The sequence below is a fragment of the Cupriavidus sp. FW306-01-F10A genome (genome assembly GCF_058782785.1).
Map to the genome: position 1 here is coordinate 1 of NZ_JBYSYA010000008.1, position 111,692 is coordinate 111,692.

The 111,692-nt window shown below is 64.8% G+C and carries 105 protein-coding genes, 2 tRNA genes, 4 pseudogenes and 1 other annotated feature (1 of these 112 running past the window's edge); of the genes and pseudogenes, 36 read left to right on the forward strand and 75 right to left on the reverse strand.

Annotated features, from left to right (window positions below):
- Nucleotides 1-108 precede the first annotated feature (108 nt).
- Genes gsiB through AC3WLF_RS13620 form a run of 4 tightly spaced genes read right to left on the reverse strand, consistent with a single transcriptional unit; the run spans nt 109 to nt 5,589 of the window.
- On the reverse strand, nt 109-1,665 hold the full coding sequence (gene gsiB, locus AC3WLF_RS13605; protein WP_492356487.1) for a glutathione ABC transporter substrate-binding protein GsiB: 1,557 nt from the start codon (nt 1,663-1,665) through the stop codon (nt 109-111).
- A gap of 38 nt (nt 1,666-1,703) precedes the next feature.
- Nucleotides 1,704-3,587: a dipeptide ABC transporter ATP-binding protein gene (locus tag AC3WLF_RS13610; RefSeq protein WP_492358435.1), complete on the reverse strand. Its 1,884-nt coding sequence runs from the start codon at nt 3,585-3,587 to the stop codon at nt 1,704-1,706.
- A gap of 56 nt (nt 3,588-3,643) precedes the next feature.
- Nucleotides 3,644-4,618: an isoaspartyl peptidase/L-asparaginase family protein gene (locus AC3WLF_RS13615; protein ID WP_492358375.1), complete on the reverse strand. Its 975-nt coding sequence runs from the start codon at nt 4,616-4,618 to the stop codon at nt 3,644-3,646.
- 8 nt (nt 4,619-4,626) lie between these two features.
- On the reverse strand, nt 4,627-5,589 hold the full coding sequence (locus AC3WLF_RS13620; protein WP_492317872.1) for a MurR/RpiR family transcriptional regulator: 963 nt from the start codon (nt 5,587-5,589) through the stop codon (nt 4,627-4,629).
- A gap of 284 nt (nt 5,590-5,873) precedes the next feature.
- Between AC3WLF_RS13620 and AC3WLF_RS13625 the strand changes: the two genes are divergently transcribed.
- Both AC3WLF_RS13625 and AC3WLF_RS13630 read left to right on the forward strand, forming a co-directional pair.
- Nucleotides 5,874-7,808: an ATP-binding cassette domain-containing protein gene (locus AC3WLF_RS13625; protein WP_492352647.1), complete on the forward strand. Its 1,935-nt coding sequence runs from the start codon at nt 5,874-5,876 to the stop codon at nt 7,806-7,808.
- A 101-nt stretch (nt 7,809-7,909) separates the two neighbouring features.
- Nucleotides 7,910-8,219: pseudogene (locus AC3WLF_RS13630) on the forward strand (Tn3 family transposase); the annotation flags it as partial.
- A 227-nt stretch (nt 8,220-8,446) separates the two neighbouring features.
- On the opposite strand, the gene AC3WLF_RS13635 reads toward AC3WLF_RS13630, so the two are convergent.
- From AC3WLF_RS13635 to AC3WLF_RS13645, 3 genes are all read right to left on the reverse strand, one after another.
- The gene (locus tag AC3WLF_RS13635) at nt 8,447-9,247 is read right to left on the reverse strand and encodes a class I SAM-dependent methyltransferase (protein WP_492317874.1); all 801 of its coding nucleotides are present in this window, start codon (nt 9,245-9,247) and stop codon (nt 8,447-8,449) included.
- Nucleotides 9,248-9,640: 393 nt separating this feature from the next.
- Nucleotides 9,641-10,660, reverse strand: a complete 1,020-nt coding sequence (locus tag AC3WLF_RS13640) for an ATP-grasp domain-containing protein (RefSeq protein ID WP_492317947.1) — start codon at nt 10,658-10,660, stop codon at nt 9,641-9,643.
- A 429-nt stretch (nt 10,661-11,089) separates the two neighbouring features.
- Nucleotides 11,090-11,746, reverse strand: a complete 657-nt coding sequence (locus AC3WLF_RS13645; RefSeq protein ID WP_492317875.1) for a sugar transferase — start codon at nt 11,744-11,746, stop codon at nt 11,090-11,092.
- A 270-nt stretch (nt 11,747-12,016) separates the two neighbouring features.
- Between AC3WLF_RS13645 and AC3WLF_RS13650 the strand changes: the two genes are divergently transcribed.
- The 3 genes and pseudogenes from AC3WLF_RS13650 to AC3WLF_RS13660 all read left to right on the forward strand — a co-directional run.
- Nucleotides 12,017-12,319 (forward strand): hypothetical protein, encoded by a 303-nt coding sequence (locus AC3WLF_RS13650; RefSeq protein WP_492317876.1) that lies wholly within the window; start codon nt 12,017-12,019, stop codon nt 12,317-12,319.
- A 90-nt stretch (nt 12,320-12,409) separates the two neighbouring features.
- Entirely contained in the window at nt 12,410-13,750 is a 1,341-nt protein-coding gene (locus tag AC3WLF_RS13655) for an NAD(P)-binding domain-containing protein (RefSeq protein ID WP_492317877.1), read from the forward strand.
- Nucleotides 13,751-13,818: 68 nt separating this feature from the next.
- Nucleotides 13,819-13,995 (forward strand): annotated as a pseudogene (locus AC3WLF_RS13660) (transposase); the annotation flags it as partial.
- 113 nt (nt 13,996-14,108) lie between these two features.
- On the opposite strand, the gene AC3WLF_RS13665 reads toward AC3WLF_RS13660, so the two are convergent.
- The 4 genes from AC3WLF_RS13665 to alr all read right to left on the reverse strand — a co-directional run bounded on the left by AC3WLF_RS13665 (nt 14,109) and on the right by alr (nt 17,884).
- The gene (locus tag AC3WLF_RS13665; protein ID WP_010810635.1) at nt 14,109-14,594 is read right to left on the reverse strand and encodes a disulfide bond formation protein B; all 486 of its coding nucleotides are present in this window, start codon (nt 14,592-14,594) and stop codon (nt 14,109-14,111) included.
- Between the two features lie 144 nt (nt 14,595-14,738).
- On the reverse strand, nt 14,739-15,302 hold the full coding sequence (locus tag AC3WLF_RS13670; protein ID WP_492317878.1) for a GNAT family N-acetyltransferase: 564 nt from the start codon (nt 15,300-15,302) through the stop codon (nt 14,739-14,741).
- Nucleotides 15,303-15,305: 3 nt separating this feature from the next.
- Entirely contained in the window at nt 15,306-16,667 is a 1,362-nt protein-coding gene (radA, locus tag AC3WLF_RS13675) for a DNA repair protein RadA (protein WP_492317879.1), read from the reverse strand.
- Between the two features lie 95 nt (nt 16,668-16,762).
- Nucleotides 16,763-17,884, reverse strand: a complete 1,122-nt coding sequence (gene alr / locus AC3WLF_RS13680) for an alanine racemase (protein WP_492317880.1) — start codon at nt 17,882-17,884, stop codon at nt 16,763-16,765.
- A 569-nt stretch (nt 17,885-18,453) separates the two neighbouring features.
- Between alr and lplT the strand changes: the two genes are divergently transcribed.
- Nucleotides 18,454-19,773 (forward strand): lysophospholipid transporter LplT, encoded by a 1,320-nt coding sequence (gene lplT / locus AC3WLF_RS13685; protein ID WP_492317881.1) that lies wholly within the window; start codon nt 18,454-18,456, stop codon nt 19,771-19,773.
- A 15-nt stretch (nt 19,774-19,788) separates the two neighbouring features.
- Here lplT and AC3WLF_RS13690 read toward each other — a convergent pair whose 3' ends face one another.
- Genes AC3WLF_RS13690 through tsaB form a run of 4 tightly spaced genes read right to left on the reverse strand, consistent with a single transcriptional unit; the run spans nt 19,789 to nt 23,081 of the window.
- Nucleotides 19,789-20,925, reverse strand: a complete 1,137-nt coding sequence (locus tag AC3WLF_RS13690; RefSeq protein ID WP_492317882.1) for a DUF1853 family protein — start codon at nt 20,923-20,925, stop codon at nt 19,789-19,791.
- Nucleotides 20,900-21,769, reverse strand: coding sequence for a uracil-DNA glycosylase (locus AC3WLF_RS13695; protein ID WP_492358376.1), 870 nt, complete (start codon nt 21,767-21,769; stop codon nt 20,900-20,902). The genes AC3WLF_RS13690 and AC3WLF_RS13695 overlap by 26 nt, the downstream gene beginning before the upstream one ends.
- Nucleotides 21,766-22,326 (reverse strand): ribosomal protein S18-alanine N-acetyltransferase, encoded by a 561-nt coding sequence (rimI, locus tag AC3WLF_RS13700; protein WP_492317884.1) that lies wholly within the window; start codon nt 22,324-22,326, stop codon nt 21,766-21,768. Before rimI ends, AC3WLF_RS13695 begins: the two co-directional genes overlap by 4 nt.
- Nucleotides 22,323-23,081 carry a tRNA (adenosine(37)-N6)-threonylcarbamoyltransferase complex dimerization subunit type 1 TsaB gene (tsaB, locus tag AC3WLF_RS13705; protein ID WP_492317885.1) on the reverse strand — a complete coding sequence of 253 codons (759 nt, stop codon included), beginning with the start codon at nt 23,079-23,081 and terminating at the stop codon, nt 22,323-22,325. Before tsaB ends, rimI begins: the two co-directional genes overlap by 4 nt.
- A gap of 130 nt (nt 23,082-23,211) precedes the next feature.
- Here tsaB and AC3WLF_RS13710 point away from each other — a divergent pair, with 130 nt between their 5' ends.
- Nucleotides 23,212-23,481 (forward strand): acyl-CoA-binding protein, encoded by a 270-nt coding sequence (locus tag AC3WLF_RS13710; RefSeq protein ID WP_492317886.1) that lies wholly within the window; start codon nt 23,212-23,214, stop codon nt 23,479-23,481.
- Nucleotides 23,482-23,506: 25 nt separating this feature from the next.
- Here AC3WLF_RS13710 and AC3WLF_RS13715 read toward each other — a convergent pair whose 3' ends face one another.
- Together AC3WLF_RS13715 and AC3WLF_RS13720 are read right to left on the reverse strand one after the other, a co-directional pair.
- Complete coding sequence (locus AC3WLF_RS13715; RefSeq protein ID WP_492317887.1) at nt 23,507-24,988, reverse strand: DHA2 family efflux MFS transporter permease subunit; 1,482 nt, start codon at nt 24,986-24,988, stop codon at nt 23,507-23,509.
- Nucleotides 24,985-25,461, reverse strand: coding sequence for an SRPBCC family protein (locus AC3WLF_RS13720; RefSeq protein WP_010810624.1), 477 nt, complete (start codon nt 25,459-25,461; stop codon nt 24,985-24,987). Before AC3WLF_RS13720 ends, AC3WLF_RS13715 begins: the two co-directional genes overlap by 4 nt.
- Before the next feature lie 135 nt (nt 25,462-25,596).
- Here AC3WLF_RS13720 and AC3WLF_RS13725 point away from each other — a divergent pair, with 135 nt between their 5' ends.
- The 6 genes from AC3WLF_RS13725 to AC3WLF_RS13750 all read left to right on the forward strand — a co-directional run bounded on the left by AC3WLF_RS13725 (nt 25,597) and on the right by AC3WLF_RS13750 (nt 28,738).
- The gene (locus AC3WLF_RS13725; RefSeq protein ID WP_492356481.1) at nt 25,597-26,271 is read left to right on the forward strand and encodes an SGNH/GDSL hydrolase family protein; all 675 of its coding nucleotides are present in this window, start codon (nt 25,597-25,599) and stop codon (nt 26,269-26,271) included.
- A gap of 115 nt (nt 26,272-26,386) precedes the next feature.
- Nucleotides 26,387-26,794, forward strand: a complete 408-nt coding sequence (locus AC3WLF_RS13730; protein ID WP_010810622.1) for a VOC family protein — start codon at nt 26,387-26,389, stop codon at nt 26,792-26,794.
- Nucleotides 26,795-26,959: 165 nt separating this feature from the next.
- Entirely contained in the window at nt 26,960-27,208 is a 249-nt protein-coding gene (locus AC3WLF_RS13735; protein WP_340526238.1) for an AbrB/MazE/SpoVT family DNA-binding domain-containing protein, read from the forward strand.
- On the forward strand, nt 27,202-27,522 hold the full coding sequence (locus tag AC3WLF_RS13740; protein ID WP_492358377.1) for a type II toxin-antitoxin system PemK/MazF family toxin: 321 nt from the start codon (nt 27,202-27,204) through the stop codon (nt 27,520-27,522). Before AC3WLF_RS13735 ends, AC3WLF_RS13740 begins: the two co-directional genes overlap by 7 nt.
- Before the next feature lie 203 nt (nt 27,523-27,725).
- Nucleotides 27,726-28,538: a MetQ/NlpA family ABC transporter substrate-binding protein gene (locus AC3WLF_RS13745; protein WP_492358378.1), complete on the forward strand. Its 813-nt coding sequence runs from the start codon at nt 27,726-27,728 to the stop codon at nt 28,536-28,538.
- 113 nt (nt 28,539-28,651) lie between these two features.
- A tRNA-Leu gene (locus tag AC3WLF_RS13750) sits at nt 28,652-28,738 on the forward strand.
- A 74-nt stretch (nt 28,739-28,812) separates the two neighbouring features.
- Here AC3WLF_RS13750 and AC3WLF_RS13755 read toward each other — a convergent pair.
- Nucleotides 28,813-29,637, reverse strand: coding sequence for a substrate-binding domain-containing protein (locus tag AC3WLF_RS13755; protein WP_492317892.1), 825 nt, complete (start codon nt 29,635-29,637; stop codon nt 28,813-28,815).
- Nucleotides 29,638-29,758: 121 nt separating this feature from the next.
- Between AC3WLF_RS13755 and AC3WLF_RS13760 the strand changes: the two genes are divergently transcribed.
- Entirely contained in the window at nt 29,759-30,664 is a 906-nt protein-coding gene (locus AC3WLF_RS13760) for a LysR family transcriptional regulator (protein ID WP_492317893.1), read from the forward strand.
- A 105-nt stretch (nt 30,665-30,769) separates the two neighbouring features.
- Nucleotides 30,770-30,856 (forward strand) — tRNA-Leu (locus tag AC3WLF_RS13765).
- Nucleotides 30,857-30,918: 62 nt separating this feature from the next.
- Here AC3WLF_RS13765 and AC3WLF_RS13770 read toward each other — a convergent pair.
- A complete protein-coding gene (locus AC3WLF_RS13770; protein WP_492317894.1) occupies nt 30,919-31,131 on the reverse strand; it encodes a hypothetical protein in 213 nt (70 codons plus the stop codon).
- Nucleotides 31,132-31,495: 364 nt separating this feature from the next.
- Here AC3WLF_RS13770 and AC3WLF_RS13775 point away from each other — a divergent pair, with 364 nt between their 5' ends.
- Nucleotides 31,496-33,046, forward strand: a complete 1,551-nt coding sequence (locus AC3WLF_RS13775) for a serine hydrolase (RefSeq protein ID WP_492358379.1) — start codon at nt 31,496-31,498, stop codon at nt 33,044-33,046.
- 42 nt (nt 33,047-33,088) lie between these two features.
- Entirely contained in the window at nt 33,089-33,958 is an 870-nt protein-coding gene (locus tag AC3WLF_RS13780; RefSeq protein ID WP_492317896.1) for a metal-dependent hydrolase, read from the forward strand.
- A 14-nt stretch (nt 33,959-33,972) separates the two neighbouring features.
- Here the strand turns inward: AC3WLF_RS13780 and AC3WLF_RS13785 are convergent, their stop codons facing one another.
- The 5 genes from AC3WLF_RS13785 to AC3WLF_RS13805 form a co-directional block, all read right to left on the reverse strand.
- Nucleotides 33,973-35,076: a mandelate racemase/muconate lactonizing enzyme family protein gene (locus AC3WLF_RS13785; RefSeq protein ID WP_492317897.1), complete on the reverse strand. Its 1,104-nt coding sequence runs from the start codon at nt 35,074-35,076 to the stop codon at nt 33,973-33,975.
- Between the two features lie 107 nt (nt 35,077-35,183).
- Entirely contained in the window at nt 35,184-36,170 is a 987-nt protein-coding gene (locus tag AC3WLF_RS13790) for a tripartite tricarboxylate transporter substrate binding protein (protein WP_492317898.1), read from the reverse strand.
- 90 nt (nt 36,171-36,260) lie between these two features.
- Entirely contained in the window at nt 36,261-37,679 is a 1,419-nt protein-coding gene (pyk, locus tag AC3WLF_RS13795; protein WP_492358380.1) for a pyruvate kinase, read from the reverse strand.
- Nucleotides 37,676-38,926: a glycerate kinase type-2 family protein gene (locus AC3WLF_RS13800; protein ID WP_492317948.1), complete on the reverse strand. Its 1,251-nt coding sequence runs from the start codon at nt 38,924-38,926 to the stop codon at nt 37,676-37,678. Before AC3WLF_RS13800 ends, pyk begins: the two co-directional genes overlap by 4 nt.
- 58 nt (nt 38,927-38,984) lie before the next feature.
- Nucleotides 38,985-40,073, reverse strand: coding sequence for a tartrate dehydrogenase (locus AC3WLF_RS13805; RefSeq protein ID WP_492317900.1), 1,089 nt, complete (start codon nt 40,071-40,073; stop codon nt 38,985-38,987).
- Nucleotides 40,074-40,197: 124 nt separating this feature from the next.
- On the opposite strand from AC3WLF_RS13805, the gene AC3WLF_RS13810 reads away from it, so the two are divergent.
- A complete protein-coding gene (locus AC3WLF_RS13810) occupies nt 40,198-41,121 on the forward strand; it encodes a LysR family transcriptional regulator (protein ID WP_492317901.1) in 924 nt (307 codons plus the stop codon).
- Nucleotides 41,122-41,721: 600 nt separating this feature from the next.
- On the opposite strand, the gene AC3WLF_RS13815 is transcribed toward AC3WLF_RS13810, so the two are convergent.
- The 11 genes from AC3WLF_RS13815 to AC3WLF_RS13865 form a co-directional block, all read right to left on the reverse strand.
- A complete protein-coding gene (locus AC3WLF_RS13815) occupies nt 41,722-42,387 on the reverse strand; it encodes a response regulator (RefSeq protein WP_492317902.1) in 666 nt (221 codons plus the stop codon).
- Nucleotides 42,368-44,038 carry an MASE1 domain-containing protein gene (locus tag AC3WLF_RS13820; RefSeq protein WP_492358381.1) on the reverse strand — a complete coding sequence of 557 codons (1,671 nt, stop codon included), beginning with the start codon at nt 44,036-44,038 and terminating at the stop codon, nt 42,368-42,370. The genes AC3WLF_RS13815 and AC3WLF_RS13820 overlap by 20 nt, the downstream gene beginning before the upstream one ends.
- A gap of 915 nt (nt 44,039-44,953) precedes the next feature.
- A complete protein-coding gene (locus AC3WLF_RS13825; RefSeq protein ID WP_492358382.1) occupies nt 44,954-46,069 on the reverse strand; it encodes a CaiB/BaiF CoA transferase family protein in 1,116 nt (371 codons plus the stop codon).
- Between the two features lie 134 nt (nt 46,070-46,203).
- Nucleotides 46,204-47,196: a tripartite tricarboxylate transporter substrate binding protein gene (locus AC3WLF_RS13830; RefSeq protein WP_492358383.1), complete on the reverse strand. Its 993-nt coding sequence runs from the start codon at nt 47,194-47,196 to the stop codon at nt 46,204-46,206.
- A gap of 25 nt (nt 47,197-47,221) precedes the next feature.
- Nucleotides 47,222-47,632 carry a Zn-ribbon domain-containing OB-fold protein gene (locus tag AC3WLF_RS13835; protein ID WP_492358384.1) on the reverse strand — a complete coding sequence of 137 codons (411 nt, stop codon included), beginning with the start codon at nt 47,630-47,632 and terminating at the stop codon, nt 47,222-47,224.
- Between the two features lie 3 nt (nt 47,633-47,635).
- Complete coding sequence (locus AC3WLF_RS13840; RefSeq protein ID WP_492358385.1) at nt 47,636-48,796, reverse strand: acetyl-CoA acetyltransferase; 1,161 nt, start codon at nt 48,794-48,796, stop codon at nt 47,636-47,638.
- Between the two features lie 7 nt (nt 48,797-48,803).
- Complete coding sequence (locus tag AC3WLF_RS13845) at nt 48,804-49,964, reverse strand: acyl-CoA dehydrogenase family protein (protein WP_492352631.1); 1,161 nt, start codon at nt 49,962-49,964, stop codon at nt 48,804-48,806.
- 14 nt (nt 49,965-49,978) lie between these two features.
- The gene (locus tag AC3WLF_RS13850) at nt 49,979-51,520 is read right to left on the reverse strand and encodes an acyl-CoA synthetase (RefSeq protein WP_492358386.1); all 1,542 of its coding nucleotides are present in this window, start codon (nt 51,518-51,520) and stop codon (nt 49,979-49,981) included.
- A 13-nt stretch (nt 51,521-51,533) separates the two neighbouring features.
- Entirely contained in the window at nt 51,534-52,406 is an 873-nt protein-coding gene (locus AC3WLF_RS13855; RefSeq protein WP_492358387.1) for a MaoC/PaaZ C-terminal domain-containing protein, read from the reverse strand.
- Nucleotides 52,407-52,424: 18 nt separating this feature from the next.
- On the reverse strand, nt 52,425-53,339 hold the full coding sequence (locus AC3WLF_RS13860; RefSeq protein ID WP_492352628.1) for an SDR family NAD(P)-dependent oxidoreductase: 915 nt from the start codon (nt 53,337-53,339) through the stop codon (nt 52,425-52,427).
- 40 nt (nt 53,340-53,379) lie between these two features.
- Nucleotides 53,380-54,366: a Bug family tripartite tricarboxylate transporter substrate binding protein gene (locus AC3WLF_RS13865; RefSeq protein WP_492358388.1), complete on the reverse strand. Its 987-nt coding sequence runs from the start codon at nt 54,364-54,366 to the stop codon at nt 53,380-53,382.
- Nucleotides 54,367-54,487: 121 nt separating this feature from the next.
- Between AC3WLF_RS13865 and AC3WLF_RS13870 the strand changes: the two genes are divergently transcribed.
- Complete coding sequence (locus AC3WLF_RS13870) at nt 54,488-55,312, forward strand: IclR family transcriptional regulator domain-containing protein (protein ID WP_492352626.1); 825 nt, start codon at nt 54,488-54,490, stop codon at nt 55,310-55,312.
- Nucleotides 55,313-55,336: 24 nt separating this feature from the next.
- Here AC3WLF_RS13870 and AC3WLF_RS13875 read toward each other — a convergent pair whose 3' ends face one another.
- From AC3WLF_RS13875 to AC3WLF_RS13915, 9 genes are all read right to left on the reverse strand, one after another.
- Nucleotides 55,337-56,887 (reverse strand): acyl-CoA synthetase, encoded by a 1,551-nt coding sequence (locus AC3WLF_RS13875; protein WP_492352625.1) that lies wholly within the window; start codon nt 56,885-56,887, stop codon nt 55,337-55,339.
- A gap of 143 nt (nt 56,888-57,030) precedes the next feature.
- Complete coding sequence (locus tag AC3WLF_RS13880) at nt 57,031-57,864, reverse strand: SDR family NAD(P)-dependent oxidoreductase (RefSeq protein WP_492352624.1); 834 nt, start codon at nt 57,862-57,864, stop codon at nt 57,031-57,033.
- 37 nt (nt 57,865-57,901) lie between these two features.
- Complete coding sequence (locus AC3WLF_RS13885; protein WP_492358389.1) at nt 57,902-58,321, reverse strand: MaoC family dehydratase; 420 nt, start codon at nt 58,319-58,321, stop codon at nt 57,902-57,904.
- A 23-nt stretch (nt 58,322-58,344) separates the two neighbouring features.
- Complete coding sequence (locus AC3WLF_RS13890) at nt 58,345-58,794, reverse strand: MaoC family dehydratase N-terminal domain-containing protein (RefSeq protein ID WP_492358390.1); 450 nt, start codon at nt 58,792-58,794, stop codon at nt 58,345-58,347.
- Nucleotides 58,795-58,824: 30 nt separating this feature from the next.
- Nucleotides 58,825-60,018, reverse strand: coding sequence for a lipid-transfer protein (locus AC3WLF_RS13895; protein ID WP_492352621.1), 1,194 nt, complete (start codon nt 60,016-60,018; stop codon nt 58,825-58,827).
- A 27-nt stretch (nt 60,019-60,045) separates the two neighbouring features.
- A complete protein-coding gene (locus AC3WLF_RS13900) occupies nt 60,046-61,182 on the reverse strand; it encodes an acyl-CoA dehydrogenase family protein (RefSeq protein WP_492358391.1) in 1,137 nt (378 codons plus the stop codon).
- A gap of 325 nt (nt 61,183-61,507) precedes the next feature.
- Nucleotides 61,508-64,240, reverse strand: coding sequence for a winged helix-turn-helix domain-containing protein (locus AC3WLF_RS13905; protein WP_492358392.1), 2,733 nt, complete (start codon nt 64,238-64,240; stop codon nt 61,508-61,510).
- Nucleotides 64,241-64,409: 169 nt separating this feature from the next.
- Nucleotides 64,410-65,429 (reverse strand): hypothetical protein, encoded by a 1,020-nt coding sequence (locus tag AC3WLF_RS13910; RefSeq protein WP_492358393.1) that lies wholly within the window; start codon nt 65,427-65,429, stop codon nt 64,410-64,412.
- Nucleotides 65,430-65,459: 30 nt separating this feature from the next.
- Nucleotides 65,460-66,047: a hypothetical protein gene (locus AC3WLF_RS13915; protein ID WP_492317907.1), complete on the reverse strand. Its 588-nt coding sequence runs from the start codon at nt 66,045-66,047 to the stop codon at nt 65,460-65,462.
- A gap of 201 nt (nt 66,048-66,248) precedes the next feature.
- Here AC3WLF_RS13915 and AC3WLF_RS13920 point away from each other — a divergent pair, with 201 nt between their 5' ends.
- On the forward strand, nt 66,249-66,527 hold the full coding sequence (locus AC3WLF_RS13920) for a hypothetical protein (RefSeq protein ID WP_492352723.1): 279 nt from the start codon (nt 66,249-66,251) through the stop codon (nt 66,525-66,527).
- A 277-nt stretch (nt 66,528-66,804) separates the two neighbouring features.
- On the opposite strand, the gene AC3WLF_RS13925 is transcribed toward AC3WLF_RS13920, so the two are convergent.
- From AC3WLF_RS13925 to AC3WLF_RS13935, 3 genes are all read right to left on the reverse strand, one after another.
- A complete protein-coding gene (locus AC3WLF_RS13925; protein WP_492317909.1) occupies nt 66,805-67,269 on the reverse strand; it encodes a ferritin-like domain-containing protein in 465 nt (154 codons plus the stop codon).
- 66 nt (nt 67,270-67,335) lie between these two features.
- Nucleotides 67,336-67,767 carry a universal stress protein gene (locus tag AC3WLF_RS13930; RefSeq protein WP_010810581.1) on the reverse strand — a complete coding sequence of 144 codons (432 nt, stop codon included), beginning with the start codon at nt 67,765-67,767 and terminating at the stop codon, nt 67,336-67,338.
- Nucleotides 67,768-67,899: 132 nt separating this feature from the next.
- Nucleotides 67,900-68,883: a Bug family tripartite tricarboxylate transporter substrate binding protein gene (locus tag AC3WLF_RS13935; RefSeq protein ID WP_492358394.1), complete on the reverse strand. Its 984-nt coding sequence runs from the start codon at nt 68,881-68,883 to the stop codon at nt 67,900-67,902.
- Between the two features lie 258 nt (nt 68,884-69,141).
- Between AC3WLF_RS13935 and AC3WLF_RS13940 the strand changes: the two genes are divergently transcribed.
- Genes AC3WLF_RS13940 through AC3WLF_RS13950 form a run of 3 tightly spaced genes read left to right on the forward strand, consistent with a single transcriptional unit; the run spans nt 69,142 to nt 70,198 of the window.
- Nucleotides 69,142-69,465, forward strand: a complete 324-nt coding sequence (locus tag AC3WLF_RS13940; protein WP_492317911.1) for a hypothetical protein — start codon at nt 69,142-69,144, stop codon at nt 69,463-69,465.
- Complete coding sequence (locus tag AC3WLF_RS13945; RefSeq protein ID WP_492317912.1) at nt 69,462-69,674, forward strand: hypothetical protein; 213 nt, start codon at nt 69,462-69,464, stop codon at nt 69,672-69,674. The genes AC3WLF_RS13940 and AC3WLF_RS13945 overlap by 4 nt, the downstream gene beginning before the upstream one ends.
- Nucleotides 69,668-70,198 (forward strand): efflux RND transporter permease subunit, encoded by a 531-nt coding sequence (locus AC3WLF_RS13950; protein WP_492358395.1) that lies wholly within the window; start codon nt 69,668-69,670, stop codon nt 70,196-70,198. Before AC3WLF_RS13945 ends, AC3WLF_RS13950 begins: the two co-directional genes overlap by 7 nt.
- A 92-nt stretch (nt 70,199-70,290) precedes the next feature.
- On the opposite strand, the gene AC3WLF_RS13955 is transcribed toward AC3WLF_RS13950, so the two are convergent.
- Complete coding sequence (locus AC3WLF_RS13955; protein ID WP_492317914.1) at nt 70,291-71,208, reverse strand: LysR family transcriptional regulator; 918 nt, start codon at nt 71,206-71,208, stop codon at nt 70,291-70,293.
- 243 nt (nt 71,209-71,451) lie between these two features.
- On the opposite strand from AC3WLF_RS13955, the gene AC3WLF_RS13960 reads away from it, so the two are divergent.
- The 3 genes from AC3WLF_RS13960 to AC3WLF_RS13970 all read left to right on the forward strand — a co-directional run bounded on the left by AC3WLF_RS13960 (nt 71,452) and on the right by AC3WLF_RS13970 (nt 74,887).
- Nucleotides 71,452-73,215, forward strand: a complete 1,764-nt coding sequence (locus AC3WLF_RS13960) for an ABC transporter ATP-binding protein/permease (protein WP_492358436.1) — start codon at nt 71,452-71,454, stop codon at nt 73,213-73,215.
- Nucleotides 73,216-73,290: 75 nt separating this feature from the next.
- Nucleotides 73,291-74,328, forward strand: coding sequence for a transporter (locus AC3WLF_RS13965; RefSeq protein ID WP_492317916.1), 1,038 nt, complete (start codon nt 73,291-73,293; stop codon nt 74,326-74,328).
- A gap of 76 nt (nt 74,329-74,404) precedes the next feature.
- Nucleotides 74,405-74,887 (forward strand): DUF4440 domain-containing protein, encoded by a 483-nt coding sequence (locus AC3WLF_RS13970; RefSeq protein WP_492352727.1) that lies wholly within the window; start codon nt 74,405-74,407, stop codon nt 74,885-74,887.
- A gap of 78 nt (nt 74,888-74,965) precedes the next feature.
- On the opposite strand, the gene phbB is transcribed toward AC3WLF_RS13970, so the two are convergent.
- The 5 genes and pseudogenes from phbB to AC3WLF_RS13995 all read right to left on the reverse strand — a co-directional run bounded on the left by phbB (nt 74,966) and on the right by AC3WLF_RS13995 (nt 78,231).
- A complete protein-coding gene (gene phbB, locus AC3WLF_RS13975; protein ID WP_035828351.1) occupies nt 74,966-75,709 on the reverse strand; it encodes an acetoacetyl-CoA reductase in 744 nt (247 codons plus the stop codon).
- 266 nt (nt 75,710-75,975) lie between these two features.
- Complete coding sequence (phaP3, locus tag AC3WLF_RS13980; RefSeq protein ID WP_492317949.1) at nt 75,976-76,533, reverse strand: TIGR01841 family phasin PhaP3; 558 nt, start codon at nt 76,531-76,533, stop codon at nt 75,976-75,978.
- Between the two features lie 302 nt (nt 76,534-76,835).
- Nucleotides 76,836-77,015 carry a hypothetical protein gene (locus AC3WLF_RS13985; RefSeq protein WP_492352728.1) on the reverse strand — a complete coding sequence of 60 codons (180 nt, stop codon included), beginning with the start codon at nt 77,013-77,015 and terminating at the stop codon, nt 76,836-76,838.
- Nucleotides 77,016-77,028: 13 nt separating this feature from the next.
- Nucleotides 77,029-77,322, reverse strand: a pseudogene (locus AC3WLF_RS13990) (copper-transporting ATPase); the annotation flags it as partial.
- 471 nt (nt 77,323-77,793) lie between these two features.
- On the reverse strand, nt 77,794-78,231 hold the full coding sequence (locus tag AC3WLF_RS13995) for a YciI family protein (RefSeq protein WP_492358396.1): 438 nt from the start codon (nt 78,229-78,231) through the stop codon (nt 77,794-77,796).
- 153 nt (nt 78,232-78,384) lie between these two features.
- Between AC3WLF_RS13995 and AC3WLF_RS14000 the strand changes: the two genes are divergently transcribed.
- On the forward strand, nt 78,385-78,750 hold the full coding sequence (locus tag AC3WLF_RS14000) for an ArsR/SmtB family transcription factor (protein WP_492358397.1): 366 nt from the start codon (nt 78,385-78,387) through the stop codon (nt 78,748-78,750).
- A gap of 55 nt (nt 78,751-78,805) precedes the next feature.
- Here AC3WLF_RS14000 and arsB read toward each other — a convergent pair whose 3' ends face one another.
- Genes arsB through AC3WLF_RS14020 form a run of 4 tightly spaced genes read right to left on the reverse strand, consistent with a single transcriptional unit; the run spans nt 78,806 to nt 81,217 of the window.
- Nucleotides 78,806-79,882, reverse strand: coding sequence for an ACR3 family arsenite efflux transporter (gene arsB / locus AC3WLF_RS14005; protein ID WP_492317920.1), 1,077 nt, complete (start codon nt 79,880-79,882; stop codon nt 78,806-78,808).
- Nucleotides 79,883-79,898: 16 nt separating this feature from the next.
- Nucleotides 79,899-80,393, reverse strand: a complete 495-nt coding sequence (locus AC3WLF_RS14010; RefSeq protein WP_492358398.1) for an arsenate reductase ArsC — start codon at nt 80,391-80,393, stop codon at nt 79,899-79,901.
- A 13-nt stretch (nt 80,394-80,406) separates the two neighbouring features.
- Nucleotides 80,407-80,889: an ArsI/CadI family heavy metal resistance metalloenzyme gene (locus tag AC3WLF_RS14015; RefSeq protein ID WP_492317922.1), complete on the reverse strand. Its 483-nt coding sequence runs from the start codon at nt 80,887-80,889 to the stop codon at nt 80,407-80,409.
- 13 nt (nt 80,890-80,902) lie between these two features.
- A complete protein-coding gene (locus AC3WLF_RS14020) occupies nt 80,903-81,217 on the reverse strand; it encodes an ArsR/SmtB family transcription factor (protein ID WP_013957060.1) in 315 nt (104 codons plus the stop codon).
- A 121-nt stretch (nt 81,218-81,338) separates the two neighbouring features.
- Here AC3WLF_RS14020 and AC3WLF_RS14025 point away from each other — a divergent pair, with 121 nt between their 5' ends.
- On the forward strand, nt 81,339-81,983 hold the full coding sequence (locus tag AC3WLF_RS14025) for a glutathione S-transferase family protein (RefSeq protein ID WP_492358399.1): 645 nt from the start codon (nt 81,339-81,341) through the stop codon (nt 81,981-81,983).
- Nucleotides 81,984-81,998: 15 nt separating this feature from the next.
- Here the strand turns inward: AC3WLF_RS14025 and AC3WLF_RS14030 are convergent, their stop codons facing one another.
- The 3 genes from AC3WLF_RS14030 to AC3WLF_RS14040 form a co-directional block, all read right to left on the reverse strand.
- Entirely contained in the window at nt 81,999-82,694 is a 696-nt protein-coding gene (locus AC3WLF_RS14030; protein ID WP_492352734.1) for a hypothetical protein, read from the reverse strand.
- A 100-nt stretch (nt 82,695-82,794) separates the two neighbouring features.
- Entirely contained in the window at nt 82,795-84,180 is a 1,386-nt protein-coding gene (locus tag AC3WLF_RS14035) for an alkaline phosphatase (RefSeq protein ID WP_492358400.1), read from the reverse strand.
- A 26-nt stretch (nt 84,181-84,206) separates the two neighbouring features.
- Complete coding sequence (locus AC3WLF_RS14040) at nt 84,207-85,658, reverse strand: alkaline phosphatase (protein ID WP_492358401.1); 1,452 nt, start codon at nt 85,656-85,658, stop codon at nt 84,207-84,209.
- 227 nt (nt 85,659-85,885) lie between these two features.
- Here AC3WLF_RS14040 and AC3WLF_RS14045 point away from each other — a divergent pair, with 227 nt between their 5' ends.
- From AC3WLF_RS14045 to AC3WLF_RS14065, 5 genes are all read left to right on the forward strand, one after another.
- Nucleotides 85,886-86,284 (forward strand): hypothetical protein, encoded by a 399-nt coding sequence (locus tag AC3WLF_RS14045; RefSeq protein WP_492358402.1) that lies wholly within the window; start codon nt 85,886-85,888, stop codon nt 86,282-86,284.
- Nucleotides 86,285-86,353: 69 nt separating this feature from the next.
- A complete protein-coding gene (locus AC3WLF_RS14050; protein WP_492358403.1) occupies nt 86,354-87,655 on the forward strand; it encodes a TolC family protein in 1,302 nt (433 codons plus the stop codon).
- Nucleotides 87,652-89,190, forward strand: coding sequence for an efflux RND transporter periplasmic adaptor subunit (locus AC3WLF_RS14055; protein ID WP_492352737.1), 1,539 nt, complete (start codon nt 87,652-87,654; stop codon nt 89,188-89,190). Before AC3WLF_RS14050 ends, AC3WLF_RS14055 begins: the two co-directional genes overlap by 4 nt.
- Complete coding sequence (locus AC3WLF_RS14060; protein ID WP_492358404.1) at nt 89,187-92,357, forward strand: efflux RND transporter permease subunit; 3,171 nt, start codon at nt 89,187-89,189, stop codon at nt 92,355-92,357. Before AC3WLF_RS14055 ends, AC3WLF_RS14060 begins: the two co-directional genes overlap by 4 nt.
- Nucleotides 92,354-92,692, forward strand: coding sequence for a copper-binding protein (locus tag AC3WLF_RS14065; protein ID WP_492317931.1), 339 nt, complete (start codon nt 92,354-92,356; stop codon nt 92,690-92,692). Before AC3WLF_RS14060 ends, AC3WLF_RS14065 begins: the two co-directional genes overlap by 4 nt.
- A gap of 41 nt (nt 92,693-92,733) precedes the next feature.
- On the opposite strand, the gene AC3WLF_RS14070 is transcribed toward AC3WLF_RS14065, so the two are convergent.
- Complete coding sequence (locus AC3WLF_RS14070; RefSeq protein WP_492317932.1) at nt 92,734-93,060, reverse strand: hypothetical protein; 327 nt, start codon at nt 93,058-93,060, stop codon at nt 92,734-92,736.
- Between the two features lie 325 nt (nt 93,061-93,385).
- On the opposite strand from AC3WLF_RS14070, the gene AC3WLF_RS14075 reads away from it, so the two are divergent.
- Nucleotides 93,386-93,640 (forward strand): hypothetical protein, encoded by a 255-nt coding sequence (locus tag AC3WLF_RS14075; RefSeq protein ID WP_492356467.1) that lies wholly within the window; start codon nt 93,386-93,388, stop codon nt 93,638-93,640.
- Between the two features lie 138 nt (nt 93,641-93,778).
- On the opposite strand, the gene AC3WLF_RS14080 is transcribed toward AC3WLF_RS14075, so the two are convergent.
- The 7 genes and pseudogenes from AC3WLF_RS14080 to AC3WLF_RS14110 form a co-directional block, all read right to left on the reverse strand.
- Complete coding sequence (locus tag AC3WLF_RS14080) at nt 93,779-94,357, reverse strand: elongation factor P (protein WP_492317934.1); 579 nt, start codon at nt 94,355-94,357, stop codon at nt 93,779-93,781.
- A gap of 195 nt (nt 94,358-94,552) precedes the next feature.
- Complete coding sequence (locus AC3WLF_RS14085; RefSeq protein ID WP_492317935.1) at nt 94,553-96,133, reverse strand: isocitrate lyase; 1,581 nt, start codon at nt 96,131-96,133, stop codon at nt 94,553-94,555.
- Between the two features lie 253 nt (nt 96,134-96,386).
- Entirely contained in the window at nt 96,387-97,223 is an 837-nt protein-coding gene (locus tag AC3WLF_RS14090; protein WP_492358405.1) for an AraC family transcriptional regulator, read from the reverse strand.
- Nucleotides 97,138-97,986 (reverse strand): class I SAM-dependent methyltransferase, encoded by an 849-nt coding sequence (locus AC3WLF_RS14095; protein ID WP_492317937.1) that lies wholly within the window; start codon nt 97,984-97,986, stop codon nt 97,138-97,140. The genes AC3WLF_RS14090 and AC3WLF_RS14095 overlap by 86 nt, the downstream gene beginning before the upstream one ends.
- Nucleotides 97,987-98,128: 142 nt before the next feature.
- Nucleotides 98,129-98,539, reverse strand: a pseudogene (locus AC3WLF_RS14100) (transposase); the annotation flags it as partial.
- Nucleotides 98,147-98,261 (reverse strand) — a sequence feature (AL1L pseudoknot). Its footprint overlaps the pseudogene before it by 115 nt.
- 214 nt (nt 98,540-98,753) lie before the next feature.
- The gene (gene aceB, locus AC3WLF_RS14105) at nt 98,754-100,340 is read right to left on the reverse strand and encodes a malate synthase A (protein ID WP_492358406.1); all 1,587 of its coding nucleotides are present in this window, start codon (nt 100,338-100,340) and stop codon (nt 98,754-98,756) included.
- 50 nt (nt 100,341-100,390) lie between these two features.
- Nucleotides 100,391-101,092 carry a haloacid dehalogenase type II gene (locus tag AC3WLF_RS14110; RefSeq protein ID WP_035821522.1) on the reverse strand — a complete coding sequence of 234 codons (702 nt, stop codon included), beginning with the start codon at nt 101,090-101,092 and terminating at the stop codon, nt 100,391-100,393.
- A gap of 281 nt (nt 101,093-101,373) precedes the next feature.
- On the opposite strand from AC3WLF_RS14110, the gene AC3WLF_RS14115 reads away from it, so the two are divergent.
- Both AC3WLF_RS14115 and AC3WLF_RS14120 read left to right on the forward strand, forming a co-directional pair.
- Nucleotides 101,374-102,324 (forward strand): LysR family transcriptional regulator, encoded by a 951-nt coding sequence (locus AC3WLF_RS14115; protein WP_492319988.1) that lies wholly within the window; start codon nt 101,374-101,376, stop codon nt 102,322-102,324.
- Between the two features lie 176 nt (nt 102,325-102,500).
- Complete coding sequence (locus tag AC3WLF_RS14120) at nt 102,501-102,935, forward strand: universal stress protein (protein WP_010810522.1); 435 nt, start codon at nt 102,501-102,503, stop codon at nt 102,933-102,935.
- Between the two features lie 80 nt (nt 102,936-103,015).
- Here AC3WLF_RS14120 and loiP read toward each other — a convergent pair whose 3' ends face one another.
- The 7 genes from loiP to AC3WLF_RS14155 all read right to left on the reverse strand — a co-directional run.
- Complete coding sequence (loiP, locus tag AC3WLF_RS14125) at nt 103,016-103,777, reverse strand: metalloprotease LoiP (protein ID WP_492319987.1); 762 nt, start codon at nt 103,775-103,777, stop codon at nt 103,016-103,018.
- A gap of 199 nt (nt 103,778-103,976) precedes the next feature.
- Complete coding sequence (gene icmH / locus AC3WLF_RS14130) at nt 103,977-104,981, reverse strand: type IVB secretion system protein IcmH/DotU (protein WP_492358407.1); 1,005 nt, start codon at nt 104,979-104,981, stop codon at nt 103,977-103,979.
- Between the two features lie 45 nt (nt 104,982-105,026).
- Nucleotides 105,027-107,270: a T6SS phospholipase effector Tle1-like catalytic domain-containing protein gene (locus AC3WLF_RS14135; protein WP_492356464.1), complete on the reverse strand. Its 2,244-nt coding sequence runs from the start codon at nt 107,268-107,270 to the stop codon at nt 105,027-105,029.
- Nucleotides 107,267-108,025 (reverse strand): DUF3304 domain-containing protein, encoded by a 759-nt coding sequence (locus tag AC3WLF_RS14140; protein ID WP_492356463.1) that lies wholly within the window; start codon nt 108,023-108,025, stop codon nt 107,267-107,269. Before AC3WLF_RS14140 ends, AC3WLF_RS14135 begins: the two co-directional genes overlap by 4 nt.
- Nucleotides 108,026-108,172: 147 nt before the next feature.
- A complete protein-coding gene (locus tag AC3WLF_RS14145; protein ID WP_492358408.1) occupies nt 108,173-108,640 on the reverse strand; it encodes a DUF3304 domain-containing protein in 468 nt (155 codons plus the stop codon).
- On the reverse strand, nt 108,637-109,497 hold the full coding sequence (locus AC3WLF_RS14150; protein ID WP_492358409.1) for a DUF4123 domain-containing protein: 861 nt from the start codon (nt 109,495-109,497) through the stop codon (nt 108,637-108,639). The genes AC3WLF_RS14145 and AC3WLF_RS14150 overlap by 4 nt, the downstream gene beginning before the upstream one ends.
- A 21-nt stretch (nt 109,498-109,518) precedes the next feature.
- Nucleotides 109,519-111,692, reverse strand: partial view of a type VI secretion system Vgr family protein gene (locus AC3WLF_RS14155; protein ID WP_492358410.1) — the 3' portion only. Its footprint extends 277 nt past the window's final position; 2,174 of the gene's 2,451 nt are visible here — the last part of the coding sequence; its start codon lies beyond the right edge, outside the window — the gene reads right to left on this strand; its stop codon occupies nt 109,519-109,521.

A 111,692-nucleotide genomic window follows, 5' to 3' on the forward strand; every position in this document is an offset into this window, starting at 1 on the left:
AGTTGTGTTACCCATGTCCCCGAACAGGTGTTACCTATGTCCCCGGTCTATACACGCGGGAGAGGGGAGCAAACCGCCAGCGGGAGAAGCGCCGCTGGGGGTCTCTCATCACTGCTTGATATCGATCTCTTCAAAATTGAACGACCCATCCGGCATCACATACGCACCGGTCAACCGCTTGCTGCGCGCAAACAGCACCTTCTCGGTCACCAGGAAGGCCCACGGCGCATCCTTCCAGATGCGTTCCTGGGCGTCCTTGTACAGGCGCGCCTTTTCGCCACGATCGGTGGTGCGCAGCGCGCCGGCGATATCGGCGTCGACCTGGTCGTTCTTGTAGTACGCGGTATTCAGCAGCTTGGGCGGCATCGACTCCGAAGCCAGCAGCGGACGCAGCGCCCAGTCCGATTCACCGGTCGACGACGACCAGCCCACGTAGTAGATGCGCACGCCGGCATCTTCCGGCTTGGGCACGCTCTCGACCTTTTCCACGCGCTGGCCGGCCTCGAGCGCCTGCACCGAGGCCTTGATGCCGACCTGCTGCAGCTGCTGCTGCACGAACTGGATCACCTTCTGCGCGGTGGTGTGGTTGTAGGCCGACCACAGCGTGGTCTCGAAGCCGTTCGGATAGCCGGCTTCCTTCAGCAGCGCGCGCGCCTTGGCCGGGTCATACGGCCACGGGCCCAGCTTCTCGGCATAGTCCACGCCCGGCGGCACCACGCCTTCTGCCGGCACCGCGTAGCCAGCGAAGGCGACCTTGGCCAGCGCGTCCTTGTTGATGGCATAGTTGATGGCCTGGCGCACCTTGGGGTCGTTGAACGGCTTGACCATGGTGTTCAGCGACAGGTAGCGCTGGATGATCGACGGCGAGGCGATCAGATCCACCTTGGCGCTGTTCTTCAGCACCGCGGCCTGCTCGAACGGGATGCTGAAGGCAAAGTCAGCCTCGCCGGTCTGCATGATCGCGGCGCGGGTGTTGTTGTCGACCACCGGCTTCCAGGTAATGGTGTCGATCTTCGGGTAGCCGGTCTTCCAGAAGCCTGCGAATTTCTTGCCCTTCAGGTGGTCGGGCTGCTTCCATTCGACAAATTCGAAGGGGCCCGTGCCAACCGGGTGGAAGGCGATTTCCTTGCCGTACTTCTGCAGCGCGGCCGGCGAGATCATCACCGCCGACGGGTGCGCCAGCACGTTGATGAACGGCGAGAACGGCTCTTTCAGCGTGACCTTGACCGTATTGGCATCGACCACGTCAGTCCTGGCGACACGGTTGAACAGCGTGTAGCGCTTGAGCTTGTTGGCCGGGTTGGTGACGCGGTCCAGGTTGGCCTTGACGGCGCCGGCATCGAAGGTGGTGCCGTCGTGGAACTTGATGCCCTTCTTCAGCTTGATCGTATACGTGAGGCCGTCCTTGCTGACGTCGTAGCTGTCTGCCAGCACATTGACCAGCTTCATGTCCTTGTCCAGGCCGAACAGGCCCTGGTAGAAGCTCTTCCCAACCGCCTGCGACAGCGTGTCGTTCGAATCGTACGGATCCAGCGAGGTGAAGGTCGAACTCACCGCCATCACGGCATCCTTGGCGGCGAAAGCCGGGGCCGAAACCAGCATGCCCAGCGTGCCGGCGGCAAAGGCGCCGGCCACCCATCGGGGCGAAACCATACGTGCAGACATCGTCGATTCTCCTTGGTAACTTGGTGACTTCCAGGACTTCAATAGGCGCCGCCGACGGCATGCCGGGCGACATAGTGGCCGAGCGATCCGCTGCCGGCGACCTGCACCAGCGGTTGCACCACCGGCTCGTCGCCAACCGCGCGGATCGGGCTGGGGATCTCGTCGTTGAGCGGCTCGCGCCGCAGGTGGCGCCGCGCCGGGTCGGCGATCGGCACCGCCGACATCAGCTTCTTGGTGTACGGATGCTGCGGATTCTCGAAGATCGCGCGGCGCGGCCCGATCTCGACGATCTGGCCCAGGTACATCACCGCCACGCGATGGCTCACGCGCTCCACCACCGCCATGTCGTGCGAGATAAACAGGAAGGCGATGCCAAGCTCGCGCTGCAGGTCCAGCACCAGGTTGACGATCTGCGCCTGGATCGACACGTCCAGCGCCGACACCGACTCATCGGCCACCACCACCTTGGGGTTCAGCGCCAGCGCGCGCGCAATGCAGATGCGCTGGCGCTGGCCGCCGGAGAACTCGTGCGGATAGCGCGCCGCGTGCGATGCATCCAGCCCGACCTTGTCGAGCAGCCAGGCCACGCGCTGCTCTGCCTCCTTGCCGCTGGCGACCTTGTGCACCAGCAGCGGCTCCATGATCGAGTAACCCACCGGCACGCGCGGATCGAGCGAGGCGAACGGGTCCTGAAAGATGAACTGGATATTGCGGCGCAGGGTCTGCAGCGCCGGCCCTTCCATCTTGCTGATGTTCTGCCCGGCAAACTCGATGGTGCCGCTCTGGCTTTCCACCAGGCGCAGCAGCGAGCGGCCCGTGGTGGACTTGCCGCAGCCGGACTCGCCCACCAGCGCCAGCGTCTCGCCGGGATAGAGGTCGAAGCTGACCTTCTCGACCGCATGCACGCGCCGCGTGACGCGGCCGAACAGGCCGCCGGGGACGTCGAAGCGCGTCACCAGGTCCTGCACGCGCAGGATCGGCGCCACGCCCGGGGTAACGGTGTCCTGCGCTGCGACCGGTTCAGGGTTGGCGCTGCCCAGCTGCAGCAACGGGAACTTGGCCGGCAGGTCGGTGCCGCTCATGGCGCCAAGGCGCGGCACCGCCGACAGCAGCGCGCGTGTGTACGGATGGGCGGGGGCACGGAACACATCGTCCGAGGTGCCCTCTTCCACCTTCTCGCCGCGGTACATCACCAGCACGCGGTCGGCGACCTCGGCCACCACGCCCATGTCGTGGGTGATGAAGACCACGCCCATGTGCATCTCGGCCTGCAGGCCGCGGATCAGCTGGAGGATCTCGGCCTGGATGGTCACGTCCAGCGCCGTGGTGGGCTCGTCGGCGATCAGCAGCGCCGGCTTGCACGACAGCGCCATCGCGATCATCACGCGCTGGCGCATGCCGCCGGAGAGCTGGTGCGGATAGCGCTCCAGCACGCGGCGCGCCTCGGGGATGCGCACCAGCTCCAGCATGCGCAGCGCTTCGGCGCGCGCCGCGGCGCGGCTCTTGCCCTGGTGCAGGCGGATCGATTCAGCGATCTGCTCGCCCACCGGGAACACCGGGTTGAGCGAGGTCATCGGCTCCTGGAAGATCATCGCCACGTCGGCGCCGCGCACGCTGCGCAGGGTGGCGTTATCCGCGCGCGCCAGCTCGATCACCTCGCCGCCGCGCCGGCGCAGCGCCATGCTGCCGGAGGCGATCTTGCCGCCGCCATGCTCGACCAGGCGCATCAGCGCCAGCGACGTCACCGACTTGCCCGACCCCGACTCACCCACCACCGCCAGCGTCTCGCCGCGGTCGACATGGAAGGACAGGTTGCGCACGGCCTCGACGGTGCGCTCGGACGTGGCAAAGCGCACGGTCAGCCCGTTCACCGAGACCACGCGCTGCGGTGGCAGCACGATGCCGGACTGGGAGGCTTGCATAGGGGAAGTGGCCACTGGAACTCCTTGTATTGCCGGGTGATGCAGGGGGATGGCGCTCAGCCGTAGATCGACACGTTCACGGCCTCGCCCACCCGGGCGAAACCGCGGTACATGCCTTCGGTGTTGAAAGGCAGCGTGACGTTGCCGGCGCGGTCCACCGCGATCAGGCCGCCGCGGCCGTTGATGGCCGGCAGCTTCTCCATCACCACGCGCCGCGCCGATTCCTCGAGCGACAGGCCCGCATAGCGCATCTGCGCGGCCACGTCGTGCGCGGCCACGGTGCGGATAAACATCTCGCCGGTGCCGGTGGCAGACACGGCCGCCACGTCGTCCGCATAGCAGCCCGCGCCGATCACCGGGGTATCGCCCACGCGCCCCACCTGCTTGTTGGTCACGCCGCCGGTGGAGGTGGCCGCAGCCAGGTTGCCGCGGCCGTCGCAGGCCACCGCGCCGACAGTGCCGAACTTGCTGTCCGGATCGATCGGGTCGCTCGCCAGCGGCTTGCCTTGCGCCACCAGCGCAGCGGCATCGTGGTCCAGCAGCGCCATGCCGGCGTTGCCAAGCGCACGCTGCCACTGGTCATGGCGGGCCTGCGTGAAGTAGTAGTCCGGGCCCACCAGTTCCAGCCCCTGCGCCTGCGCAAAGGCCTCGGCGCCGGCGCCGGCAAAGAGCACGTGTTCGCTGTGGTCCAGCACCGCGCGCGCGGCCAGCACCGGGTTGCGCAGGCGCGTGACGCAGGCCACGGCGCCGGCTTCCAGCGTGGCGCCGTCCATCACCGCGGCATCGAGCTCATAGGTGCCGGCATGGGTCAGCACGGCACCCTTGCCGGCGTTGAACAGCGGGCATTCTTCCAGCAGGCGCACGGCCTCGGTGACCGCATCGAGCGCGCTGCCGCCCTCGGCCAGGATGCGCTGGCCGGCTTGCAGCACGTGTTGCAGCGCTTCGATGTATTCGCGTTCGCGGGCGGCGTCCATCGCCGCGCGGGTGATGGTGCCGGCGCCGCCGTGGATGGCAATGACTGCTGGTTGCATGTGAATGCTCAGGACTTGCGGGTGTTGGAGGATCGGCCGCGCTTGGCGCCGGCCGTGGGTTCGGTGGGCTGCGCGGTGCCGGGCGCGGCACGGCCGGCGGACTCCGCGGCCGGCGCGCCGTACAGCCACGGCAGCAGGAATTCGGTCATTTCGGCGGCGGCCTTGACCGGGCGCTCGGCCCGGTGCGCCACCGCGCCGCACAGCGCCTCGATCAGCGCCAGCACGGTGGCATCGGAGTTGGCCGAGAGCCGGTTGCCGGCCTGCGCGTAAAGCGCGATATCAGCGAGCGGCGCCAGCGGCGAGGTCGGCCCGTCGGTCAGCGCCAGCACCTGGCCGCCGCGCGACTTGGCCCGCTCGGCCAGTTCGATGGTGTCCGTGACGTAGCGCGGGAAGGCAATCACGATCAGCAGGTCGCTCGGCTGCTGCTTGAACAGCTGCCGCGCCGCATGCGAGGCGCCGCCGGCGCCCGCCACCGAGGTCACCATGCGGCAGTGCATTTCCAGCCCGTGCTGCAGCAGGCCAGCCAGGAAACCGCTGGCACCGAAGCCGGCCACGTAGACACGCTGCGCCGCCAGGATCGCCGAGACCGCGCGCTCGCAGGCCTCCGGGTCGATGCCGCGCCGCGTGGCTTCGGCGTTGGCCGCGGCATCTTCGAGCGAGGCGGCAAAGACTTCGGCCGCGGTCGCGGGCCGCTCCAGCTCGCTGCGCAACCGCTCCACCGGAGCCAGCGTGGCCTCGAAGCCGCGCACCAGCTCGGCCCGGAACTGCGGATAGCCGTCGAACCCCAGCGCCCGCGCAAAACGGTTGGCCGTGGCCACCGACACCTCCACCGCCGCGGCAAATTCGTCGATGCGCATGGTCGCCGCGCGGAACAGATTGGCCAACACGTATTCCGCCATGCGGCGGTGCGCCGGCGTCAGCGTCGGCAGGCTGCGCGCAATGCGGTCTGAGATCGAGTGGCCTTTTTGCATGGTGGAAGCGGTTGGTCTGGACGTCGTCTGGTGCACGCCGTGTTCGTGAAAATGAATTTACACGCAACGCACGAACAAGAAAATAGAGTTTTGCGAGACCAAGGGTAATCCCTGAATCGCCGCGGCACGAAGGCACATTGGCGGTGCACGTTGCCGAGCTGTTTTGCACCGTCAAGGCGTGCGGCGCACCGGAAACGCTACAATGCCGGCCAGCGCACCAGGCCCGGCGGTTGCCCGCTTTCTGCGCGCTTTTTCTGTTTTTCACTCAGGCATTTCCCCCTCCCGTGATCCGAATCGACCAGCTAGTCCTCCAGCGCGGCACCAAGGTGCTGTTCGACCACACCAGCGTGACGCTCAACCCGGGCGAGCGCGTGGGCCTCGTCGGCGCCAACGGCAGCGGCAAGTCGACGCTGTTCGCGCTGCTGCGCGGCGAGCTGCATCCGGACGGGGGCGACGTCATCGTGCCGGCGCAGTGGCGCGTCGCGCACGTGGCGCAGGAAACGCCTGCGGTCAGCCGCACCGCCGTGGATTACGTGATCGATGGCGACACCCGCCTGCGCGAGATCGAAGCCGCCATCGCCGCCGCACAGGCCAGCGGCGACGGGAGTGCCGAGGGCGAAGCCCACGCCGCCTTTGCCGACGCCGACGGCTACACCGCCCCGGCGCGCGCCGAGGCCCTGCTACTGGGCCTGGGTTTCACGCTGGCGCAGGTGTCGCAGCCGGTGGCCTCGTTCTCCGGCGGCTGGCGCATGCGCCTGAACCTGGCGCAAGCGCTGATGTGCCCGTCCGACCTGCTGCTGCTTGACGAACCGACCAACCACCTGGACCTGGACGCCATCGTCTGGCTGGAAGACTGGCTGGCGCGCTATCCCGGCACGCTGGTGATGATTTCGCACGACCGCGAATTCCTCGATGCGATCTGCAACGTCACCGTGCATATCGAGAACCAGCAACTGCGCCGCTACGGCGGCAACTACACGCTGTTCGAGACCCTGCGCCTGCAGCAGATGGCACAGCAGCAATCCGCCTACGTGCGCCAGCAGAAGGAAATCGCGCACCTGGAATCGTTCATCACGCGCTTCAAGGCCAAGGCGACTAAGGCGCGCCAGGCGCAGAGCCGCGTCAAGGCGCTGGAAAAGATGGAGCGGCTGGCGCCGGTGCACGTGGCCGCCGGCTTCGCCTTCGAGTTCCGCGAACCCGACGCCGCGCCCAACCCGATGATGGTGCTCGACGGTGTCGACTGCGGCTATGCCGAGGCCGAGCCGCCCGTCACCATCCTGCACAACCTGGCGCTGTCGATCCAGAACGGCCAGCGCATCGGCCTGCTCGGCGCCAACGGCCAGGGCAAGTCGACGCTGGTCAAGACGCTGGCGGGCACGCAGGATCCGCTCAAGGGCAACCTGCGCCTGGGCAAGGGCCTGCAGATCGGCTACTTCGCCCAGCACCAGCTGGAGACGCTGCGCGACCACGACTCGCCGCTGCAGCACCTGGCGCGGCTGGCACCCGATACCCGCGAGCAGGAACTGCGCGACTTCCTCGGCAGCTTCAACTTCCGCGGCGACATGGCCACTTCGCCGATCGAACCGTTCTCAGGCGGCGAGAAAGCGCGGCTGGCGCTGGCGCTGATCGTCTGGCAGAAGCCCAACCTGCTGCTGCTCGACGAACCGACCAACCACCTGGACCTCGACACCCGCGAGGCGCTGACCATGGCGCTGGCACAGTTCGAAGGCACGCTGATCCTGGTGTCGCACGACCGGCATCTGCTGCGCGCGACCGCCGACCAGTTCATGCTGGTGGCCGACGGCACCATCAAGCCGTTCGACGGCGACCTGGACGACTACCGCGACTGGCTGCTGCAACAGGCCGCGGCCAAGCGCAATGCCGCCACTGCCGCGCACCTGGCAGAGAACGCCGGCGATGCCGCGTCGGCGGTCAACCGCAAGGACCAGCGCCGCGCCGAGGCCGACGAGCGCCAGCGGTTGTCAGCACTGCGCAAGCCGTTGACGAAGGAACTGGAAAAGGTGGAAAAGCGCATGGCGGTACTGCAGGCCGCCAAGGAGGAGATCGACCAGTTCATGGCCGATGAAAGCAGCTATGCCGAAGCCAACAAGACGAAGTTGATGGAGATGCTCAAGCGCCAGGGTGAGGTCAATGGCGAGCTGGAGACGCTGGAGGAGAAGTGGCTGGAGTTGCAGGAGCAGATCGAGCAGATTGCGTGAGGGGACGATAGCACTGATGCGCGATGCCTCGCGGTCTGGGGGGGCAGGAGTTTGGCGCTGCTTGTCACGGGAACGGCCATGGACGTTCTGGCCAACATTATTCTCTGCCGGCGGGTTACCACTTGCGCCACCGCAAGATGGGAGCGGTGGCCTACCGCCATGTTGCCGACAACTACATCGCCCGGCGTCGGCGTGTGGGAGGCCTACCTCATCGAGGGCCCGCTCAAGACAGGCTTGAGCGTGGAGGCCGGCACCGTGCATGCCGACACCCAGGCGCAGTCGGCCGCCGTTTTCGCCTTTACCTACCTGCTTGGCATCAAGCTGATGCCGCGGATTCGCAACTGGCAGGACCTGAAACTTTACCGAGCCGATCCCACCTCCAGGTATCGTAACAGTGACCGCCTCTTTTCGGGCGCAGTGGGTACACGCTCATCGGCACAGCCAGCTCAGCGGCCTCAGCACCGAGACTACCCGCGCCAAGTGCTGGGCCGCATCGCCGATCATCCAATTAACCGGACCCGAACTGCCGCCTGGGCCGTCGCTGCCGAGCTGCCGGCCCTCGAACCGGCCCTGGTCTCCTACGTCAAAATCCCTTGCCACCGTCAAGGACGGCACGTTACATCTTGGCAGAGGTTCAGTTAGGTTTGCCGAGGCAGTTCGTACGCGATGGTACGAATGACGCCTACGTTGTCCTGCACCTCGCAGAGTATCCGCGTCGACAAGGCTTTCAGCTCGAACGGCGGCTCCGTCACCACGATCCCGCTTGGTATAGCCCCCCAAATCCGGAGACCAGGACCGATCGGCTTGTCGAGATTTGGCGGGAAATCGGGTGCCAGAGGCAAGTACTCAGTCAGAATCAGGCTCTTGTATGGCGTCAGGCTGGCAAGCACGCCGGCAATGCGTGCGTTGTCCAGATGATCGAGCACCTGGCGCAGGAAAACGACGTCACCTCTCGGCCAGGGCTCGCTTGTGATGTCGAGGCACCGGAAGTCCACATCAAGACTGGAGAACCTGGTGCGGTTCGACTGGATGACTGCCTCGACCACGTCGCAAGCAATGTAGCGTGCGCAAGCCGGCCGGATACGGCTGCCGACATTGAAATCGCCGCAACCGAGGTCAACCACGTCTGGCCGGTATGGCAACGAGCCGAGGTAGGCCGTTACGGCTTCGACATAGGTGTCGACGATCGCCGGATCATGAGAACTGCTCCCGCTGTAGAACCCGGAGTGGTCCTTCGCCACGCCCCACCCCCCGGTTTCGTAGACATGGGAAAACACCTCGCGAAGCGCCTTTCCCTGATACAGGGCGCGGTCTTTGCGGATGGTCCGGTCGTGGTGGTATTTCAGCAACCAGGCTGGCGTGTACGGCTTGAGCCGTTGTTTCAGCCGTTGCATCAACACAGTGCGCAAAGGCTTGGTCGGTATGCTTGAAGTGTTCACAATATGCCTCCTGCAAAGAGTGGCGAAATGTGGACGGCCCGGGGCGGGCGGGTCGCGAGCCCTCAATCTATCGGGTGTGCAAACCGCACAATGTCTGGTTTCGCACATCGGAATGTCAAAAAGGTCCAGTGTATGGCGCGTCGGCAAGCATCTGACCGATGACGCTCTTCACGAGGGGACGCATTTGGCCGGCACCTGTCGCCTGGCGGCTCCCGGGCATCTGCCTCGCTGTGCTCACACCGAGCAGCGCTGCCGAATTGACCCGGCGCGCCATGGAAATGAGCGCGCAACCGCTCACGGAAATCGCCGCGATTTGCCGACAGTCTGGTTCAAGATCCATCTCGGACGAGTGTGGCTGCTCCGTCCTGTTGCATTGCTCGTTATCGCCTGCCTTTATCCCTCCTCAACCCATGCTCCCACGCCGACCGGGTAGTCGCACTTGGCCAGTTCGATACCGGCCTGATAGCGGACTTCCTGCCCTTGCTGCCCGCCGCGCACGCAATTCAGCAGTATCCGCACCAGGTTGGCTCCCGCTATATGGGTAAAGGGATAGCCTCCTCCGAATCTTGGATTCATCTCCAGCAGGTACTGACGCCCGTCGCGCTCGATCACATCGCAGTCGACATTGCCGATGTGCCGCAATTCGCGACTGATTCGCGTGGCCAGGTCGTTGAATGGCGCGCTTTCGACAGTGATCGCCCGGTCCGTCTCCCCCGCCCGCATCGACAGCTTCTTGCGGACCGCAAACCCGATCGGCCTCGCCTCAAGATCGTTGAAGATATCGAGCCCGTACTCCTGGCCCGAGATCACTTCCTGGATCAGCACCTCCATCCCTGGCTGTCCCATCTTTGCGAAAATCGATTTCAGCAGGATCCGCTGGCAGTACGCACGGGCGAAGCGAAGCTCGTTCAGGTCCTCGACCACGAAGATGCCAAAACTTGCGCTGCCCCAGCGGGGCTTGACAATCAGAGGGAAGGCTACCGAGCCCGTCGCAATGGCATGCTCTGCGCTTTCGAGGGTCGCATAGCTGCGCGGCGTGCACAGCCCGATTGATTCGGCGAACTGCGCAGTCAGGAACTTGTCCGCGCAAAGGTTAATGACCCCTGCCGACGAGATGACCGGTATCGTTCCGATTTCCCGAAACCGTTGAGCGTGCTCTGCAATGAGCGGGAGCTCCAAGTCATTCAGCGACAGGAGGGCCGAGACCCGATGCACCCTGCATACATCGATCAGGAAGTCGATGTAGTTATCCGCTAAGACGTCGGGGCCTACCAAGAACATGTCGCATGCGCTCGCGGCCGGCGCGCCGCGTTGCATGTCCACCCCAAGCACCATGCCGGTCCCGCTTAGCTCCGACTTGAAATACTCCACCAGATAGCGCCGTCTACCTATGCAGGTCAAAAGAACGTTCATCTTCACCCCAATGTCATTCCAATCAAAATGACCCTGCCATAGCCTCACAGGTCTTTCGATGCTTTCGTCGGACCGGATTTCGGCCCTGCGGCTGGAGCGCCGGCACTTTCTTCCTTGCAGTCCTTGAACCTGGGTTCACCGATCGCGCGAAGCCGTCCCGCCAGAACTGCGGCCATTGTCCTGCGCCCAACCGTACCACGTACCATCTAATCAGAATCACCGGCAGGAAAGAAGCACGATACGTGCGCCAATTCACGTAGTGGCAACACGCCTTTGAGCACCCACCGGCACAGCCTCTCACCAACGGCCGTCCCCTCCTGGTCCGGTAGTTTGTCTTGTTCGAGCTGAACTGCCACGATACGGCATCGATCTCTTCGCGAGAGAAGCATGGTCACAAGGAGAACATGCGGTATTCAGCATGAACACTCGTCATGCCGTGCGAATCGGAACTTCTTCTTTCTGCGCGGCCTCGGACTCGCTGGCGACGTACTGGGTGCCTGGGCTGCCTGTAAATGAAGGCACGGTCAGATCCCCCGCGGCGTTGATGCCCTGGCGGTCCATGACAGTGCCCACCGTGAGCCAGAGGATCTTCAGATCCAGCCAGAAAGAGCAGTGGTCCACATACCAGGTGTCGAAGTGAAACTTATCTTCCCAGCTCAGAGAGTTCCGCCCGTTCACCTGCGCCCAGCCGGAAATGCCGGGACGGACCAGATGACGACGTGCCTGGTCCGGTGAGTAGAACGGCAGGTACTTCATCGGCAAAGGTCGTGGACCAATGACACTCATGTCGCCCACCAGAACGCACCAGAACTGAGGCAGCTCATCGAGACTGGAGCGGCGCAGAAAATTGCCGAACGGCGTGAGCCTGTCATCATCCGGCAAGAGCTCGTCATCAGGGCCTCGCTCTTCCGTCATGGTTCGGAACTTCACGACTTCGAATGGCCTGGCACCCAGGCCTGCACGTGTTGCACGAAACAGCACCGGACTGCCCAGCTTCCATCGCACTGCGCCAGCCAGGATCAGCAACGGAATGGCCAGCACGAGCAATGCCATGGAGGCGAAAACTATGTCGAACAAACGCTTCATGATCGATCCGCCCAGTTCGTCCCGCAGCGGCATTCATGGCCATCCCCTGACAGACAATGGATTTCCGCTCCGGCGTCTATCTAACCAAAGCCGAGCCTCCGTGTGAAGGACCAAAATGTGGTCGAGGCCACGTTGCGCCGCGCCACCGGTGCTGGAACGGTTGCATCGCCAGGAATTCGACTATGTCCGCCATGGCATACATGGCTCTGACGACCTGCGCCTGCGCGCAAGCCGTGTCCGGCCACCCGAAAGAGAATCAAGAAAGCGAGTGTGCGCGCCCGTACAGATGACACGGCGGCCTGGTTCTGGATTGCCTTAATCTGGCTGGACGGCACGATAGAAGCAATCGGAAATCGCTGTGCAGCACGCCACGCTGATCTATTGGACACGCTGAATAGGGCGATCGCAACTGTTCAATTGCTTGGATTGGCGCGCCCGATGGTCAATCGTGAAGTCAATAGTGCGGTTGATCTCTCAAGGCGCCGCACTATGGTCGCGCCATGCCTGTGGTTATTTGGTTCGCACTTTCAGTGGCATGATTTTATCGAAGACATGACAGCACCGGAAAAATGATTCAAGAATGATTTTCTGCACCGCAGCATCATGCGGTGGTCCGTACTGCGCGGCTCCGCAAGCCAGGCAAGTTTAAGGGGAAGAGCAATAATGATCTCGTCGACGGATACGGTTATCATCGGAGCTGGTCCCTATGGCTTATCGGTTTCGGCCTACCTGACCTCAGCTGGCGTGCCTCATCAAATTCTTGGGAAACCAATGCATGCCTGGAGGAATTTCATGCCTCCAGGCATGCTGTTGCGCTCGGAAGGATTTGCCTCGAATCTCTATGCGCCGCGGGAAGGCTATACGATTGAAGAATATTGCCGTCGCAATCGTATTGAATATAAACCGATTGGTATGCACCTGCCGCTCGAGCTCTTCGTGGAATACGGGCTTTGGTTTCAGTCGCAGTTGGTCAGTCATGTTCGCGCAGTGGAAGTTGTCGATATGCACCGCAAGGATGCATTCTTCCGGCTGGCCCTGGGCGACGGCAGTTCCCTGGCGGCGCGGCGCGTGGTAATGGCTTTGGGTCTGAAGGGATTTTCGCAAATGCCTCCGGCACTACAGGGCATGCCGACACCTTACGTGGTTCACTCCAGCGAATTCGGGAGTCTGGAATGGGCTAAGAACAAGAACATCGTCGTTGTGGGCGGAGGTCAGTCGGCAATCGGGCTCGCAGCACTGTTGAGCGAGATCGGAGCGCGGGTTCGCTTACTCGTGCGCGGTGCGACTGTGAATTGGAGTAATGAACCGCGTACCTCCCGCGGGGGTATCTCAAGGCTACTGAGATCGCACGTCGGGATAGGACGCGGTTGGCAGTCGAATACTCCGAGCGCTCTTTTGTCTTCCTTCTTGGTGTCCGAGTACCCTATTGTCTTCCACATGATGAATCTTGAGCGCCGCATGAGAACTCTAGAGACTGGGTGGGGACCGTCGGGTGCCTGGTGGCTGCGCAATCGCGTGGATGGCAAGATTGATATCTTGACTCAGACTGAAATCAGGCAGGCCGAAGTCAAGAATGGTCAGGTAGTTCTGCAGGTCGCGACCAGGAACGAAACGTCCTGCATTAGCGCTGATCATGTTGTTGTCGCGACGGGGTTCAAGGTTGACATGGCCAGACATTCCTTCATTTCCCAGGAACTCTTGAATTCGCTTTCACTCATTGACGGCTCGCCAAGTCTGACGCGCAATTTCGAAACCAATGTACGCGACCTATATGTGGTTGGGCCGGCCGCCGCGCTGAGCTTTGGGCCTGCTCTGCGTTTCATCTATGGCGCAAAATATGCGGCTCCACAGTTGGCACGGCACATCAGTAGATGCTTCAAGAATGAAACCAGGATTTCCGTCGCCCAGTCACAGGCCCTCCCTTCGGAGCTGGTCGAGGGAAGTGGTGGCAGCGGCCTGCATGGACAAAGCATACTTCAGGCCCCGGGAAATAATATCGAATAGTTTCAGAAGGCGCTCTCAACTTGCTAAGAGCGAGACGGAGTAGTGGCAAGCCGGACCACTGCACCCGGGATATCCTGACTGCGGTGGCAGACGGCCTCAAGGGCATGGAACAGGCCCTGAACGCCGTGTTCCCCCAAACGAGGCTGCAGTCCTGCATCGTGCATCTGATCCGCAACAGCCTGGAATACGCCAGCAGGAAGGAGTGCCGGGCCGTGGCGGCGGCGATCAAGCTACTGTGGCTGGCCCTGCGCAACAGGTACTACCCGACTACGTCAAAGCAAACCAGCGCTGCTCGAAAATCCGTTGCATCAAACAAACACCGGCGCCTGGTGCGCCGGTTTCCTTATCAGTTCACCACTCAGCGGAAATTCTTCTCGCGCCGGATCAACCCCACCGCCAGCGTCAGCGTCAGGATAAACAGCCAGATCAGCGACCATGCCGGCACCGACAGCCCCAGCACCGGCGGCAGCGGCGCGGTGCACAGGCCATCCGCGTAGAACACCTGCGGCAGCGCCTTGGCAGTCGGCAGCGCGTTGACCCAGTTCTCCAGCGGATCGATGCCGCAGCTGGCCTTGGGATTGAGCAGCAGCGACACGTGGTAGACCGCCACCGCAATCCCGGCGATGCCGGACAGCATGCCCAGGCCCTGCCACAGCGAGCGCGTGTTCTGCGCCACCGCGGCCAGCAGCGAGAAGATGCCGATGCCGATAAAGGCAAAGCGCTGCATCACGCAGAGCGGGCAAGGCTGGTAGCCCTTTTCAAACTGCAGGTAGAGCGCAACGCCGACCAGGCCGAAGGAAACGAGGGCGATCAGCAGGAAATAGGCGCGAGAGTTGGCTTGCATAGTGGGTGATCAGGTAATCCGGTAAGCGCTGCCGTCGGTTGATGGCGCGGCATTGCTGCGCATTATTACCTATTTTGCAGCGCCTGCAGTTGGCGTCACACGCAGCGCAAGCCCCCTGCCCTGTGGCGGATTGACGCAGGTGTGCTATGCGCCGGCTGCCTGCCACGCCGTGCGCGGCAAACGGTACAGGCAGTGGGGCCGCAAGGGGTGCCCTTGCGGCAACGCGGGATGCTCGAAACCCACGGCATCCTCACGCATGCCGAGCCTTTCCATGACCGCCCGCGAGCGGGCGTTGGCGAGTGTCGTGAAGGACACGATCTCATCCAGCCCCAGCCGCTCAAAGCCCCAGGCAAGCGCGCCGCGTGCCGCCTCGGTCGCGTAGCCGCTGCCCCAGGCGTGCCGCGCCAGGCGCCAGGCGATCTCCACGCAAGGCGCGAACGGCAGCGCCGCGGTGGGTTCGTGCAGTCCGACAAACCCCAGGAAAACACCGTCCGCCTTGCGCTCCGCCACCCAGACGCCCCATCCCTTCGCTGCGATCAGGCTGCGGCAGCGGTCGGCCATCGCATCGCTTTCAGCACGCGCCAGCGGCGCAGGGAAATAGCGCATCACCTGCGCATCGGCATTGAGCGCGGCAAACGGCGCATAGTCCGCCTCGCGCCACTGGCGCAGCCGCAGGCGTTCGGTCTCGAAGGCGATGCCGTCGTCCATGGCTCAGTCCAGATGGCGCACGCGGTCGATGGCCTGCTCGATGCGTTCCACCGCGATCACTTCGAGCCCGTCGATCCTCTGTTTGGGCGCGTTCGCCTTGGGAATCACGGCGATCGTAAAGCCCAGCTTGGCGGCTTCCTTCAGCCGCTCCTGCCCGCGCGGGCTGGGCCGGATCTCGCCGGCCAGGCCGACTTCGCCGAACACCACCAGGCCGCGCGGCAGCGGCTTGTTGCGCATCGAGGAATGGATCGACAGCAGCACCGCGAGGTCGGCGGCAGGCTCGGTGATCTTGACCCCGCCCACCGCGTTCAGGAACACATCCTGGTCAAAGCAGGCAATGCCCGCGTGCCGGTGCAGCACGGCCAGCAGCAGCGCCAGCCGGTTCTGCTCAAGGCCCACCGCCAGCCGGCGCGGGTTGGGCACATGGGCGGTATCGACCAGCGCCTGGATCTCCACCAGCAGCGGACGCGTGCCCTCCTGCGTCACCAGCACGCACGAGCCCGGCACGGTCTCTTCGTGCTGCGACAGGAACAGCGCCGACGGATTGCTGATGCCGCGCAGGCCGCGCTCGGTCATGGCAAACACGCCCAGCTCATTGACCGCGCCGAAGCGGTTCTTGAAGGCGCGGATCAGCCGGTGCGACGAATGGGTATCGCCCTCGAAATACAGCACCGTATCGACGATATGCTCCAGCACGCGCGGACCGGCCAGGCTGCCTTCCTTGGTCACATGGCCGACCAGGATGATGGTGATGCCGCTGCTCTTGGCAATGCGCGTCAGCTGCGCCGCGCATTCGCGCACCTGCGCCACCGAGCCCGGCGCGGAGGTCAACGCCTCTGAGTACAGCGTCTGGATCGAGTCGATCACCGCGACTTCGGGCTTTTCCACTTCCAGCGTGGCCTGGATCTTCTCCAGCTGGATTTCGGCGAGCAGCCCCAGCGACGGGCTTTCCACGCCCAGCCGCTGCGCGCGCAGCGCGATCTGCGCACCGGATTCTTCGCCGCTGACGTAGAGCACGCGGCGCTGGCCCGCAAGGTTGGCCAGGGCCTGCAGCAGCAGCGTGGACTTGCCGATGCCGGGATCGCCGCCGATCAGCACCACCCCGCCCGACACCAGGCCGCCGCCCAGCACGCGGTCGAATTCATCGATGCCGCTGGAGAAGCGCGGCACGTCGGCGGCATCGATCTCCGACAGCTTGCGCACCGTGGCCGAGGCGGCCAGCGGCTGGAAGCGCTTGTTCGCGGCGGACTCGGCCACCGTCTCCACCAGCGTGTTCCACTGCTGGCAATGCGGGCACTGGCCGGCCCAGCGCGGCGTGGTGCCGCCGCATTCAGTACACGTATAGACAGTCTTGGTCTTGGCCAACGGATGTCCTTGCAGGAAAAAACGAGCCGGGCCCACAAGTGGCCCGGCCGGCAGATGGTAAGTGCGCGGGCCTGCGCCCGCACCAGCGCCCCGGATCAGGCCACGGCAGGCGCGGCGCTGTCCGAGGCCGTGATCGTCGCCACCGAGGTCGGCACGCGCGGCGCCAGCGCGCACATCAGCTCATAGCCCACCGTGCCGCTGGCCTGCGCCACCTCGTCGATCGGCAGGCCCTGACCCCACAGCGTGACCGGGCTGCCGACCCTGGCCTTCGGGCACGGGGTCAGGTCCACGCACAGCATGTCCATCGACACGCGCCCGACCAGTTCGGTGCGCACGCCATCGACCAGCACCGGCGCGCGCTGCTCGCCCCAGCCCGACGCATGGCGCGGGTAGCCGTCGGCATAGCCGCACGCCACCACGCCGATGCGCATCGGCCGCTCGGCGGTGAACAAGGAGCCGTAGCCGACGGTATCGCCCGGCTGCAGGTCCTGCACCGAGATCAGTTCGCTGTGCAGCGACATGGCGGGCTGCAGGCCGGTGCCGGCAATATCGGCATCGCGCCCGGTCGGCGAGGCGCCGTACAGGATGATGCCCGGGCGCACCCAGGCGCGGTGCGCCTGCGGGTGCCACAGCACCGCGGCCGAGTTCGACAGGCTGGCCTCGCCCGGCAGGTTGGCCGTGGCGGCGTCGAAGGCCTCGATCTGGTGGGCGATGCCTCGGGCACTATCCGCATCGGAAAAATGCGTCATATGGACGATACTGCCCACGCAGGGCATGGCGCGTGCGCGCTCCCAGGCGGTACGGTAAGCGGCCGGATGGAAGCCGAGCCGGTTCATGCCGGTATTGAGCTTGAGCTGGATTGCCAGCGGCCCCTTGGCGCGTGCGCTTTCCAGCATGCGCAGTTGCTCGTCGCAATGGATCGCGGTGGTCAGGCGGTATTGTTCGATGACGGCAACGTCCTGCGGCTGGAAGAAGCCCTCCAGCAGCAGGATCGGGCCCTGCCAGCCAAGGTCGCGCAGCAGCACGGCCTCGTTCAGGTCGAGCAGGCCGAAACCGTCGGCGCCCCGCAGGGCGGCAAAGACGCGGCGGATGCCGTGGCCGTAGGCATTGGCCTTGACCACCGCCCAGATGCGCGACTCCGGCGCCTTGCGGCGGATGATGTCGAGATTGTTGGCCAGGGCGGGTTGGTGGATGACAGCGTGGATGGGTCTTGGCATGGAAGTCACATCTCAGGAAGCGGACGAGCAAGCAGGCGGCGCTGACGGCATGGGCGGCCGCGCGGGCGCTGGAAGGACGGCTCTGTCTCAGTATCGATGGCGCAAACGTCACCTGTCGGTGTGCAGCAGCATGTTGCGGCGACTGGCATGCGGGAATGTGCGGAATTGGCAGGCCCGTGTATCCCAGTCACCATATCGGTTCGACCACGCACCAGATCAGGGAAGACCTGGTCGGCTGGTCGCGATCGCAGTCGTTATTTGAACACATTCAGATGCCGTTGCCGGGGGTCATTGGGGAATCGGCGCGGCAATCCGCTGTCAAAAAGAGCCCTTGCCGGGGTTCGGGAATGTCATGTTTTCGTGATATAAAGCCGGACGCTCCGGCCATGTTCTAAAAGCGAAGCATTATGTCAATGACTGTCAGGCAAGCCTCAAGGCGCCGCAGCGCAGCACCACAGACACAATTCGACACGGCCGCGGCACAAGGTTCCCTGCAAACCATGGCCTCCCCGGTGGGCGCCAGCCTGGCCAACCTGAGCGGAGCTCGCGATGGAGAAAAAGTCGACAGCATGAAGAAGGGTTTTTACACCATCATGGCCGCGCAGTTTTTTTCTTCGCTGGCCGACAATGCCTTACTGATCGCCGCCATCGCCCTTCTCACCGAATTGCATTCCCCGCAGTGGATGACTCCGCTGCTCAAGCTGTTCTTCGTTCTTTCCTACGTCGTTCTCGCCGCCTTCGTCGGCGCCTTTGCCGATTCCATGCCCAAGGGGCGGGTGATGCTCATCACCAACGCCATCAAGGTGGTCGGCTGCGCCATCATGATGTTCGGGCTGCACCCGCTGCTGGCGTATGGCGTGGTGGGATTCGGCGCGGCGGCGTACTCGCCGGCCAAGTACGGCATCCTGACCGAGCTGCTGCCGCCGGAGAAACTGGTGCTGGCCAACGGCTGGATCGAAGGCCTGACGGTGGGCTCGATCATCCTGGGCACCGTGGTCGGCGGCGCGCTGATTTCCGTGCACGTGTCAGGCATGCTGCTGCAACTGGATGTGCCGTTCCTGAACACCGGGATCGACACCCCGGCCGAGGCCGCGATGGTGGTGATCATGCTGTTCTACGTGGTCGCCTCGATCTTCAACCTGTTTATCCCCGATACCGGCGCCCGCTATCCGGCGCAGGAAAAGAACCCGATCAGGCTGATCGCCGAGTTCGGCGACTGCTTCGTGGCGCTGTGGCGCGACAAGCTGGGCCAGATCTCGCTGGCGGTGACCACGCTGTTCTGGGGCGTGGGCGCCACGCTGCAGTTCATCGTGCTGAAGTGGGCCGAGAAATCGCTGGGCCTGAACCTGTCCCAGGGCGCGCTGCTGCAGGCCGTGGTGGCCGTGGGCGTGGCCGTGGGCGCGATCCTGGCCGCGGCGCGCATCCCGCTGCGCAAGTCGCTGTCGGTGCTGCCCTTTGGCGTGGCCATGGGCGCCACCGTGATGATCATGGCGTTCTACACCAAGGATGCGATGCCCAATGTCACGCTGGACGTGCTGGGCATGCATATGCCGCTGTACATGGCCATCGCCTATGTATTCCTGATGGTGGTGGGCGCCATGTCGGGCTACTTCGTGGTGCCGATGAACGCGCTGCTGCAGCACCGCGGGCACGTGCTGCTGTCGGCCGGCCACTCCATCGCGGTGCAGAACTTCAATGAGAACGTCTCGGTGCTGCTGATGCTGTGCCTGTATGCGCTGCTGATCAAGCTGAACGTGCCGATCGGCGTGGTCATCGTCGCACTGGGCCTGTTTATCTGCGTGACCATGGCGCTGGTGCTCAAGCTGCACAAGTACAACGCGCGCACCTTCAACTCGCTGGCGATGATCGGCGAGGACAAGCACCACTAGCCGGCGCAGCGAGGGTCAGGCCGCGTCCTGCGCGGCCTGCGGCCCTGGCCTTGGCGGCTCCGCCGCCCGCGCCAGCGCCCGCTCCTCCCACCCCGGTGGCACCACGAACCCGCGCGAGCATTCGCGCCACCAGCCCGGCGCCTCCGGCCCGGCCGGTTCCAGTTCGCACAGCATCACCGGCGATTCGCGCCGCCAGCCGTGGTCATGGCGCGGGTCGGCAAAGCGCTGCGCCAGCATCGCGCGCAGCGCGCCGACTTCTTCCGTGCCGGATTCGGGCACCAGCGCGCCCGACAGCCAGCCGGTACGCGGCAGGCGGCACCAGCGCAAGCCGGGCCGCGCGGCAGCGCGGGCGGCCCAGTCATCGAGCGTGGACCACCAGCCGTGCAAATGGTCTGGCGCGATGCCCAGCGCATCCAGCCCCGGCGGCACCCGGCCATCGCGATAGAACAGCCAGCCCAGCAGGTAGACCTCGCTGCGGTCCACCATATGTCCCAGCAGGGCCTGTGCCTCCGCGGTGCAGCCAAGGGGGAGCTGGCGGTGCACGATGTGGCCCAGCTTGTCGCCAAGGCGGTCGACCAGGTTCGGGCCGACGAAATCCTGCGCCCGCGCCACCTGGCTGTCGCCAGGCGCCATCAGGTAGAACTTGGCCGCCATCTCCCAGTGGACCACCGCGCCCGACGCCTGCTCGCGCCAGATAAAGTCCAGTTCGCCCAGCGTGCGGATACCCTGCCGCCCGGCGCGCCGCACCGGCACGTTGGCGGCCAGCAGCGACAGCCCCTGCATATGGCGCAGCGCAAAATGCAGCAGCCGCTCGGCATGGCGGCCCAGGCGCAGGCTGCGGCTGGCGGGGTCCTGGTCGGGATCGTCGGCGGAGGGGGCGGCGTGGCCGTCGGCCAGTTCGTCGATGGTGGCGGGCAGCGTGGCGGGGTCAGCGGCTTCCAGCCAGTGTTGCCAGGCGGCCAGCGTGCCGGCGGGCCAGCGCGCCGGGGCCGCGCCCGGCACCGCCGCCAGCAGCGGCGGCGAGAGCGTGGTCCAGGCCAGGTCGCGCGTGCGCGCCGACGCAGCGCGGCGCCACAGTGGCGGGCCCGACGGCCTGTTGCCGTCGCCGCCGCTGGTCAGGGAGAGATCAGGCCCCAGCTCCCGCACGGTCATGGACCTCCCTGGCCAGGCACAGGTCTTCCCAGGCGCGCGCCTTGTCGGTCAGGGTGCGCAGCAGGTAAGCCGGATGGTAGGTCACCACCACGGGGATGCCTTCATAGCTATGTACGGTGCCGCGCAGCTTGCCGATCGGGGTGGCGGTGCGCAGCAGCGACTGCGCCGCAAAGCGGCCCAGGACCACGATCACCCTGGGCTTCACCAGCGCGATCTGGCGGCGCAGGAACGGCTCGCACTGCGCCACCTCCTCGGGCTCCGGGTTGCGGTTGCCGGGCGGGCGGCACTTGAGCACGTTGGCGATAAACACATTGCGCCCGCGCGCCAGCCCGAGCGCGCCGAGCATATTGTCGAGCAGCTTGCCGGCCTGGCCCACGAAGGGCTCGCCCTGCAGGTCTTCGTTCTCGCCGGGGGCTTCGCCCACCAGCATCCATTCGGCCTGGCGGTCGCCCACGCCGAATACGGTATTGGTGCGGTTCTGGCACAGGCCGCACGCGGTGCAGCCGGCCACGGCGGCGTCCAGCGCCGGCCATTCCATGCTGGCGATGACGGCTTCGCGGTCTGCTTGCGCCGAGCCGGGTTCCGGGCCAGCGGGAACCAGAGCAGGCGCAACCGGCGCCCGGGAGACCGGCGGCGCCACTGGCGCCGGCACCGGCACGGCGGGTTCCGCAGCCGGGCCGGCAACCACCGCGGCAACCTCGGCCACAGGCGCCTCGGCCACAGGCATCGCTGCCTGCGCCACGGCCACCTCCGGCGCCGCCTCTGCCTGCGCATCCGCGCGCTCGCGCGGCACCCATTCGGTCGGGATGCCCAGGACTTCCAGGAACTGTGCGCGGCGGCTCATGCCCTGCCCTCCGTGCCTTCATTGGCGGCGGACTCGGCCGGCCAGCTGCGGCGCAGCACCAGCGCGTCCTCGCGCTTGCTGCCCAGGGCCGGGTAATAGCCCTTGCGGCGCCCGATCTCGGCAAACCCCGCCGCCTGGTACAGCGCGATCGCGCCGGTATTGGACGGCCGCACTTCCAGCAGCATGGTATGGATGCGGTGCGCGTGCGAGGTGGCCAGCACCACCGCCAGCATCAGCCGCCCCAGCCCCTGGCGCTGGCGCCGCGGCTCGACGGTGATATTGAGCAGGTGCATTTCATCGACCACCGGCATCAGCACGGCGTAGGCCACCAGCGTGCCGGCCGGGTCGCGCAGCGTCAGGCCGAGATGCCCGGACTTGACCGAGTTCTCGAAATTGCCGCGGGTCCACGGATGGCTGTAGGCACGTGCCTCGATGCCCGCCACGGCCGCCAGGTCGAGCGCGCTCATGCGGCCCAGCGCCCAGCCGTCCGGCAGCACCGGCATGGCCGGCACGGTCGGCCAGTGGTTGCGGGGATCGAGCGGATAGGCTGCACTCACGATGCGCTCCCGGCCTGGGCCGCGGCACGGGCGGCAGCGGCGGCTTCGCGTTCGGCGATGGTCTGGGCGACCTTGTCGCGCAAGTAGATCGGCATGGCCTGGTCGGCGTCGATGGCCTCGCCGCGCGCCAGTGCGCGCAGTGCAATCGCGACCATCGGCTGCGCGTCGGGCATCGCCTCCGGCAGCACGCGCGCGGCGCGCGCCAGGCCCGCCAGCCGCTCGCCGAACACCGTCGAGGCGTTGCCGGCCAGCCAGTATTCGCCGTCGGGCAGCGGCACGGTTTCCGGCGCACTGACCTGCATCGGCGTGACTTGTGCCCATTCCCGCGCGCTGGCATGCCAGCGGAAAGCAGCGGAATAGGCTTCATCCATGCGCGCATCCAGCGCCACCAGCACCGCGGTGTCGTCCGGCAGCGCCGGAGTAGCGGCGCGCGCGCGCTCGGCGCAGGTCATCAGGGTATTGACCGGAACCACCGGCAGCCCGGCGCCGAAGGCCAGCCCCTGCGCCACGCCGCAGGCGGTGCGCAGGCCGGTGAACGAGCCCGGGCCGGCGCCAAAGGCAATCGCGGCGCAGTCCGCCAGCGCGATGCCGGCTTCGGCCAGCAGCTCGCCGGCAGCCGGCAGCACGCGTGCCGACGAGCGTGCACCAGTGTGCTCATGGCGCACCAGGCACTCGACTCCGGCACCCGGCACCGCACGTCCGAGCGCGACCGAGCACCACTCTGTAGAAGTTTCAACAGCAAGAATCCAGGACATGGCGCGATTGTATCCGGTGACGCCCGGAATCGAGGGCTTCTTCGGTTTTATACGGACGGCGCGGCGCCGCCGGGCGGCTATCATCGGCCTGCACTTTCGCAATCCAGACAGCACACACGGAGGAACCCCCATGAGCGACCTGCAGGCACGCTTCGACCAGGCCCAGATCAACGTCAAGCAACTGAGCGAGCGCCCCAGCAACATGTCCCTGCTGCGCCTGTACGCCCTGTTCAAGCAAGGCAGCGAAGGCGATGCCCACGGCGACAAGCCCGGCATGACCGACTTTGTCGGCCGCTACAAGTTTGAAGCCTGGGAAGCCCTGCGCGGCACCGCGCGCGAACAGGCGATGGAGCAGTACATCGCACTGGTGGAAGAACTGCGCAGCGGCGCAGCCAGCTAAGCAAGCGCAGGCAGGCCCGGCGGCCTCAGGCCGCCGGCACCGGCCGCGGCCGGATCCGCCACGCCGCGATCATCGCACTGGCAATCACCACGCCCACGGCCAGGAAGGTTTCATCGAAGGCACGGATGCGCGCCGCCTGCACGGCGGCGTCGCCGGCCTGGCCCAGCACCGCGCCGTGCTCCGCCAGCCGCCATTGCAGGCCCACGCCCGCCAGGCTCACGCCGATGGCGCCGCCCAGCTGGCGCAGGAAGTTGATGCAGCTCGAGCCCTGCGCGATCAGCGTGAAGTCCACTCCCCGCATTGCCCCCAGCGTCAGCGACGGCAGGATGCAGCCCAGCCCGATCCGCCCCAGCACCGCCAGCGCCACCAGCACCAGATATGGCGTGGAGCGCGAGCCCAGCGCCATCAGCAGGAACGACAGCGACAGCAGCGCCAGCCCGAACGACACCTGGATATGCGGCGCGATCTTGTGGGTGAAGCGCCCCGATACGGCAATCGTCAGCGCCAGCATCACGCCCGCCGGGAACAGCACCAGGCCCGCGCGCGACGGCGTGTATTCCAGCGCCATCTGCATATAGACCGGCAGCAGGTAGGTCGAGCCGAACAGCCCCGCGCCGTAGATAAAGGCCACCACCGCGCCGGCAGCGAACTGCCGGTAGCTGTAGAGCCGCAGATTCATCAGCGGATGCGCCGCGCGTAGCTGCCACAGCACGAACGCCGCCAGCATCAGCACGCCGAAGCCCAAAAGCGCCAGGCCCGCGGGCACGCTGTCGCGCATCTCGACCACGCCGTTGAGCAGGCTGACCGTGGCAATGCCGGCCAGGCCCAGCCCGCGCCAGTCCAGCGGCTGGCGCTCGCCCATCATGATCGAGTCCACCGCCATGAAGCGCCGCGCCATCAGCACGCCGATCAGCGTCAGCGGCACCACCACGAAGAAGATCGAGCGCCAGCCGAAGGCCTCGACCAGGAAGCCGCCCAGGCTGGGCCCCAGCGCCGGCGCCAGCACCACGCCAAAGCCGAACATGCTGATCGCCTTGCCCTGCTCGCGCTCTTCGAACACGCGCAGGATCAGGATATTGGGCAGCGGCTGCATGATGCCCGCGGCGACGCCTTCGGCCACGCGCATCGCGATCATCACGCCGTAGGTCGGTGAAAAGCCGCCAAAGAGCCCGCCCGCGCCCAGCAGCAGCGAGGCCCCCAGGAAGGTGCGGCGCAGCCCGTAGCGGTTCAGCAGCCAGGGCGTCAGCAGCATCGACAGCGTCATCGCAATCATGAAGCTGGCCGCCACCCATTGCGCGCGCTCCTGCCCCAGCACGAAATGCCGGCTCAGGTCCGGAATCGCTACGTTGATGATGGTGGACGAGACGATCGACGAGATCGTGCCCAGCATCAGCGTCACCAGCACCAGCCAGCGCAGCCGCTCGCCGTAGCGCGCACGCAGCGCCAGCCGGGTCGGCAGACCCGGCCGCTGGCCGGAACCCTCCGGCGTGGCGGGACCCTCGCTCACCCCAGCCGTCCGGTGTCAGCGATCTCGCGGATCTTGCGCACGGTGTCGATATCGGCCTCGTGGTAGGCGGACTTGACGATCTCGGCATAGCGGTCATCGCCGCTGGCGTCGACCGCCGGCATGGTGGTGTTGTAGACAAAGCGCAGCAGCAGCGCGCCCGGGCCCGGGGTCTCGATCGCCATGGTCAGCGTGCCGCCGGCATGCTCGGCCGTGGCCGCGGTTTCATAGCGCACCTGCCGGCGCGGCTCGAACACCACATGGTCATGGATCGACGCCTCGCCAAAATGCAGCACGCGATCGATCCAGTTGTCGCCGCGGCCGACTACCTCGGCGCGGTCCAGCCCCAGCACGAAGAGTTCGGGCGACTCGGCGCGCAGCACCAGCCCTTGCCACAGCTGGTCAGGCGTCAGCGGATCCAGTTGAGGATTGCCTGGATCGTTGATCTCAACCAAGTGCTCGAAACGCAACTTCATTCTCCCGATCGTCAGTAAGTCGATATTATGAAGTCTCCGCGTATTCGGGAGACCTTTTTGTCTGCGCGGTGCAACATGGCTTGACACGGACCATTGCCCTTTATCGACCAATATCCACGCCAACTGGAGTCCCGCATGACCGCCGCGCCGCTGGCCGAAACCGATCCCCTGCAGATCCTTGTCTACGCCGACTCGCTGTCATGGGGCATCGTGCCCGGCACGCGCCGGCGCCTGCCCTTCCCGGTGCGCTGGCCCGGCCGGCTGGAGCTGGGCCTGAACGCCGACGGCGGCGCCCCGGTGCGCGTCATCGAAGACTGCCTGAACGGCCGCCGCACGGTCTGGGACGACCCATTCAAACCCGGCCGCAACGGCCTGCAGGGGCTGGCGCAGCGCATTGAAATCCACGCGCCGCTGGCGCTGGTGGTCCTGATGCTGGGCAACAACGATTTCCAGTCGATGCACCCGCACAACGCCTGGAACGCCGCCCAGGGCATCGCCACGCTGGTCCAGGCGATCCGCAGCGCGCCGATCGAGCCGGGCATGCCGGTGCCGCCGGTGCTGGTCGTCACCCCACCCCCGATCCGCACCCCGCGCGGGCCGCTGGCGCCCAAGTTTGCCGGCGGCGAACATAAGTGGACGGGCCTGCCGCAAGCCGTGGCCGAGGTCTGCACGCAACTGGGCTGTCCGCAGTTCGACGCCGGCACCGTGATCCAGAGCAGCGAGGTCGACGGCGTGCACCTGGATGCCGACGCGCACCTGGCACTCGGCGACGCGCTGCGCCCGGTGGTGCGGGAGCTGTTGCGCGGCTAGCGCGCCGTTCCTGGCACCTGCCTGGCCGGCTGAAACATCACTCCTGACAGCAGTTGTCAGGAGACCCGGCGCACAATGCGGCCGCTCTCACACGGAACGCCGCCAGGAGGCTGTCATGGAGTTGCTGATCAATATCGATGTCGACGATTTGCCGCGCGGCATCGACTTCTACGCGCAGGGGCTTGGCCTGAGGCTGAACCGCAAGCTGTTCGACGGCACCGTTGCCGAAATGCTGGGCGGCAACACCCCCATCTACCTGCTCGCCAAGCCCGCCGGCACCCGCCCCACCACCCGCGCCGATACCCGCCGCGACTACCGCCGCCACTGGACCCCGGTCCACCTCGACTTCGTCGTGGCCAACCTGGAACAGGCCATCGAACGAGCGCTGGAAGCCGGCGCCGAGATCGAGGACTGGCCGCAGGATTTTGACTGGGGACGGCAGGCAAGGCTGTCGGACCCGTTCGGCCATGGCTTGTGCTTTATCGAGTGGAAGGGCCAGGGATATGGGGCGGTGGCCGGCTGAGCCAGTGGCGCCGGCGGTGCGGGAGTCTTCGGACTATTCGCGTTCCCCTGGCGTCGCCAGGATGTCACATTTCCATGCGGCATCGCGCTTGCCTGTTTCCTTGACGCCCGCGCTGTAATAACATTGTGCTGACGTCAACACTGCTCACCACCATGAGGGACAAGCATGAAAGCGACGATCCGCAAGATGGGCAACTCACAAGGTGTCCTGATCCCCAAGGCAATCCTGGCACAGCTAGGTCTGGAGAATGAAGTGGAAATGGAAATCGTGAATGACGCGCTGGTGCTCCGGCGCCCCAAGCAAGCACCGCGGCAAGGCTGGGCGGAAGCCAGCCAGGCCATCGCCGCGGCCGGTGACGACGCCCTGGTACTGGGCGATTTCCCCAACACCGACGACGCGGAGCTGAAATGGTAGCGCGCGGCGACGTCTGGCTGGTTGCGCTTGACCCGACCGTCGGCAGCGAGATCGAGAAAACGCGCCCCTGCGTCATCCTCTCGCCGCCGGAGATGCACGACTACCTGCGCACCGTCACCGTGGCGCCAATGACTACCGGCAGCAGGCCGGCACCGTTTCGTGTCCCGATAACTTTTCAGCGCAAGACTGGCCTGATCCTGCTGGACCAGCTCCGGACCGTGGACAAGTCCCGGCTGGTCAGGCGGGCCGGCGGCCTGAGTGACAGGCTCGTGGCAGACACCTTGCGGACATTGCGCGAAGCCTTTGCAGACTAAGCCGTGGCACAGAAGCATTTAATGCCGTCGATCTGGCGTCATTTAGATTCATAAGCATATGAAAAAGAAATAGACGCCAGATTCATTCCCGCTGCGCCATCTGAACGCAATTGCGTTAATCTGTGGCCCTCGCCCCGGTCAGGCGATCCCTGCCCAGGCGACTGTCTCACTCGCCACATAACCAGAATATTTCCAGAACTCCTATGCGCAGCACGTCTCTCATCAAGCGTCTGGCGGTTGCAGTGTCCGCCCTTGGTTTTATCGCCGCCGGCAGCGTCTCGGCCCAGGAACAGACCATCCGCGTCGGCACCGTCAGCGGCCCCGATGCCGAAGTCTGGCAAGTCGTCCAGAAGGTGGCCAAGCGCAATGGCCTGAACGTCAAGGTCGTCGAGTTCAACGACTACGTGCAGCCCAATGCCGCACTGGATGCCGGCGACCTGGACGCCAACAGCTTCCAGCACCAGCCCTACCTGGACAGCCAGGTCAAGCAGCGCGGCTACAAGATGCAGAGCGTGGGCTACACCTATATCTCGCCGCTCGGTATCTACGCGAAGAACCTGAAGTCGCCGAAGGACCTGCCGCAAGGCGCCAAGGTGGCCGTGCCCAACGACCCGTCCAATGAAAACCGCGCCCTGCTGCTGCTCCAGTCGCAAGGCGTGATCAAGCTGAAGGCGGGCGCCGGCACCAATGGTGTCAATGCCACCCCGCTGGACGTGGCCGAGAACCCGAAGAAGCTGAAGCTCGTGGAACTGGATGCAGCCCAGCTGGCCCGTGCCCTGCCCGACGTCAGCGCCGCCGTGATCAACACCAACTATGCGCTCGCTGCCGGCCTGCAGCCGACCAAGGACGCGATCGCGCTGGAAGACATCCACAGCCCGTACGCCAACATCATCGTCGTGCGCACGCAGGACAAGGACAAGCCGTGGGTCAAGAAGCTGGTGGCAGCGTACCAGTCTGAAGACGTGCGCCAGTTCATGAAGGCCCAGTACAAGGGCGCGATGGTGCCGTCGTTCTGATTGCCCGTGGCGCATCCGGATCGCCGTAACGCGGTCCGGCCAGCGATGCTGCGTGTGCTCGCCGGAGGTGCTTGCAAATTTGTGAACCTTCGGTAAAATGCGCCGCTCACCTTGCCCAGGTGGCGGAATTGGTAGACGCACTAGGTTCAGGTCCTAGCGGTGGCAACACTGTGGAGGTTCGAGTCCTCTCCTGGGCACCAAGTTTTAAAGCGAGAAGCCCGCACGAAAGTGCGGGCTTTTTGTTTTTGCGGCCGCCAACCGGTATTGAAGCGGCTTAGCGTTTTTGTGGCTGCCCCAGAACCGGCGGCGCCGGTGGCGGCAGCGGCGTGGCAACCGGCTCCAGCCCGGTCGTTCGCACGATGGTGGCTGCCGCCGGGGACGCCAGGAACTGAACAAACCGCGAAGCCGCCGCGCTCTGGTGGCCCGCCACCATCCCGGCGGAGAAGAAGACCCGCTGCTGCAGTTCGGCTGGCAGCGGGCCGACGAAATCCAGCTCCCTGAACGGCAGCAGCTCGCTGACTTGCTGGAAGCCGATTTCCGCATCGCCACGGGCCACCACGGCGCCGACGCGCTCGCTGTTGATCTTGCGGGCCTTGTCCTTGATCTGGTCCGCGACGCCGAGCCGGTGGAACAATTCACCGGACAGGTAAGTCCCGCTGGCGCTGGCTGAATACGCAATCGATTTAGCGTTGAGCAAGGTCTGCTTCAAGCCCTCTGCGGTGCTGATATCGGGCTTGGGCGTGCCCTTGCGGACCGACATGCCGATCAGCGACTGCGCCAGGTCCACCCGGCTGCCCGCTGCCACCTTGCCCTCCGATATCAGCTTGTCGAGACCCGAGTCCGCCAGGATCACCACATCGAAGGTCTCGCCGCGTGCCAGCCGGCTGGGGATGGAATCGGGTGCATTGCCCATCGACGCGCCGTAGGCGGTGATGATCCGGTCCTGCGTGGCGGCTTCATACAGCGGCACCAGTTGCTGGTATGCCGCGGTGAAACCACCCGAGGTAATCACTCGGATATCGTCGGCCCAGGCGGGCGCGGCCAGCCATAGCAGGAAAACCAGTGCGGCCTTTCTGGCGGCCAGGGCAGTCAGCTTCATTTTCGTCTCCGTGATCTCGTTGCTGGCGCCGCAAGAGCGCCTGTCTTCCTCGTTCTTCTGCGTTGCCAGAGTATTCTCGTAACACTATTCTGTGAATTGCAATGTTCTGATGGTTTCATGCATGTCACGCATCAATTTCGCCCTTGAGGATTTGCAGGCATTTATCGCCACGGCGGAGAAAGGCAGTTTCCGGGTGGCCGCCGAGACCCTGCATATCTCGCAACCCGCGCTGAGCCGCAGGATCGACAAGCTTGAAAAGACGCTCGGCTCACGCCTGCTGGAGCGCACCACCCGCCGCGTGGAGATGACACACGTCGGCAGGCAGTTCCTGGAGGAAGCGCGGACTGCCCTGGATATTCTCGACAGCGCCGTATTCCGCCTTGGTGACGAAGCCGCGCTCCGGCGCGGGCTGGTGACGGTGGCGGCGATACCGTCTGCCGCGGTGCATCTGCTGCCCGAAGCCATCAGCGTGTTTGCCGCCCGTCATCCTGGCGTGCGCGTGCGTGTGATCGACGAAAGCGCCAACGCGGTGCTGTCCAGCGTGCTGTCGGGCGAATCGGACTTCGGGCTCAACTTCATGGGTTCCCAGGAACCCAATATCGAGTTCCGCCCGATCCGTATCGAACCCTACAGGCTGGTGTTGCGGCGCGACCATCCCTGGGCCCAGCGCAAGTCGGTCGCGTGGGCGGACCTGGCGGGGCAGCGCATGGCCGGCGTGTCCAGGCAAAGCGGCAATCGCGCCCTGATCGAGAATGCCATCGCCCATCTTGAACAGCGCCCGACCATCTATTACGAAGCCAACCACGTGGTTGGCGTGCTGGCGCTGGTGGAAGCCCGCCTCGGCATGGCCGTGCTGCCGGGCCTGGCACTGCCACGCGATCATCCCCGCCTGTGCGCCATCGCGCTGACCGAGCCTGCCGTGGACCGTATCCTGGCGCTGATACGCCGTCGCGACCGGGCGTTGCAGCCTGCGGCCAAGGCGCTGTTTGACATCCTCACTTCCGACGCTGACGTGTCCACCGATTGACCAGCAACAGCGGCCTCACCGCAGCTCAAACTGGATTTCTTGCGCCAAAGCCGGCCGAGGGACTTGCAAAATCCGCAGCGCGCTGTAAAATCCGGCGCTCACCTTGCCCAGGTGGCGGAATTGGTAGACGCACTAGGTTCAGGTCCTAGCGGTGGCAACACTGTGGAGGTTCGAGTCCTCTCCTGGGCACCAGAGATTCAAGCAGAAAGCCCGTACGAAAGTGCGGGCTTTTTGTTTTTGCCGCGGCGAATGCTTCAATCATCCGCGCACAGCTTTGCCGCCGTATGGTCCAGCTGCGCCTTCACCATTGCCAGCAGCGAATACACGTTGTGGCAGCCCTCCGACCGTTCGCTCTCGATTTCAACCAGCAACAGGATGGCACTCAGCCCGGCGCTGATTTGCTCAAAGGACTCGATGGTGCCGGCCGGGACGATATGCCGGACATCTGCAGGGTGATGAGTAGACATTTGCATCGCGCTTTTCTCCTTTAGAGAACGCCCGCCTGCCCAAGTGTGAAGAAGGTGGCGGGCCAGACAACGGGGGTGACATTGCCGGTGCAACAATGACGGAAAACCGGCCAGCCATAAGGCTGCCCCGCCCGGCCCGCCGTGGAAAACGGCCTGCCCGCGGATTTTTTTACCTGGTCATTGTTGCTTTGCCGGGTTGTCACCCCCGCTCACCGAACCCTTCGGTGAGGCTTGCAGTTTCCCGCTCCCGCCATCGTGCTGCGATAAGACGTTTCGCATTCGCCACTCCCCGCCCTATCGCCTACAGTATTCCTATCCAAGGGCGCGGCCGAGCCGCCTGACCGAAGAACTGCGGAGAACCACCGTGGGCAAACTGCAAGAGCGTCGCCGTTTCCTGGGAGCCGCGCTGGGCGGCCTGCTGGTCCCTGCCCTGCCCGCCTGCGGCGGGGATGATGACGATCCGCCCAAACCGCCCGATCCAGTTCCCGAATCCCAGATCACCCAGGCCATTGCCCAGGTCGACAAGCTGGCCGCTGACCTGATGGCCAGTTCCGGCGTGCCGGGCATGGCCGTCGCCGTGGTGCGCGGCAATCAAACCGTTTACGCCAAAGGCTTTGGCCGCAGGCTGGTAACCGACCCCGCGCCGGTCGATGCCGACACTGTGTTCCAGCTTGCGTCGGTGTCAAAGCCTATCGGGGCAACCGTGGTGGCCCGGCAGGTCGGCCGCGGCGGCATCAGTTGGGATACGCCGGTGCGCGCGCACCTGCCGTGGTTCGCGCTCGCGGAACCGGAAGTCACGGAAGCCGTCACCATTGGCGATCTCTACGCCCATCGCTCCGGCCTGCCCGACCACGCCGGCGACCGCCTTGAAGACATGGGCTACGACCGCCAGCAGGTGCTGACGCGCCTGCGCTTCCTGCCGCTGCATCCGTTCCGGGCGGTCTATGCGTACACCAACTTTGGCATGACCGCCGCCGCCGAGGCCGTGGCCACCGCGGCCGGCATCGACTGGGCCACGCTGTCCGAGCAGGCCATCTACCAACCGCTGGGCATGGCGCGCACCAGTTCGCGCTACGCCGACTTTGCCGCGCGCGACAACCGCGCCCTCGGCCATATCAGGATCAACGGCGCCTGGGTGCAAGGCATGGGCACGATGCCGGATGCGCAGTCGCCCGCCGGTGGCGTCAGCTCATCCGTCAACGACATGGCGAAATGGCTGGCGATGCTGCTCGCCAAAGGCGAGTTCGCAGGCCAGCGCATCGTCGACGCCGCCGCGCTGGCACCCGCGCTGAGCCAGCAGATGCAAAGCAGTCCGCCCGTCAGCGGACGGCCGGCCGGCTACTACGGCTATGGCTTCAATGTCGGCACGACCGAACTCGGGCTGACCTCCTATAGCCACTCCGGTGCGTTCGCGGTGGGCGCGGCCACCAACTTTACCGCGGTGCCGTCGCTGAACCTGGCCATCGTGACGCTGACCAATGGCTATCCCATCGGCGTCCCGGAAACCCTGAACGCACAATTCTTCGATCTCGTGCAGTACGGCGCCATCCGGCGCGACTGGGGCAAGATCTACGGCGATGCGCTTGCGCCGCTGCTGGCACCGGAAGGCCGGCTGGTGGGCCAGGCACCCCCGGCCAACCCGCTGCCGGCGCGCGCACTCTCGGCTTACACCGGCACCTACCAGAACGACTACTACGGTCCGCTGCAGGTGGCCGACCAGGGCGGCACGCTGGTGATGACGCTGGGCGCCACCCCTCTCACCTTGCCGCTGAGCCACTGGGACGGCGACGTCTTTACCTTCACGCTCAATAGCGAGAACGCGACGCCGGGCACGATCTCGCAGGCGGCGTTCTCCAGCGACCGCGTGTGGCTGGAGTATTACGACCACGAAGGATTGGGCATGTTTGTCCGCTAGTACTGCAAGTTGCCAGGCCAATTCATCCAGGGAAGAAAGACCATGACCAGACTGCGCGCCGTTCTCCTCGCCACCGGCATCGCCCTGCTCGGCGCCTGCGCCGCGCCCACGCCGCCAGCGGAGGCCCAGCGCCCGATGCCGGCCGGCCAGCCCACCGCCGGCAAGGCCGAAGTGCTGTGGCTGGGCCAGGCCGCCACGCGCATCACCACGCCCGGCGGCAAGGTCATCGTGGTCGACCCATGGCTCACCACCAATCCCAAGACGCCGCCAGGCTTCAAGCAGCTCTCGGCGCTGGGCAAGGTCGACCTGATCCTGGTCACGCACGCCCACAGCGACCACCTGGGCGATGCCCCCGCCCTGGCCAGGCTGACCAACGCGCCGATCTACAACGGCGGCGGCCTGGGCCAGGCCCTGGTCAGCCTGGGCATGGTCCCGGCCGCGCAGGCGCAGCGCTTCGGCAAGAGCGGCACGGTCATGCCCTTTGGCCCGACCGGCCCCAGAATCACCGCAGTGCATGCCGAGCACTCGTCGGAACTGGCGCTGAAGAACCCCGCCACCGGCAAGGACGAAACCCACTACGGCGGTGAGCCCGTCGGCTACATCATCGAGCTGGAGAACGGCTTCAAGATCTGGCACATGGGCGATACGGGACTGTTCGGTGACATGCGGCTGATCGGCGAGGTCTACAAACCCGATCTCGTGCTGATCCCCATTGGCGGCCATTTCACCATGGGACCGCAGGAAGCCGCCATCGCGGTGCGCGACCTGATCCGGCCGCGCTTTGCGATTCCGATCCACTATCAGACCTCGCCGCAGTTGAGCGGGACACCGGAGGCGTTCAAGGCGGCGCTGGGCGCTGGCGCCGCGGCAAGCGTGATCGTGCCGCAGCCGGGGGAGAAGGTGGATTTCTGATGCCGGGATGATGCTCACGCAACGCGATAGCGCCGGATGACCTCCGGATCCGGGTCGATGCCCAGGCCCGGGCCAGCGGGTACCGCGATCATGCCATCGCGCGGCACCACGGCATCGCCAAGCACCTGCGCCTCCATGTCGAAGTAGCGCCATTCGATCATGGCCGCGGCATCCCCCAGCGCTGCCGTGGCATGCATGCTGGCCAGCAGCCCCGGGCCGTCGTAGAAGGTATGGACCATCACTTGCGTGTTGTGCGCCTCGGCCAGCGCAAAGACGTTGCGCAAGGCGCTGATGCCACCCATCTTGGCCGGGCTGGGTTGCACCACATCGACGGCGCCCACGCTGAGCAGGTGCTGGAACTCCATCAGCGTGGTGGCATTCTCGCCGGCGGCGACCGGGATGGCGCACTGCTGGCGCAGGGCGGCCAGTCCGGCGTAGTTCTCCGGCGGCCACAGGGGCTCTTCCAGCCACCGTAGCGACAAGGGTTCCAGCGCGCGCGCCATGTCGATGGCCTCATGGAGCGGCCACGGGCAGTTCGTATCCAGCGTGATCTCGATGTCCGGGCCCGCCGCTTCGCGGGCGGCGCGGATGACCGCGAGGTCGACCTCATGCAGCTTCAGGCTCCGGTAGCCATCGGCGATGGCGCGCCTGACATTGACCGCTATCGTTTCGGGATCGGCATACCGGATCAGGCTGGCATAGGCAGGCAGGCGGTCCCGGCGCGCGCCCCCGAGCAGCTGGTGAACGGGCAGCCCGGCCGCTTTGCCGCAAAGGTCCCACAGGGCGATATCGAGCGCGGACAGCCCGTAGAAGATGGCCCCGCTGCGCCCGAAGACATGGAACCTGCGTTGCAGGTCCAGGCCGATGGCATCGATCCGGGTTGCGTCCCGGCCGATGCAGGCAGGCGCCAGCATCTGTTCGATGGCCGCCTTGACCGCCGGAATCCCCACGAAGCCGAAGGTCTCGCCCCAGCCGACCAGCCCATCGTCGGTCGTCACCTTGAGCAGCAGCGAGTCGGCGGCCTGCATCCCGGCGCCGCCCCAGACGCCCGCGGCGGAAACGCCGCCCACCGTGAACGGAATGCGCAGGACGATGGCTTCGATGCTCGCGATCTTCATGGCGCCCTCCCTCCGTTACCCGCAGTCCGCCCGTGCAACGCATAAGGCGATGCCGGGCAGAGTTCAATATAGGCGAGAAGGCAAGCAACCGAATGAGCGCGGGTCGCCTACTCGATCGTCACCTTCCCGTCCTTCACCAGCCTGGCGAACTTGACCGTCTCGTCCTGGATCCGCTTGGCAAACTCCTGCGGCGTGCTCGCCATCGGCTCGGCCCCGACCGCCACCATGCGCTGCTGGAAGTCCGGCGATTTCACGATCTTGACGATCTCGGCGTTCAGCCGCGTCACGATGGGCGCCGGCGTGGCGGCCGGCGCCAGCACGCCGAACCAGGTGCCGATATCGAAGCCCTTCAGCCCCGCCTCTTCCAGCGTCGGCACATCAGGCAGGACGCTGGAGCGCCGCGCTGTAGTCACTGCAAGGGCGCGCAGCTTGCCCGACTTGATGTGCTGCAGCACCGGCGTCAGGGTATCGAACGACATCGTTACCTGTCCGCCGAGCAGATCCGTCGTCAGCGGACCACTGCCCTTGTAAGGCACGTGCAGCAGCGGCGCACCGGTCGCGGCCTGGAACTGGGTGCCGATCAGGTGCTGCGCGGTGCCGTTGCCATTGGAGCCATAGGCAAACTCCGGCGCTGCCTTCTTCGCCAGGGCCACCAGTTCACTGACGTCCTTCGCCGGCGTCTTGGCGGCATTGATGACCAGCACGTTGGGCACCATGGCGACCGTGGCGATGGGCGCCAGGTCCTTCTGGAAGCTGTAGGGCAGCTTCTTGTAGACGCTGCTGGCAATCGTATGGTGGACCGCGCCCATCAGCAGGGTGTAGCCGTCCGGCTTGCCCTTGGCGACGTAGTCCGCGCCCACGGTGGCGCCGGCGCCGGGCCGGTTCTCGACGATCACGGGCTGGCCCAGGCTCTTCGACAACTGGTCGCCCAGCGCGCGGGCCAGCACGTCGGTAGTCCCGCCCGACGGGAACGGCACCACCAGGGTGATCGGCTTGGCCGGCCATTCCTGTGCCAGGCAAGTGCCGCTTAGGATAAAGCCGGCTGCCAGCACGGCCACACCGGAAATACGACGCACGAGTTCAGTACCACGCATGCTTTGTCTCCTGAATGTTCTATGTTTGCAGCCGGTTTTCGGCTGATTGATGCCTTGATGGCTCCTTGGTCCCCCTGCCCGATGCCTGCCTTACTGGACCTGCGCGATGCGCAGCAGGTTGGTGGTGCCGGCCACCGTGAACGGCAGGCCGGCCGAGATGACGATCTGCTGCCCGGCCACGCCAAACTGCTCCTTCAGCACGGTGCGGCTCGCCAGGTTGGTCATCTCCAGCACATCGACCACTTCATGACAGAGCACCGCGTGCACACCCCAGGCCAGCGCCAGCCGGCGCGCGGTGGCGATCCGCGGCGTCATGCCCAGGATCGGCACTTCAGGCCGCTCGCGCGCCATCCGCAGCGCGGAGTAGCCTGAGCTGGTGTAGGTGACCGCGGCCGGCACGCGCAGCAGGTTGGCCACGTGCCTGACGGCATAGCCGATGGCGTCGGCGGCTTCCGCGCGCGGCGCCGAGTGCGATGCCTGGATGGCTTCGTGGTAATGCGGATCCGATTCGGTGCGCGTGATGATGCTGTCCATCATCCGCACCGCCTCCACCGGATAGCTGCCCGATGCCGATTCCGCGGACAGCATCACGGCGTCGGCGCCGTCGTAGATCGCGGTTGCCACATCGGACGCTTCGGCGCGCGTCGGCACCGGCGCGGCCACCATCAACTCCAGCATCTGGGTCGCGACGATCACCGGCTTGCCGGCCTTGCGGCAGGCGCGCACGATGCGCTTCTGCAGCGACGGCACCTGCTCCGCCGGCATCTCGACGCCCAGGTCGCCGCGCGCGACCATGACCGCATCCGATGCCGCCACGATCGCTTCCAGGCTCTGGATGGCGGCCGGCTTTTCCAGCTTGGCGACGATGCCGGCGCGGCCGTCCACGATCTGCCGGATCTCCTCGATATCCTCGGCGCGCTGCACGAACGACAGTGCAATCCAGTCCACGCCCAGCGACAGCCCGAAGTCCAGGTCGCGCCGGTCCTTCTCGGTCATCGCCGACAGCGGCAGCACTACGCCGGGCACGTTGACGCCCTTGCGGTCGGACAGGGTGCCGCCATTGATCACGGTGGTTTCCGCGCACTCCGGGCCGCAGCGCTCGACGCGCAGGCGCACGCGCCCATCGTCGACCAGCAGCTCCCCCCCGGGCTGCAGCGCCGCGAAGATCTCCGCATGCGGCAGGCTGACCCGCTTCGCGGAGCCCGGCACGCTGGCATCGAGATCGAGCCGGAACGCGGCCTGCGCGGCGAGTTGCACCGGGCCGTTAGCAAAGGTGCCGATGCGCAGCTTGGGCCCTTGCAGGTCCAGCAGCACGCCGATGGGCCGGCCACGCGCTTGCTCGATGGCGCGGATGCTTTGCAGCCGATGCTGATGGTCTGCTTGGGTGCCGTGGCTGAAGTTGAGGCGGAACACATCGGCGCCCGCGTCAAAGAGGCGCTCGATCATGGCCGGGTCGGTACTGGCCGGACCCAGCGTGGCCACGATCTTGGCATTGCGAAGGCGTCTCATGCGGAGGCTCCGGAAGCGCGCGTCAGCAAGATCGCGCGGAAGTCGTTGACATTGGTCAGCGTGGGACCGGTGATCACGGCATCCCCCAGCGCCTCGAAAAATCCATGGCCGTCGTTGGCGGCGAGCGCATCCTGCGGACGCAGTCCGGCGCGCCAGGCGCGTTCCAGCGTGTCGGGGCCGATCACCGCACCGGCGATCTCTTCCTGGCCGTCGACGCCGTCGGTGTCGCCCGCAATCGCATGGAGGCCGGGTTCTCCGCGCAGCGTCAGCGCCAGCGACAGCAGGAATTCCACGTTCCTGCCGCCCCGGCCCGCGCCCCGCACCGTGACCGTGGTCTCGCCGCCGGACAGCAGCACGCACGGTGCCGCAAACGGCTGGCCATGCCTGGCCGCCGCCAGCGCGATACCGCCCATGACCTTGCCGACATCGCGGGCTTCGCCTTCGATGGCGTCGCCCAGGACGTGCACCGCGAAGCCCGCGTCGCGGCCCACCTGCGCGGCCGCTTCCAGCGCCAGCCGGGGCGTGGCGATGAACTCGGTGCGGATGCGCGGCAGGCGCGGGTCGCCGGGCTTGAGCGTCTCGGCCGCGTCGGACGCCAGCACGGCCATCACATTGGGCGGCAGGTCAATCGCATACCGTTTGACGATGTCCAACGCATCGGCGCGCGTGGTCGGGTCAGGCACGGTCGGGCCCGAGGCGATATCGATGGGGTCATCGCCCGGCACATCGGAAATCAGCAGGTTCAGCACGCGCGCCGGATGGCACGCGGCTGCCAGCCGGCCGCCCTTGATGGCGGACAGGTGCCGGCGCACGCAATTCATCTCGGAAATCGTCGCGCCGGACTTGAGCAGCGCGCGATTGACGCGCTGCTTGTCGTCAAGCGTGATGCCGGCAAGCGGCAGCGGCAGCAGCGACGATCCGCCGCCTGAGACCAGGCAGATCACCAGGTCGTCCTCGCCCAGGCCCGCCACCATCGCCAGCATGCGCTGCGAAGCGGCCAGCCCGGCATCATCCGGCACCGGATGAGCGGCCTCCACGATCTCGATGCGCGAGCACGGCACCGCATAGCCGTAGCGGGTAACGACCAGGCCTTCAAGCGGCCCGTGCCATGCCGCTTCCAGCGCGCTCGCCATCGCCGCCGAGGCCTTGCCCGCGCCAATGACGACGGTGCGTCCGCGCGGCGGCGGCGGCAGGTGCCGCGCCAGGGTCCTGGCCGGCTGGGCGGCGGCGACCGCCGCCTCGAACATGCGCCGCAGCAACACGCTGGGCTCGGAATATTGCAGGCTCACGAAACCGCCCTTGCGCTCAGGCGGCCTTCGCTTGCTGGCCAGCGGCAAGCAAGTCGCACACCGCCCTGGTCACTTCAGCGGTAGTCGCCTTGCCGCCGAGGTCGCCGGTATGCAGCGCGGGGTTGGCGGTGACGGTTTCGACGGCCTGCATCACGCGCTGCGCCGCCTCGTTCTCGCCCAGGTGTTCCAGCAGCATGACCACCGACCAGAAGGTGCCGACCGGGTTGGCCAGGCCCTTGCCCATGATGTCGAAAGCCGAGCCGTGGATGGGTTCGAACATCGACGGGTAGCGGCGCTCCGGATCGATATTGCCGGTCGGGGCGATGCCCAGGCTGCCGGCCAGCGCCGCCGCCAGGTCGCTCAGGATGTCGGCATGCAGGTTGGTGGCGACGATGGTGTCCAGCGAGGCCGGACGGTTCACCATGCGCGCCGTGGCCGCATCGACCAGTTCCTTGTCCCAGGTAACGTCCGGGAAGTCCCTGGCCACCTGCACGGCCACCTCGTCCCACATCACCATGGCGTGGCGCTGCGCGTTGGACTTGGTGATCACCGTCAGCAGCTTGCGCGGACGCGACTGGGCCAGCTTGAAGGCAAAGCGCAAGACGCGCTCCACCCCTACGCGGGTCATCATGCTGACGTCGGTGGCCGCCTCGATCGGGTGGCCCTGGTGCACGCGGCCGCCCACGCCCGAATACTCGCCTTCCGAGTTCTCGCGCACGATCACCCAGTTCAGGTCTTCCGCGGCACAGCGCTTGAGCGGCACATCGATGCCGGGCAGGATGCGCGTCGGGCGCACGTTGGCGTACTGATCGAAGCCCTGGCAGATCTTCAGGCGCAGGCCCCACAGCGTGATGTGATCCGGAATATGCGGGTCGCCGGCGGAGCCGAACAGGATGGCATCCTTGTCGCGCAGCGCATCCAGGCCGTCGGCGGGCATCATCACGCCGTGCTGGCGGTAGTAGTCGCCACCCCAGTCGAAGTCTTCGAACTCAAAGCGGAAGTCAGCACCGGCAGCCGCCAGCGCCTCCATCACTTCACGGCCGGCCGGCACCACCTCCTTGCCAATGCCATCGCCGGGGATCGTTGCAATGCAGTACGTCTTCATCCGTGTCTCCTGGTCCAGATCGATTCAAATACGAGTTGAGTGCATGGGGCGGATTCTGGGCCGTGGACAAGGTTTTGGATCGCTTGTAGAGTTAAACCATTGTTAACCTCAAATTAAAGATGGAATGGCGCTATCGTCCGGCATCCAACCGTCAGAACTGGGATTCTTCACGTCGGTGGCCACGGCAGGCAGCCTGAGCGCGGCCGCGCGCGACCTTGGGATCACTACCGCCGCGGTCAGCAAGCGGCTGGCGCAGATGGAGGCGCGCATCGGCATGCCGCTGGTGACGCGCACCACGCGGCGCATGAGCCTGACGCCGGAGGGCGAGGTCTACCTGGAGCACGCGCGGCGCATCCTCAGCGAGATCGACGACCTGGACCAGATCCTGACCCGCTCAAAGGGCCGGCCGAGCGGCCTGCTGCGGGTCAATGCCACGCTGGGGTTCGGGCGCATGCATGTGGCGCCGGTGATTTCCGAGTATGTCGCCACCTACCCCGAGGTCGATGTCCAGCTCCAGCTGTCCGCCGACCCGCCGCCGCTGACCGAAGATGCCTTCGACGTCTGCGTCCGCTTCGGCCAGCCGCCCGACGCCCGCATCGTGGCCCGGAAGCTGGCGCCGAACCGGCGCCTGCTATGCGCCTCGCCCAAGTACCTGCGCAGCCACGGCACCCCGCACACGCCCGCCGACCTGCGCCAGCACAATTGCATCGGCATCCGCCAGGGCAGCGACGCCTATGGCGTGTGGCGCCTGACCTCAGGCAAAGGAACCAAGGCGCGGACCGAATCGGTCCATGTGCGCGGCAACCTCACCACCAATGACGGCGAGATCGCGGTCAACTGGGCGCTGCAAGGCCACGGCATCCTGATGCGCGCCGAGTGGGACATCGAGCGGTTCCTGCGCAGTGGCCGCCTGGTGCAGGTACTGCCGCAATACGCGACGCCGGAGGCGGACATCTATGCCGTCTACCAGCAGCGGCACCAGTTGTCGTCCCGGATCCGGCTGTTCGTGGAGTTCCTGGCGGCCAAGTTCAGTGAGTTTGGGAAGTAAACGCAGCAGGTTGTTTTCCGGCGTCCGGGCCGCCAGGCGTGGATTCGAATCAATCGACCGGAAAGGGACAGAAGCGCCCCAACCTCGGGCCCGCGCCGCGACACCCCCTGTGGAATCCCACAGGGTGCCCGCTCCACCACCCTGGCCTTTCACTATTCTCGCCCAAGGCAATTCGCGCGCCGGGGCTGGCATGGTCGCCATTGCCATGGTGCAGGCAATGTGCAAAGTATTTCATCGGTGCCAGCGTCGTGCGCAGCGCCCGCAGATCTGTGGTGGCATCCGTGGTCAGGGTCATGAAGGCCCAGTCGATGCCCGGCGTCCACAACGGGATGGTGAGGCCCGATCTCAGCTTCCGATGGCTCACCATGACCAGAGCGCACAGCAATGCCTGTGCTGGCCGTCGGTCCATGAAGTGGGCGAGTGTATGCAAATTCCGCCATGGGCGGAACGCCCCGTTCGGGGAAAAAACCGGACCCGCTAAAACGATCTGAACGCAGCTTATGTGTGGCCTTCCCCGCCCTTGACACGCGCAACCAGGCTTCTGTCTGGCCCAGGGCGGCGAGCAGTCGAGCGTTCAAGCAGGCGAAAGCAACTCAACGCCTATTGGCTCTCGATCCACTGAATCGCGAAGCGCATCAGCTCCTTGCCGTTGGGAATGTCCAGCTTTTCCTTGATGTTGGCCTGATGCGCCTCGATGGTCTTGACGCTGCGATTCAGCTTCCCGGCGATCTGGCGGGTGCTGAAGCCAAGCCCGATCAGGTGCAGGACTTCGAACTCCCGTTCCGACAGGCTCGCGATCGAGCCCGCGCGGCTTCTTTGAGGAGCCTTCAGGGCCCGCGCCAGCTTGTCATGCATGGCGGCGCTCAGGTAGACATTGCCGGCCAGCACCTCGCGGATGGCATTCACAATATGCTCCGTGGCCTCGAGTTTCATCAGATACCCGTTGGCGCCTGCCCGCAGCGCGCGTTCGGCAAACAGTGTTTCGTCATGCATGCTGAGGACAAGGATTGCCAGCTTTGGATAGTGTTGCCGCAGCGTCCTGACAAGATCCAGGCCGGAGTTCGAGTGCAGGCTGAGGTCGACAACGGCCACGTCAGGCTGGCAGGCCATCAACGCCAGAGCATCTTCGGCACTGCCGGCCGCACAGCAGACGTGCAGGTCCTCATGCAGATTCAGCATTTGGCTTAACCCCTCCCGGATGATGGGGTGGTCATCCACGATCAGGATCTGGGTTGCGCGGCCCGGGCTAGATGGCTGCTGTTGCATGGCCCGGACTCTCTGGTATCGGATAGCTGATGGCAACCGTGGTGCCGCCCAGAGCATTGCGGGTGATCGTGCAGGAGCCGCCCAGGAGGCTCGCCCGGTGACGCAGGTTGTGAAGTCCCAGTCCCGAGGCACGCTCCATTTGCTCCGGGTCCACCCCCACCCCGTCGTCACTGATGGAAAGCCGCTGCATCCCGCCTTCGCGCTCAAGGTCGATCCCGATGTGGTGTCCCTGGCTGTATTTCAGCGCGTTGTTCACGGCTTCCTGCGCCGCACGGTAAAGGTTGATCTGCATCGGCGGATCGAGCAAGTCCACGTCCGACCCGATGCGCAGCGTGCAGTCAATGCCATCCAGCGCGCAGGTCGTCTGCGCCAGCCTCTGCAGGGCGAGCGCAAGGCCACCGGATTCCATGGCGACCGGGTCCAGGCCGTGGGCAATCTTGCGAGTCATCAAGGACGCCTGCTTCACCAGTCCGACGATGGTAGCCGCGTCCGCCGCAGCCGGGTGGCCAGCCTTCTGCAGTGTTTGATTCAGGGTCGTGCAGTAGAAGCCCAGGCTGGTGAGGTGCTGCCCGAGGCCGTCATGCAGCTCCCGGCCGATGAGTCTCTGCTGCTGGTCGCCGATCCGGATCAGCTCCGCTTCCAGCAGGCGACGCCGCGCCATCTCCTGCTTCAGTTCATGGTTTGCCCGCTGCAGGTCCCGGGTTCGTTCCTGCACGCGCCGCTCCAGTTCGACGTGCGATGCCTGCAGCAGGCTATGGACGCGCTTCTCCTGGGCATGTGCCGCCACCAGCAGCAGCCCGGTGACTGCCACGACGTTCGCGAAGGCGCACCATCTCACAAGGCTATCCACTGGAGACTCTGCGGCAAAGGGACCGGTGCCGTTGGTGGTGCCCCAGATGGCTACGATCGAGACCAGCAAGGTTGCGAAGGTGGTGCCCAGGTGATCGAAGCGCAGAGCCGCCCAGATGATGAACGGAAGAATCGCCAGGGCTGAAGGATAGTAGCCGTGCCCGGCAAGCTCGGGGGCGCCGAAGATGAGGTAGCTTGCCCAGAGCATGGCAACGGTCAGTCCGCACGCTTCCACGGCCTGCCTTGCGGAGCGCACAGGCTCGGGACTCGCAAGCAGGCTGAGCAGGGGCGGGGCCACCACCAGCACCCCCATCATGTCACCGAGCCACCATTCCAGGACTGCGTTGCCGTACTCGGAAGCCGACACCCGGCCCGCGCCAAGGAGAGCAGTCGCACCAATCAGGGCACTCACTGCTGTGCTGACTGTCGCGGCCAGGATGATGAAGGCCAATACGTCCCTGATGCGGTCGAGGCTGATCCGGAACCGGGCCACGCGCGTCAACAGCAACGTGGCCGTCAAGGCTGCAGCCGTTGCGCCGAAGCCAATCAGCGCGGCCATTGGCAGTGGCACGCCGACCGACATATTGGCAAGAAAGGAGCCAATGGCAATTCCCGGGGCAGCTGCGAAACCCATGACAAGGAGCGCAACGAGGGCCACGCCGCTGGCAGGCCACACCAGAGACACCGCACCGCCCACTACTGCATAAGCCAGTCCCAGTTTTGCACTTGCGAAATACGCCAAAGCGACAAATCCGGTATGGACGAAAAGTCTGAGCCTTAAGTTGCGCGAGACAATAAACATGGTTCGCTTCAACCCCCCGGGAACAGACACTGTCACATCCAGTCATTTCTATGGTTAAACGGAATGACGACACTCTTGCGAAAGTGAATGTTCCATGCACCTGCGGCAAATCACGAGCCTGCACCGAATCGATGCAAGGCGAAGCGCTGCAAAACCATGGTGCCACAACACTACTATGAATCTACGCCAGAACTCCCTTGCGCGGTAAGAGTTGCCGGATGGATTCGATTGCTACCGTGCAGTAATGCAGGACTGAATCTGCCTGCCCACCGGCTAGGGCAATCCCCTAGCCTCTTTTCGGAAAAAAGCCCGATTCATATGCTTGCCGCCAGGGCCTACATTTCATTGCACTTGTGCGAAGTTGCGACCCTCAAACTGAAGCGAAAGAAGAATCGTTTCGGCGTTTTTGCAACGACCTGAAGTGGAGGTAAGAAAAATGGTAAAGACAGTCATACTGCTCGCTGCGGCGGGTGCGGCGCTTAGTGCCGGAATTGCCTATGCCGGCATCGGGACGCGGGATGTCTACACTGACGGCGCCAGCGTGATGGGGCCGCGAGACCCATATTCCGATGGGGGCAAGACCACAAAGTTTGACGTCTATTCAGACGGGGCGAAAGTCTCGGATAGGCGCGACGTGTACACCGATGGCGCGAGGATCACCAACCGCGATGGACTCGTTGACCACAGCATGTAAGGACCTACAGAAAAGAGTGTCCCCCTCAAAAAATTCGTGGCCGGGACTCAGCGTCTCCGGCCACAGACCCGCACCTCCCCCGAGTCACAGCCTCGGGGGATTTTTTTGCGGAGCGGCATTGCCGAGGCCGCTGCAGCAGTCAGCAGAAAGAAAGGCGCTTCGACGGACGGCCGAAGCTCAATCGCTGCGGCGGGACCCGGCCCTCGCCCCCGCATCAACCCTCAGTCAGTTGTCCAGAATGCGCCGGGCTGGCCGGATTTCAGTACGGCCATAATCTCGCCAGTGTGCTGGCCGTGCCGTGGAATCGCGCCCGCCGCCACGGCCTTGCCATCGAAGCGCGGCGCGGGGGCAGCCTGCAGATGGCCCTCCGCTTCGAAGTAGACGCCCCGCGCGGCAAGGTGCGGATGCCCGGCGGCCTCTTCCGGGCTCAGCACCGGGCCGAAACACACGTCGGTGTTTTCCAGCAGAGCGCACCATTGCGCGCGAGTCCTGGTGGCAAAGAGTTCTTCGAAGTGCCGATGCAGCTCCGGCCAACGCTCGCGGTCCCATTGCCGGGTGAAACGCGGATCCTCGGTCAGGCCCAGCTTTTCCAGCAGCAGCGCGTAGAACTGGGGCTCGATCGAGCCGAGCGTGACGAACTTCCCGTCCGCGCAGCGGTAGGTCGAATAGAAATGAGAGGCATCGTGGATATTGTTGCCGCGCTCGCCGGTGATGAAGCCCTTGCGGCGCGTGGACAGCAACAGCTGCAGCATATGGGCCGAGCCATCCACGATGGATGCATCCACCACGGTTCCCTTTCCCGTGGCGCGGGCGTTGAGGATGCCTGACAGCAGGCCCACCGCCAGGTAAAGCGCGCCACCGCCGACGTCGCCCACCACGGTAATGGCCGACGATGGCGGCTCTGCCGGTGTGCCGTGGTAGTACAGCGCGCCGGAAAGCGAGATGTAGTTGTTGTCATGCCCCGCGGCCTGCGCCATCGGGCCGCTCTGCCCCCACCCTGTCATGCGCCCGTAGACCAGGCGGGGATTGCGTTGCAGGCAGACATCCGGGCCCAGCCCCAGGCGCTCCATGACGCCGGGGCGCATGCCTTCGATCAGCGCGTCGGCATCCTGGATCAGTGCCAGCACCAGCTCACGCCCTTCGGCCGTCTTCAGGTCGGCAACCACCGAGCGCTTGCCCCGGTTCAGCACGTAGCCTTCCGTAGACGGCGCCGCACCGTTGGCTGGTGCCGCGCGTTCCACGGCGATCACATCGGCGCCGAGATCGGCGAGGTGCATGGCGCAGAACGGGCCTGGCCCGATTCCGCAAATCTCGACAACTTTTACACCGGAAAGCATGAACGATCCCCCTGATTCAGCATGAAAGTGAAAGTCTTCCGTACAGTACGTTGGAGCTTCGGAGGCTATCAGCCGTCCGGCCAGGCCCGGCCTCCCCGAAACAGGGAGGGGGCCGCCCCGGCCGGCAACACCGATCAGTCAAGCGTGATGCGCGCGTTGGCCGCGATCCGTCCCCAGATCTCGGCATCGCGCCGCATCAGCTTCAGGAATGCCTCGGGCTCCAGCGTTCCCGGTTCCAGCCCTTGCTCACGAATCGCCGTTTGCATGGCCGGCTTGGCCAGGATTGCCAGCACCGCCGCGGATAGCTTGTCCTTCACCGCCTTCGGCGTCGCCGCCGGCACGAACAGGCCATACCAGCCGTTTGGCTCGAAATCGCGGTAGCCCAGTTCGGTAAAGGTCGGCACCTCAGGCAGCAGCGCCAGCCGGCGCTCGCCCGTGACGGCCAGTACCTTGATCTTCGGGGAGTTGAGCGCGGCCTTGCCGCTGGCCACATCCACAAACCCGGAACTCACCTGCCCACCCAGCAAGTCCTGGATCAGTGGCGTGCCGCCCTTATAGGCCACGTGGGTCAGGTCGACGCCCCCCTGCATCCGCAGCAACTCGCCGTGCATGTGGGAGGAAGTGCCGTTGCCGTAGGAGCCGTAGCTGATCTTGCCAGGCGTGGCCCGGGCCGCGGACAGCAGCTCGCCCACGCTGGCAACGCGGGTGGAAACCGGAGCGGCGAATACGTCCGAGGAGAGCGCCAGGCGCGCCAGCGGCGCGAAGTCGCGGAAGGTGTCATAGGGCAGTGACTTGTAGACGCCTTGCAGCTGCACCAGCGGCGTTGCGCCCAACAGCAGCGTATAGCCGTCCGGTGCAGCCTTCGCGACCGCCCCTGTGCCAATGGCGCCGCTGGCACCGGGCCTGTTCTCGACCACCACCGTCTGGCCCCACATCGCCGTCAGCTCGCGGCCGAGCAAGCGGGCCACGGTGTCGGATCCGCCTCCGGCCGGGAATGGCACGACCAGCCGGATGGGCTTTTGCGGATAGGCAGAATCGTCCGCAGCGTGCGACCAGGCCGGCAGTGCGGCGATGCACGCCAGCGCGGCCAGGGCAGCACGCCGCCGCGGCGCAGTGATGATGGGCATGGGCTCTCCTTGGGGCAGGATTGGGTCAGTCGATCAATTCGAACTGCGGCAGGCTCACGTCGTCACTCGCCTTCTCGAACACCACTCGCACGCGCTTGCCGATAGCAATGGCCTCGGGCGATGCGTTGAGGATGTTCGCCATCATGCGCACCCCTTCGTCAAGTTCGACGATGGCAACGGCGTACGGCAGCCGCGCCTTCATGAAGGTGTTGGGTGCGCGATGGTTGATGGTGAAGGTATAGATCGTGCCAAGGCCGCAGACCTCGGTCCAGTCGACCTGGTCCGATTCGCACGCAAGGCACAGCGTGCGCGGATAGAACTGGCGGTGGCCACAGGCGCGGCAGCCTTGCACCACCAGCCGGCCCTGCGCCGCCGCATGCCAGTAGCCTTCGGTGATCTCGGTGGGACGCGGCAGGGGACGTAGTGCTTCGCTCATGCTTCAGACTCCGAGGATCATGGTGGTGTTGCAGGAGAAGACCAGTCCGGGCGCATGGCACAGCGCCAGTTCGGCATCGGGCAATTGCCGCTCGCCGCACTCCCCGCGCAACTGGCGCACGGCCTCGATCAGCACGAACATGCCGAACATGCCAGGGTGGCCGTAGGAGAGGCCGCCGCCGGAGGTGTTGATGGGGAAGCGGCCACCCGGGCCCAGGGCGCCATCGGCGACGAAGGCACCGCCCTCGCCTCGCTGGCAAAAACCCAGTTCTTCCAGCGACTGGATCACGCCAATGGTGAAGTGGTCATAGATCTGCACCACGTCGATGTCTGCGCGGGTGACGCCAGCCATGCGGAACGCTTCGTCCGCCGTCTCGGCGACGCGCGTATCCAGCCAGTCGGCTGTGCTGAACGGGGTGTAGTGGTGCGAGAAGGTCTCGGCCGCGCCCATCACATAGACCGGCTTCGACTTCAGGTCTCGGGCACGATCGGCGGAGGTGATGATCAGTGCGCCACCGCCATCCGTGACCAGGCAGCAGTCACGCGTACGCAGCGGCGACGCGATCACAGGCGACGCCATGACCTCCTCGATGCTGGTTTGCTCGCGCCGGTATGCCTTCGGGTTCAGCTGCGCCCAGCGCCGCGCCGCCACTGCCACCTCGGCGAGATCCCTGGACGTGGTGCCGTAGCGATGCATGTGCAACTGGGCAACCATTGCGTAGTAGCCGATCGGGCTGAGCTGGCCATAAGGCGCGATGAACTGGCCACGCGGCGAGTCCGGCGTATCCGCGGCGACGGCGCCACTCTTGCGCGAGCCGTCGGACAGTTGCGTACTGCCATAGGTCACCAGCGCCACCGAACACATGCCGGCGGCAATGGCCGCCATCGCATGGCGGATGTGCATCAGGTTGGACATGCCGCCGACGTTGCTGGAGTCGACGTACCTTGGCTGGATGCCGAGGTACTCGGCCAGCTGCACGGTGGCAAAGCGGTCATCGGTATGCGCGAACACGGCATCCACATCGCGCAGCGACAGCCCCGCGTCGTGCAGGGCCAGCCGCGCGGCCTGCGCCTGCAACTCCAGTGCCGTCTTGCCGGGCACCTTGCCCAGGTCGGATTCCGCGGCGCCGACGATGGCGACCGAGCGAGAAAGGTTCTTGGTCATGGTGAATTCAGAGTGCGCGCGCGATGACTTCGCGCATGATTTCGGCCGAACCGCCGTAGATCCGGTTCGGACGCACGTCGGTGTAGGCACGGGCGATGGGATACTCGCGCATATAGCCGTAGCCGCCAAAGAACTGCATCAGGTCATCGATGGCCCGCGTGGCCTCGCCGGCCCAGTACTTGGCCATGGCGGCACCATCCGGCGTCAGCGTGCCGGCCAGGTATTGTTCAAGGCAGCTGTCGACGAAAGCACGCGTGGCACACGCATGCGTCTTGATTTCGGCCAGGCGGAAGCGGATGAACTGGTTGTCGATCAGCGCCTTGTCGAAGGCACGGCGTTCCTTGACATGCGCGATGGTCCAGTCAAGCGCCACCTCCAGCGCCACGGCGCAACGCAAGGCGATCAGCAGGCGCTCACGCACCAGCCCACTCATGGCGTAGCCGAAGCCGGCATTGCGCTCGCCGACCAGCATGTCGTCCGGCACGAAGACGTCCTCGAAGAAGAGTTCAGCGGTGTCCTGGGCCTTCTGGCCGATCTTGTCCAGCAGGCGGCCGCGGCTGAACCCGGGGCTGGTGGTGTCGACCCAGAACAGGCTGATGCCGCGCGCACCGGCGGCCGGCTCTGTCTTGGCGAACACCAGCACGCGGTCAGCGTGGTAGCCATTGGTGATAAAGGTCTTCTGGCCGTTGAGCCGGTAACCACCATCCACCTTGACAGCAGTGGTGCGGATCGCCTTCAGGTCACTGCCCGCCCCCGGCTCGGTCATCGCGATCGATCCAACCACATCGCCGCTGGCCATGCGCGGCAGGAACTCACGCTTCTGCGCCTCGGTGCCGAATTCCAGCAGGTACGGCGCGACGTTCTCCGAGTGCGTGGTGAACCCGGTCACGCCGCTGGCCAGGGCCCGGGCGATCTCTTCCACCACGATGGCGCTGTGCAGGAAGTCGCCGCCGGCACCGCCGTAGGCTTCGGGCAAGCCGGGGCACAGCAGGCCGTGGGCGCCGGCATCGCGCCAGAGATCGCGCGGAACCAGGCCGGCGGCTTCCCATTCGGCGTGTCCGGGCATGACCTTGTCAGCCAGGAAACGGGCGACGCTGTCGCGGTACATCTCGTGCTCCGGCGCGAACATCTTGCGCGGCGCGTGGTAGCTGGCTTCTTGTCGGGACATGGCATCAGGCGCGCTTAATGCGCGATTCGGTTTTCGGTTGGCCAGTAGCTGGCCTTGACGGCGCGCTTGAGCAGCTTGCCGGTCTCGGTGCGCGGCAGCGCCGTGACGAAGTCCACCGAGCGCGGGCATTTGATCGGGGAGATCCTGCTGCGGCAAAGCGCGATCAGTTCTTCGGCCAGGACCGGAGACGCCCGCTCAGGCTCGTGCAACTGGACCACCGCCTTCACTTCCTCGCCGAACTCGGTATTCGGCACGCCGACCACCGCCACGTCGAAGACCGCCGGATGGCTCATCAGCACGTTCTCGGATTCCTGCGGATAGATGTTGACGCCGCCAGAGACAATGGTGTTGGCAAGGCGGTCCGTGAGGTAGAGGAAGCCATCGGCATCGACGTAGCCGACGTCCCCATAGGTGGCCCACCCACGGTCGTTATAGACCTGCCGGGTTTTCTCCGGATCATTGTGGTAGGCAAAGGTCCCGCCGCCGGAGAAGTAGACCACGCCGGTCTGGCCCTGCGGCACTTCATTGCCATCGTCGCCGACGATGTGTACCTGCCCGAACTCGGGCCGTCCGACCGACCCCTTGTGCGCGAGCCACTCCACGGCGTCCAGCGAGGTGCGCCCGACCAGTTCGGTGCCGCTGTAGAACTCATAGAGGATCGGCCCCCACCAGTCAATCATCTGCTGCTTGACTGAGATCGGACACGGCGCGGCGGCGTGGATCGCATAGCGCATGGTGGACAGGTCGAAGCGCTCGCGCTCCGCGGCAGTCAGTCGCAGCAAGCGCACGAACATGGTCGGCACCCACTGGCTATGGGTCACGCCGTAGCGCGCGATCGCATCCAGCGCCGCCAGCGGCTCGAACTTTTCCATCATGACCGAGGTGCCTCCGGCGCGCATGGTGGCCATGTTCCAGCGCACCGGGGCAGTGTGATAGAACGGCGCGGTCGACAGATAGACCGTGTCCCGGTCCAGCGACTTCCAGCCCAGGCGAGGGTCATCACCGGTGCGGAAGAAAGCGTTGGCGCCTTGCAGTGGACGCTTGATGCCCTTGGGCCTGCCCGTGGTGCCGGACGAATATGAGAAGTCAGTTCCCTCTACCGTGCGCGGCAACGCGACATCGGCCGGCATCTGCTCCAGCCACGCTTCATAGTTGCTGTAGCCCGGCTCGCTCCCATCCAGAAGCACCCGCGTGACCCGAAGCGATGCCAGCGCGCCGGGCGCAAGGTCGCCAAGGGTCTGCGCCGAGCAGAACAGTACCCGGGCGCCACAGTCCTGCACGATGTACTCCACCTCGTCGGCTTTCAGGTGACGGCTGATCGTGGTGTAGTACAAGCCGATCCGGTGCGCGGCCCAAAGGATCTCGAAATAGCGGACATGGTTCTCCAGCAGCACGGCAATGCCGTCGCCCTCGCGCAGACCGGCAGCCAGCAGCGCGGCAGCGCACCGGCGCGAACGCTGCTCCAGTTCGGCCCACGTCACCGCCTGGCTGGACGGCACCATGCGGTAGGCAACCCGGTCGGGCGTGGCACGGGCGAATTGCTCGATCACGGACATCTTGACTCCTTGATTACGGATGCAGGTCGGCGACGCCGTGGCTCAGCACGACCACATTGCGCTCATCGGCGAGCGCACGGAACTGGACCTGCCCTTCGCCGCGCCACATCTCCACGCGCAGCGTTTCACCAGGCACAAATGGCGATGAAAAGCGCACCGAAAGGCTGGCCAGGCGCGACGGATCCCCACCGCAAGCCTGCTTCAGCAGCGCCCGGCATGCCATGCCGTAAGTGCAAAGGCCATGCAGGATCGGCCGCTCGAAGCCGGCCTGCCGGGCCGCGGCGGGCAGTGCGTGGATGGGATTGCGATCGCCATTGAGGCGATACAGCAAGGCCGCTGAAGGCTGGGTCGGCATCGACATGATCATGTCAGGCGCGCGCTCCGGCACCGCGGGCAACGGTTCGAGCGGTGCATCGCCGGGCGTGGCGGCGGAGGAAAAGCCACCGTCCGCCCGGCAGAACGACACATGCTCCACGGTCGCCAGCAACTCGCCGCTGGCCTGGTCCTCGATGCGCCGCTCAGTGACCACCAGCGCGCCCTTGCCGGCGCCCTTGTCCACCACGCGGCTGACGCGCGTCTGGCTGCGTACCGCGCCAGACGCCGCGGGCACTGCAAAAAAGCGCATCCGGTGCTCGCCGTGCAGGATCTGCATCCAGTCGATGCCCGTGCCCGGGTCGCTTGCCCACGCACCCGGCGCGCCGACGGTGGCGAGGAAGGCGGGCACCACGCTCAGTCCTTCCTCAAAGACAAAGCGCAAGTCCGCCTCGTCCATCGGATCGGTGCCGAAGCCGAGGCTCAGCGCATAGCGGATGCTGTCGTTCGCCGCATAGCTGGAAACCTGGTCAAGGAACGCCCACGAGCGCAGGCGGTGATAGTCGATGGCCATCGCTGCGTACCTCCGCTCTCAGATCGGATCCCAGGAAAACACCTCGGGCGAGCGCTCCAGCGGCGTGAAGGCGCGCTTCACCGCCGGCACGGCATGCTCCGCCAGCGTCTCCAGCGTCCAGCCTTCGGCACGATGCACCGACGCCACCGGGCGCGGCTGGCTCATGACGATCAGCTCATTGCCGCGCACGGCCAGCACCTGGCCATTGACGTCGGCCGAAGCATCGCCGGACAGGAACGCGGCAACCGGGGCAACCTGCTCCGGCTTCATCGCCTGCATCCGCTCAAGGCGCTTCTTCTCGGCCTCGGTTTCGCTGGGCAGCGTGCCGATCAGGCGGCTCCATGCGAACGGGGCAATACAGTTGGAACGGACATTGAAGCGGGCCATGTCCAGGGCGATGGATTTCGACAGCGCCACGATGCCGAGCTTGGCCGCGGCGTAATTGGCCTGCCCGAAATTGCCGACCAGGCCGGTGGTGGAGGTCATGTGGACGTAGGTGCCGCTTTGCTGTTCCTTGAAATAAGGCGCAGCGGCACGGCTGACAAAGTAAGCGCCGTTCAGGTGCACATCCAGTACCGCCTGCCATTCAGCGGTGCTCATCTTGTGGAAGATGCGGTCGCGCAGGATGCCGGCGTTGTTGATCACGCCATCGATGCGGCCGAACTCGCGGATGGCGGTATCGACAATGGCCTGCGCGCTCTCGGCAGTCGCGACCGAATCGGTGTTCGCCGCAGCCTTCCCGCCGGCTGCACGGATCTCGTCAACCACCTTCTGGGCTGGTCCGGCATCACTGCCCTCGCCGCTGCCGCTGGAGCCCAGGTCGTTGACGACCACTCTGGCGCCCTGCGCGCCGAGCAGCATGGCAATGGCACGGCCGATGCCATTGCCGGCTCCGGTGACGACGATGACTTTATCCTTGAAATTGTTTTGCATGGCGTTGTCTGCAAGAAGAGAGTGATGAATTTGTTCGCGCTTACTCGGGCTTGATGTTGCCGTCCTTGATGACCTGCTCCCAGCGGGCTTTTTCGGCGCGCACGAAGCTGTCGAACTGCCGCGTCGACCCGCCCGCCGCAGTACCGCCCTGCTGGGCCAGCTTCTCGCGCAGCGCAGGATCGGCCAGCGCCTTGTTGACGGCAACATTCAACGCCTGCACCACCGCGGGCGGCGTCCTGGACGAGACAAAGAGGCCGAGCCAGACCGAAACGTCGAAGTCGCGGTAACCGGATTCGGCCATGGTCGGCGTATCCGGGAGTTCCGGGGCACGCTGCCTGGTGGTGACGGCAAGCGCGCGCAGCTTGCCGGCTCGCACCAGCGGCAATGCGGTGATGAGGTTGTCCACCATGAAATCGACTTGCCCCGCCACCAGGTCGGTCAGCGCCGGCGATGCGCCCCGATAGATCACGTCGACGGCGCTAACGCCGGCGCGCTGCTTCAGCAGGTCCCCGGCGAGATGGCCGGAAGAACCGCTCGTCGACACCGCCATGGACAAGCCGTTGGGGCGCGTCCTGGCATAAGCCGCCAGCTCGGCAATGGACTTGACCGGCAGTTTCGGGTTGACCACCACGACGTCCGGCATCGTCAGCACATGCGCCACCGGTGCGAAGTCCTCGAACTTGTAAGGCAGCTTGTCGTGCAATGCGTAGTTGGCCGCATTGGGGCCAAGGCTGCCCATCACCAGCGTGTGGCCGTCCGGTTCCGCGCGCAGCATGGCCTGCATCCCGATCACGCCGCCCGCGCCAGGCAGGTTCTCCACGACGACGGGCTGCCCCAGCTGCTCAGACAGCGTCTTGCCGAGCAGGCGGCTGGTCAGGTCAAGGATGCCGCCGGGCGAACTTGGCGCGATCAGGCGCAAAGGACGCTTGGCCTGGAAGGTCTCGGGGGACGGGTTGGCGAATGCAAGGCCCGAGGTGGACACGACAGCAAGGCAGGCTAGCGCCTGGCAAAGAAAACGCCGCTTCATGGTTGTCTCCTGTTTACTTTTCGGACAATCATGTCCGCCTAGCGGTCATTGTCGCCCGTTTTTTCGAACTTTACGTCCGGCCTTGCTACAATGTCAACCTGAAATCAGACCTCGCACAGACATGACTACTACCGACAACGATGGCTTCGTACGCTCTTTTGCCCGCGGACTGGCCGTTATCCACGCCCTCGGGCGCAGCGGCACGCACACCGTTGCCAGCATCACGGCATCCACTGGCCTGCCGCGGACGGTGGTCCGGCGGATCCTGCTCACGCTGTGCGAGCTGGGCTATGCGGCGGAATCCGAAACGCGGGGTTTTCGCCTGACGCCGAAGATCCTTACCCTCGGCATGACCTACCTGACCTCGCTGCCCTTCTGGGGGCACGCGCAACGCGCGCTGGAAACCCTGTGGACGCAGGTCACCGAGTCGTGCGGCATGTGTGTGTTCGACGGGCACGATGCGGTGTATGTCCTGCGCATTCCGTCGCTGAAGATCCGCTCACTGGGACTTGGCGTGGGCAGCCATGTGCCGGCCTTCGCCACGGCACCGGGCCGGGCGGTACTGGGCTTCCAGACCACGGAATTTCTCTCGCAGTTTCTCGACGAGGCCGCCCTGCGCGCCTACACGGACCGCACCGTGCACGACAAGGCAGCATTGCTTGAAGCGTTCGCTGCCGTGCGCCGCGATGGTTATGCGTGGGTGGATGGAGAATTCGACCAGCACATCGCAGGCCTCGCAGTACCGGTACGCGACGAACACCACAACGTGGTGGCATCGATCAGCGTCAACCTGCCCTCGGGCGAAGTCACGAGGGAGGAAGCGGTGAAGCGCTTCCTGCCGCCCTTGCGAGCCGCCGCGGAACAGTTGACCGGCCTGGCGCCGGCATTCCTGAATCCGGTCGTGGTGCCCACACAGCGTGAAGCAGCGGTCAGCATGCAAGCTTGAGCAAGGCTGCATGCCAGCGGACGCCTACTTCCAGTGTTGCTTGCGAAGTTCGTGCTTGAGCACCTTGCCGACGCTCGACAAAGGCAACGCCTCCACGAATTCGACGCTGCGGGGGACCTTGTAGCTGGCAATGCGTTCTCGGCAGTGGGACTGGATCGTCTCCAATGTCGCACTGGCTCCCTGCCTGAGCACGATCACCGCATGCACGGACTCGCCCCACTTTTCGTGTGGCACGCCAATGACCGCCGACTGCGCGACGGCGGGATGGCTCGCCAGCGCCGCCTCGACCTCCGCCGAGTAGACGTTCTCGCCGCCCGAGATGATCATGTCCTTGATGCGGTCGCACAGGAACACGAAGCCGTCCTCATCCATGTAACCGCCGTCGCCGGTATGCATCCAGCCGTTGCGGATGGCCGCGGCGGTCTGCTCGGGCTGGTTCCAGTAGCCCAGCATCACGCCGGGGCCGCGCACCGCGATCTCGCCGACGGTGCCGCGCGGCACCTCGTTGCCCTCGGGATCGACGATCCTGACCTCGGTGGTGAACGCCGGCCGGCCGACTGAACGCATGCGGCCGTTGGCCAGCGATTCCTCGTTGTGGTACTCCGGCCCCAGCAAGGTCGCCACTGGCGACAGTTCGGTCATCCCATAGCCCTGGCTGAAACCAGCCTTCGGGAATGCGGTGCGTGCGCGCTGCAGCAGCGTCAGCGACATCGGCGACGCACCATAGCGCAGCGCGCGCAGCGACGAGACATCCGGCGTTGCGGCACGCTCCGGACGCTGGTCGAGCCAGTCCAGGCACATCTGGATCATGGTCGGCGCCAGCAGCAGGTCTGTGACCTGGTCTCGCGCGACGGCTTGCATGACGCGACCCGGGTCGAACGCGTCCATCGGGACATGCGTGCCGTTGGCCAGGAATACAGTGTTGAGCGCAGACAGGCATGCCAGGTGGAACATCGGCATGACATGCAATATGGTCCCGCCGAGGGTCGCGGTGCCGGCCATCAGGCCATTGCTCGCCGACGAAACCAGGTTGCCATGGCTCAGCATCACGCCCTTGGGAAAGCCCGTGGTGCCGCCGGTATAAAAGATGCCCGCAAGATCGTTGCCCCGGCGCAGGCGGTCTTCCATCGGCTGGTTTTCCGCAATCAGCGCCTCGTACGAGATCATGCCCGGCGGCACCTCGCCGTCGCCGGCATAGATGACGTGCCGCAGGCCCTTGCTGTCCGCGGCCACCGTGGCGGCCACTGTCTTGAACGTGTCGTCGACGATCAGCACCGATGTGCCCGAATCCTCGAACGAGTAGAGGATCTCCGCCGCGCTCCAGCGGATGTTGACCGGGTTCAGCACGGCGCCGGCCCAGGGCACTGCCATGTAGTACTCGATATAACGCGCCGAGTTGAGCGAGAACATCGCGACGCGGTCGCCGTCCTCGACACCCAGCTTGCGCAGGCCTGCGGCCAGCCGCGCGACGCGCTCCCCCAGCCCGGCAAAGGTCAAGCTGCGGCCCATGTAGCGCACCGCTTCGGCATTGGGTCGCTGCTGCATGGAACGGTGCAGCGCCTGGGTCATGTACATGTCTGGGTCTCCGTCATCCGCCGCATGCCCTGGCGGTGCAGGCCGCTGCGTCCGCAGGGACGCAGGCCATCTGTTTTAGTCGCCGCCAGACCCCCGCCTCGCCGGTCGGCCGGCCGGCAGGCGGGCGGCTTTAAGCTGCCCACTCAGAAGTTGGCGCCCGGGCCACCGCCGCAGTAGAGCACCTGGCCCGACAGGAAGTTCGACTCCGGCGTGCACAGCAGGTACACCGCGCCCGCCGCTTCCTCCGCCTTGCCGGGACGGCCCAGCGGGATCACACGGCTGGCGTTGTCCAGCATCGCCTGCTGCACCCCAACCTTGATCTCGCGGCCCTCGATGCTAACCGTCTTCGACTGGTCGCCGGCCAGCGCCTGCGTCAGCCGCGTCTCGATCAGGCCAAACGCGACGGCATTGACATTGACCTTCAGCCGGCCCCATTCCTTGGCCAGCGTCTTGGTCATGCCGAGGATACCGGCCTTGGCAGTCGAATAGTTCGACTGGCCGGCATTGCCGCCGGCAGCACCCGACGAGATATTCACGATCTTGCGGAACACCTCGCGGCCCTCGGCCGCTTCGGCCTTGGCGGCGGCCGAGATCACCGGCTGGGCGGCGCGCAGGATGCGGAACGGGGCAGTCAGGTGGCAATCGATGATGGCGTACCACTGCTCGTCGGTCATCTTCTGGATCACGTTGTCCCAGGTGTAGCCGGCATTGTTGATGATGATGTCGATGCCCTGGAAGTGCTTCACCGCGGTGCCCACCAGGCGATCGGCAAAGTCGGGGGCGGTCACGCTGCCGGCACAGGCCACGGCCTCGCCGCCTTGCGACCTGATCAGTTCGACGACTTCGTGGGCCGGGTCGGCGTCGAGGTCGTTCACCACCACGCGGGCGCCTTCGGACGCCAGCTTCAGTGCCACTTCACGGCCAATGCCACGGCCCGAGCCGGTAACGATGGCGGACTTGCCTGCGAGTTTGCTCATGGTGTGTTTTCCTTGCTGCAGATATGGTTGTCCGGATTCAGCTCAGCGCGACGATGGCTTCGCCCAGCAGCTTGTCTTCGCCGTACTGGTTGGTGGCCCTGATCGCGACCTTGACGCGCTTTTCGCCATCGGCTTCCAGCTTCTCGACGATTTCGCCGGTGCAGGTCGGCTGGTTGCCAAGGTGCGTGATGCCGGTGAAGCGAATCGCCACGCCGCGCAGTGCCGCCTGCGGGACCCAGGCGGTCAGCAGGCGCCCGAGGTAGGCCGCCGACAGCATGCCGTGGGCGAACACGTCCGGCATGCGCGACTTGCGGGCGAAGTCGATATCGATATGGATCGGGTTATGGTCGCCAGACGCGCCGGCATACAGTGCCAGCGTGGTGCGGTTGATCGCCGGCAGCGTCAGCGCGGGCAGCTTGTCGCCAACCTTCACGTCGGCGAAACGGGGAGCTTGCATGGTTCTGTTCTCCTTGTGCGCGATCAGCCGCGGCGTTCCACCAGGGTGCTGCGCATGTCGGCGACGTGTTCGCCGTGCTGGTTGGTCACGCGGGTGGCGTTGACGACAAAATGCAGCGCGCCCCCCTTCTTGTCGTAGACGTCGCTGACCGTCGTGTCGAAGTGCAGCGTGTCGCCGGCGTAGGCCATGCGGTGGTAGTCGAAGGCCTGTTCAGCGTGCAGGATGCGGCCCAGGTCCACTTGCAGCACCTTCATGCGGTCGATGCCCGATGCGGCCGACACATCGCTGTTCAGGCACATGAAGAACGTCGGTGGCACCGGCAGTGAGCGATGCCCCGCGTCGCGCGCGGCGGCTTCGTCGATATAGACCGGATTGGTTTCGCCGGTTGCCTTGGCGAAGAAGCGCAGGCGCCCCTTCTCCACCTCGATGGAGCCCTTGCCGAGATCCATCCCAATCATGCTCTTGTCAGCCATCTGATCTCCTCTCGATTGTCTGGATCTGGTTCAGCCGCGGCCGTACAGCGTCACCACGCAGGCGCCGCCCAGTCCGAGGTTGTGCTGCAGCCCAAGCTGCGCGCCTTCCACCTGCGTCGGACCGGCGCTGCCGCGGATCTGGCGCGTCAGCTCGTAGCACTGCGCGAGGCCGGTGGCGCCCAGCGGGTGGCCCTTGGACAGCAGCCCGCCCGACGGGTTGACCACGACCTTGCCGCCGTAGGTGTTGTCACCGTCCAGCACCATCTTCTCGGCCTCGCCGGTCCTGGCGAAGCCCAGTGACTCATAGCTCAGCAGCTCGTTCTGCGCGAAGCAGTCGTGCAGTTCGCAGACCTGGATATCCGACGGGCCGACGCCGGCCTGCTCGTACACAGCCTGCGCGCCCGCCTCGGCCATATGGAAGCCCACCAGCCCGATCATCGAAGGCGGCTCGAAGCTCGGGGCCACGTCGGTGGTCAGCGACTGGGCCAGGATGCGCACGTCGGTGCGCAGGTTGTGGCGCTTCGCGAAGGCTTCGGTGCAGACAATGGCAGCGGCGGCGCCACAGGTCGGCGGGCAGGCCATCGAGCGGGTCATCACGCCGGGCCACATCACCTTCTCGGCCATCACGTCTGCTTCCGTGACGACCGTGCGGAACACGGCCAGCGGGTTGTTGGCGGCATGGCGGCTGGCCTTGGCGCGGATCCTGGCGAAGGTCTCCAGCCTGGTGCCGTAGCGCTGCATGTGCTCGCGGCCGGCGCCGCCGAACAGCGTCAGCGCGCGCGGCACGCCGGCCTCGACCGCATCCTGCACCATCGGGGCGGCGATGTTGGTGAATTCGACCATGGCCGCCTCGCGGTCAGTCCACGCGCTCTTCAGCGGACCCGGCTGCATGAACTCGAAGCCCAGCGCCAGCGCGCATTCCACCGCGCCGCTCTCCACTGCCTGGCGCGCCAGGAACAAGGCCGACGAACCGGTCGAGCAGTTGTTGTTGACGTTGACGATGGGAATGCCGGTGACGCCTACCTTGTACAGCGCCGCCTGGCCGCAGGTCGAATCGCCATACACGTAGCCAACGTAGGCCTGCTGGATCTTGTCGTACGAAAGGCCGGCATCTTCCAGCGCCAGCCTGGTGGCGTTGGCTCCCATCACGGCGTAGGGGTCGCTCTGGCCGGGCTTCCTGAACGGGATCATGCCGACGCCGGCAACTACCGCGTGCTTGGACATTGTCTTGTCTCCTTGGAACTGGGGGAATTACAGCTTGCGCGAGATCAGCTCGCGCATGACCTCGTTGGAACCGCCGTAGACGCGCGCCACGCGCGTGTCGACGAAAGCGCGGGCGATCGGATACTCGAGCATGTAGCCATAGCCGCCATGCAGCTGCACCATGTCGTCGATGCACTTCCACAGGACTTCCGTGGCATGCAGCTTGGCGATGGCGGCTTCCTCCCCGCTCAGGCGGCGGCGCATATGCTCGCCGAGGTAGTAATCCACCATCGTGCGCAGCGCCACCGACAGGGCCTTGATGTCGGCGAGCTTGAACCTGGTGTTCTGGAAGTCCCAGACGGTCTGCCCGAAGGCTTTGCGGTCCTTGACGTACTCAGTGGTCTGCTCCAGCAGGCGCTCGAGCCTGGCGGCGGCGCTGACGGCGATGATGAAGCGCTCCTGTGCAAGGTCGTGCATCAGGTAGCCGAAGCCCTTGTTCTCCTCGCCCAGCAGGTTGGTTGCCGGCACGCGGACGTTGTCGAAGAACAGCTCGGCGGTGTCCTGCGAGTGCATGCCGACCTTCTGCAGCTTGCGGCCGCGGCGGAAGCCCTCGCGGTTGGTCTCGACCATGATCAGGCTGATGCCCTTGGCGCCGGCCGACGGGTCGGTCTTGCAGACCACCATCACCATGTCGGAAATGAAGCCGTTGGAGATAAAAGTCTTGCTGCCGTTGATGACCCACTCGTCACCATCCCGCACGGCGGTGGTACGGCACGCCTTTACGTCCGAGCCGCCGCCGGGCTCGGTAATCGCCACGGCAAGCACCGTTTCCCCGGCGCAGACGCCTGGCAGCCACTTCTGCTTCTGCGCTTCGGTGCCCAGGCGGACGATGTACGGCGCAACGATGTCGGAGTGCAGGCCGAACGAAATGCTGCAGCCGGTAAACGCCATTTCCTCGGCGAGGATCGCGGCGTGGCCGAAGTCGCCGCCGCCACCGCCGTATTCCACCGGCAACGCCGTGCATAACAGGCCTTCGCGCCCGGCCTTGAGCCAGGTTTCGCGGTCGACGATACCGTTTGCCCACCATTGCTCCTGGCGCGGCAGGCATTCGCGTTCCAGGAACCGGCGCACGGTGGTGCGGAACTGCTCGTGATCTTCACGATAGACACTACGGAGGACTTCCACGAAGACTTCTCCCTGTTCGGTGTTGGACCAGGCTGGGCGGCTGGCATGCCAGGCCGGCCCGCGGTGAGCCAATGATGCGGGGCGGGCCCCTCCACCACCCCTCCCCGATTTGGGTAGTCTTCCCCCCTCCCTCCGGTGCCGAACACGCGTGCACCGGCGGGCAAACCCCGCCGGCCAGCCCTGGCCAGAGCGCGAGTCATGAATGGGGCGAATGCGTGCCCCCTCCCGGATACGGGTGGGGCGACGGCCTGGCGAACGATGCGGAAGGAATGCTGTGCGTTGATCGCCCGGCTGGGCGGGATAGCGCGGACGCGCGCTCGTGGCGTCAGCGGTGCTGGCCAGCTGAGCGGCCAGGCGCGTCGGCCTTCAGGTCGCGCAGCAGCGCCACCGCTTCGTCACGGCCGGTCACACCCAGCTTGATGTAGATATTCTTCAGGTGCCACTTCACCGTCTCGGGCGAGACGGACAGGGTGCGTGCCACCATCTTGTTCGACATTGCCTGCGAGATCAGCTGCAGGACCTCGGCCTCGCGTTCACTCAGCGTCCTGATCGGCGCAGAGCGGCGCGTGTCGGCGAGCGGCGCCGCATGGGCACGCCACCGGCCTGATGCCTCCTGAAGACGCCGCGCATAAAAGGCCAGTACCGGGTCTAGCGCCAGCGCCTGCAGAAATTCGCCCATCAGCTTCATGCCCCCGTTGGCGGCATCCAGCAGGCTGCGCACCATGCCGAACCGCAGTCCATAGCGCAGGGCCTCGCACAGATGATGCTGCGCGGCGCGCGCATTGCCGCGCCCCTGCTCGGCAACCGCGCACTGCGTCAGCACAATGGCCACGTGCCGGCCGCGAGCGGCCAGCTGCACGCTGTCCAGCAGCGGCTTCAGGCGCGCCATGGCGCCGTCATAGTCGTGCCGGTGCAGGCACAATCCGCTGCCGGCCAGCTGCGCAACGACGTTGACCTCCCAGGTCGGGCTGCGGGCCGCGCTGTGCGAGGACAGGTCCTGCGCACGGGCGACGGTTGCCTCCGCCAGGTCGATTTCGCCTTGCTGCAACTGCCAACGCGAACGGATGGCAAGTGCGATCACCAGCAGGCGCTCGAGGCGGTGCTGCACTGCGTAGTCTTCCAGACGGTCGAGGTAAGCCGCGGCCTCCAGGCGTCTTCCCGCGACGCGGTGCGACAGCGCGAGCGTCAGCAAGGCACGCAGCACCGCATCGGGGATCGCAACCGCTTCCAGCTGCTCGATCCGCTTCTCGAGCAGCTCGCAGACCGCATCGATTTCATTGAGTTCGTACAGGGTCTCGCTCAGCAGCACCGCGGCCATGTGCGCCGCGCCCGCATACACGCCGCCGAGCTGCTCGGCCTCGCTCAGGACCTGGCGGAACACGGGCTCGGCTTGCAGGATCTTGCCTTCCATCGACAGGCTCAGGCCCGACAGGCAGCGACCGATCAGACTGCTGACCATGGTACCGCCCTGCAGCGTGCTGTCGGCCAGCACCTCGCGCGCGCGCTCATGCTCGCCACGGTGCATGTGGACCCAGCCCATCACATTGCCGCGCGCGGTCAACAGGAAGTCGCCCGCATCAGCGGGCACGCACTCCAGTTCAGGCAGCAAGGCCGCCGCCGCGCCGATGTCATCCCGCATCAGCGCCATGCCGCCGCGCAGCACCGTGACCGCGTAGCGCTCGCGCTCGCCCAGCGCGGCGGCTTGCGTCGCCAGCCGTCCGATCGCTTCAGCCGCTGCGTCGAGATGGCAGGCGCGCAGGTCGATGTGCGCTTGCATCATTTGCAGCGCAAAGCGCGACTCGACCTGCCTGGCGGGGAGCAAGCGCAGCAGGCTGGTAAGCCGGCCAAGACCGTCGCGCGCCAGCAGTTCGGACGCGCGGGCCTGGATCGCGTCCGCGGCAGCATCTTCCTCGCCGGCGAGCACCGCGTGCCGGACCGCTTCGTCAACGTACTCGCGCTGCGCGAACCAGCGCCAGGCAGCCGCGTGCAGCGCTTGCTGCTGCGCGCGGGACATGGCCGCAACACGCGCAAGCAACACTTCGCGCAGCAAGGGGTGGAGGCGATACCAGCTCTCGTGGTCGTGGCCACTCACATGGATCAGGAACAGATTGCTGCTGTCGAGCCTGACCAGCCGTGTGATCATGCGCGCCACCGCGCGCGGCTCGCCCACCAGCGTTGCGCACAAGTGCGCGCTGAAGCGGCTGCAAATGGCCACGCAGGTCAGCAGCTTCTGGTCGTCGGCGTCGAGCTGGCACAGTACCTCGCGTTCGAAATACTGGGCGAAGGCGCTCGCATCGCGCAGCGCAATCGGCGCGAAGCCGGCGCCGTGCTTGGCCTTGATATCCAGGGCGAACAGTTGCAGCCCGGCGACCCAGCCATCGGTCAGCTCATGCAGCCGCCGGGCGTCGCGCGGGCTGACCTCGCCCAGTTGCTCGCGCAGGTAGGCCTCCGATTCCTCGAGGCTGAAGCGCAGGTCACGCAAATCGAAGACGGCAAGCAGCCCTTGCGACTGCATGCGCGCCAGCGACAGCGGCAACTGGCCGCGCGAGCACAGCACCAGATGCAGCTGCGGCGGCGCGTAGTCAAGCAGCCATTGCAGCGCCTGCCAGATGCGGCCATCCTCGATATGGTGGACGTCGTCAAGCATCAGGACCAGGTCGCGCGGTTGGCTGGCAATCGCCTCGATCAGCGTCACCACCCAATGCTCTACCCGGGAAGCGTCGCTGCCGTCCCCGGTCAGATCGGCGGCCTTGGCCGCGATATCGGCGTCGACCAGCGCAATGCTGGCGAGCAGGCAGTCGAAGAAGCGCGCAGGTTCATTGTCCTCTTCGGCCACCGACAGCCACGCAACCTCAAAGCCGACCGAAACCAGTGCCTTGCGCCAGGTCACGAGCGTCGAGGTCTTTCCGCATCCGGCCGGCCCCTGGACCACCACACAACGCCGATGCCGCGCTTCAAGCAGGCGTTCGGCCAACGCATCGCGGACCAACGGCCGCCGTGCAAGGCGCGGGGGCACCAGCTTGGTACCGGCAATCGGCTCTGGATGATGCGAAGACATGTGTGGGTTGCGCCGGCCTGATCACCCCGGCAGCGCTTTGCATTGGGAACGAAGCATTATAGGGCTGTGGTCTGCGGGGGAGCCATCAGGAGGTTTGCGGGCGCCGCCCGCGTAGCCTACGTGGAGCGACTGCAGGGTCCGGGCCTGCGCAAGAGAACCATCCCCGCTGTCACAGCAGCCGCTCCGCCTCCTCGATCAGGGCGGTGGGCGACAGCATGTCGCCACGCGCGAAACGCACCAGTGCGATGGATCGCACCAGCGGCGGATCGCCCGGGACGTGGGCAGTGAGCAGGTCGATGTCGTATGCCGGCCCCGCGCTGTCCGCCGCGAGCAGCACGTTCATGGCACTAAGCCGCAAGTGCCTTTGCTCGATGGAAAAGCAGGAGCGTGCATCCGCCAGGACTTCGGCCAGGCATTCCAGTTGACGGTCAAGCGCCCCGGTTTCGGGGCCGAGCTGCGCAAGTTCCTGCTCGTTCGCGGCAATCTGCCCGCCCAGGGCGGCCTGCTCGCCGGGACTTGCGTCGGCATCGCCGCCGAGCACCGAACGCATGCCAGTGCCTTGCTGCTGGAGCAGGCGCAGGCGCGCCACCAGCAGCGCCTGCTCGCGCGCGAGCACGTCGCGGCGTGACTTGCCGGCAGCGAAACGGGCGAGACCCTCCATGCTGAACTGATCGAACATGCGCCGGACAATTTCCTCGCGCAGCGCGGCCTCGCTGCGAGCGATGATCCTGACCTTGTGATCGCCGAAACTGACGGTGGTTTGCGGCACTTCCGTGCGCATGACATCCCCTTCCAGCGCAACCCCCAGCGTGCGCCGCTCGGTCATCGCCATCCCCAGCACCGCAAACGCCTGCGGCGCATCGGGCGACTGTTCGAAGAACGCTCGCAGTTCAGGAGAGCGGCTGAAGGCCAGCTGCACGTCACGCGCCGTGCCGAAGAAGGCGTGAACATAGGGATCGTCACCCCATGCCTGCATGCTGGCTTCCCGCGGCGCGGGAAGCCCCTGGACGAGTTCGCGCACGTAGTCCTGCGCTTGCTCGAGCGCAGGCCGAAGCCGCTGCTGGTAGCGTGACACCAGCCGCAAGCGCGGATAGATCCGGGTCACGCGCTCGGCCAGCTCGGCAATCTCCTGCTTGCCGTGCGCATGGACTTGCGCATTGCGCCGGTGCAACCACCGCAGAAAACCCATCGGCATGCTCCCACCCGGCGTCCGCCTTGCTCAGCGGGCCTGCTTGGGCGTGACGGATATGGCAAGGGCTTCGGTGTAGACGGCCTGCACCTGGTCACCGCGTCGAACCGCCTTCAGCTGCTTCGGATCCTCGACATGCACGTCCACCGTCTTGCCTCTTGGGCCCTTGAGCGTCACCATGCCGGTCTTGGCGTTGACGGCCACCACATCGGCAGTGACCGTCACCTCGCGCCCGACCGTGCCGCCGGGCTTGGCGCCAGGAACGGCCCGGTCGGCGGTCTCGCGTTCGGTGCTGGAGCGCATGCCGCTCTGCTTGGCGAGAGCCACTGACAAGGCCTGCGTGTACTCGACGGTGACCATGTCGCCCACGCGGAGCTGCTCGAAGTTGCGCACGTCCTCGCCGACCTGTACGTCCGTGATCTTGCCCTGCTTGTTCTTGAGCGAAATGGTGCGCGTGGCGGCATCGATGGCCACCACCGTGGCGGTAGCCTTGACCGTGCCGGTGGTCCTGGTAGCCCCGACGCCCGACACCGTGTCCACGCGCGTCTCGGGCTGTGCCAGCGCCGGAAGAGTTGCCGCGGCAAGTGCCGCCGCCACGATTAGCTTGCTGGGATTCATCACGTACCCCTCGATCCATGCGTGCAATATCGAGCACTTTTCTCCAATCCCTGATGGTTGGAGCACCTCGCCCCAATCGGGCATCCCTGCCCGGCTGCCGGCGTTTTAACAATAGCTTACATACACGGACATCCGCTTGATTTACCCTCCGCTGCCTGAACCTTGCCCCGCCCGGGGCCCACTACACGAAAAACAGCAAACATGAGGAAGATCCACGCGTACCCGCTGATGGCAATCGCCATGCTGACTACCACCTCGGGGGCCGCCTTTGCGCAGCATGTCGTCGGGGGGATGGGCGAGGAAGTCAGGATCGGCGCGTTCTCCGGTCCGACGCACCGCACCGACAGCAATCGCGGCACGCCCACCGGGCGCAGGGACAATACGGCGAAGCCAGGCCGGCAAGCCGCCGACCCGCGTGGCGCGCGCCCGGTCAGCACGCGCGGACCTGCACCCGCGCTCCCCGGCAAGCATTTGCCATAGCCGCCCGCATGCGAACCTCATCGAAGCCAACCTGGCGCAGAACCAGTTGCTGCTGGCACGGAACGCGTCAGCCGACGCTTATAACGGGGCGCTCGCGGCCGCGGCGACATTGGCGCTGGCGACCGGCTCGGTCGGTACGGTGCGCGATGGGGGTAGATGGCCGGCGCGGTGACGCGGCCTGGGCCGCGCTCCCGGCGTCGGGGACGAAAGCAATGGGGGCGAAACCTTGTGGCACGCGCGCTTTTGCACGCACGAGAAGGCAGCGGGCCGGCCCAGGTCAGCCCTGCCGCGGCTGCACCGTCGCCGCAAGGCCGGGCTTGCGCAGCATTTTCTCGACCTCTCCCGCATGCAGTTCCTCCAGCTGGATCAACTGCCGTGCATACTCCTCCAGCGCGACTGAGCGCCCCTCGACCAGGCTTAGCAGCTCACGATACAGGTCCAGGGCCTGCATCTCGGTCGCAAGCGATTCACGCAGGATCGCGCCGATATCGGTCGTGTGGCTGTCCAGCAGCTCGCCGATGCCAAGCGAGGGATAGGCGCCGAGGGTCGTGATCCATTCGCCGGCCTGGTGCGCGTGCAGCAGCGACTCATTCGCCTGCTCACGCAGCCACGACACGATGGGAATGCGGCCGAAGCCGAATATCAGGAACGAATAGTGCGTGTAGCGCACAACCCCGGCGAGCTCGGCTTCGAGTATTCGATCCAGCACAGCGACGACTTTCTCCTGTTCGATTTCCGTCATGGCAGGTTCCTCCGTGAGGTGGATTCGACAGTACGCCAGCACCCGCAGCGGCACGCCGCGCAGTGTCTAGCGGTAGACGAGGACAGGAACCCGGCAGTGGGTAAGTACCTTCTGGGTTTCACTGCCGACCAGCAAGCCCTCCAGGCCCCTGCGACCGTGCGAGGCCATGAAGATCACGTCACACCCGTGCCTTGCCGCCGCATCGATGATGCCCTTGTAGGGCACCGAGGTCGTCATATCCGTTTCGCATGTGACTCCCGCGGCCCTGGCCGCGGCGACAACCGCTTCCAGCCTGGCGCTTGCATGTGCGGCCTCTTGCTCTTCGAAGGCCTTGCGCCTGGGATGGCCGGCATCGCCTGACGCCACGTACGGATACTCTTCCATGCACGTATAGGCCGTCAGCCTGGCGCCGCCGGCTTTGACAAAGCCAATGGCCGCATCCATTGCCATTTTTGACAGTTCCGAGCCATCGGTGGCCAGCAAGATGTGCTTGAACACGATTCTTCTCCTTGGGCGATTGATCCCGGCGGGCAGCGACAGCCCGCCAGTCAAAGTTCAGTATGGACAAGAATCCGCCTCTCGCCACCCACGCCGATGCCTCTGCGCACGCCAACGCAGCCGCGGCGCCCCTCACCCATCGATCTTGAAGCCGATCTCCTTGATGAACTGCCCCCAGCGCGCATGATCGGTCCGGATCTGCGCGGCGAAGGCCTCAGGCGTGACCGCCTGCGGCGGCAGCACGCCAACGCCTGCCAGCCGCTTCTGGTAGGCCGGGTCGGCCAGCACCTTGCGCACCGCAGCAGAGACCGCATCGACCGTGGCCTTGGGCATGGCCTTGGGGCCGAACAGCGCGAAATAGCCGCTGAGCTGCTCCATCTCAGGAAAGCCCTGCTCACGGAAGGTAGGCGCCCCGGGCGCCAGATCAGAGCGTTCCGGGATGGTGGTGGCCAGCGCCTTGGTCTTGCCGGCCTGGTATAGCGGCACGCCGGTGGTCAGGCCGTCGATCATCAGCGGCACCACGCCGCCCACGAGGTCCTGCGTGGCCGGCGCCGAGCCCTTGTACAGCACCGGTTCTAGGTTGGTGCCGGCCAGCCGGTTGAACAGCAGCGGACCGAAGTGCGACGACGTGCCCGGACCGTACGAGGCCGAGTGGATCGGCTTGGTCGGGTTCGCCTTGGAATAGGCGATCAGTTCCTTCAGCGTGGAGTACGGCGCATCCTTGTTGGCCGCCAGCAGCACCGGGGCGCGGCCAAGTTCCGCCAGCGCGGTGAGGTCGGTCAACGGGTCGTAAGGAACGCGATTGATATGCGCGCCCGAGGTGGCCGAGGAACCCAGCGTCACCAGCAGCGTCTGCCCGTCATTCTTGGCGCGGATCACATCCTGCGTGGCGGGAATGGTGGCCCCGCCGGGCTTGTTCTCCACCACCACCGACTGCCCGGTCACGCGCGTCAGGTAGTCGGCAAACAAGCGTGCCACCACGTCGGTGCCGCCACCAGGCGGATAGGCCACGACCAGCCGGATGGCGCGCGCCGGCCACTGCTGCGCGATGGCGTGCGGCGCGATGCCGGCGGCCGCCGCGATGGCCGCGGCGCTCAGGAACTGTCGACGATCCATGTATGAAGTCTCCGCGTTATCGTTGTACGCCGCGCTGGCGGCGGGTATTTCATGTTAGAGGGTGTTGGGCCGTGGGACAGGCCCGGGTTTTCCACCATGCGCAACCGGCAAAGCCGTCAGCAAACACGCCGCGACTACCGCACGCGCGCGCCGCGGCCTTCCTGACAGCCCTGACAGGCTGGCGTCACCGTTCCAACCGCCTCCGTTGGCTATAAACCAGCATGCCAATGGCTTGTGGATCCGGCGGGTCCGACTGCCATGCCTGCGTTCTCCCTCACCTCCTATCTGCTCACGGCGCTCGGCCCTTATGCGCGACGGTTGTGGTTTGCAGCCGCGGCGCTCTGCGTGCTCGCGCTCGGCACGCTCGGCCTGGTCCGGCGCAGCCACAACCTGGTGCGGGTCGGCGATGCCGACGGGATCTTCACCGTCACGCAGCTGTCGCCCATCACCGTGGAATTCACCATGCCGCAGTCGGCGCTGCCGGTGCTGCAACACCTGAGCGCCGGCGGCGCGAACGCGGCCGTGCACGCGCATGCACGCGACGGCGGCGCGCCGCTGGCGCAGGGGCGCCTGCTGGGGTGATCGACAGCCGCGTGGGCACCGGCAATGGCGCGGTCCGGGTCAAGGCCGAGTTCGACAACCGCGCCGGCGAGCTGTGGCCGGGCCAGTTTGTCGCGGTGCGGCTGCAGACCGGGCTGCTGCGCGATGCGCTGGCGGCGCGGCCCGCCGTGCTGCGCTACGGCGAACAGGACCAGCCTAATGTGTTCCGCGTCAGGCCGGCTTCGTGCTGATCCCCAAGGGCTTCTTCCCGCTGCAGGACACCGCATTCGTGCTGGGCACCTCGCAGGCGGCGGCGGATATCCCCAATGCGGACACGGTCGCCAAGCATCGCGCCCTCGCCGACATCATCGCTGCCGACCCGGCCGTGCTGACGGTCAACCATTCGGTCGGCATGACCGGCGGCAGCCAGGCCCTGGCCAACGGCCGCTTCTGGATCGTGCTCAAGGACCGTTCCGACCGCGACGTCTCGGCCAGCGGCCTAATCGACCGCCTGCGGCCCAGGCTGGCCGCGGTGCCGGGCATCCAGCGCTACCTGCGCGCAGCGCAGGACATCAATATCGGCGCCGGACAGCCGCGTGCCCAGTACCAGTACGTGCTCAAGGGCAACGAAACCGCCGAACTGTATGCGTGGTCGCAGCGGCTCACCAGCGCGCTGCAAGGCGAGCCGCTCTGGCCATCGTCAAGGCAATCGCCACCATGCACGGCGGCAGCGTGTTCGCGCAGGCGCAGGCGGACGCGATCCGGATCGGCATGACACTGCCGGTCAGCGAGCCGGCGCAAGCCGCACCCGCGCCGGCACGGCCGGTGCCGCGCCCCGCGGCGGCCTGATTGCGGCGCGTTGGTGCCTCAGGCCGCGCCCCGGAGCGGCCCGAACCGCTCCACGTACAACCCCGCCACCCAATCGACAAACACCCGCACCCGCGGTGCCAGCTGCCGGTGGAACGGATACAGCGCCGACACCGGCAAGTCCGGGCACGGCCAGGCCTCAAGCACCGGCACCAGCCGTCCCGCGCGCAGGTGCTCTTCCACGCGGAAGCGCGGCACTTGGATCAGGCCGCAGCCGGCCAGCGCCGCGCTGGTATAGCACTCGGCATCGCTTACCGAGATCCAGCCGCGCGCCTTGAACTCCCGCACCTCGCCATCGACGGTCAGCGTGAAGGGATAACGGTGGTCATGGTTGCGCGAGAAGAACCCCACGCCGATGTGCTGCGCCAGCTCAGACGGGTGTTGCGGCGTGCCGTGCGCGGCCAGGTATGCGGGGCTGGCGCACAGCACCTCCGGCATATCCGCCAGCCGCCGGGCCACCAGCGAGGAATCGCGCGGCCGCCCGGCACGCACCACGCAATCGATGCCCTCCCCGACCAGGTCGACCAGCCGGTCGCCGCTGCTGACGATCAGGTCGATATGCGGATAGCGCTCCCGGAACTCGCCGATGCGCGGCAGGATGATCATGGTGGCGTGGGTGCCATGCAGGTCCAGCCGCAGCGGGCCGCGCGGGTTGGCCACCTGCGTGCTGAGCGAGGTCTCGGCGTCTTCCAGGTCCTGCAGCACGCGCTTGCTGCGCTCATAGAACGCCTGCCCGTCCAGCGTGGGGCGCACCTGGCGCGTGGTGCGCTCCAGCAGGCGCGCGCCGACGCGGGCCTCAAGTTCCTTGATGGCGTGCGTGGCGGTGGCGCGTGGCATGTCCAGCGCGCTGGCGGCGCCGGTGAAGGAGCCCAGTTCCACGATCCGGGTAAAGAGTTGCAGCGCGTCGAAGCGGTCCATGCGGAGGGGCTGTCATAGCGGAAAGGTCACTTCCGGATTGGAATCAGGTTCCGGGCGTGCGTCAAGCCAGATCTCCGCTCGCCTGTCCGGGGTCGGGTCCTTGACTGCGGGCAGGGACCACGAATCAGCCAGGCATCGATTCTGCTAGCCTATATTTTATTAATAGTCTTCTGCCGTTCTCCCACGTGTCCCGCGCCGGGCATGTGGCGAGTATGCAATCCGGTTAGTGCTGGGAGATGGGATATGAGCGCCGTTCCTGAGTCGCGGGTCACCGGCACCACTTCGGCCCCAGGGAAACGTCCCGTCACTTCCACCCGGCATGTGTGGACCCGATACTGGGCCATTGCAAAACTTTACTGGTTCTCGCGGGAAAAATGGAAAGCCTCCGGCTTGCTGGTCCTGCTGATCCTGCTGCTGTTGGGCCAGACCCAGTCCGAGGTACTGATCGTCCAGCAAACCGGTGAATTCACCTCGGCCCTGGCAGCGCAAGACGCGGATCGTTTCTGGGCCTCGATCAGGAAGTGTCTCTATATCCTGATGGTGGCAGTCCCCATCTACGCGGTCTATTACTACCTGAGGAACAAGCTGGGCCTGCTCTGGAGACGCTGGCTGACGTATCACTATCTGGACGGGTATTTCAAGGGCCGGGTCTACTACAAGCTCAATTCAGATGCCGCGATCGACAATCCGGACCAGCGCATCGCCGAAGACATCAATACCTTCACGCGGCAATCCCTGTTCTTCCTTTCAATCGGTATCGGCGCGCTGCTGCAGCTCATCGCCTTCAGCGCCGTCCTGTGGTCGATCTCAAGAGAGCTGGTCTACTTTCTTGTCATTTATGCCATCGCCGGTACATTTATCTCCATCTTCTTCTTCGGCCGCGTCCTGATCGGCCTGAACTTCTTCCAGCTAAGGCGGGAGGCGGATTTCCGCTTCAGCCTGATCCGGGTGCGTGAGAACGCCGAGTCCATTGCGTTCTATCGCGGCGAGGCGCTGGAGTCATCCCATGTGAGCGGCCGTTTTGGCAAGGCCTTCCAGAATTTCGACCGGCTCATCAAGTGGCAGCTGAGCCTGAACATGTTCCAGTATGCCTATGGCTTCCTGACCATCCTGCTGCCCAGCGCCATCGTCGCTTCACGCGTGCTTTCCGGCGAGCTTGAAGTCGGCAGCGCCATCCAGGCGGCCGGCGCGTTCGCCGCCATCCTGAACGCGCTGACCGTGATCGTCGACAACTTTGAAGACCTGAGCCGCTTCGTGGCGGGGCTGGATCGACTGGACACATTCTCCATCTCGCTGACCGGTACGGCAGCAGCCTCCGTGAAGCCGGCCACCACGATCGAGTCCATCCATGACTCCCGCCTGGCGCTGGAACATGTGACCTTGCGCACGCCGAATCAGGAGCGGACGCTGGTCACCGACCTGACGCTGTCGGTCAACCCGGGAGAGGGCCTGCTTATCGTCGGCGCCAGCGGCGGCGGCAAGAGTTCGCTGATGCGCGCGATCGCCGGATTGTGGAACAACGGCACGGGATGCATCGTGCGGCCAATGCCGCAGGAAATGCTGTTCCTGCCGCAGCATCCTTACATGGTGGTCGGCAGCCTGCGCAGCCAGTTGCTGTACCCGAACCACATTGGCCAGCGAATCCCTGACGAGGAGCTTCTGAAGTTGCTGGAAACGGTCAACCTGAAGGACCTCGCTGGCCGCTTTGGCGGCCTGGACACGGAAGTGGACTGGGGCAAAGTCCTGTCCCTTGGCGAGCAGCAGCGGCTGACCATCGCCCGCGTACTGCTGTCAAAGCCGCGCTATGTCATGCTGGACGAAGCGACCAGTGCCCTGGATATCAGCAATGAGGAAGCCATGTACCAGCTGCTCGCCGACATGCAGTCGACGCTTGTCAGCGTCAGCCACCGGCCCACGCTGCTGAAATTCCACCACCAGGTGCTGGAACTGCCCGGGAACGGAAAGTGGTGGCTGCATCCGACCAGGGACTATCGTTTTGGCTGGTAGGCATCCGGCGGCCCTCTACTATCATCGTGCTGTGCTAACGTCGCGCAAGGCACATTTGATGTGGAGGGCGTTTGCATGCAAGCGGGCATTGTCGAGGCCGGCTATGGGTCGGACCCGGTCGGTCTGGTCAGCGGTTTCTTGTTCGAACCCGGCGGGCCGGTGCGCGAGATCGATTCCCGTGCCGCGGCGGCATGGCTGCAGCAGATGCCGTCAGAACCGCCGGACGCCGTGCACCATCGCCCGTTCCTGTGGCTGCATTTCAACCTGTCGCACAGCGCGTGCGAGCGCTGGATGAAGGGCCAGCTGGCCCTGCCTGACGAATTCTTCGAGGCCCTGCGGCAAGGTTCGCGCTCGACGCGGATCGAGCGCCTCGACGCCGCCCTGCTGGCCGTGGTCAACGACGTGATCTACAACTTCGGCGTCACCTCGACGGATATCTCCACGCTCTGGGCCCATGCCGACCACCGCCTGCTGGTGACGGCCCGCGCCAGGCCGCTGCGTTCCGTGGACCGGCTGCGCGAGGCGGTGCGGCGCGGCGAGGCCTTCCGCTCGCCACTGGACCTTGTGGTGCACCTGCTGCGTGACCAGGCCGACGTGCTGGTGCAGATCGTGCGCGAGACCGGTGTGAACGTCGACCAGATCGAAGACCAGTTGCTGTCGCAGCGCCTGCAAGGCAACCGCGCCGACCTGGGTTCGATGCGGCGCGGGCTGGTGCGGCTGCAACGGCTGCTGGCGCCCGAGCCCGGCGCCCTGTTCCGGCTACTGAACCGGCCGCCGGCCTGGCTGCAGGAATCGGACCTGCAGGAGTTGCGTGAATCGACCGAGGAATTCTCGCTGGTGCTCAACGACTTGGCGGCGCTGGTCGAACGCATCAAGCTGTTGCAGGAAGAAATTGCCGCCAAGCTCAACGAGCAAACCAACCGCACGCTGTTCACGCTGACGCTGGTGACAGTACTGGCGCTTCCGATCAATATCGTGGCCGGTTTTTTCGGCATGAATGTGGGCGGCATTCCGCTGGCCGAACACCCGCACGGCTTTTGGGTACTGGTGGCGCTGGTGGCAAGTTTCACGGTGCTGGCCGGGCGCTGGGCATTCCGCAAGCAAGCGGGGTAGGTAACGCTTGCGGGATGTACCATACTTCAGGCAGTGTCCCCTGGCTCTCGCGCCCCCTAACCTGAGGAGCCCTGCCATGAAGCTATTTCGCATTGCTGCCCTGGCGTTCGTGCTTGCGGGATGCGCCATGAACCAGGGCACGCCAGGCACGGCGCAGGCATCGCGCACGGAAAGCTGCAAGGTGACGTCGGAGCAGGAGATTGCGGCGTTGTTTGATCGATGGAACCGGTCACTGCAGACAGGCGATCCACACAAGGTGGTGGCCAACTATGCGGAACGGTCCATTCTTCTGCCGACGGTATCCAACAAGCCCCGCTTGACCGTCGCGGAGAAAGAAGACTATTTCCATCACTTCCTGCAAGACGGTCCATCCGGGAAGATCGACTTCCGCAGCATTGAACTGAGATGCAATTCCGCCGTGGATTCCGGCCTCTACACCTTCACCTTCGCACGAACGGGAACCGTGGTGAAGGCCCGCTATACCTACACCTATCACTGGGATGGCAAGCAATGGCTGATTACAAGCCATCACTCGTCAGCCATGCCGGAGAAGAAGTAACTGAGGCATAAGCCTCAGTTACCGGGGGGCGGGGGCCTACGGCCGCGCATTCACCTGGCGGCGCCTGGCCCAGCGCCCTTACTGCATGTGCTGCCCGCCGTTGATGGCGATATTGGACCCGGTCACGTAGGCCGCTTCCTCCGAGCACAGGTAGGCAACCAGCGCTGCGACTTCTTCCGGCTTGCCGACGCGGCCGACCGGAATCTGCGGCAGGATCTTGGTCTCCATGATTTCCTTGGGCACGGCGTTGACCATCTTGGTGGCAAGGTAGCCCGGAGAGACGGTGTTGACGGTCACGCCCTTCCTTGCCACTTCCAGCGCCAGCGACTTGGTGAAGCCGTGCATCCCGGCCTTGGCGGCGGCATAGTTGGTCTGTCCGAAGGCGCCCTTGGATGCGTTGACCGACGAGATGTTGATGATGCGTCCCCAGCCGCGTTCGACCATGCCTTCGCAAAGCGGCTTGGTGAGATTGAATACCGAGTCGAGATTGGTCCGCATCACGGCGTCCCAGTTCGGCTTGTCCATCTTCTTGAAGGCCATGTCGCGGGTAATGCCGGCGTTGTTCACCAGGATATCCACGCGGCCTACGTCAGCCAGGATCTGCGCGGCGCAAGCCTGGCAGGCATCGTAGTCGGATACATCCACCTCGTAGGCGCGCATCTCGCGGCCGCTGGCGGCCATCGCGGCAAGCCAGTCCTGGGCGGTCGCATTGCCCGGCGAGTGCGTCACCACCACCGCATAGCCTGCGTCGTGCAGCTTGATGCTGATGGCTTCTCCCAGCCCACCCATACCACCTGTTACCAGTGCAATTCTCTTCATCATCCTGCCTGCTTCATTCTCGTAAAGTTGAAAGACCCCTGCCTTGCCGGGACGGGCTCTTGCCTGATTGTCCCGAGCACATTCCCGCTGCCCTGGCGCGAACAAAGCGAGGGCGAGCCGGGCTGGATGACTCCGGGCCCAGCTTGTATGCCGATGCGGGAAGATTGGCGTCGCAGTGCTGCAAGCCAGGACAGCTGATGCCCCTGGCCTGCAAGCCTGCGATCTATGTTCAGCGCGCTGGCCTGGCCTGCTTGGCCAGCCGCACGCCGTTACTGCTTGGAAGCGCGGGGCGCCGCCTGCTGGGCCGCGCCGGAGGCAGCTGCGGCGGTCTTGGCAAAGTTGGCCTTGGCGGCTTCAGCCGTCTGCTTGGCGGCGTCCTGGAAGGATTGAAAGGTGCTGCTGGCGGCTGCAACGCTCGATTGCAGCAGCGCGGTGATCGCTTCAGACCCGGCCGGCGCGTTCTTCACGAAGTTGTCAACGAAGGCTTGCACATTGCGGTTGTGCTGTTCGTACTGGCCCTCGACTGCCTTGGTCAGTTCCACCTGCGTGGTCGATGCGATTTCGTACACATGGCGTGCATATGCAACCGCCTTCTCCGCGGCAGGCTGTGCCAGATTGCCCTGCACGGCGAACACTTCACGCAGGTCCTTTCCGGCCAGCACCGCTTCGATATTGCCCTGGCCTTCGGCAAGCGTCGTCCTGACTGCCTGCAGGTTCAACTCGGTCAACTTCTGGAAGCCGTCAAAAGCCATGTTCGTCAGCGCGAACAGTTGGTTCAGACTGGACTTTTGCGCTGCAGCAAATTGCTCGGGCATAAAAGGGGACATGCAAAATCTCCTGTGGATTGATCGAACGGATTCGCGCAACAGGTTTTGCAACGTGAATCCGCCTCGGTTTGGCTTCCGGATTGGCAGCGCCACCAATCCTGCAGCGCAGCATCCGAGTGCGAATCCTAGAGGCTTTCTTCTAATTCAATCCCTAGGTACATACCCAAAAAGTCTTTAAAACATGACAATAAAAGTGCTTTATACGCCTCTATATTTACATGTGCTTACGCAGAAATGTTGCAGTGCATGACATTTGCATGACATGTGTAGGGCCCACTTCACCCCAGAACTGCCGGCACGCCTCACGTAGCAGCCTTCCTGAGCCGCAGCGCATTGGTCATGACCGAGGCAGAACTCAGGCTCATCGCCAGCGCCGCAATCATGGGCGACAACAACAGGCCTGTCATTGGATACAGAACGCCCGCCGCCAGCGGAACGCCCAAGGCGTTATAAGCGAACGCAAAACCGAGGTTCTGCTTCATGTTTCGAATGGTCGCTTGCGAGAGTTTCGCTTGCAACCATGATTGACATCGGCGTGGCGAGACCCAGTGCGCACGGACATGCGATGATCAGCACCGCGACCGCATTGATCAGCCCGAACACCCGGCTCGGCTCGGGGCCGAAGAGTCCCCACGCGACAAAGGTCAGCACCGCAATGCCGATGACCCCGAGGACGAAGACGCCGGCAACCTGGTCGGCCATCCGCTGCATCGGTGCCTTCGATCGCTGCGCTTGCGCCACCATCTGGACAATCTGGGACAGCACGGTCTGGGAGCCGACCTTTTCGGCCAGGCTCGGTTGCATCGCGTTCGTTGCTTGTCCTGTTCATCCTGGCTGCTTCCTTCAGTTGCCGGCCGGGCATCCACTGCGTCATCCGGCGTGCCCTTTACCTTCATGACACGCTCATGATGCGACGACGACGGCCGTTCGCGGTGGGACGTCCATGTCACGCCTGATGCCCCCAGCTTAGAGGTTCCCATCGTTGGAAGGTCAAGGCCAAAGAAGCACGGGACCGTTCTCAAAGGCCAACGCGCCTGGGTCCAGGATCAGTTGGCCGCCAATGAGAAGTCGCCTTCAGGGGCGAGATCAGCCGCCGAAGAGATGACTACGGTCGATGGACGCGCACACCTTTTGCATTCGGCGCGCCCCGCAAGAGGACACCCAGGTCTACGGTGCTCCATGCCGTGGAGATGGACAACGCCGAAAGAACCAGCGTTGGGCGGCGAGGCAACCGCCTCGCCCTGTGCGTTTGGGCTGCCGTCAGCGCGCCTTGTTCGCAAGCCCTTCAACTTCAGCGCGCAGCCGCTCTTCCTGCTCCCGCAGTTCTGGCGTGAGTTCAGCACCGAAGTCCTCGACCTCGAACAGCGGGCGAATTTCAATTTCGGACTCGCTTTCCATGGGGTTGGGGCAGCGCCTGACCCATTCGACAGCCTCATCCATTGACTCGACTTGCCACAACCAGAATCCGGCAACGAGTTCGTTGGTCTGCGGGAACGGCCCGTCCGTCACAGTCCGCTGATCGCCCGAAAAGCGCACCCGCTTTCCCCTTGCGCTAGGGTGCAAGCCCTCGCCCGCAAGCATGACGCCCGCGTTGACGAGTTCTTCATTGAACTTGCCCATTGCCGCAAGCAACTCCGTGCTTGGCATCTTGCCGCTTTCTGACTCGCTCGTGGCCTTCACCATCACCATGACACGCATTGTGGTTCTCCTTGAAGGAATCGTTGGCGCCACAAGACCCCGAAGCGGGAGCCGCGGCGGCGGCGGGCGCCGGAAGCAGGATCCAATCAGAATAGTTGAATCCGGCAGCACCTGACTTGCGCGGGCCGTGCCGGTACCTCTACAGTTCGAGCCATGAAGAATGAAACCGCCGTAGCAGCGCTCGCTGCACTTGCCCAGGATTCCCGATTGGCGATCTTCCGCTTGCTGGTCCAGGCCGGCCCGGACGGCGTCAGCGCGGGCCGAATCCGCGAAGCGCTGGGTGTCGCACCCGCGACGCTGTCCTTCCATCTGAAAGAACTGGTCCACGCGGGTCTCATCAAGAATACGCAGGAAGGCAAGTTCGTGATCTATCGGGCGCAATTCGAGACGATGAACGCGCTCATTGCCTTCCTGACGGAACATTGCTGCCAAGGCAATCCGCAGGGCTGCGGCGTGCCGGAAGTGGCATGCAAGCCGGCGGCCACCAGACGCCGCGGCGTCTCGTCCGAAGCGGCCTGAGCCATGGCGGCCTGAGCATCACGGCCGCCGGGATCGGAGCGCCTTGGGGCGGGCGTCAGGCCTTGCGCCCCGCTTCATACCAGCCTTGGGTCCGATTGACGATGCTGACCACCAGCAGCATGACCGGCACTTCAATCAGCACGCCGACCACCGTTGCCAGCGCCGCCCCGGACTTGAAGCCGAACAGGCTGATGGCCGTCGCCACGGCCAGCTCGAAGAAATTGCTGGCGCCGATCAGCGAGGACGGGCCCGCCACGCAATGCGCCACACCCAGTTTCCGGTTCAGCAGATACGCCAGGCCGGAGTTCAGGAACACCTGGATCAGGATGGGCACGGCCAGCAGCGCGATCACCAGCGGTTGCTCGATGATGGCCTGGCCCTGGAAGGCGAACAGCAGCACCAGTGTCAGCAGCAGCGCGGCGATTGAATACGGTCCGAGCTTGCCCACGACCCGCTGGAAATGCGCCACGCCCTTGCTCAGCAGCAGCTTGCGCAGCACCTGCGAAATCGCCACCGGCACCACGATATACAGCGCCACCGACGTCAGCAGCGTATCCCACGGCACCGTGATCGACGACAGGCCAAGCAGCAACGCCACCACCGGCGCGAACGCCACCACCATGATGGCATCGTTCAGCGCCACCTGCGACAGCGTGAAATACGGGTCACCCTTGCAGAGCTGGCTCCACACGAACACCATAGCCGTGCACGGCGCCGCAGCCAGCAGGATCAGCCCGGCGATATAGCTGTCGAGCTGCTCGGCGGGCAGCATGGGCGCAAACAGGTGCCGCACGAACAGCCAGCCCAGCAGCGCCATCGAGAACGGCTTGACCGCCCAGTTGATGAACAGCGTCACACCGATGCCGCGCCAGTGGGATTTCACCTGGCCCAGTGCGCTGAAGTCGATCTTCAGCAGCATCGGGATAATCATGATCCAGATGAGGATGCCGACCGGCAGGTTCACCTGGGCGTACTCCATGCTGCCGATCGCCTGGAACGCGCCCGGCATCGCCTGCCCCAGCGCAATCCCGACGACGATGCACAGGGCCACCCAGATGGTCAGGTAGCGTTCAAAGAAGCCAATGGCGGGCTTCGTCGAAATGGGGGCGTGGGTGGTTGCGTTCTGATTCATTGGAGTTCCGGCGCCTTCAGTTCTTCGCGATCGCGTTGAGCGCGTCCTGCAGCTGCGCATTGTTCATCCCTTGCAGCGGCAACGCCAGCAGTTGCAGCATGCGGTAGCCAATGGCCTCGCGCGTCAGCTCGAATGCCAGCCGCTTGCCTTCGTCGCCGCCCAGGGCGTTGGACGGATCGGCATAGCCCCAGTGCACCTTGACCGGGCTGCCCGGCCAATACGGGCACTGTTCCGCCGCGGCGCTGTCGCAGACCGTGATCACGATCCGCATTTCCGGCGCGTTGTCGCCGACAAATTCGTCCCAGCTCTTGCTGCGATAGCCGCTCACGTCGACGCCGGCATTGGTCAGCGCTTCCAGTGCGAACGGGTTCAGGCGCCCGCTCGGTGCGCTGCCGGCGCTGAAGGCGCGCACATCCTTGCCGAGCTTGCTGGCCCAATGGTTGAGCATCCCTTCGCTCAGCACGCTGCGCGCGGAGTTATGGGTGCAAAGGATCAGAACGTTGGTGGTCATGGAGAGAGCGTGCTCAGCAGCACGACGAGTTGGAGTTCACCGCAATCCCGATCGGCTTGCCGCGCGCGGCACGCGGGGCACAGCAGGCGGAGCCTTCGGCGGACGCCGCTTCGGCCTTGCCTTCGCCGAATACCGGGACATTGCCCAGCGTATGGAAGTGCTCCCAGGCAATGCCCTGCGGATCGGTGACCCAGTGCTTTTCGCTGCGCGCATAGCAGCAGGTGGTTTCACCCTGGTCCAGCAGCGCCATGTCGGCCGCCTCGGCGCGCGCTTTCAGTTCGGCAAGCTCGGCGGCGTCATCGGTCTGGAAACCGAGATGGTCGACGCCCGTCCCCTGGCCGCGCGTGGAGATCGCGAAGTTGATGCGCGGATCCTCGAGCATCCATTTGGCGTAGTCGCTCTCGACTCGCGTCGGTTCAGCGGCAAAGAGCTTCGAATAGAAGGCAATACTCTTGCCTAGGTCGTCGACATGGACGTGAACGTGAAAGCGCTTCATCGGAACATCTCCATCAGCAGTGACAGGAAACCGCGGCTTCCTCGACGCCTTCGCAGCAATTGGCGGTCAGGTAGCCGAGCAATGCATTCATATGCGCGAAAGCGGCGCGGTAGATCAGGTTGCGTCCGTCGCGCTCCTGCGTCACCAGGCCGGCGTGCGCCAGTTCCTTCAGGTGGAACGACAAGGTGGCCGCAGGCACGCCCAGCCGCTCGACCATCGCGCCGGGTGTCATGCCACCCGGGCCGGCGACGACCAGCATCCGAAAGACCTGGAGACGCAGCCCGTGGGCCAATGCAGCAAGGGAGCGGACAACATCATTCTCTTCCATATTTCTACAATACTGGAAATATGGGATTGATGCAATGCCTGATCCTGCGAAGCGCTGCCGGCACCGAGTTAGAATGTCGCAACTCTTCGCAGCACGGCAGCTTCAACCAAGGAGCGTCTCCATGCTCAAGCTCTACGGCTTTTCGAAGGTCAATGCTGGCGCGCGCGGCCACACCCGCGACCTGCGCGTGCTGTGGGCGCTCGAAGAGATGCAACTGCCGTTCGAGCTGGCCGGCATGGACCATCCTGCACACGACCTGAGCACCGACGCCTATCGCCGGCTCAGCCCGTTCGAACAGATCCCGTCGATCGACGACGACGGCTTGGTGCTGTCCGAATCCGCCGCCATCCTCGTCTACCTGGCGAAGAAGTCCGGCCGCCTGATCCCCGCCGATCGCGCCGACGAGGCGCAGGTGGTGCGCTGGTGCTTCGCCGCGATGAACTCGGTCGAGCCGCCGCTGCTCAGCCTGATGGTGCTCGACTGGACGGCGGATGGCAGCTGCGGCAAGCACCGCGAGTTCCTGGTCGGCTGGGTGAATCGGGTGCTGACGAACCTGGAGCGCTGGTTCGCTGACCGCGACTTCGTCGCGACCAAGGATTTCACCGTTGCCGACATCCTGATGGCGCACGTGCTCCTCTCTGGCATCAAGGACCAGGGATTGATCGCGCCGTATCCGGGAGTCGCGTCGTATCGGGACCGGTGCCTGGCTCGGCCCGCATGGAAGCGGACCATCGAGGCGTACTGCGCGCGGGTCGAGGCGGGATAGGTCGCCATCGGCGTCCTAGTCCATCAGATCCGTGTACTCACCTTTTGCATAGGGCCGGGTGCGGTTCCACGGAGCGGGTTGCGGCAAGGCAGCGGCGGTCACGCGCGTGATCTTCTTCTGCGTGCCGCTGGCATTGCGCGACTGGACCAGGCGCGGATACTGGCCGGCCACGTCCCACTGGACCGTCACCTGTTCATCGCCGCGCTTTGCGCGGTACTCCTGCACACCGCCGCGCGCAGGACCGCTCGCGCTCATGGTCTTGAGCGCTGCCGGATCCAGCAGGTGGTAGGCGGTCGCCCATGAGCCGTCGAAGCCGATGTTGCCGTATTCGGCCGGGCTGACTTCGAAGGTCTTGCGCATGGCGTCGCTGACCAGCCGCACCGACAGCTTGCCGGACGGCTGCCGCTCGATCCAGCGTGCCGCGGCCGACATGTCCATGTGCTTGTGGCCCTTGTCTGCCTTGGCGTGTTCGGCTTCGTCATGCGCCCCGTGCGGGATCTCGCGCTCGATCCAGACCGTGCCGCCCTCGCGGTAGACACGTTCGGTGAAGTAGATGTCGCGGCGCACGCCGTCGGCCCCGAGCGCCGACAACTCATGCTGCACGCGCAGCGCCAGCGGGCCGGAGGCCCTGGACGGCTCCGCCGCCACGGCGGTGAAAGCTGCCGAAACCAGCAGCAGTGCGAGGACGGGAGTGGCTTGCTTGGTTTTCATGAAATCCGTTCAGAAAGCGAAAATGCGCACGCCGGCAACCGGCGCGCGCATGGCATCAAAAGACCCTGTGCTCAGTCGTGCAGCAAGGCCGCGGCCGGCATCACAGGCCCAGCGCGGACTTCACGACGCTGAACACCTTGGTGTTGTCGATGGTGCCCTTGAGCGCGGCGTTGCCCGGCCCCGTCGAGAACAGCATCACATCGCCGCCGCCGTGGGTTTCCGAGCCCGGCGAGCCAAGGTTGACGCCAACTTCCTGCAGGTAGCCGTCGGCCGTGGTGTCCACCAGCGCGGGGTTGTCGCGCGGGGTCTTGCGCGGACCGCCGCCGTTGCCGAACACCAGCGTGGTGTAAGGCAGGCCGTCGGCCGCCGTGGCCGGCTGCCTGGTCTTGATGTCCGTTGCCGTGCCCAGGATCGGGTTGCCGCGATGCGAGTAGCCGTTGATCGTCATCGTATGGTCGTGGTCGGCAGTGACCACGATCATCGTGTTCGACAGGTCCACCATCGACAGCGCACGCTTGATGGCATCGTCAAACGCGATCGTGTCTTCCAGCGCGCGCTTGGCGTTGGTGCCATGCAGCGCATGGTCGATCCGGCCGCCCTCCACCATCAGGAAATAGCCGTTGCCGTTCTTCTGCAGGATGCGGATGGCCTTCTCGGTCATGTCGGCCAGGCTGGGCTCGTCGACATTGTTCTTGACGCGGTCCAGCTCGTAGTTGAGGTGGTCCATGTTGAACAGGCCGAGCAGCTTGTTGGTCGATGCCGGGTCCACGGCCTTGAACGCGGTGCCGGTGGTCACGTAGGTGTAGCCCGGGAACTGCGTGGTCAGGTCGACGCCATCGGTGCGCTTGCCACCCGCGGCGCTGGGCAGGAACTGGCGGCGGCCGCCGCCAAGCAGCACGTCCAGGCCGTCCTTGAGCGCGGTGTTGTAGCCGGCGTTGCCGGGCGTTGCCTGCGCGGCGATATTGTTCTCGCCGTCGCGGTGGCAGACGTGCGAGAAAGTGGCCGCCGGCGTTGCGTGGGTCACGCGCGTGGTGGTCACCGCGCCGACCGACTTGCCGGCGGCCTTGGCCAGTTCCAGCACGGTCACGACCGGCGCGCCGTTGCCGCTGGGACAGGTGCTGTCGCCGGCGCTGGTCACATAGGCCTTGCCGGTGCCGTCGCTGGCCTTGGTATCGGCCGACATCGAGATGACTTCGTTGTTCATCTTCACGCCGGTCATGTAGGCCGCCATCGACGGCGCGCTGTCGGTGGTCTGCGCGTCGTTCGAATACGTCTTCACGCGCGCGGTGCGCTTGAGCGACTCCATGTTGAGCTTGCCGGTCTCGCCATACTTGTAGATGCGCGAAGCGGTGACGGTGGTCGGGCCCATGCCGTCGCCCAGGAAGAAGATGACATTCTTGGCCTCGCCCGCGGCTTGCGCAGGGAAGGCAATGCAGGCGCAGGCAGCCGCGGCTGCGGACAGGCCGGTACGAATGATGAGTTTCATGGCGTTATTCCGTCAGCGATAGTGGCTTAGAGGCCGATGGCCGTCTTGATCAGGCCGAACACGTCGGTGTTGTCCATCACACCGGTGAAGGATTCGGCGCCGTTGCCCAGTGCGCCGATAAAGACATCGGTGCCGCCATGGGTCTCGCCACCCGCCGCCATCGGGATCGCCGCTTCCTGGTGATAGCTCTTGTCGTAGACCTGTGCATCGGTCAGCGCGGTGCGCGTGGCCGGGCGGTTCTCGCCGGTGCCGAAACCGATGATGGTGAAGGGATTGCCGCCGGAGTCCGTGGACAGTGCGCCGGTCACGTAGTTCTTCAGCAGGCCCAGCACGCCGGGGTTGCTGTCGCTGGTGGGGCCGGTGCGCTTGGCGTAGCCGTTCAGCACCAGCGTGTGGTCATGGTCGGCGGTGACGACGATCAGCGTGTTCTTCAGGCCCGGGTCGATCACGTTGAGCTTGTCGATCGCAGTCTTGATCGCGGTGTCGAAGGCCACGGTGTCCTGCAGCGCCTTGCGCGCGGTGGTTTCATGCAATGCGTGGTCGATGCGGCCGCCTTCCACCATCAGGAAGAAGCCCTTCTTCTTCGCGGCAAGCACGTCGATGGCCTTGCCGGTCATCTCCGCCAGGCTCGGTTCATCGCCGGGCACGCGGTCCAGGTCGTAGGCCATATGGCTGGACGTGAACAGCCCTGCCACCTTCTTCGCGCTGGCGGCGTCGATCTTGTCGAACTCGGCCTTGCTGGAAGCGTAGGTATAGCCGGCCTTGGTCAGTTCGCCAACCAGGTCGCGGCCGTCGGTGCGGGCGCCGCCCGCGGCCTTGTTCTGGAAGTGCTTGCGGCCGCCGCCGACGATCACATCGACGCCATCGCCAAGCGCGCTGTTGTAGCCGGCGCCGTTCGGCACCAGTTGCGCGGCGATGGTGTTCTCGGCGTCGCGGTGGCACACGTGCGCGTAGGTCGTGGCGGGGGTTGCGTGCGTGATGCGGGTGGTGGTGACCACGCCGGTGCCGTAGCCTGCCGCCTTCATCTGCTCGAGCAGCGTCGGCACGCTCTGGCCGTTGCCGGAAGCCGGACAGGTGCTGTCCGCGCCGGACAGGTAGTCCTTGCCGCTGGCGTCGAAGGCATTGGTCTCCGGCGTCATCGAGATGACTTCGTTGTTCATTTTGACGCCGGTCATGTAGGCCGCCATCGACGGCGCGCTGTCGGTCACCTGCGCGTTGTTCGAATAGGTCCGGATAAACCCGCTCTCGGGGAGCGTGTCCATGGTCAGGTCCCCATCCTCGCCGACCTTGTAGATCCGCGCCGCGGTCATGGTCGTCATGCCCATGCCGTCGCCAAGGAAGAACACGACGTTCTTCGTGGGCGCGGTGCTGCCGGCAGCCGGCGGCTGCGTGACCGGCGCATTGTTGTCATCATCGCTGCCGCACGACGCCACGGCCAGCGCCAGCAGCGGGGCTGCCAGTATTGAAAGACGCCTCATATTTCCTCCCCGTTGGTTTTGGCGGGAGGATGCACGACGAATATTTCGGCACCGTGACGTGTCACAGGACGGCAACGTTGCCGCTGCAGGCAAACATGCGAAAGTGCAGCATCAGGCCGTTCGCTATGTTCGCGAACGGCCCACCTGTGCGGCAAGCTGCCGCAGTAGCGATGCTGCCTGGTGGCGCCGAACACTGATATATTGTCGCCAAAACAGGCACCGCTCTCGTGGGCAAATCGCATCGCCGGCCATGGTTCGCCGGCTTCCTCCTCGTTGTCTTCCTGGCAGCCCAGCTGGCAGTGGCGGCGTACGCCTGTACCGGCAGCCGCTACCAGGCGGAACACAGCGGCACGATGGCGGCGATGACCGAATCCTGCGCCGATATGGCCGCCAGCGACACCCAGCACGGCATTGACCAGGGCGGGCTTTGCCTGGCGCATTGCCAGGCCGATTCCAAGAACGCCGACCATGCTTCGCCGCAGCTTCCGGCCTTCATGCCGGTGCTGATGCGCGTGCTTGAGCCAACGCGCGTGGTCCTGGCGGAGGTTCGCGTTGCGCTGCGCGCCGAAGCTGAGGCGCGCGCACCGCCTCCCCTCACCGTCCTTCACTGCAGTTTCCAGACTTAGCCTCCGGCTCGACGTCACCTGATGCTGCCTGCTTCCATGCGGGCAGCAGTCGTCGTCCCTGGAGGTTTTATGCTTTTTTTACGTCACCTGACCGTGGCGCTGCTCAGCGCGCCCGCAATCGGCCTGGCTGCGCCGCAAGGCGCGCCCGGGCAATCCGCCCCGTCCCTCTCCCTTGAGGAAGCCGTCGCGATCGCGAGCGCCCATGCCGGCGACGCCGAATCGTCGCGCGGCGCCGTGGAGGCCGCGGGGCAAATGGCGGTCGCCGCCGGCCGCCTGCCGGATCCCGTGGTCAAGCTCGGCGTCAACAACGTGCCGGTCAACGGCTCGGACGCGTTCTCGCTGAGCCGGGATTCCATGACCATGCGCTCGATCTCGGTGATGCAGGAATTCACGCGCGCGGACAAGCGCCGCGCCAGGGCCGCGCGCTTCGAAGCCGAAGCCGCCGCTGCCGACGCGCAGCGCGCGCTGGGGCTGGCAGGCGTGCAGCGCAATGCGGTCAATGCCTGGCTCGACCGGTGGTATGCGGAGCAGGCCGGCGTGCTGCTCGGCCATCACGGCCATCCGCTTGAACTGGCGCTGCAGGCCGCCACCGCGGCCTACCGCAGCGGGCGCGGCTCGCGTGCGGAGGTACTGGCGATGGAGCTGGAAATCCAGAAGCTGCACGACCGCGAGGACGAGAACCGCGCCGCGCTGGCAACGGCCACGCTGAACCTGGAGCGCTGGGTCGGCGCCGCTGCGCGGCGCCCGCTGTCGGAGCGGCCACCGCTTGAAGTGCCGCCAGGCGCCCGGCAACTCGCCCGGGGCGAGTTCGAGGCCGTGCCCGAACTGTCGGCTGCGCAGCGCGACGTGGCGCTGGCCGAATCGGAAATCCAGGTGGCAACCGAAGCCCGCAAGCCGGACGTGACGGTCGAGCTGATGTACAGCCAGCGCGGCTCGGCCTACTCGAACATGGGCTCGCTCAACGTCAGCTTCCCGCTGCCGTGGGACCGGGGCAACCGCCAGGACCGTGAAATCAGCGCGCGGCTGGCGCAGGCCAACGACGCGCGGGCCAGGCTGGAAGTGATCCGGCGCAATACCCAGGCCATGGTCGGCGCCAGGCTGGCCGAGCTGCAGCGCAACCTTGACCGGCTGCGGCGCTACGACGACAAGACCTTGCCGCTCGCGCGGGCACAGGCGGATGCGGCACTGACGGCTTACCGCGCCAGCACGGGCAGCTTGGCGGCCGTCGCCGAAGCCAACCATCGCGCCATCGACACCGCCATGGATCGCCTGCTGCTTGAGGCAAAAACCGCGAAGCTGTGGGCGGACCTGAACTACCTGGTGCCATTGCCGACCGCCCAGACCGAAGCCGCAGTGAGGGAGGCAAAATGAAGAAGCACATCATTGCAGCAGCAGCCGGGCTGGTCGTCGCCGGCATCGCCCTCTACGGCGCTTACCACTTCGGGTTCACGCGCGGCACACAGACTGCGCAACCGTCGAGCACGGCTGGCGCGCAATCCACCATGCTCAAGGCCGGCGACATCGACCCGAAGACAGGCAGGAAGATCCTGTACTGGCACGATCCCATGGTGCCGGGCCAGCGCTTCGACAAGCCGGGCAAGTCGCCCTTCATGGAGATGCAACTGGTGCCGGTCTACGCGGACGATGGCGGCGGCGGTGTCACCGTCGACAGCCATGTCGCGCAAAACCTCGGCATTCGCACCGCCGAAGCAAAGCCTGGGCGGCTGGCCGCGATGCTGCAGGTGCCCGGCAATGTCGCCATCGACGAACGCAGCGTGCAGGTCATCCAGGCGCGCACCAACGCCTTTGTGCAGCACGTCGCGGTCCGCGCGACCCTTGACCCGGTCCGGCGCGGACAGGCGCTGGTCACCCTGTACTCGCCCGACTGGATCGCGGCGCAAGAGGAATACCTGGCCGTGTCGCGCATGGCAGCAAGCGAGCATCTGGGCGACCTGCGCAGTGCTGCCAGGAATCGCATGCTGCAGGCGGGCATGACACCGGGCCAGGTCAGTGCGGTCGAAAGATCCGGCAAGCTGCAGCCCGGTGTTGCCATCGCCAGCCCGGTCGATGGCCTCGTGACCGAGGTGGCGGTGCGCGAGGGCATGACCGTGTCGCCGGGCATGACGCTGTTCCGCCTGGCTGATCTCAGCCAGGTGTGGGTGATTGCCGAGGTACCAGAGGGCCAGGCCGGCACCATCCGACCCGGCGCGGCGGCCACGGTACTGCAGGGCGGCACGGCCAGCCCCCTTGGCGGCAAGGTCGACGCCATCCTTCCCGACGTCAACCCGGCGACCCGCACCGTCAAGGCCCGCATCGTGCTGCCAAACCCAGGCAGGCGCCTGCTGCCGGGCATGTTTGTCACGGTCGGCTTCGACAGTGGCGCGCAGAAGGAAGCGTTGCTGATCCCGTCGGAGTCGGTCATCCGCACCGGTCAGCGCAGTATCGTCATGGTCGATGCCGGCCAGGCAGGGTTCGTTGCCACCGAGATCAAGACCGGCCGCGAGGCCGATGGCATGGTCGAGGTGCTGGACGGACTGGCGCCGGGACAGAAAGTGGTCACGTCCGGCCAGTTCCTGATCGACTCGGAAGCCAGCCTGCGCGGCAGCGCGCAACGCATGTCCGCCCCGCCTGCGGCCTCCGCACCTGCCGCACCATCGACCGAGCATGAAGGCACAGGCCGCATCGAAGCCGTGCACGGCAGCGAGAGCCTGACCATCTCGCACGGCCCGATCCCGTCGGCACAGTGGGGTGCGATGACCATGGATTTCGCCGCGCCGCCGACAGGCCTGCCCAAGGGACTGAAGCCTGGCGACCGCATCCGCTTCCGCTTCCGCCTGGACCGCGACGGCGCGGCCATGCTGTCGTCAGTCGAGCCCGCCGGCACCGCCCAGGGAGCCAGGCCATGATCGCGCGCCTGATCCTCGCCTCGATCCGCCACCGCATCCTGGTCCTGCTGGCCACGGTGATGCTGACCGCATGGGGCCTGTGGGCGGTGCGGAGCACGCCGCTCGACGCCCTGCCCGACCTGTCCGATGTGCAGGTGATCATCCGCACGCCCTTCCCCGGCCAGGCGCCGCAGATCGTCGAGAACCAGGTCACGTATCCGCTGACCACCACCATGCTGTCGGTGCCCGGCGCCAGGACGGTCCGGGGTTACTCTTTCTTTGGCGATTCGTTCGTCTATGTGCTGTTCGAGGATGGCACCGACCTGTACTGGGCGCGCTCGCGCGTGCTGGAATACCTGAACCAGGTGCAGTCCCGCCTGCCCGCCGCGGCCAGGCCGGCGCTGGGCCCGGATGCCACCGGCGTCGGCTGGATCTACGAGTACGCGCTGGTGGACAAGACCGGCCAGCATGACCTCGGCCAGTTGCGCGCGCTGCAGGACTGGTTCCTGCGCTTCGAACTGAAATCGCTGCCCAATGTGGCCGAGGTCGCTTCGCTGGGCGGCATGGTGAAGCAGTACCAGGTGGTGCTGCTGCCGGACCGGATGCGCGCCTACAACCTGTCGCAGGGCAAGGTGCTGGCGGCGCTCAGGGGCGCCAACCAGGAAGCCGGCGGGTCGGTGCTGGAAATGGGCGAGGCAGAGTATATGGTGCGCGCCAGCGGCTACCTGAAGACGCTCGACGATTTCCGGCAGATCCCGCTGGTAACCAGCGATGCCGGCATTCCGGTGCGGCTGGGCGATGTCGCAGTCGTGCAGCTTGGGCCGGAGATGCGGCGCGGCATCGCCGAACTTGACGGCCAGGGCGAGGTTGCCGGCGGCGTGATCGTGATGCGCTCAGGCAAGAACGCGCTGGAAACCATCGAGGCGGTCAAGGCAAAGCTAGCCACGCTGCAGAAGAGCCTGCCTGCCGGTGTGCAGATCGTCACCACCTACGACCGCTCCGCGCTGATCAAGCGCGCGGTGGAAAACCTGACGCACAAGTTGGCCGAAGAGTTCGCCGTGGTCGCGCTGGTGTGCCTGCTGTTCCTGTTCCACCTGCGTTCCGCGCTGGTGGCGATCGTGTCGCTGCCGCTGGGCGTGCTGGCCGCCTTTTTGGTGATGCGCTACCAGGGCATCAATGCCAACATCATGTCGCTGGGCGGCATTGCCATCGCCATTGGCGCCATGGTCGATGCCGCGGTCGTGATGATCGAGAACGCGCACAAGCAGCTGGAACACTGGCATGCCGACAACCCCGGCCGGGCGCTGGCAGGGGACGAGCGCTGGGGCGTGATCGGCCGGGCCGCCACCGAGGTCGGGCCGGCGCTGTTCTTCTCGCTGCTGATCATCACGCTGTCGTTTATCCCGGTCTTTACGCTGGAGGCGCAGGAGGGCCGGCTGTTCTCGCCGCTGGCCTTTACCAAGACCTATTCCATGGCCGCGGCGGCGGGCCTGTCGGTGACGCTGGTGCCGGTGCTGATGGGCTATCTGATCCGCGGCAGGATTCCCTCGGAGAAGTCCAACCCCCTGAACCGATGGCTGATCCGCGCCTATCGGCCGGTGCTGGCACGGGTGCTGGCCTACCCGAAGACCACCCTTGCGATCGCCGCGGTGCTGCTGGCCGCGACGGCGTGGCCGATGCTGCGTACCGGCGCCGAATTCATGCCGCCGCTCGACGAGGGCGACCTGCTCTATATGCCATCGGCATTGCCGGGCCTTTCCGCCGGCAAGGCGGCGCAGCTGCTGCAGCAGACCGACCGCCTGATCAGGACCGTGCCCGAGGTGGCGACCGTGTTCGGCAAGGCCGGCCGGGCCGATACCGCGACCGATCCGGCACCCCTCGAGATGTTCGAGACCACCATCCAGTTCAAGCCGCGCGACCAGTGGCGTGCCGGCATGACCACCGACAAGCTGGTGGAAGAGCTCGATCGCGTGGTCAAGGTGCCGGGCCTGTCCAACATCTGGGTGCCGCCGATCCGCAACCGCATCGACATGCTTGCCACCGGCATCAAGAGCCCGGTCGGCATCAAGGTGGCGGGCGCGGACCTGAAGGAAATCGACCGCCTGGCAACGCGCATCGAGGAAACCGTCAGGACAGTGCCGGGAGTGACGTCGGCGCTGGCCGAGCGGCTGAGCGGCGGGCGCTATGTCGATATCGACATCGATCGCGTGGCGGCGGGCCGCTACGGGCTGAACATCGCGGATGTGCAGAGCGTGGTGTCGTCGGCCATCGGCGGCGACAATGTGGGCGAGGTCGTCGACGGGCTGGCGCGCTTCCCGATCAACGTACGCTACCCGCGCGACTACCGCGACTCGGTGGAGCAACTGCGCAGCCTGCCCATCGTCACCGACAAGGGCCAGCAGATCGTGCTGTCCGACGTGGCGCGCATCCAGGTGGTGCAGGGAGCGCCGATGCTGCGCAGCGAAAACGCGCGCCTGTCGGGCTGGGTGTATGTCGACATCCGCGGGCGTGACCTGCGCTCGGCCGTCCGGGACATGCAGGCTGCCGTCGCGAAAGCGGTGCCGATGCCGGCCGGCTATTCGCTGAGCTGGTCCGGGCAGTTCGAATACCTGGAGCGGGCCGCCGCAAAGCTGAAGGTGGTGGTACCGTTCACGCTGCTGATCATCTTCGTGCTGCTGTACCTGGTGTTCGGCCGTCTCGATGAAGCCCTGCTCATCATGGGCACGCTGCCGCTGGCGCTGATCGGCGGCTTCTGGCTGCTCTACCTGCTGGGCTATAACCTGTCGGTTGCCGGCGTGGTCGGCTTCATCGCGCTGGCGGGCGTGGCGGCGGAATTCGGCGTGATCATGCTGCTCTACCTCAAGCAGGCATGGACCGCGCGCGCGAACCAGGGCGAAGCCAGCCTGTCCGCGCTGCTTGAAGCCATCCAGGAAGGCGCGGTGCTGCGCGTACGCCCCAAGGCAATGACCGTCGCCGTCATCCTGGCCGGCCTGGTGCCGATCATGTGGTCGCATGGCACCGGCTCCGAGGTCATGCAGCGCATTGCCGCGCCGATGGTGGGCGGCATGCTCACCGCGCCATTGCTTTCGCTCTTCGTGGTGCCGGCGGTGTATTTGCTGATGCGCCGGCGCCAGACCAGACCTCAACCTGTTTCCGTCCACCCATCACTGCAAAAGGAACCGCAATGAAATCCATCAAGACGCTCGCCCTCGTCCTTGCCTTGACCACCACGCCGGCCGCATTCGCAGCGGGCTCGATGGACGGCATGGACATGAAGCCGTCCGCACCCTCGCAGCAGGCGCCGCAACCCGTCGCAGCCGAGATCAAGAAGATCGATGCGCAGGCCGGCAAGGTCACGCTCAGGCACGGACCGATCGCCAACCTCGGCATGGGCCCGATGACCATGGCGTTCCCCGTCAAGGAACGCGCATCGCTGAAGGATTTCAAGGAGGGCGACGCAGTTTCCGTGACCTTCGACAACGTCGATGGCAAACCAACGGTCGTGGAAATGCGGCGCAAGTGAGCAATCAGCCCCGGCGGGTTGGACCGGGGCTGTCAGATTGGTTAGTGCACTTGGCGCTTCAGGTCAGAAAGTTCCGAATGCATCGAACTGACTGCATCCTTGACCTTTGCATCGAGACCGCCGGCCTGCTGGCAAGCGCGGTCTGCACGATCACCGATCCGTTCGAGATCATCGACCCACTGCCGGATCCGATCCTCATCCTTGGAAGACACGACCTTCGATGCCGCTTTGCATTCCTTGTCGAGCTCATCCACGCAGTTCATCAAATCTTGTGGAATCCCCGCATCGGCATGACAAGTGCGTGATGTCTCGCTGATGGTTTGCTGCAGATGACTAAAACGTTGCTGCATTTCACTGGCTTGCAACATGATGCCCCCTTCGTGAACATCAATTCACATGAATTCAGGTAGCCTGTGCCATTGTCATTCGCCCGCATTATCGGCTGCCAGTGAAGCTCCATTGCGCAGCCCCGAAGCGCGCGAAGGGCACTTTTTCAGTCTAGGTCAAAATCGACCGCACGCTCCGATGTGATCCCCGGGGTTCCTGTTGCCGAAATCCGCCACTGGTCACTCCCATGCCTGGGCACTGGCCGCGGCATTACTAGGCTTTCGCCGCGCCCCGCTATATCGTGAACTCAAGACAGTCCGGCGCTCGTGCTGAGCCACGGACCTGCATAAATTTTCGGAGGCTGAAATGCTGGAAAAAGAGCGGTCTTACAAGGGATTCCACGTTGCCCTGTTCGTGCCGGAGGTGATTGAGCCAGGCAAGCCATGCGGGCGAGTCCAGATCTCCACGCGCAATGAGGACATGGGCATCCGCTTTACGCCGGACTGGCCCCACCCGCCCGCATCGCTGCTGGAGGCAGAGGACTGGCTTTTTGCCTACGCCGCCGGGATCATCGATTGTGAACTGGCTGGCGGCTTCGGCATTGATCTCAGGAACGAGTAAGTCAGCTCGGCGAGGAAGGATCTCCAGCGTAGCGCGCCTGGGCAATCGCATTTGGCGCGCACAGTTTGCTGCCGGCCAAGTTCCAGCGAGACTGTACGCGGCGCTGCGCATGCAGGGAGCGATGGCGCGGCACTGGCGTCACGACTTTCGCGTCCCTCGCCTTATCCGCTCCAGATATTTTCCTGAAGCGACCTCGATTCGCACCGTGTCCCCCTCCTTGACGAACTGAGGAACGAGAACTTCCATGCCGTTCTCCAGCGTGGCAGTCTTGAAGGTAGAGGTTTCATGCTCGTGCAGTCCTGGCGGCGTGGACATGATGGTTACCTCGACCGCCGGCGGGAATGCGATGGTGACTGGCTCGCCCTCATAAAGCTGCACCGGGATTCGCATATTGGGGTGAAGAAATTTCTGGTATGCACCCATGGTTTCCGCAGGAAAACTGATCTGCTCGAAGGTGTCGGGATTCATGAAGAAAAAGGCGACACCATCGGTGTACAGATATTCCATCTCCTGGTGATCAAGCTCGACCTCTTCGAGCTTGTGGCCCGGGTGTAACCGCAACTCCTTGATGTGACCAGTCTTGAGGTTCTTGAACTTGGCGAAAACTGCGCTCCCCTGTTGGCCGCCGCCGGCGTGGTACCCGGCGCTGGTAACGCTATGAAGTTCACCCTCAAGCATGATGACCATGCCCGACTTCAGTTCGGAAGCTTCGACCATTGGTGTCTCCGCCTGGGCGGCAAGATCTCGCCTTCAGCCTAGCACCGCAGCGCGCCTTCAACAAAGGCCGGCGGCGACAGCGGGATGCTGCAGCGCCGCATGCATAAGGCTGAAGAACCCCGCGAGCTATCTCGCCGAACAAAAAAAACGCCAACCCCGTGTGGGTTGGCGTTTTTGCTTGGGGTACTACTGGTATCAGAACTGGTTCATGGTGTTGTCCTTACCCGCCGCCTTCAGGGCCGCTTCGCCGCTGAAATACTCCTTGTGGTCGTCGCCGATGTCCGAGCCGGACATGTTCTGGTGCTTGACGCAGGCGATGCCCTGACGGATTTCCTTGCGCTGCACGCCAGCCACATAACCCAGCATGCCCTGGTCGCCGAAGTATTCCTTGGCCAGGTTGTCGGTCGACAGTGCGGCGGTGTGGTAGGTCGGCAGGGTAATCAGGTGGTGGAAGATACCTGCTTCGCGCGCCGCGTCGGCCTGGAAGGTCCGGATCTTTTCGTCGGCCAGCTTCGCCAGTTCGGTCTGATCGTATTCAACGCTCATCAGTTGCGTGCGATCGTATGCCGACACATCCTTGCCTTCGGCCTTCATCGCGTCATACGCCTGCTGGCGGAAGTTCAGGGTCCAGTTGAACGACGGGCTGTTGTTGTACACCAGCTTCGCGTTCGGGATGACCTTGCGAATCTCGCTGACCATGCCGCCGATCTGGGCGATATGCGGCTTTTCGGTTTCGATCCACAGCAGGTCAGCACCGTTCTGCAGTGCGGTGATGCAATCCAGTACGCAGCGCGCTTCGCCCGTGCCGGCGCGGAACTGGAACAGGTTGCTGGGCAGGCGCTTGGGACGCAGCAGCTTGCCGTCGCGCTTGATGACGACATCACCATTACCCAGTGCGTCGGCCGACAGTTCTTCGCAATCGAGGAAGGAGTTGTACTGGTCGCCCAGGTCGCCCGGGGTGTTGGTCACGGCGATCTGCTTGGTCAGGCCGGCGCCCAGCGAGTCGGTACGGGCCACGATAATGCCGTCGTCCACGCCCAGTTCCAGGAAGGCGTAGCGGATGGCGCGGATCTTGGCCAGGAAGTCCTCGTGCGGCACGGTGACCTTGCCATCCTGGTGGCCGCACTGCTTCTCGTCGGACACCTGGTTCTCGATCTGGATGCAGCATGCGCCCGCTTCGATGAACTGCTTGGCCAGCAGGTAGGTGGCTTCGGCGTTGCCGAAACCCGCGTCGATGTCCGCGATGATGGGCACGACGTGGGTGACGTGGTTGTCGATCTTCGCCTGGATGGCGGCCTTGGCGGGGCCTTCGGCCGCGTCCAGCTCGCGGAACAGGCCGCCCAGTTCACGGGCGTCGGCCTGGCGCAGGAAGGTGTACAGCTCGCGGATCAGCGCGCTGACGGAGGTTTTTTCGTGCATCGACTGGTCCGGCAGCGGGCCGAACTCAGAGCGCAGCGCGGCCACCATCCAGCCGGACAGGTAAAGGTAGCGACGCTCGGTGCTGTTGAAGTGCTTCTTGATGGAGATCATCTTCTGCTGGCCGATAAAGCCGTGCCAGCAGCCCAGCGACTGGGTGTACTTCGACGAGTCGGCATCGTAGGCGGCCATGTCGGCGCGCATGATCTTGGCAGTGTACTTGGCGATGTCCAGGCCAGTCTTGAACTTGTTTTGGGCACGCATGCGGGCGGCATACTCGGGATTGATGGCATTCCACGCGCTGCCGTGGTTCTCTTTCAAACCGGCAACTGCCTTGATGTCGTCTTGATACTGGGCCATGGGAAATTCCTAAGAAGAAAGCGCGTTTGAAAAAAGTTGAGTGTGCTGGCGGATGTCGAAGCGAGCAGCGTGGGTTCATTGTAGGGCCTTCTTGATGCGTCGCGGCAAAGTCTTATATAAGACATAAGAGTTCATTTCCCCTTATTTTTCAATGAGATAGGCGCTAAATTTTGTAATGTGGAAAGCTTTTTCAGAGAACGAAAGCTAGCGCCCGGGGAAAGACGCAGCAAATTCCACAATGTGAAACGCGCTTTCAGTGCTCGGAGGCAGGGGCGAGCAGGATGGCTAGAGCAACGATTAGCCGGTGGGATTTGTAGATCTGGTCCGACGATCGGTGCCATGAACCGGCACAGCAACGTGTCGTCGTGCCCGCGTCGGTCATTCGATCACGAGCGATGGTCATCGGAAACTGGCCCTGGTGTGGCGCCTGCCTGCCGAGATGCGATGCGCGCAGCGTCTGGCTGGGCAGCACGCCGAACAGCCGGCGGTACTGCATGGCGAACCGGCCGATGTCCCAGACCCCGAAGCGCATACAGATGCTCGTGACCGTCTCGCCTGCCTTGGCATGCTTCAGCGCATGGCGCGCGTGGTGCAAGCGGTGGAGCACCAGATACCGGTGGGGGCTGATGCCGACGTACCGGTTGAACACGTTGCGAATGGTACGTTCCGAGGCACTGGTAGCTGCGCACAGGTCTTCAAGCAGGATGGGCGTGTGCCGCGCCGCTGCCGGCAAGTCCATTGCCTGGCTCAGGATGCGCCGGTGATTCTGGTGCCTGGCAGTGTCAGTGCTACGCGCGGCTGGCGGCAGCAGGGTGTTGAACGCGAGCCGGAGGAGTTCGCTGCGTGCGGTCTGCTCGCCAGCCGGGTGATGCAACTGGGCAAGCTGGCGATCATCGATAAAGAGCAGGCGCCGGGTCAGCGCAAGCAGGGCGCCCAGACTTGGACCGCCGGTCAAGACAAGATTGCGGGCGAGCAATGACAAGTCGGCATGGAACGGGCGAAAACTATCCTGGCTTGGTGCCTGACCCGATGATGAGTTCAAGCTCGGTCTTGAAGCCTTCACCGACGTCGAACTGCTTAAGGCATTCATAAACCTCGTTCCAGGCCCTCAATCTCGCCGCGACGTCGAGGTCCGCTACCACAGCCCGGTATGCCCCCGCGGCTTCCTGCATCAGTTGCAGAGCATCAGACGCACTCGGCAAGACGAGCTGCGCTCGAACGTGCTGTGTTTTCACATCGCCAAGACCGCTGTCGTTCATCAGGCGCTCCATCACGCCATCGCCGCCCAGTGCGAAGATTCCAGGTTGTCCGGGGGCGGGCGGAGACTTGCCCGCGTGGCGTAGAAGGATCGCCATCGGCTGGGCCATAAAGGGATTGTTGGCCGGCGTCGTGAAGACTAGCGCCGCGAAACGCGCGCCAGGCTTGAGTACGCGTCGGACAGATTCCAATGCCTCTCCAGGTGACGGGAAAAGCATCAATCCCAATCGACACATCGCCGCGTCGAACGGCGCCAGTGTCTCGTCCAATTCGTCTACTGCGCATTCCAGCGTTTCGATATTCTGAAGGCCGGCACGAGCGGCATTTCGGCGGACATGCTCCAGCATGGTGCCAGATATATCACTGGCGACCACTTCGCCGCCGGCACCCACTCGCATCGCTGCCTGGATGCTCTGGCTGCCGGCACCGCAGGCCAGATCGAGAACGCGCATGCCCGGCCGGATACCGGCCATATCGATGAGCGTGTCCGTGGCGCCCGAAAGATTGGTGGCAAACACATGCTCCCACTTCGCCCAGCCGGGTGCTGCCGACTCCCACGTATTGCGAAGATTGGATTTCACGCTGCTGTCGGTCATCTGGAGACTCCCTCAGGACGCCGCCTGTACAGGAGCATTGTAGTGCGCAAGCGATGCGTGTGGCCTGCTGCTCAAGTTGCTGATAGTAGTTGGCCTCGTACTCGGCCGGCGGCACATATCCCAGCGGCGCCATCAGACGGTGATAGCGGCGATAGCCCGACGGGGCGACCTGCAGCACCCTGCAAATCGGTTCGACCCCAAGGGCCTCGGTACGCGTCGATGAAGTCCCTCAAGACTTGAATCGGCGGTCGAGCTCCGCCTGGGCGAAAAACGCGCCGGCCAGCTTGAGAATTTCGTTGGCCTTGCGCAGTTCGCGGACCTCCCGCTCCAGATCCTTGATACGCTGGGCCTCTGCCGTGGTTGTGCCTGCGCGCTGACCGGTGTCGCGCTCATGCTGGCGAACCCAAGCCAACAAGGTCTGCGCGGTACAGCCAATCTTGGCTGCGACCGACACCACGGTAGCCCACTGCGATTCGTGCTCGTCACGATGCTCGAACACCATGCGCACGGCGCGCTCCCGGACTTCCGGGAAAAATTTGACTGACTTCCTCATGGACTCCATTCGCTCAAAGAGTGGAGCCTCCTCGAAACCCGGGGCGGTTCAGACCTGCCCCACCGCTCCCGTCAACTCAGTTCAGACACGGAAGACCCCGTGGAATCCAAAGGCGTCGCCCTACCCCATAGCCACACCGCCGTCCTGACGGACCCCCAAAAGAAAAAACCGCAGCCAAAGCTGCGGTTTTTCATCCTACAAGCACCCTACCCGCTCAAACTTCCTCATACAGCGGCAGCGTCAGGAACTCAGCAAAATCCTCCGACGTAGCCATCTGCTCAAAAATCTCAGCAGCCCGGTCATACGTCTTGGTATCGCCACCCACCAGTTCCTTCACCTTGGCCAGCTCTTCCGGAATCAGCTTGCGCACCAGCTCGGCCGTCACCTTGGTGCCGTCTTCCAGCTTGCCCTTCGGCGAGCGGATCCACTGCCATACCTGCGAGCGCGAGATCTCGGCGGTAGCAGCATCTTCCATCAGGTTGTGGATCGGCACGCAGCCGTTACCGTCCAGCCAGGCGCCCAGGTAGTGGATGCCGACGTTGATGTTCATGCGCAGGCCATGCTCGGTGATCGGCGTTTCCGGCTTGAAGTCGAGCAGGTCGGCGCCCTTCACTTGCACGTCGGGGCGTTGCTTGCCGAACTGGTTCGGCTTGTCGCCCAGCACTGCCACGAATTCCTTCATGGCCGGCTCGACCAGGCCCGGGTGGGCCACCCAGCCGCCGTCGTAGCCGTCGGTGGCGTCGCGGCGCTTGTCGCTGATGATGCCTTCCATGGCGATGGCGTTCTTCTCCGGATCGTTCTTGATCGGGATCAGCGCGCTCATGCCGCCCATGGCGGGAGCGCCACGGTGGTGGCAGGTCTTGAGCAGCAGCAGCGCGTAGGCGCGCATGAACGGCGCGGTCATCGTGACCTTGGCGCGGTCGGCCAGGCAGAAGTCCTTGTCGTTCTTGAACTTCTTGATGCACGAGAAGATGTAGTCCCAGCGGCCGGCGTTCAGGCCAGCGCTGTGCTCGCGCAGTTCATACAGGATTTCGTCCATCTCGAACGCCGCCAGGATCGTTTCGATCAGGACGGTGGCCTTGATGGTGCCTTGCGGCAGGCCGATCTCGTTCTGCGCCATCACAAAGATGTCGTTCCACAGGCGCGCTTCCAGATGGCTTTCCATCTTGGGCAGGTAGAAGAACGGGCCGGCGCCGCGGGCGATCTGCTCGCGGGCGTTGTGGAACAGGAACAGCGCGAAGTCGAAGATGCCGCCCGAGATGCGCTTGCCGTCGATGGTGACGTGCTTTTCATCCAGGTGCCAGCCGCGCGGACGCACTTGCAGGGTGGCGATCTTGTCGTTCAGCTTGTATTGCTTGCCCTTGGATTCCAGGGCCAGCGTGCGGCGCACGGCGGCCTTCAGGTTGACCTGGCCCTGCAGCTGGTTGTGCCAGTTGGGGGTGTTGGAATCCTCGAAGTCGGTCATGTAGCTGTCAGCGCCCGAGTTGAAGGCGTTGATGACCATCTTGGCCTCGACCGGGCCGGTGATTTCCACGCGGCGGCATTCCAGGGCCTGGGGGATCGGGGCAACTTTCCAGTCGCCTTCGCGGATGCTCTTGGTTTCCGGCAGGAAGTCGGGGATCTCACCGGCGTCCAGGCGCTTGGCGCGTTCCACGCGCGCGGCCAGCAGTTCCTGACGGCGCGGTTCAAAGGCGCGGTGCAGCTTGTCTACCAGGGCCAGGGCTTCCGGCGTGAGGATATCTTCGTAGGCCGGCAGGATCTCGCCGGTAATCTTCATGCCCGCGGGCAGCGTGATAGCCATCAGTCTTCTCCTGTGATCGATAGCGGTAAGGCTTGGTTGAAGGGACCCTGCTACACCGCCACGCCACGGGCGCGGACGAATTCAAGCAGGTCGTTCATGTCGTGCCCGGTGCCGGAGGGGGCTACGTCGAGCCGCTCCGCCGGATGGCCGGCACGGTTGATCCAGAATGTGGTGTAGCCGAACCAGGTGGCGCCGCAGGCGTCCCAGCCGTTGGACGAGACAAAGAGCATCTCTTCCGCGGGCAGGCTGAAGGCTTGCGGCCCCAGCGCGTAGGCGGCCGGCGCGGTCTTGTACTGGCGCACGGCGTCCACCGACAGCACGTGGTCGAACAGGCCATGCATGCCGGAGCTCTTGACCGAGATGTCCAGCATCTCGGCATTGCCGTTGGACAGGATGCCCAGCGGCAGCCCGGCGCGGCGCAGGCGCTTGAGCGCTCCCAGGTTCTCCGGGAACGCGGACAAACACGCGTATTCCTTGAGCAGCTGCGCTTCGGCGGCTTCGTCCAGTGTCAGGTTCAGGCGCTCGGCGGCGTAGCGCAGCGCGTCCACGGTGATCGCCCAGAACGGCTTGTAGCGCGAGCCATCGGGCGCGGCCATGGTGCGGATGCGCGTGTAGTCGATCTGCCGGTCCCGCCACAGCAGCGCCAGCGCCTCGCCGCGGCCCGGGAACAGTTGTTCCGCGCGCGCGGTGACGGAATACACGTCGAACAGCGTGCCATAGGCATCGAAGACGACTGCGCGGATCTTGTTCATGAGGGCCTGGGCAACCTGCAACGGTACGGGCGACTGGGTGGATGGACGAGCAGACCACAGCTGCGTGGCTCTGTACACCATTGAATGCATCGAATTGTAGGGAGACGCTGCAGTGCGGCAAAGTGGTCGCGGGTCACTTGATCTTTTACTTTTAGGCAACTAATCTTGGCTGACTAAAACAAAACTCCGCACCAAATCCTCCTCACTGCCGGCCATATGGACGCAACGCCACCGCTTGCAAGACCGTTCCGGCACACCGCAGGCACATCAGGCAAACATTTGTGGACCATTTCAAACAACTGGAGACCTTTGTATCCGTCGCGTCGCGCGGCAGCCTTTCCGCAGCGGCGGCGGCTGAAGGCGTGGCGCCGGCCATCATCGGGCGGCGCATCGACGCGCTGGAGGAGCGCCTGGGCGTCAAGCTGCTGGTACGGACCACGCGCAAGATCAGCCTGACCTTTGAAGGCTCTGCCTTCCTGGAAGACTGCCAGCGCATCCTGAACGACCTGCACAACGCCGAGGCCAGTGTCTCTGCCGGCGGGGTCAAGGCCAGCGGGCACCTGCGCGTGACCGCGCCGGCGGGCTATGGCCGCAAGCACGTGGCGCCGCTGGTGCCGCTGTTTATTGAGTCGCACCCGGACGTTTCGATCACGCTGGACCTGTCTGACCGCGTGGTCGACCTGGTCAATGAAGGTTTCGACTGCGCCATCCGCCTGGGCGACCTGCCCGACTCCAGCCTGGTATCGATCCGGCTGGCGGAAACGCGCCGCGTGGTGGTGGCCTCGCCCGAGTACCTGGCGCGCGCCGGGCGCCCCATGGCGCCGGAAGACCTGCAGCGCCACAACTGCCTTGCCTTTGGCGCCAGCGCCAATGTGCAGCGTGGCTGGGTGTTCCAGGAGGAAGGCCGCGCGGTCACGGTCAAGGTCGGCGGCACCATGGAATGCAGCGACGGCGCGGTGCTGCATGAGTGGTGCCTGCAAGGCAACGGGCTGGCGTGGCGCTCCTGGTGGGAGGTCGGCAGCGAGATCGCCAGCGGGCGGCTGGTGACGGTGCTGGATGAGTTCCAGGCGCCGCCGATCGGCATCCATGCGGTGTTTCCGCAGCGCAAGCACCTGCCGCTGCGGGTGCGGCTGTTTATCGATCACCTGAAGAACACCTACGGCAACCCGTCCTACTGGCGCCGGGCCGAACGGGCCGCGGCCATGCCGGTTGCCGAGGTCCTGGCGGACTGAAGCATGGGGCCCCTGCCGGTATGCAGAGACGCTTTCATTGCAATTGATTCCGCGCAATGCCCTTCTCGGCACACTGACTACAATGGATTCGTGACAGGCGCGTCCCGGCGGCCCGGCATCCGCCGATGCCAGCTGGCTGCCCTGCCCCGATCCCCTAGTCAGAAAAGGAGCCCCGCATGTTCCAACATATCCTGCTACCCACCGACGGCTCGGAACTCTCCAAGAAAGCCATCAACGGCGGGCTGGAGCTCGCCAAGGCCATCGGCGCGCGCATCACGGCCTATGTCTGCCTGGAGGAGTACCCCTATACGCCGTTCAGCGAAATCGTGGTCGAAGCCCCGCAGGCCTTCAAGGACCGCATCGAGAACCAGGCCAAACTGTATCTGAAAGAGGTCGAGAACCTGGCCACGGCGGCGGGCGTGACCTTCGACGCCGATATGTCGACCTTTGCGGTGCCCTACCTGGGCATCATCGACGCGGCCGAGCGCCATGGCTGCGACGTGATCTTCATGGCGTCGCACGGCCGGCGCGGGTTGTCCGGCCTGCTGCTGGGCAGCGAGACGCAGAAGGTGCTGACGCATACCGACATCCCGGTGATCGTCTACCGCTGACCCCCGGCGCAGCGCCAACCAAGCAAAACCGCCCGCACCGGCATGACCGGTGCGGGCGGTTTTTTGCTTGCGCAGGCCGCTTACGAAGCCTTGCTGATGCGCTGCTCGATATGCTTGGCGCGGTCTTCCGAGCCCGGGTGCGACGAGAACATGCTGGACTTGCCGCCGTCCAGCTTGGCCAGTTTCTGGAACGCCGTCACCAGGCCACGCGTGTTGGCCTTGTTCTTGGTCAGCAGGTCGAAGGAATAGTCATCCGCCGCGCTTTCCTGCGACTGCGAGAACTGCGCGTTGATCAGCTTCTCGCCCAGTTCGCCCAGTTGCGACTGCGACAGCGCCGCCACTGCGCCATTGCCGGCAGCTGCCGCCGCGCCGCGTGCGGCCGTTGCGGTGTACGCGACTTGCATGGCCTTCTTGGTGTGGCCCAGCGCCACGTGGCCCAGCTCATGGCCCAGCACGCCGCGCACTTCATCGTCGGTCATCATGTCCATCAGGCCGCTGTAGACGCGCACGCAGCCGTTGGCCATGGCCCAGGCGTTGACGTCCTTGGTCATGTAGACCTTGGCGTTGACGTTGGGCACATCGCTGTTCTTCAGCCCGCTCATGATCTTGACCAGGCGCTTGTTGTAGGTGGTGTTGGCAGCGGCGATCTTGTTGGTCTTGTCCGATTCAGCGCAGGCCTGGTCGGACAGGCTCTTGACGTCGGCGTCGGACAGCGTGGCAGCCTTGGCCAGGGAAGTGCCGGCGCTCATCACGCCATCGAGATTGGTGGGCATGCCGCCGGAACAGCCGGCCAGCAGTGCCGCCGCGATGGCGCAGGAAGCGAGCGAGAGAGATGCTTTCATGATGTTGTTCTTGGTGGGTAGCTCGGAAGTGCCGATAAAGGCCCCGGCACTTTAAGCCATATTGCTTACGGCGGGAATCACCCAAATGCTGCAAGTTGCCAAAAATGACAATTTATTGAGTTCCAGCAAATTCGCGCCCGCCGCGGGCCCAGTGATGTCGGCTCAAGCGGGGCCGCCTCCCCAACGTGTTCGCGGGCAATCACTGTTTGCGACTGCCATCTCCCGATTCATTGCCGCCAACCTTGACATCTGGTGGGGGTAGCGCCCGAGGCAGCGCTGACGCCGCGGCGTCCCCAATCGCCTCGATCTCCCGCGCGACTTCGTGCGCGCGGGTCGATAGTTGATATTTGAAATATCCAAAGGCAACAAGCGCTGCAAGCGCGTATGCGGTGACTGCCATCCATACTGGAATACCCCGCAGCGGCCGGAAGTTCCGTTCTCTGGAGACCTCCAGATCGCCGGATAGTGCATCCCGCACCGGCGGACGTTGTGACTTCAATAGTTCGTAGAGCTTCTGCCGGATATGCTCATGCTGCCGGTCTCCTCCGGCTTCCACCCGATAGCGGCCCATGAACCCAAGGCTCATGACGAGATAAAACAACTCGATCAGGTCGTATTTGCCGTGCGGGACCTCAATGGCGCGGGCCAGCAGTTGGTAGACCTTGATGCCGCCTTCGCGGTCTCCGTGGAACTGGCTGGATAACGCCATCTGTGCCCAGACGCCGGTGCCGTCTTTTCCGCCGCCCCATTTCGAATGCTGTGCCGCCTCGTCCAGTGCCGAACAAAGCGTGTAGCTTGCAATGGTGATATGGTCGGCCTCGATGTTCGCCTGATGGCAAAGCGTCTTGAATGCGTGAACTTCGCGCTCCAGCAAGGCGCGCAACTGCTCCACCTGCCTGCGCTGAAGCTTCATCTTCGGCTTCAGGTCACACATCGCCCGCAGTAGTGGTCGAGCTGCCTCATGGAGCGGATTGGGAGCGGCCTGAATGGCCTTAAGTCGCTTCGCAAGCGCCGCTTCATCGTAGGGGGCGACCGTGACCGGTTCCGCATCCTTGCCCTGGATAGCTGCATCGATGTCCTGGGCGAATTTCCGCTTTGCCTTCGGCTTCGGCCTGGGGCTCGGTGATGACTTGCCGCCCGCTTGGCCGCCCTGTTTCGGCAACCAGGATGGGGCTTTGCGAGGGGTGGGATCAGTCTCCAACATGTGCCGTTACCGATGTCATGATCAACTTAGCCAATCGCTGTATTGTTAATCATGCATCGCCATTTCCGCAGGCGTAGGCTTTGGACCCGTATTGACACTCTTGACCAGCGCATCCGTGCCAAATCCCAGATGCCGCACGCAGTTGTCATGGCCGATGAAGAACACGCGCGCCCATCCATAACCACCGGGCGCATATTCATGGAAGTCGGGCACGCGGAACCAGGCCCGGCTGTCGTGGATATAGTTGTCGAACAGGGCAATGGCTGCCTGCTCCTGGCGGGCGAATTGGTCGACCACCGCTGGCGCCGTCCAGGCGCGCAATTGATCGAGCATGTCTCTGGCTGGCAGCACCAGGACATCGAACTTCTCCGCGTCGAATTTTGAAAATACCGCGGTCTGGACGTAGAAATCCTTGGGGATCAATAGCACGCGCTTGCTGTCGGGGTTGCTCTCGCGCGGCACGCAGAGGTATTGACCAGTAGGGTTGGTATATGCCGCCAGCGGAACGCGTAACGGGCAAAGCATGTGAGCGCCCACCGCTGGCGGTCGCGGCGTCATGGGCGATAGCTCCACGCCGAGGCTTGCCCGCTGCTCGGGATGGAGATAGCCCAGCAGCAGCCGGAATTCCTCGGCAGCTTCGCGGAGATCGTGCTGGTCGTTGGTCACCGTCTCAGCGGCCCCCTCTCCGGGCCGGGTCTTATCTTTCGCTCGTGCAACCTCCTGGTACTTCTGCTCTCGACGCCGCTGGAGCGCATCCCAGGCCTGCCTTGCCTGCTTGTCCAGCTTCTCGCCCTCCTTCATCTGGTCTGCGCTGATGTATCCTTCCTGCGCGATCCCGGCCAATCCAAGCGTCGTGCGGGCAGCGGCCAACGCATCGATGCGCTTGCGAATCTTGATCGCCTCGGCATCGGTTTTCATGGCCTTGTCAACCTGCTGCTCCAACTGATGCGGCGTCATGCCGTCCTCATGCGCTGCCAGGAAGAACGGCTGGTTGGTCACATAGTCGCCCTTGTTCCATCGGGCACGCAGGGTGCGCCACGCAAGGCTCTGGCGCATGCCGAATCGCAAGGCATCTTCCACGCGCGAAATTTCGACGGTCCTATCTAGCCACCGATTGAAGGCGTCGATCAAAGATTTTTCCAATTGGAAGTCATGCCGGTCACCTTGCTTGCGGATGATTTCCTCTTCCAGTTGCAGAGGCACCCCGGCCCGCAGGGCTTCGATATACATCTGGTGCAACGGAATCTGGCTGAGCTTGCTGGCATCCCCGTTCCGTGCCTTCCCTTGGTCTTCTTGTGGATAGCCGCCCCCCACGTCCGAGTGCACCCCCGGGAAGGCCACCTCCAGCCGTTTGCCTGGACCACCCGGATAAACGCTGCCTTCCCGGATGGTATCCAGCGGGAAACTCATGCGCTGCTCGTGGATGGAAAAGAAATGCACGCAGCGCTGCACGTCCTTGGGAATGTTCATCAGCCCATCATTCGACCAGGCGAAATGCCCATCAAACACGCTGATATCGAGGGCGGCCTTCACCGAATCGGGCGGCCCCACCGACGCGACCGTATCGAACAGCCCCATGAAGTTGATCCTGTAGGGAATCTCGCCGGCAATCTTGCCGCCTGGCGCCCAGTCGCGGGTCAGCTTGCCGACGAATGACCGTGCCCCGGCGGCCCCGCGCGAGAAGCCGAAGACATTGATCCAAACCTGCTTTACCACCTTGTTGCGCTGGCTGTCCCGCTTGCGATCCCGCTGCATGCCGGCCAGCTTCTTGTGCTTCATGTTGAAGACACTGGAGAACGACCGGAAGCCATCAGCAGCGGCAAGGCAAAGCGCCTTGGCTTCATCATTGGGAATCAAGCGATCCTCCTCACCGCCCGCAATTGCCTTATATACGGCATTCAAGACACGTGTATAGCCCCACACGCAGCGACGTCCGTAGCCCACGGCAAATCCCTTACCGGAAGAGGAATACTCCATCTCCCCGATTTTTTTGAAGACGGTTCCGACGCCAGCGATGTAATATCGAAAAATACCATTCAATGGATCATGGCGTGCGGCCCGGGATAGACGCGCCACATTCGTGTGAGCACCCCACTTGGAGTCCCGAAATTCTTGATTATCCTCATCGTCGTTGTTGTTGGTACCATCAAAGAACAGGCTGATGTGCAGCGTCTGTTCGCAGCCCGCGTCGTGATCGCGGACTTTTCCCTTGCCGAGGTCGTAAGCCACCTTGGCCTTTGGCAGCAGACCGTCGTCCGGCATTTTTTCGGGCCAACGTAATACGCTCATTGTTTCACATCTCCAATTGATGGGTCCGCCTTCAATATTCTTCCGAACCTTCTTAAGCTCGCCGCCTCTTCCTTACGATTCGCTTCGTCATCCACCACACCAACTGCCACATAAGGATCGTCGTCGGCAGGTCGAGCCATTACCTTGTTGTTGCCATTCGCATTTCCATCCATGACCATGACTTTGACGCGATCTCCAGGCAGAAAGATGACCCAAATGCCATAAGTGGTTGTGCCATATTGAGGAATTTCCGCCTCTGCCTTGTACCAAGAACCCCATGCGTGACCATCGAGCTTCTTGTTTGCGATCCAACGCACCGTGACCTTTAACCCCGAGCGCCAGTGGACCGGAAACGTGCCACAGCAGGCGCCACCGGCCTCCATCGGTATATCGCTCGATCTTGCCGGCGAGATGTTCTGCCCACCACCTCCAATGCCATTATCGGGACCCGTTAAATTGAAGGTATCAATGTAAAAGGGAGTGTAATTCCGTCCATCAACATCGCCGGACATCATGGCGTCAGGATCGTCGTTTGAGTGAGTTCCAACGATAGAGCTTTCATTGCAGCCTGACAGAATCGCTAGGCATACCGCCATCAAAGCCCACACGAACAGGGATTTAATGCGCTGATCTCCCGTTCCGAATCTTCTTCCAATTGCTCCCAGGCGGATGGATGCACCCCATCCGCGCAGGCGATCATAATTCCCCCGAAACGAACACTCGCTTCCAATTTCAGGCCATCGCGATATGCTCATTGCCTTAAATCTCCAATTGATGGGTCTGCTTTAATTACGCTGCCAAAATTCCTGAGGTGTCTTTCCTCTTCCTCACGGTTCGCCTCATCGTCCACCTTACCAACGGCAAGGTAGGGATCATCGTCAGCCGGCCGAATTGCAACGCTGTTATGGCCGTTCGCATTTCCGTCCCCGTACCATGACCTTGATGCGGTCCCCTGGCAGGAAAATGACAAACATGCCGCCTGTGCGCGGGCCATACTCTGCGATCTCGGCATCAGCCTTGTACCAGGAACCCCACGCGTAACCGTCGAGCTTCTTGTTGGCAATCCAACGGACACTAACCTTAATGCCGCGCCGCCATTTCTTCGGGTACGAAATGCAGCACTGTTCTGCCCCTCCACCCGCTGGTGTGATGTCTGGAGTCGCCGGTGATATGTTGGGGCCGCCGCCTGATATGCCGTTATCTCCGGTAATGTCAAAGGTAGCAATGTAGTACGGGGAATAGTTCAGCCCACTAACGCCGCCCGAGAGCATCTCCTCCGGATCAGCAGCTGTCTGCACCGCACGGGGCTCGCAGCCTGATAGGCAGGCCAAGCATCCCGCCATCAATGTCGAAACGGGTAGCAATTTCATACTTTGCCCCCCCCTTCGGCATGCTTCGTCAGTTGCTCACAGACGGATGGATGTACCCCATCCGCGCAGGCGATCATCGTTTTCCCGGAACTGCCACGCTCTTCTAATGCACGTCGTATGTCATCGTGGGCATCGAAGTCAGGGCCGTATCGGTATGAAAGTTCGCAGAAGTACATTCGATCCGCTGGCTCTGTCAGCCCCCACTCGGCGGCACGCTGGTAACGGGGCAGAAAATCCATGAAGCGCGTGAGATAAGGACCTGCCCCATCAACCACGCCGCCCTCCACAAGCGCCGCAAGCAACTGATCCGGCTCGCAGTGTTCGGTCAGTCGGTCCAGTTGCTCCTGGCTGAGCTGGATGGAAGGCGGCGTGTCCTGCGTGCTCTCACCCTCCATCGGCCCATCAATGCACTGCCATTCGTCGCTGTAGCCACGGTGTTTCCATTGCTGAATGGGTCGCATGATCCGTTCCACGATGTCGTCGCCCCAGACTTCCATCGTCACCAGCAGGTTGCGCGGGTCGTAGTAGCGAATCAGGGCGGTCATGCCTTCGCCAATGTCCGCAACGAGAAACTGATGCAAATGACGGGCGAGGCGGTCAATGTCCACCCGGCTCCAGATGAGCGTGATGCATGGCGCCCGCAAATCCATCGCGTCGAATTGCGCTAGCCAGGGCGCTTTGGGATCGTCCACCCGCGCCAGGAACAGGCAGGCGTCGCCAGCATCGGCTTCGGGCAGGCCGGCATACACATTTCGAAAGTCGGCGCCCGATTCGCGCAGCAATGCACCAATGCGAGTCGGGTGCACGGCTCCATCGGCCAGCACGTAGATATGAACTGCGCTTTCTTCTTCTGTCATCGAACTGCTGTTCCTGGTTATTTATCGAGGAACCACGGCGGCATTGCGTGCGGCCGCCTTGAGCAGGCATTCCAGGCAAACTTGTCTGGCCTTTGGTTCCACCGGAAGACTGCTGGGGCCGGTCAGGTTCTTGCTGGCCGCGTGCACGATCCACCCGCCATTGGTGCCGTTCTCAATGCCGCCTTCGGTCAGCTTGATGTAGCTGCCGCCGCCATCCAGCAGCACTTCCTTTGCCTTGAAGGTAATCTTCTCTGCGGTTGCGTTGATCTGGAGTCTTGCCAGCAGATTGATATTGTTCTTCAGGGCTTGCAGGTCGATGTCGCCCATGTTGGCAACCAGCTTCATGCCGGCTTCATATACGAACAGGCGCAGTGCCTTGCGAATGCTGGCAAAAAAGCCCCCGCCCGTGGTCACGGACAGGTGCTCCCCGGTAGTCAACGCGGTATGCGTGCCACTGGCAATGTGCGTGGAACCCGCTGCGGTGGAAACAATGCCAGCGGGGCTGCCTGATACCAGGTGCGGCGCCGTGAACTCCTTCAGCTCGCCACCGCCCTTGATTTGTTCAAGCTGCTTCTCCAGCAATTTTGCGATGTCGGGCTGTTCGCCATCTTGCGCCTGCGCCTCGGTCGCCTTGTCGCCCATGGTGCTGGCGATATCCAGGGCCTGTTGCATCAGCTGAATGACGTCGCTGACATTCATCATGTTGCCTTCGGCGTTCCGGCGCGAGAAGGTGGTGATAAGCATGCCGAGTGCGGCGCGCAGTGCTCCATGCGCATCGGTTCGAAGCTCAAAGCCTTCGCCGCGCTTGTCCTTGCGCCCCTCCCAGTCGTTGACGCGGACGTTGTGGCCCAGCGCCAGCAGGCTGTTCTGGTGGTCCGAAGCGACCTGCACCTGCTGCTGGCCTTGGGTATCGTCGTAAAGCGTGTGGTTGCGCCCCTCGCCGAACAGTTCCTTGCTCTGGTAGCCGGACAAGGCATGCTGGCTCGGCAGATCCCACGGCGGCAGGTTCAGCCGGTTGTTGACCGGTCCCAAGATGAGGGGCCGGTCCGGGTCGCCACCCTCGTAGATGACAATGACTTCCTGGCCGATGCGAGGCAGGTGCGTGTTGCCGAAGCGGTCGCCGGAGGAAAAGCCGGTGACGCGAATCCAGCAGGAGCTATTCTCGTCGTAGGTGCCATAGCGGTCCCAGACAAATTGACAGCGCACCCTTCCCAGGTCATCACACCAGATTTCCTGATTGGCTGGACCGACGACCCTGGCTTTGTGATGACCGCCGATGTAAGGCTTTTCGACCCGCTCAGGCCGGAAGATTTCGCTAGTGGGCTGCGCCTCGAATTCGACCTCGCAGCGCCAGGACTGGCCGCTGCCAGCGAACTCGCCCACGTCCTCGATCAGCAGGTGCGTGGCAAAAATCAGGTACTCGCAGTTTGCCTTGGTGCGCAGGAATCGCTTGAGGGTGAAGGTGTGTCCCGGCGCCATCGCGCGCACATTGCCCTTGCCGCGCGCCCGTACGCCGTGCTGCCGCAGGCGTTCCATGTTGATGCGCGCCAGCATGTCGCCTTCCTTGCGGGCGTCGTTGCCGCTCTTGGGTTCGGCGTAATCGCCCGGCCAGTGATACAGCTCATAGGTTGCGTGGCTGGTGTCGCGCGGGTCGGTGGCGCAGACATTGAGGTTGGCGCGCGGTTGGTTGTGGTCGTAATCGCCTTGCGCCCAAGCCCCTGAGACGAGCCGGTCGCGCACCTCGAATTCATGAAAGTGTTCCTCATCCACCCGGTCCGAGGACGGATACCAGCTGATGGCATGGTAGGCAGGGCTGGGGATATTCCGGAAAGCGCCATTGCCATCGGTCAGCACCATGCGGTGGTGGCCATCCGAATGCTCCCAGTGGAAATTCACGCCCCATTCCGCGAGCAGGCGGCGCACGAACTGGTAGTCCGTTTCGCCGGCCTGCATCTGAAATCGGCGCTTGGGATACTGGCTATCCAGCAGGCGGCGCTCGACCGGGAAAGTGTATTTGCTGAGCACCGCCTCTACGATTTCCAGCACAGTCATGTTCTGATAAGGCCGGATGGTGCTGGTGAGCGTGGCCAGCCACAGCCACGGGCGCAGGGTCAGGCGGTACAGGATGCGTTCGTGTTCGTAGTAGGGGCCGCGTACGTCCGTGACGAGGCCGGTAATCTCTCTCTTGCCGCTGC

Bases quoted from the DNA above. Each gene is read 5' to 3' on its own strand.
- AC3WLF_RS13870 (WP_492352626.1), top strand. From the start codon at position 54,488: ATGACTACTACCGACAACGATGGCTTCGTACGCTCTTTTGCCCGCGGA.
- pyk (WP_492358380.1), bottom strand. From the start codon at position 37,679: ATGAGACGCCTTCGCAATGCCAAGATCGTGGCCACGCTGGGTCCGGCC.
- AC3WLF_RS13960 (WP_492358436.1), top strand. From the start codon at position 71,452: ATGAGCGCCGTTCCTGAGTCGCGGGTCACCGGCACCACTTCGGCCCCA.
- AC3WLF_RS14050 (WP_492358403.1), top strand. From the start codon at position 86,354: ATGCTTTTTTTACGTCACCTGACCGTGGCGCTGCTCAGCGCGCCCGCA.
- AC3WLF_RS14065 (WP_492317931.1), top strand. From the start codon at position 92,354: ATGAAATCCATCAAGACGCTCGCCCTCGTCCTTGCCTTGACCACCACG.
- gsiB (WP_492356487.1), bottom strand. From the start codon at position 1,665: ATGTCTGCACGTATGGTTTCGCCCCGATGGGTGGCCGGCGCCTTTGCC.
- AC3WLF_RS13995 (WP_492358396.1), bottom strand. From the start codon at position 78,231: ATGCGTGTCATGGTGATGGTGAAGGCCACGAGCGAGTCAGAAAGCGGC.
- AC3WLF_RS14110 (WP_035821522.1), bottom strand. From the start codon at position 101,092: ATGAACAAGATCCGCGCAGTCGTCTTCGATGCCTATGGCACGCTGTTC.
- AC3WLF_RS13620 (WP_492317872.1), bottom strand. From the start codon at position 5,589: ATGCAAAAAGGCCACTCGATCTCAGACCGCATTGCGCGCAGCCTGCCG.
- AC3WLF_RS14010 (WP_492358398.1), bottom strand. From the start codon at position 80,393: ATGACCACCAACGTTCTGATCCTTTGCACCCATAACTCCGCGCGCAGC.
- AC3WLF_RS13770 (WP_492317894.1), bottom strand. From the start codon at position 31,131: ATGTCTACTCATCACCCTGCAGATGTCCGGCATATCGTCCCGGCCGGC.
- AC3WLF_RS13745 (WP_492358378.1), top strand. From the start codon at position 27,726: ATGCGCAGCACGTCTCTCATCAAGCGTCTGGCGGTTGCAGTGTCCGCC.
- AC3WLF_RS13640 (WP_492317947.1), bottom strand. From the start codon at position 10,660: ATGAACGTTCTTTTGACCTGCATAGGTAGACGGCGCTATCTGGTGGAG.
- AC3WLF_RS13955 (WP_492317914.1), bottom strand. From the start codon at position 71,208: ATGGACCGCTTCGACGCGCTGCAACTCTTTACCCGGATCGTGGAACTG.
- AC3WLF_RS13925 (WP_492317909.1), bottom strand. From the start codon at position 67,269: ATGACGGAAATCGAACAGGAGAAAGTCGTCGCTGTGCTGGATCGAATA.
- AC3WLF_RS13805 (WP_492317900.1), bottom strand. From the start codon at position 40,073: ATGAAGACGTACTGCATTGCAACGATCCCCGGCGATGGCATTGGCAAG.
- AC3WLF_RS14030 (WP_492352734.1), bottom strand. From the start codon at position 82,694: ATGAAAACCAAGCAAGCCACTCCCGTCCTCGCACTGCTGCTGGTTTCG.
- AC3WLF_RS13940 (WP_492317911.1), top strand. From the start codon at position 69,142: ATGCCTGCGTTCTCCCTCACCTCCTATCTGCTCACGGCGCTCGGCCCT.
- AC3WLF_RS14085 (WP_492317935.1), bottom strand. From the start codon at position 96,133: ATGGCCCAGTATCAAGACGACATCAAGGCAGTTGCCGGTTTGAAAGAG.
- AC3WLF_RS14060 (WP_492358404.1), top strand. From the start codon at position 89,187: ATGATCGCGCGCCTGATCCTCGCCTCGATCCGCCACCGCATCCTGGTC.
- AC3WLF_RS14150 (WP_492358409.1), bottom strand. From the start codon at position 109,497: ATGACAGAAGAAGAAAGCGCAGTTCATATCTACGTGCTGGCCGATGGA.
- AC3WLF_RS13690 (WP_492317882.1), bottom strand. From the start codon at position 20,925: ATGACCGTGCGGGAGCTGGGGCCTGATCTCTCCCTGACCAGCGGCGGC.
- AC3WLF_RS13645 (WP_492317875.1), bottom strand. From the start codon at position 11,746: ATGAAGCGTTTGTTCGACATAGTTTTCGCCTCCATGGCATTGCTCGTG.
- AC3WLF_RS13820 (WP_492358381.1), bottom strand. From the start codon at position 44,038: ATGTTTATTGTCTCGCGCAACTTAAGGCTCAGACTTTTCGTCCATACC.
- AC3WLF_RS13830 (WP_492358383.1), bottom strand. From the start codon at position 47,196: ATGCCCATCATCACTGCGCCGCGGCGGCGTGCTGCCCTGGCCGCGCTG.
- AC3WLF_RS13910 (WP_492358393.1), bottom strand. From the start codon at position 65,429: ATGGGTTTTCTGCGGTGGTTGCACCGGCGCAATGCGCAAGTCCATGCG.
- AC3WLF_RS14020 (WP_013957060.1), bottom strand. From the start codon at position 81,217: ATGGAAGAGAATGATGTTGTCCGCTCCCTTGCTGCATTGGCCCACGGG.
- aceB (WP_492358406.1), bottom strand. From the start codon at position 100,340: ATGGCTATCACGCTGCCCGCGGGCATGAAGATTACCGGCGAGATCCTG.
- AC3WLF_RS13850 (WP_492358386.1), bottom strand. From the start codon at position 51,520: ATGTCCGTGATCGAGCAATTCGCCCGTGCCACGCCCGACCGGGTTGCC.
- AC3WLF_RS14090 (WP_492358405.1), bottom strand. From the start codon at position 97,223: ATGAATGCCTTAAGCAGTTCGACGTCGGTGAAGGCTTCAAGACCGAGC.
- AC3WLF_RS13725 (WP_492356481.1), top strand. From the start codon at position 25,597: ATGACCGCCGCGCCGCTGGCCGAAACCGATCCCCTGCAGATCCTTGTC.
- AC3WLF_RS13985 (WP_492352728.1), bottom strand. From the start codon at position 77,015: ATGAAGCAGAACCTCGGTTTTGCGTTCGCTTATAACGCCTTGGGCGTT.
- AC3WLF_RS13880 (WP_492352624.1), bottom strand. From the start codon at position 57,864: ATGAGCAAACTCGCAGGCAAGTCCGCCATCGTTACCGGCTCGGGCCGT.
- AC3WLF_RS13815 (WP_492317902.1), bottom strand. From the start codon at position 42,387: ATGCAACAGCAGCCATCTAGCCCGGGCCGCGCAACCCAGATCCTGATC.
- AC3WLF_RS14145 (WP_492358408.1), bottom strand. From the start codon at position 108,640: ATGAAATTGCTACCCGTTTCGACATTGATGGCGGGATGCTTGGCCTGC.
- AC3WLF_RS13695 (WP_492358376.1), bottom strand. From the start codon at position 21,769: ATGAGCCGCCGCGCACAGTTCCTGGAAGTCCTGGGCATCCCGACCGAA.
- AC3WLF_RS14140 (WP_492356463.1), bottom strand. From the start codon at position 108,025: ATGAGCATATCGCGATGGCCTGAAATTGGAAGCGAGTGTTCGTTTCGG.
- AC3WLF_RS14040 (WP_492358401.1), bottom strand. From the start codon at position 85,658: ATGAGGCGTCTTTCAATACTGGCAGCCCCGCTGCTGGCGCTGGCCGTG.
- AC3WLF_RS13905 (WP_492358392.1), bottom strand. From the start codon at position 64,240: ATGTCTTCGCATCATCCAGAGCCGATTGCCGGTACCAAGCTGGTGCCC.
- AC3WLF_RS13895 (WP_492352621.1), bottom strand. From the start codon at position 60,018: ATGTCCAAGCACGCGGTAGTTGCCGGCGTCGGCATGATCCCGTTCAGG.
- AC3WLF_RS13855 (WP_492358387.1), bottom strand. From the start codon at position 52,406: ATGGCCATCGACTATCACCGCCTGCGCTCGTGGGCGTTCCTTGACCAG.
- AC3WLF_RS13655 (WP_492317877.1), top strand. From the start codon at position 12,410: ATGATCTCGTCGACGGATACGGTTATCATCGGAGCTGGTCCCTATGGC.
- AC3WLF_RS13810 (WP_492317901.1), top strand. From the start codon at position 40,198: ATGGCGCTATCGTCCGGCATCCAACCGTCAGAACTGGGATTCTTCACG.
- AC3WLF_RS13780 (WP_492317896.1), top strand. From the start codon at position 33,089: ATGACCAGACTGCGCGCCGTTCTCCTCGCCACCGGCATCGCCCTGCTC.
- phaP3 (WP_492317949.1), bottom strand. From the start codon at position 76,533: ATGTCCCCTTTTATGCCCGAGCAATTTGCTGCAGCGCAAAAGTCCAGT.
- lplT (WP_492317881.1), top strand. From the start codon at position 18,454: ATGAAGAAGGGTTTTTACACCATCATGGCCGCGCAGTTTTTTTCTTCG.
- AC3WLF_RS14070 (WP_492317932.1), bottom strand. From the start codon at position 93,060: ATGTTGCAAGCCAGTGAAATGCAGCAACGTTTTAGTCATCTGCAGCAA.
- AC3WLF_RS13710 (WP_492317886.1), top strand. From the start codon at position 23,212: ATGAGCGACCTGCAGGCACGCTTCGACCAGGCCCAGATCAACGTCAAG.
- AC3WLF_RS13835 (WP_492358384.1), bottom strand. From the start codon at position 47,632: ATGAGCGAAGCACTACGTCCCCTGCCGCGTCCCACCGAGATCACCGAA.
- arsB (WP_492317920.1), bottom strand. From the start codon at position 79,882: ATGAATCAGAACGCAACCACCCACGCCCCCATTTCGACGAAGCCCGCC.
- AC3WLF_RS13785 (WP_492317897.1), bottom strand. From the start codon at position 35,076: ATGAAGATCGCGAGCATCGAAGCCATCGTCCTGCGCATTCCGTTCACG.
- AC3WLF_RS13860 (WP_492352628.1), bottom strand. From the start codon at position 53,339: ATGCAAAACAATTTCAAGGATAAAGTCATCGTCGTCACCGGAGCCGGC.
- AC3WLF_RS13735 (WP_340526238.1), top strand. From the start codon at position 26,960: ATGAAAGCGACGATCCGCAAGATGGGCAACTCACAAGGTGTCCTGATC.
- AC3WLF_RS13670 (WP_492317878.1), bottom strand. From the start codon at position 15,302: ATGGACGACGGCATCGCCTTCGAGACCGAACGCCTGCGGCTGCGCCAG.
- AC3WLF_RS13915 (WP_492317907.1), bottom strand. From the start codon at position 66,047: ATGAATCCCAGCAAGCTAATCGTGGCGGCGGCACTTGCCGCGGCAACT.
- AC3WLF_RS13890 (WP_492358390.1), bottom strand. From the start codon at position 58,794: ATGGCTGACAAGAGCATGATTGGGATGGATCTCGGCAAGGGCTCCATC.
- AC3WLF_RS14075 (WP_492356467.1), top strand. From the start codon at position 93,386: ATGCTGGAAAAAGAGCGGTCTTACAAGGGATTCCACGTTGCCCTGTTC.
- AC3WLF_RS13760 (WP_492317893.1), top strand. From the start codon at position 29,759: ATGTCACGCATCAATTTCGCCCTTGAGGATTTGCAGGCATTTATCGCC.
- AC3WLF_RS14035 (WP_492358400.1), bottom strand. From the start codon at position 84,180: ATGAAACTCATCATTCGTACCGGCCTGTCCGCAGCCGCGGCTGCCTGC.
- alr (WP_492317880.1), bottom strand. From the start codon at position 17,884: ATGCCAAGACCCATCCACGCTGTCATCCACCAACCCGCCCTGGCCAAC.
- AC3WLF_RS13740 (WP_492358377.1), top strand. From the start codon at position 27,202: ATGGTAGCGCGCGGCGACGTCTGGCTGGTTGCGCTTGACCCGACCGTC.
- AC3WLF_RS13615 (WP_492358375.1), bottom strand. From the start codon at position 4,618: ATGCAACCAGCAGTCATTGCCATCCACGGCGGCGCCGGCACCATCACC.
- AC3WLF_RS13935 (WP_492358394.1), bottom strand. From the start codon at position 68,883: ATGGATCGTCGACAGTTCCTGAGCGCCGCGGCCATCGCGGCGGCCGCC.
- AC3WLF_RS14095 (WP_492317937.1), bottom strand. From the start codon at position 97,986: ATGACCGACAGCAGCGTGAAATCCAATCTTCGCAATACGTGGGAGTCG.
- AC3WLF_RS13920 (WP_492352723.1), top strand. From the start codon at position 66,249: ATGAGGAAGATCCACGCGTACCCGCTGATGGCAATCGCCATGCTGACT.
- AC3WLF_RS14135 (WP_492356464.1), bottom strand. From the start codon at position 107,270: ATGAGCGTATTACGTTGGCCCGAAAAAATGCCGGACGACGGTCTGCTG.
- phbB (WP_035828351.1), bottom strand. From the start codon at position 75,709: ATGATGAAGAGAATTGCACTGGTAACAGGTGGTATGGGTGGGCTGGGA.
- AC3WLF_RS13610 (WP_492358435.1), bottom strand. From the start codon at position 3,587: ATGCAAGCCTCCCAGTCCGGCATCGTGCTGCCACCGCAGCGCGTGGTC.
- AC3WLF_RS13665 (WP_010810635.1), bottom strand. From the start codon at position 14,594: ATGCAAGCCAACTCTCGCGCCTATTTCCTGCTGATCGCCCTCGTTTCC.
- AC3WLF_RS14000 (WP_492358397.1), top strand. From the start codon at position 78,385: ATGAAGAATGAAACCGCCGTAGCAGCGCTCGCTGCACTTGCCCAGGAT.
- tsaB (WP_492317885.1), bottom strand. From the start codon at position 23,081: ATGTCCTGGATTCTTGCTGTTGAAACTTCTACAGAGTGGTGCTCGGTC.
- AC3WLF_RS13825 (WP_492358382.1), bottom strand. From the start codon at position 46,069: ATGCTTTCCGGTGTAAAAGTTGTCGAGATTTGCGGAATCGGGCCAGGC.
- AC3WLF_RS13845 (WP_492352631.1), bottom strand. From the start codon at position 49,964: ATGTCCCGACAAGAAGCCAGCTACCACGCGCCGCGCAAGATGTTCGCG.
- AC3WLF_RS13755 (WP_492317892.1), bottom strand. From the start codon at position 29,637: ATGAAGCTGACTGCCCTGGCCGCCAGAAAGGCCGCACTGGTTTTCCTG.
- AC3WLF_RS14025 (WP_492358399.1), top strand. From the start codon at position 81,339: ATGCTCAAGCTCTACGGCTTTTCGAAGGTCAATGCTGGCGCGCGCGGC.
- icmH (WP_492358407.1), bottom strand. From the start codon at position 104,981: ATGTTGGAGACTGATCCCACCCCTCGCAAAGCCCCATCCTGGTTGCCG.
- AC3WLF_RS14080 (WP_492317934.1), bottom strand. From the start codon at position 94,357: ATGGTCGAAGCTTCCGAACTGAAGTCGGGCATGGTCATCATGCTTGAG.
- AC3WLF_RS13865 (WP_492358388.1), bottom strand. From the start codon at position 54,366: ATGAAGCGGCGTTTTCTTTGCCAGGCGCTAGCCTGCCTTGCTGTCGTG.
- AC3WLF_RS13970 (WP_492352727.1), top strand. From the start codon at position 74,405: ATGAAGCTATTTCGCATTGCTGCCCTGGCGTTCGTGCTTGCGGGATGC.
- AC3WLF_RS14055 (WP_492352737.1), top strand. From the start codon at position 87,652: ATGAAGAAGCACATCATTGCAGCAGCAGCCGGGCTGGTCGTCGCCGGC.
- AC3WLF_RS13965 (WP_492317916.1), top strand. From the start codon at position 73,291: ATGCAAGCGGGCATTGTCGAGGCCGGCTATGGGTCGGACCCGGTCGGT.
- AC3WLF_RS13730 (WP_010810622.1), top strand. From the start codon at position 26,387: ATGGAGTTGCTGATCAATATCGATGTCGACGATTTGCCGCGCGGCATC.
- AC3WLF_RS13720 (WP_010810624.1), bottom strand. From the start codon at position 25,461: ATGAAGTTGCGTTTCGAGCACTTGGTTGAGATCAACGATCCAGGCAAT.
- AC3WLF_RS13790 (WP_492317898.1), bottom strand. From the start codon at position 36,170: ATGCGTGGTACTGAACTCGTGCGTCGTATTTCCGGTGTGGCCGTGCTG.
- AC3WLF_RS13800 (WP_492317948.1), bottom strand. From the start codon at position 38,926: ATGTTCGAGGCGGCGGTCGCCGCCGCCCAGCCGGCCAGGACCCTGGCG.
- AC3WLF_RS13875 (WP_492352625.1), bottom strand. From the start codon at position 56,887: ATGTACATGACCCAGGCGCTGCACCGTTCCATGCAGCAGCGACCCAAT.
- AC3WLF_RS14120 (WP_010810522.1), top strand. From the start codon at position 102,501: ATGTTCCAACATATCCTGCTACCCACCGACGGCTCGGAACTCTCCAAG.
- AC3WLF_RS13885 (WP_492358389.1), bottom strand. From the start codon at position 58,321: ATGCAAGCTCCCCGTTTCGCCGACGTGAAGGTTGGCGACAAGCTGCCC.
- loiP (WP_492319987.1), bottom strand. From the start codon at position 103,777: ATGAAAGCATCTCTCTCGCTCGCTTCCTGCGCCATCGCGGCGGCACTG.
- AC3WLF_RS14015 (WP_492317922.1), bottom strand. From the start codon at position 80,889: ATGAAGCGCTTTCACGTTCACGTCCATGTCGACGACCTAGGCAAGAGT.
- AC3WLF_RS13840 (WP_492358385.1), bottom strand. From the start codon at position 48,796: ATGACCAAGAACCTTTCTCGCTCGGTCGCCATCGTCGGCGCCGCGGAA.